Source organism: Janthinobacterium darwini (assembly GCF_051380905.1).
Classification (GTDB): Bacteria; Pseudomonadota; Gammaproteobacteria; order Burkholderiales; family Burkholderiaceae_D; genus Janthinobacterium.
Window position 1 is genome coordinate 1 of sequence record NZ_JBNYXX010000004.1, and the last position, 112,551, is coordinate 112,551.

Annotated in this window: 103 protein-coding genes, 4 tRNA genes and 1 riboswitch (1 of these 108 only partly in view); of the genes, 37 read left to right on the top strand and 70 right to left on the bottom strand. The window is 62.1% G+C overall.

The window, feature by feature from the left end; genetic code table 11:
- From ACQ4WZ_RS21215 to ACQ4WZ_RS21250, 8 genes are all read right to left on the bottom strand, one after another.
- Positions 1-459, bottom strand: a 459-nt coding sequence (locus tag ACQ4WZ_RS21215; RefSeq protein ID WP_436574469.1) for a GTP-binding protein, incomplete at its 3' end; no start/stop codon positions are given.
- A gap of 88 nt (positions 460-547) precedes the next feature.
- Positions 548-622, bottom strand: a tRNA-Thr gene (locus ACQ4WZ_RS21220).
- A 43-nt stretch (positions 623-665) separates the two neighbouring features.
- Positions 666-739 (bottom strand) — tRNA-Gly (locus ACQ4WZ_RS21225).
- Positions 740-798: 59 nt separating this feature from the next.
- Positions 799-883: transfer RNA gene (locus ACQ4WZ_RS21230), tRNA-Tyr, on the bottom strand.
- Positions 884-1,116: 233 nt separating this feature from the next.
- Positions 1,117-2,763: a tetratricopeptide repeat-containing response regulator gene (locus ACQ4WZ_RS21235; RefSeq protein WP_101483552.1), complete on the bottom strand. Its 1,647-nt coding sequence runs from the start codon at positions 2,761-2,763 to the stop codon at positions 1,117-1,119.
- A gap of 145 nt (positions 2,764-2,908) precedes the next feature.
- Positions 2,909-4,504 (bottom strand): DUF3369 domain-containing protein, encoded by a 1,596-nt coding sequence (locus ACQ4WZ_RS21240; protein ID WP_101483551.1) that lies wholly within the window; start codon positions 4,502-4,504, stop codon positions 2,909-2,911.
- Positions 4,505-4,567: 63 nt separating this feature from the next.
- Positions 4,568-5,656 (bottom strand): J domain-containing protein, encoded by a 1,089-nt coding sequence (locus tag ACQ4WZ_RS21245; protein WP_133988838.1) that lies wholly within the window; start codon positions 5,654-5,656, stop codon positions 4,568-4,570.
- A 148-nt stretch (positions 5,657-5,804) separates the two neighbouring features.
- Positions 5,805-6,956, bottom strand: a complete 1,152-nt coding sequence (locus tag ACQ4WZ_RS21250) for a class I SAM-dependent methyltransferase (protein ID WP_436574470.1) — start codon at positions 6,954-6,956, stop codon at positions 5,805-5,807.
- 90 nt (positions 6,957-7,046) lie between these two features.
- On the opposite strand from ACQ4WZ_RS21250, the gene ACQ4WZ_RS21255 reads away from it, so the two are divergent.
- From ACQ4WZ_RS21255 to ttcA, 3 genes are read left to right on the top strand one after another with little or no spacing between them, the layout of a single operon-like run.
- Positions 7,047-7,832: an SDR family oxidoreductase gene (locus ACQ4WZ_RS21255; protein ID WP_101483548.1), complete on the top strand. Its 786-nt coding sequence runs from the start codon at positions 7,047-7,049 to the stop codon at positions 7,830-7,832.
- A gap of 53 nt (positions 7,833-7,885) precedes the next feature.
- Positions 7,886-8,284, top strand: a complete 399-nt coding sequence (locus tag ACQ4WZ_RS21260) for a dihydroneopterin aldolase (protein WP_101483547.1) — start codon at positions 7,886-7,888, stop codon at positions 8,282-8,284.
- Between the two features lie 5 nt (positions 8,285-8,289).
- A complete protein-coding gene (ttcA, locus tag ACQ4WZ_RS21265; protein WP_373918505.1) occupies positions 8,290-9,252 on the top strand; it encodes a tRNA 2-thiocytidine(32) synthetase TtcA in 963 nt (320 codons plus the stop codon).
- A 49-nt stretch (positions 9,253-9,301) separates the two neighbouring features.
- On the opposite strand, the gene ACQ4WZ_RS21270 is transcribed toward ttcA, so the two are convergent.
- Entirely contained in the window at positions 9,302-10,999 is a 1,698-nt protein-coding gene (locus tag ACQ4WZ_RS21270; protein ID WP_436574471.1) for a methyl-accepting chemotaxis protein, read from the bottom strand.
- Between the two features lie 196 nt (positions 11,000-11,195).
- Here ACQ4WZ_RS21270 and ACQ4WZ_RS21275 point away from each other — a divergent pair, with 196 nt between their 5' ends.
- Positions 11,196-12,524, top strand: coding sequence for an amidohydrolase (locus tag ACQ4WZ_RS21275; protein WP_436574472.1), 1,329 nt, complete (start codon positions 11,196-11,198; stop codon positions 12,522-12,524).
- 148 nt (positions 12,525-12,672) lie between these two features.
- The gene (pepF, locus tag ACQ4WZ_RS21280; protein ID WP_436574473.1) at positions 12,673-14,559 is read left to right on the top strand and encodes an oligoendopeptidase F; all 1,887 of its coding nucleotides are present in this window, start codon (positions 12,673-12,675) and stop codon (positions 14,557-14,559) included.
- A gap of 56 nt (positions 14,560-14,615) precedes the next feature.
- On the opposite strand, the gene kefC is transcribed toward pepF, so the two are convergent.
- The 7 genes from kefC to hppD all read right to left on the bottom strand — a co-directional run bounded on the left by kefC (position 14,616) and on the right by hppD (position 29,220).
- Complete coding sequence (gene kefC / locus ACQ4WZ_RS21285; protein WP_436574474.1) at positions 14,616-16,442, bottom strand: glutathione-regulated potassium-efflux system protein KefC; 1,827 nt, start codon at positions 16,440-16,442, stop codon at positions 14,616-14,618.
- A 145-nt stretch (positions 16,443-16,587) separates the two neighbouring features.
- Positions 16,588-17,754, bottom strand: a complete 1,167-nt coding sequence (locus ACQ4WZ_RS21290; protein ID WP_436574475.1) for an MGDG synthase family glycosyltransferase — start codon at positions 17,752-17,754, stop codon at positions 16,588-16,590.
- A gap of 85 nt (positions 17,755-17,839) precedes the next feature.
- A complete protein-coding gene (locus tag ACQ4WZ_RS21295; RefSeq protein ID WP_133988842.1) occupies positions 17,840-19,636 on the bottom strand; it encodes a M14 family metallopeptidase in 1,797 nt (598 codons plus the stop codon).
- Between the two features lie 124 nt (positions 19,637-19,760).
- On the bottom strand, positions 19,761-22,481 hold the full coding sequence (locus ACQ4WZ_RS21300; RefSeq protein WP_436574476.1) for a TonB-dependent receptor plug domain-containing protein: 2,721 nt from the start codon (positions 22,479-22,481) through the stop codon (positions 19,761-19,763).
- A 163-nt stretch (positions 22,482-22,644) separates the two neighbouring features.
- A complete protein-coding gene (locus ACQ4WZ_RS21305; RefSeq protein ID WP_436574477.1) occupies positions 22,645-24,165 on the bottom strand; it encodes a S41 family peptidase in 1,521 nt (506 codons plus the stop codon).
- Between the two features lie 123 nt (positions 24,166-24,288).
- Positions 24,289-27,885 (bottom strand): indolepyruvate ferredoxin oxidoreductase family protein, encoded by a 3,597-nt coding sequence (locus ACQ4WZ_RS21310; protein WP_101483540.1) that lies wholly within the window; start codon positions 27,883-27,885, stop codon positions 24,289-24,291.
- Between the two features lie 207 nt (positions 27,886-28,092).
- Positions 28,093-29,220 carry a 4-hydroxyphenylpyruvate dioxygenase gene (gene hppD, locus ACQ4WZ_RS21315; protein WP_436574478.1) on the bottom strand — a complete coding sequence of 376 codons (1,128 nt, stop codon included), beginning with the start codon at positions 29,218-29,220 and terminating at the stop codon, positions 28,093-28,095.
- A gap of 125 nt (positions 29,221-29,345) precedes the next feature.
- On the opposite strand from hppD, the gene ACQ4WZ_RS21320 reads away from it, so the two are divergent.
- Positions 29,346-29,870 carry an Lrp/AsnC family transcriptional regulator gene (locus ACQ4WZ_RS21320; protein ID WP_070220829.1) on the top strand — a complete coding sequence of 175 codons (525 nt, stop codon included), beginning with the start codon at positions 29,346-29,348 and terminating at the stop codon, positions 29,868-29,870.
- Here ACQ4WZ_RS21320 and ACQ4WZ_RS21325 read toward each other — a convergent pair.
- The 4 genes from ACQ4WZ_RS21325 to ACQ4WZ_RS21340 all read right to left on the bottom strand — a co-directional run bounded on the left by ACQ4WZ_RS21325 (position 29,862) and on the right by ACQ4WZ_RS21340 (position 34,490).
- Entirely contained in the window at positions 29,862-30,575 is a 714-nt protein-coding gene (locus ACQ4WZ_RS21325) for a GNAT family N-acetyltransferase (RefSeq protein WP_133988845.1), read from the bottom strand. The genes ACQ4WZ_RS21320 and ACQ4WZ_RS21325 overlap by 9 nt on opposite strands.
- Positions 30,576-30,661: 86 nt before the next feature.
- Complete coding sequence (locus ACQ4WZ_RS21330; RefSeq protein WP_436574479.1) at positions 30,662-31,759, bottom strand: tRNA nucleotidyltransferase/poly(A) polymerase-related protein; 1,098 nt, start codon at positions 31,757-31,759, stop codon at positions 30,662-30,664.
- A gap of 12 nt (positions 31,760-31,771) precedes the next feature.
- Positions 31,772-32,488, bottom strand: coding sequence for a glutathione S-transferase family protein (locus ACQ4WZ_RS21335; protein ID WP_101483536.1), 717 nt, complete (start codon positions 32,486-32,488; stop codon positions 31,772-31,774).
- Between the two features lie 22 nt (positions 32,489-32,510).
- Positions 32,511-34,490 carry a lytic transglycosylase domain-containing protein gene (locus ACQ4WZ_RS21340; protein WP_436574480.1) on the bottom strand — a complete coding sequence of 660 codons (1,980 nt, stop codon included), beginning with the start codon at positions 34,488-34,490 and terminating at the stop codon, positions 32,511-32,513.
- Positions 34,491-34,522: 32 nt separating this feature from the next.
- On the opposite strand from ACQ4WZ_RS21340, the gene ACQ4WZ_RS21345 reads away from it, so the two are divergent.
- The gene (locus ACQ4WZ_RS21345; protein WP_436574481.1) at positions 34,523-35,122 is read left to right on the top strand and encodes a 5-formyltetrahydrofolate cyclo-ligase; all 600 of its coding nucleotides are present in this window, start codon (positions 34,523-34,525) and stop codon (positions 35,120-35,122) included.
- Between the two features lie 14 nt (positions 35,123-35,136).
- Here the strand turns inward: ACQ4WZ_RS21345 and metF are convergent, their stop codons facing one another.
- The 5 genes from metF to metK all read right to left on the bottom strand — a co-directional run bounded on the left by metF (position 35,137) and on the right by metK (position 39,818).
- The gene (metF, locus tag ACQ4WZ_RS21350; protein ID WP_436574482.1) at positions 35,137-35,967 is read right to left on the bottom strand and encodes a methylenetetrahydrofolate reductase [NAD(P)H]; all 831 of its coding nucleotides are present in this window, start codon (positions 35,965-35,967) and stop codon (positions 35,137-35,139) included.
- Positions 35,954-36,310 (bottom strand): phage holin family protein, encoded by a 357-nt coding sequence (locus ACQ4WZ_RS21355; protein WP_436574483.1) that lies wholly within the window; start codon positions 36,308-36,310, stop codon positions 35,954-35,956. The genes metF and ACQ4WZ_RS21355 overlap by 14 nt, the downstream gene beginning before the upstream one ends.
- Positions 36,311-36,391: 81 nt before the next feature.
- On the bottom strand, positions 36,392-37,816 hold the full coding sequence (gene ahcY, locus ACQ4WZ_RS21360) for an adenosylhomocysteinase (RefSeq protein ID WP_436574484.1): 1,425 nt from the start codon (positions 37,814-37,816) through the stop codon (positions 36,392-36,394).
- 24 nt (positions 37,817-37,840) lie between these two features.
- A riboswitch (S-adenosyl-L-homocysteine riboswitch) is annotated at positions 37,841-37,909 on the bottom strand.
- A gap of 86 nt (positions 37,910-37,995) precedes the next feature.
- Complete coding sequence (locus tag ACQ4WZ_RS21365; RefSeq protein WP_436574485.1) at positions 37,996-38,556, bottom strand: hypothetical protein; 561 nt, start codon at positions 38,554-38,556, stop codon at positions 37,996-37,998.
- A gap of 95 nt (positions 38,557-38,651) precedes the next feature.
- Positions 38,652-39,818, bottom strand: coding sequence for a methionine adenosyltransferase (metK, locus tag ACQ4WZ_RS21370; protein WP_101483530.1), 1,167 nt, complete (start codon positions 39,816-39,818; stop codon positions 38,652-38,654).
- Between the two features lie 188 nt (positions 39,819-40,006).
- Between metK and ACQ4WZ_RS21375 the strand changes: the two genes are divergently transcribed.
- From ACQ4WZ_RS21375 to dapF, 3 genes are read left to right on the top strand one after another with little or no spacing between them, the layout of a single operon-like run.
- Positions 40,007-40,876 carry a lysophospholipid acyltransferase family protein gene (locus ACQ4WZ_RS21375; RefSeq protein ID WP_101483529.1) on the top strand — a complete coding sequence of 290 codons (870 nt, stop codon included), beginning with the start codon at positions 40,007-40,009 and terminating at the stop codon, positions 40,874-40,876.
- Entirely contained in the window at positions 40,873-41,748 is an 876-nt protein-coding gene (locus ACQ4WZ_RS21380) for an LpxL/LpxP family acyltransferase (RefSeq protein ID WP_101483528.1), read from the top strand. Before ACQ4WZ_RS21375 ends, ACQ4WZ_RS21380 begins: the two co-directional genes overlap by 4 nt.
- Before the next feature lie 11 nt (positions 41,749-41,759).
- Entirely contained in the window at positions 41,760-42,623 is an 864-nt protein-coding gene (gene dapF, locus ACQ4WZ_RS21385; RefSeq protein WP_436574486.1) for a diaminopimelate epimerase, read from the top strand.
- Between the two features lie 35 nt (positions 42,624-42,658).
- Here dapF and ACQ4WZ_RS21390 read toward each other — a convergent pair whose 3' ends face one another.
- Entirely contained in the window at positions 42,659-44,161 is a 1,503-nt protein-coding gene (locus tag ACQ4WZ_RS21390; RefSeq protein WP_436574487.1) for a tetratricopeptide repeat protein, read from the bottom strand.
- Positions 44,162-44,575: 414 nt separating this feature from the next.
- On the opposite strand from ACQ4WZ_RS21390, the gene ACQ4WZ_RS21395 reads away from it, so the two are divergent.
- The 8 genes from ACQ4WZ_RS21395 (at position 44,576) to ACQ4WZ_RS21430 (ending at position 52,013) form a co-directional block, all read left to right on the top strand.
- The gene (locus ACQ4WZ_RS21395; protein ID WP_101483525.1) at positions 44,576-45,655 is read left to right on the top strand and encodes a porin; all 1,080 of its coding nucleotides are present in this window, start codon (positions 44,576-44,578) and stop codon (positions 45,653-45,655) included.
- Positions 45,656-45,834: 179 nt separating this feature from the next.
- Positions 45,835-46,512, top strand: coding sequence for a DUF484 family protein (locus ACQ4WZ_RS21400; RefSeq protein ID WP_101483524.1), 678 nt, complete (start codon positions 45,835-45,837; stop codon positions 46,510-46,512).
- 7 nt (positions 46,513-46,519) lie between these two features.
- Positions 46,520-47,467 (top strand): tyrosine recombinase XerC, encoded by a 948-nt coding sequence (locus tag ACQ4WZ_RS21405; RefSeq protein WP_133988852.1) that lies wholly within the window; start codon positions 46,520-46,522, stop codon positions 47,465-47,467.
- Between the two features lie 139 nt (positions 47,468-47,606).
- The gene (locus ACQ4WZ_RS21410) at positions 47,607-48,713 is read left to right on the top strand and encodes a CobW family GTP-binding protein (protein ID WP_436574488.1); all 1,107 of its coding nucleotides are present in this window, start codon (positions 47,607-47,609) and stop codon (positions 48,711-48,713) included.
- A 482-nt stretch (positions 48,714-49,195) separates the two neighbouring features.
- Positions 49,196-49,648, top strand: a complete 453-nt coding sequence (gene dksA / locus ACQ4WZ_RS21415) for an RNA polymerase-binding protein DksA (protein ID WP_034753066.1) — start codon at positions 49,196-49,198, stop codon at positions 49,646-49,648.
- Between the two features lie 219 nt (positions 49,649-49,867).
- Complete coding sequence (hslV, locus tag ACQ4WZ_RS21420; RefSeq protein WP_096233303.1) at positions 49,868-50,404, top strand: ATP-dependent protease subunit HslV; 537 nt, start codon at positions 49,868-49,870, stop codon at positions 50,402-50,404.
- 39 nt (positions 50,405-50,443) lie between these two features.
- Complete coding sequence (hslU, locus tag ACQ4WZ_RS21425; RefSeq protein ID WP_436574489.1) at positions 50,444-51,802, top strand: ATP-dependent protease ATPase subunit HslU; 1,359 nt, start codon at positions 50,444-50,446, stop codon at positions 51,800-51,802.
- 16 nt (positions 51,803-51,818) lie between these two features.
- The gene (locus ACQ4WZ_RS21430) at positions 51,819-52,013 is read left to right on the top strand and encodes a hypothetical protein (RefSeq protein ID WP_101483521.1); all 195 of its coding nucleotides are present in this window, start codon (positions 51,819-51,821) and stop codon (positions 52,011-52,013) included.
- Between the two features lie 67 nt (positions 52,014-52,080).
- Here ACQ4WZ_RS21430 and ACQ4WZ_RS21435 read toward each other — a convergent pair whose 3' ends face one another.
- Positions 52,081-52,695 (bottom strand): outer membrane protein, encoded by a 615-nt coding sequence (locus ACQ4WZ_RS21435; RefSeq protein WP_101483520.1) that lies wholly within the window; start codon positions 52,693-52,695, stop codon positions 52,081-52,083.
- A gap of 168 nt (positions 52,696-52,863) precedes the next feature.
- Here ACQ4WZ_RS21435 and ACQ4WZ_RS21440 point away from each other — a divergent pair, with 168 nt between their 5' ends.
- Positions 52,864-53,646: a helix-turn-helix domain-containing protein gene (locus ACQ4WZ_RS21440; protein ID WP_243857882.1), complete on the top strand. Its 783-nt coding sequence runs from the start codon at positions 52,864-52,866 to the stop codon at positions 53,644-53,646.
- Here the strand turns inward: ACQ4WZ_RS21440 and ACQ4WZ_RS21445 are convergent.
- The 17 genes from ACQ4WZ_RS21445 to gpmA form a co-directional block, all read right to left on the bottom strand.
- Complete coding sequence (locus ACQ4WZ_RS21445) at positions 53,619-55,889, bottom strand: patatin-like phospholipase family protein (RefSeq protein ID WP_101483519.1); 2,271 nt, start codon at positions 55,887-55,889, stop codon at positions 53,619-53,621. The genes ACQ4WZ_RS21440 and ACQ4WZ_RS21445 overlap by 28 nt on opposite strands.
- A gap of 70 nt (positions 55,890-55,959) precedes the next feature.
- Complete coding sequence (locus ACQ4WZ_RS21450) at positions 55,960-56,520, bottom strand: type II secretion system protein N (protein WP_101483518.1); 561 nt, start codon at positions 56,518-56,520, stop codon at positions 55,960-55,962.
- Positions 56,521-56,539: 19 nt separating this feature from the next.
- Positions 56,540-57,760 carry a type II secretion system inner membrane protein GspF gene (gspF, locus tag ACQ4WZ_RS21455; protein ID WP_101483517.1) on the bottom strand — a complete coding sequence of 407 codons (1,221 nt, stop codon included), beginning with the start codon at positions 57,758-57,760 and terminating at the stop codon, positions 56,540-56,542.
- A gap of 10 nt (positions 57,761-57,770) precedes the next feature.
- Complete coding sequence (gene gspE, locus ACQ4WZ_RS21460) at positions 57,771-59,192, bottom strand: type II secretion system ATPase GspE (protein ID WP_101483516.1); 1,422 nt, start codon at positions 59,190-59,192, stop codon at positions 57,771-57,773.
- 10 nt (positions 59,193-59,202) lie between these two features.
- Positions 59,203-61,449 (bottom strand): type II secretion system secretin GspD, encoded by a 2,247-nt coding sequence (gene gspD, locus ACQ4WZ_RS21465; RefSeq protein WP_436574490.1) that lies wholly within the window; start codon positions 61,447-61,449, stop codon positions 59,203-59,205.
- Positions 61,446-62,222 (bottom strand): type II secretion system protein N, encoded by a 777-nt coding sequence (locus ACQ4WZ_RS21470; RefSeq protein WP_133988857.1) that lies wholly within the window; start codon positions 62,220-62,222, stop codon positions 61,446-61,448. Before ACQ4WZ_RS21470 ends, gspD begins: the two co-directional genes overlap by 4 nt.
- Positions 62,219-62,752: a type II secretion system protein M gene (locus tag ACQ4WZ_RS21475; RefSeq protein WP_436574491.1), complete on the bottom strand. Its 534-nt coding sequence runs from the start codon at positions 62,750-62,752 to the stop codon at positions 62,219-62,221. The genes ACQ4WZ_RS21470 and ACQ4WZ_RS21475 overlap by 4 nt, the downstream gene beginning before the upstream one ends.
- The gene (gspL, locus tag ACQ4WZ_RS21480) at positions 62,749-63,978 is read right to left on the bottom strand and encodes a type II secretion system protein GspL (RefSeq protein ID WP_436574492.1); all 1,230 of its coding nucleotides are present in this window, start codon (positions 63,976-63,978) and stop codon (positions 62,749-62,751) included. Before gspL ends, ACQ4WZ_RS21475 begins: the two co-directional genes overlap by 4 nt.
- 19 nt (positions 63,979-63,997) lie before the next feature.
- On the bottom strand, positions 63,998-64,975 hold the full coding sequence (gspK, locus tag ACQ4WZ_RS21485) for a type II secretion system minor pseudopilin GspK (protein WP_101483511.1): 978 nt from the start codon (positions 64,973-64,975) through the stop codon (positions 63,998-64,000).
- The gene (locus ACQ4WZ_RS21490) at positions 64,972-65,595 is read right to left on the bottom strand and encodes a PulJ/GspJ family protein (RefSeq protein ID WP_101483510.1); all 624 of its coding nucleotides are present in this window, start codon (positions 65,593-65,595) and stop codon (positions 64,972-64,974) included. Before ACQ4WZ_RS21490 ends, gspK begins: the two co-directional genes overlap by 4 nt.
- Positions 65,595-65,978 carry a type II secretion system minor pseudopilin GspI gene (gene gspI / locus ACQ4WZ_RS21495; protein WP_133988859.1) on the bottom strand — a complete coding sequence of 128 codons (384 nt, stop codon included), beginning with the start codon at positions 65,976-65,978 and terminating at the stop codon, positions 65,595-65,597. Before gspI ends, ACQ4WZ_RS21490 begins: the two co-directional genes overlap by 1 nt.
- On the bottom strand, positions 65,975-66,469 hold the full coding sequence (locus tag ACQ4WZ_RS21500) for a GspH/FimT family pseudopilin (RefSeq protein ID WP_101483508.1): 495 nt from the start codon (positions 66,467-66,469) through the stop codon (positions 65,975-65,977). Before ACQ4WZ_RS21500 ends, gspI begins: the two co-directional genes overlap by 4 nt.
- A gap of 12 nt (positions 66,470-66,481) precedes the next feature.
- Positions 66,482-66,934, bottom strand: a complete 453-nt coding sequence (gene gspG / locus ACQ4WZ_RS21505; RefSeq protein ID WP_035823835.1) for a type II secretion system major pseudopilin GspG — start codon at positions 66,932-66,934, stop codon at positions 66,482-66,484.
- Between the two features lie 93 nt (positions 66,935-67,027).
- Positions 67,028-67,789 (bottom strand): HesA/MoeB/ThiF family protein, encoded by a 762-nt coding sequence (locus ACQ4WZ_RS21510; RefSeq protein ID WP_436574493.1) that lies wholly within the window; start codon positions 67,787-67,789, stop codon positions 67,028-67,030.
- 8 nt (positions 67,790-67,797) lie between these two features.
- Positions 67,798-69,291: a S41 family peptidase gene (locus ACQ4WZ_RS21515; protein WP_436574494.1), complete on the bottom strand. Its 1,494-nt coding sequence runs from the start codon at positions 69,289-69,291 to the stop codon at positions 67,798-67,800.
- Between the two features lie 47 nt (positions 69,292-69,338).
- Positions 69,339-70,799, bottom strand: coding sequence for a murein hydrolase activator EnvC family protein (locus tag ACQ4WZ_RS21520; RefSeq protein ID WP_101484811.1), 1,461 nt, complete (start codon positions 70,797-70,799; stop codon positions 69,339-69,341).
- A gap of 76 nt (positions 70,800-70,875) precedes the next feature.
- Complete coding sequence (gene gpmA, locus ACQ4WZ_RS21525) at positions 70,876-71,622, bottom strand: 2,3-diphosphoglycerate-dependent phosphoglycerate mutase (RefSeq protein ID WP_101483505.1); 747 nt, start codon at positions 71,620-71,622, stop codon at positions 70,876-70,878.
- Positions 71,623-71,728: 106 nt separating this feature from the next.
- Here gpmA and ACQ4WZ_RS21530 point away from each other — a divergent pair, with 106 nt between their 5' ends.
- The 5 genes from ACQ4WZ_RS21530 to ACQ4WZ_RS21550 all read left to right on the top strand — a co-directional run bounded on the left by ACQ4WZ_RS21530 (position 71,729) and on the right by ACQ4WZ_RS21550 (position 74,855).
- A complete protein-coding gene (locus ACQ4WZ_RS21530; protein ID WP_101483504.1) occupies positions 71,729-72,145 on the top strand; it encodes a rhodanese-like domain-containing protein in 417 nt (138 codons plus the stop codon).
- A 150-nt stretch (positions 72,146-72,295) separates the two neighbouring features.
- The gene (gene grxC, locus ACQ4WZ_RS21535; protein ID WP_034783579.1) at positions 72,296-72,562 is read left to right on the top strand and encodes a glutaredoxin 3; all 267 of its coding nucleotides are present in this window, start codon (positions 72,296-72,298) and stop codon (positions 72,560-72,562) included.
- Between the two features lie 159 nt (positions 72,563-72,721).
- The gene (secB, locus tag ACQ4WZ_RS21540) at positions 72,722-73,195 is read left to right on the top strand and encodes a protein-export chaperone SecB (protein ID WP_010394167.1); all 474 of its coding nucleotides are present in this window, start codon (positions 72,722-72,724) and stop codon (positions 73,193-73,195) included.
- 83 nt (positions 73,196-73,278) lie between these two features.
- On the top strand, positions 73,279-73,740 hold the full coding sequence (locus ACQ4WZ_RS21545) for an SH3 domain-containing protein (RefSeq protein WP_101483503.1): 462 nt from the start codon (positions 73,279-73,281) through the stop codon (positions 73,738-73,740).
- A gap of 68 nt (positions 73,741-73,808) precedes the next feature.
- Positions 73,809-74,855 (top strand): NAD(P)H-dependent glycerol-3-phosphate dehydrogenase, encoded by a 1,047-nt coding sequence (locus ACQ4WZ_RS21550; protein WP_133988862.1) that lies wholly within the window; start codon positions 73,809-73,811, stop codon positions 74,853-74,855.
- A 15-nt stretch (positions 74,856-74,870) separates the two neighbouring features.
- Here the strand turns inward: ACQ4WZ_RS21550 and ACQ4WZ_RS21555 are convergent, their stop codons facing one another.
- Genes ACQ4WZ_RS21555 through mscL form a run of 4 tightly spaced genes read right to left on the bottom strand, consistent with a single transcriptional unit; the run spans position 74,871 to position 77,596 of the window.
- Positions 74,871-75,212 carry a cupin domain-containing protein gene (locus ACQ4WZ_RS21555; protein ID WP_101483501.1) on the bottom strand — a complete coding sequence of 114 codons (342 nt, stop codon included), beginning with the start codon at positions 75,210-75,212 and terminating at the stop codon, positions 74,871-74,873.
- 18 nt (positions 75,213-75,230) lie between these two features.
- The gene (locus tag ACQ4WZ_RS21560; RefSeq protein WP_133988863.1) at positions 75,231-75,923 is read right to left on the bottom strand and encodes a DUF2461 domain-containing protein; all 693 of its coding nucleotides are present in this window, start codon (positions 75,921-75,923) and stop codon (positions 75,231-75,233) included.
- 21 nt (positions 75,924-75,944) lie between these two features.
- Complete coding sequence (locus ACQ4WZ_RS21565) at positions 75,945-77,105, bottom strand: Do family serine endopeptidase (protein ID WP_101483499.1); 1,161 nt, start codon at positions 77,103-77,105, stop codon at positions 75,945-75,947.
- A gap of 41 nt (positions 77,106-77,146) precedes the next feature.
- Positions 77,147-77,596, bottom strand: a complete 450-nt coding sequence (mscL, locus tag ACQ4WZ_RS21570) for a large conductance mechanosensitive channel protein MscL (RefSeq protein ID WP_092609314.1) — start codon at positions 77,594-77,596, stop codon at positions 77,147-77,149.
- Between the two features lie 413 nt (positions 77,597-78,009).
- Here mscL and petA point away from each other — a divergent pair, with 413 nt between their 5' ends.
- The 6 genes from petA to ACQ4WZ_RS21600 all read left to right on the top strand — a co-directional run bounded on the left by petA (position 78,010) and on the right by ACQ4WZ_RS21600 (position 82,333).
- Positions 78,010-78,618, top strand: a complete 609-nt coding sequence (gene petA, locus ACQ4WZ_RS21575; RefSeq protein ID WP_034753009.1) for a ubiquinol-cytochrome c reductase iron-sulfur subunit — start codon at positions 78,010-78,012, stop codon at positions 78,616-78,618.
- Between the two features lie 2 nt (positions 78,619-78,620).
- The gene (locus ACQ4WZ_RS21580; protein WP_101483498.1) at positions 78,621-80,033 is read left to right on the top strand and encodes a cytochrome b; all 1,413 of its coding nucleotides are present in this window, start codon (positions 78,621-78,623) and stop codon (positions 80,031-80,033) included.
- 36 nt (positions 80,034-80,069) lie between these two features.
- A complete protein-coding gene (locus ACQ4WZ_RS21585) occupies positions 80,070-80,834 on the top strand; it encodes a cytochrome c1 (protein ID WP_101483497.1) in 765 nt (254 codons plus the stop codon).
- A 120-nt stretch (positions 80,835-80,954) separates the two neighbouring features.
- Positions 80,955-81,566: a glutathione S-transferase N-terminal domain-containing protein gene (locus tag ACQ4WZ_RS21590; RefSeq protein WP_010394154.1), complete on the top strand. Its 612-nt coding sequence runs from the start codon at positions 80,955-80,957 to the stop codon at positions 81,564-81,566.
- A 152-nt stretch (positions 81,567-81,718) separates the two neighbouring features.
- Positions 81,719-82,231, top strand: coding sequence for a ClpXP protease specificity-enhancing factor (locus tag ACQ4WZ_RS21595; RefSeq protein ID WP_436574495.1), 513 nt, complete (start codon positions 81,719-81,721; stop codon positions 82,229-82,231).
- A 26-nt stretch (positions 82,232-82,257) separates the two neighbouring features.
- Positions 82,258-82,333 (top strand) — tRNA-Thr (locus ACQ4WZ_RS21600).
- Between the two features lie 50 nt (positions 82,334-82,383).
- Here the strand turns inward: ACQ4WZ_RS21600 and ACQ4WZ_RS21605 are convergent.
- From ACQ4WZ_RS21605 to ACQ4WZ_RS21620, 4 genes are all read right to left on the bottom strand, one after another.
- Positions 82,384-83,394, bottom strand: coding sequence for a phage integrase (locus ACQ4WZ_RS21605; RefSeq protein ID WP_436574496.1), 1,011 nt, complete (start codon positions 83,392-83,394; stop codon positions 82,384-82,386).
- A 247-nt stretch (positions 83,395-83,641) separates the two neighbouring features.
- On the bottom strand, positions 83,642-84,898 hold the full coding sequence (locus ACQ4WZ_RS21610; RefSeq protein ID WP_436574497.1) for a type II secretion system protein GspD: 1,257 nt from the start codon (positions 84,896-84,898) through the stop codon (positions 83,642-83,644).
- Between the two features lie 230 nt (positions 84,899-85,128).
- Entirely contained in the window at positions 85,129-86,022 is an 894-nt protein-coding gene (locus tag ACQ4WZ_RS21615) for a zonular occludens toxin domain-containing protein (protein ID WP_436574498.1), read from the bottom strand.
- 38 nt (positions 86,023-86,060) lie between these two features.
- Positions 86,061-87,194 carry a hypothetical protein gene (locus tag ACQ4WZ_RS21620; RefSeq protein ID WP_436574499.1) on the bottom strand — a complete coding sequence of 378 codons (1,134 nt, stop codon included), beginning with the start codon at positions 87,192-87,194 and terminating at the stop codon, positions 86,061-86,063.
- A 482-nt stretch (positions 87,195-87,676) separates the two neighbouring features.
- On the opposite strand from ACQ4WZ_RS21620, the gene ACQ4WZ_RS21625 reads away from it, so the two are divergent.
- Positions 87,677-88,105, top strand: coding sequence for a hypothetical protein (locus ACQ4WZ_RS21625; RefSeq protein WP_436574500.1), 429 nt, complete (start codon positions 87,677-87,679; stop codon positions 88,103-88,105).
- 368 nt (positions 88,106-88,473) lie between these two features.
- Positions 88,474-88,680 carry a dodecin gene (locus ACQ4WZ_RS21630; RefSeq protein ID WP_034753599.1) on the top strand — a complete coding sequence of 69 codons (207 nt, stop codon included), beginning with the start codon at positions 88,474-88,476 and terminating at the stop codon, positions 88,678-88,680.
- A 15-nt stretch (positions 88,681-88,695) separates the two neighbouring features.
- On the opposite strand, the gene ACQ4WZ_RS21635 is transcribed toward ACQ4WZ_RS21630, so the two are convergent.
- Entirely contained in the window at positions 88,696-89,007 is a 312-nt protein-coding gene (locus tag ACQ4WZ_RS21635; protein WP_101483495.1) for a hypothetical protein, read from the bottom strand.
- A 114-nt stretch (positions 89,008-89,121) separates the two neighbouring features.
- Here ACQ4WZ_RS21635 and ACQ4WZ_RS21640 point away from each other — a divergent pair, with 114 nt between their 5' ends.
- Positions 89,122-89,418 (top strand): hypothetical protein, encoded by a 297-nt coding sequence (locus ACQ4WZ_RS21640; RefSeq protein WP_436574501.1) that lies wholly within the window; start codon positions 89,122-89,124, stop codon positions 89,416-89,418.
- A gap of 196 nt (positions 89,419-89,614) precedes the next feature.
- Here ACQ4WZ_RS21640 and ACQ4WZ_RS21645 read toward each other — a convergent pair whose 3' ends face one another.
- From ACQ4WZ_RS21645 to ACQ4WZ_RS21710, 14 genes are all read right to left on the bottom strand, one after another.
- The gene (locus ACQ4WZ_RS21645; RefSeq protein ID WP_436574502.1) at positions 89,615-90,682 is read right to left on the bottom strand and encodes a LytR C-terminal domain-containing protein; all 1,068 of its coding nucleotides are present in this window, start codon (positions 90,680-90,682) and stop codon (positions 89,615-89,617) included.
- Positions 90,683-90,693: 11 nt separating this feature from the next.
- A complete protein-coding gene (locus ACQ4WZ_RS21650) occupies positions 90,694-91,632 on the bottom strand; it encodes a type II secretion system F family protein (protein ID WP_101483492.1) in 939 nt (312 codons plus the stop codon).
- Between the two features lie 15 nt (positions 91,633-91,647).
- Positions 91,648-92,625 (bottom strand): type II secretion system F family protein, encoded by a 978-nt coding sequence (locus tag ACQ4WZ_RS21655; protein ID WP_436574503.1) that lies wholly within the window; start codon positions 92,623-92,625, stop codon positions 91,648-91,650.
- Positions 92,626-92,638: 13 nt separating this feature from the next.
- The gene (locus ACQ4WZ_RS21660; RefSeq protein ID WP_436574504.1) at positions 92,639-93,985 is read right to left on the bottom strand and encodes a TadA family conjugal transfer-associated ATPase; all 1,347 of its coding nucleotides are present in this window, start codon (positions 93,983-93,985) and stop codon (positions 92,639-92,641) included.
- Between the two features lie 50 nt (positions 93,986-94,035).
- Positions 94,036-95,205, bottom strand: coding sequence for a CpaE/TadZ family protein (locus ACQ4WZ_RS21665; RefSeq protein ID WP_101483490.1), 1,170 nt, complete (start codon positions 95,203-95,205; stop codon positions 94,036-94,038).
- Between the two features lie 56 nt (positions 95,206-95,261).
- Complete coding sequence (locus ACQ4WZ_RS21670; RefSeq protein ID WP_436574505.1) at positions 95,262-95,870, bottom strand: TadE/TadG family type IV pilus assembly protein; 609 nt, start codon at positions 95,868-95,870, stop codon at positions 95,262-95,264.
- Positions 95,860-96,342 (bottom strand): TadE/TadG family type IV pilus assembly protein, encoded by a 483-nt coding sequence (locus ACQ4WZ_RS21675; RefSeq protein WP_133988886.1) that lies wholly within the window; start codon positions 96,340-96,342, stop codon positions 95,860-95,862. The genes ACQ4WZ_RS21670 and ACQ4WZ_RS21675 overlap by 11 nt, the downstream gene beginning before the upstream one ends.
- Positions 96,339-97,769, bottom strand: coding sequence for a pilus assembly protein TadG-related protein (locus ACQ4WZ_RS21680; protein ID WP_436574506.1), 1,431 nt, complete (start codon positions 97,767-97,769; stop codon positions 96,339-96,341). The genes ACQ4WZ_RS21675 and ACQ4WZ_RS21680 overlap by 4 nt, the downstream gene beginning before the upstream one ends.
- Positions 97,759-98,061, bottom strand: coding sequence for a hypothetical protein (locus ACQ4WZ_RS21685; RefSeq protein ID WP_436574507.1), 303 nt, complete (start codon positions 98,059-98,061; stop codon positions 97,759-97,761). The genes ACQ4WZ_RS21680 and ACQ4WZ_RS21685 overlap by 11 nt, the downstream gene beginning before the upstream one ends.
- 16 nt (positions 98,062-98,077) lie before the next feature.
- Positions 98,078-99,514 (bottom strand): type II and III secretion system protein family protein, encoded by a 1,437-nt coding sequence (locus tag ACQ4WZ_RS21690; RefSeq protein ID WP_133988888.1) that lies wholly within the window; start codon positions 99,512-99,514, stop codon positions 98,078-98,080.
- A gap of 18 nt (positions 99,515-99,532) precedes the next feature.
- On the bottom strand, positions 99,533-100,387 hold the full coding sequence (gene cpaB / locus ACQ4WZ_RS21695) for a Flp pilus assembly protein CpaB (RefSeq protein ID WP_133988889.1): 855 nt from the start codon (positions 100,385-100,387) through the stop codon (positions 99,533-99,535).
- Positions 100,384-101,757, bottom strand: a complete 1,374-nt coding sequence (locus tag ACQ4WZ_RS21700) for an ATP-binding protein (protein WP_436574508.1) — start codon at positions 101,755-101,757, stop codon at positions 100,384-100,386. The genes cpaB and ACQ4WZ_RS21700 overlap by 4 nt, the downstream gene beginning before the upstream one ends.
- Positions 101,758-101,850: 93 nt before the next feature.
- Positions 101,851-102,384 carry an A24 family peptidase gene (locus ACQ4WZ_RS21705; protein WP_101483483.1) on the bottom strand — a complete coding sequence of 178 codons (534 nt, stop codon included), beginning with the start codon at positions 102,382-102,384 and terminating at the stop codon, positions 101,851-101,853.
- Positions 102,385-102,438: 54 nt separating this feature from the next.
- Entirely contained in the window at positions 102,439-102,621 is a 183-nt protein-coding gene (locus ACQ4WZ_RS21710) for a Flp family type IVb pilin (RefSeq protein WP_101484809.1), read from the bottom strand.
- Positions 102,622-103,102: 481 nt separating this feature from the next.
- Here ACQ4WZ_RS21710 and ACQ4WZ_RS21715 point away from each other — a divergent pair, with 481 nt between their 5' ends.
- Positions 103,103-104,149 (top strand): GGDEF domain-containing protein, encoded by a 1,047-nt coding sequence (locus ACQ4WZ_RS21715; RefSeq protein ID WP_101483482.1) that lies wholly within the window; start codon positions 103,103-103,105, stop codon positions 104,147-104,149.
- Here ACQ4WZ_RS21715 and ACQ4WZ_RS21720 read toward each other — a convergent pair.
- Positions 104,146-105,372 carry an HD-GYP domain-containing protein gene (locus ACQ4WZ_RS21720; RefSeq protein ID WP_101483481.1) on the bottom strand — a complete coding sequence of 409 codons (1,227 nt, stop codon included), beginning with the start codon at positions 105,370-105,372 and terminating at the stop codon, positions 104,146-104,148. The genes ACQ4WZ_RS21715 and ACQ4WZ_RS21720 overlap by 4 nt on opposite strands.
- 138 nt (positions 105,373-105,510) lie before the next feature.
- Here ACQ4WZ_RS21720 and ACQ4WZ_RS21725 point away from each other — a divergent pair, with 138 nt between their 5' ends.
- Positions 105,511-106,452: a LysR substrate-binding domain-containing protein gene (locus ACQ4WZ_RS21725; protein ID WP_436574612.1), complete on the top strand. Its 942-nt coding sequence runs from the start codon at positions 105,511-105,513 to the stop codon at positions 106,450-106,452.
- Between the two features lie 194 nt (positions 106,453-106,646).
- Positions 106,647-110,243 carry an indolepyruvate ferredoxin oxidoreductase family protein gene (locus tag ACQ4WZ_RS21730; protein ID WP_436574509.1) on the top strand — a complete coding sequence of 1,199 codons (3,597 nt, stop codon included), beginning with the start codon at positions 106,647-106,649 and terminating at the stop codon, positions 110,241-110,243.
- Between the two features lie 48 nt (positions 110,244-110,291).
- Here ACQ4WZ_RS21730 and ACQ4WZ_RS21735 read toward each other — a convergent pair whose 3' ends face one another.
- A complete protein-coding gene (locus ACQ4WZ_RS21735) occupies positions 110,292-111,305 on the bottom strand; it encodes a substrate-binding domain-containing protein (RefSeq protein ID WP_133988892.1) in 1,014 nt (337 codons plus the stop codon).
- 435 nt (positions 111,306-111,740) lie between these two features.
- On the opposite strand from ACQ4WZ_RS21735, the gene ACQ4WZ_RS21740 reads away from it, so the two are divergent.
- On the top strand, positions 111,741-112,073 hold the full coding sequence (locus ACQ4WZ_RS21740) for a hypothetical protein (protein WP_133988893.1): 333 nt from the start codon (positions 111,741-111,743) through the stop codon (positions 112,071-112,073).
- A 7-nt stretch (positions 112,074-112,080) separates the two neighbouring features.
- Here ACQ4WZ_RS21740 and ACQ4WZ_RS21745 read toward each other — a convergent pair whose 3' ends face one another.
- A protein-coding gene (locus ACQ4WZ_RS21745) for an MBL fold metallo-hydrolase (RefSeq protein ID WP_133988894.1) crosses the window boundary here: on the bottom strand, positions 112,081-112,551 show its 3' portion. It continues 576 nt past the right edge of the window; 471 of the gene's 1,047 nt are visible here — the last part of the coding sequence; the start codon falls outside the window, past its right edge — the gene reads right to left on this strand; it ends in the stop codon at positions 112,081-112,083.

Consider the following 112,551-nt stretch of genomic DNA (forward strand, 5'->3'; position numbering starts at 1 on the left):
TTCCATTTCAACCAGTTCCAGCAGCTCTGCGTCGTCGACCAGGTCGCACTTGTTCAGGAACACGATGATGTATGGAACGCCAACTTGGCGGGCCAGCAGGATGTGTTCGCGGGTCTGCGGCATTGGGCCGTCAGCTGCGGAGCATACCAGGATCGCGCCGTCCATCTGCGCAGCACCGGTAATCATGTTTTTGATGTAATCGGCGTGGCCTGGGCAGTCAACGTGCGCGTAGTGACGCGTCGCCGTTTCGTACTCAACGTGGGCGGTGTTAATCGTGATACCGCGCGCTTTTTCTTCTGGAGCCGCATCGATCTGGTCGTATGCTTTAGCTTCGCCGCCGAATTTCTTCGACAGAACCGTTGCGATTGCAGCGGTCAGCGTGGTTTTACCGTGGTCGACGTGGCCGATGGTGCCGACGTTGACGTGCGGCTTGGTCCGTTCGAATTTACCTTTTGCCATTTTGAACTCCTAATGATTTGATTAGATTGCTCAGGCACACGCCCGACGGTCTGGTTTGAATTGCTTCTGTGCTGCCTGCTGCGAATTCTGGTGCCCTTGACGTGGATCGAACACGTGGCCTCTCCCTTACCAAGGGAGTGCTCTACCACTGAGCTACAAGGGCTGTAATTTGTTGCATGCGATGCATCAAGCATCTGAACGGAAACTGGAGCGGGTGAAGGGAATCGAACCCTCGTCGTAAGCTTGGAAGGCTTCTGCTCTACCATTGAGCTACACCCGCGAGGTATCGTTCACTTATCTTCACTTACTTGCTACTACCCAGTTTTCCTTGCAAAAACTTGGTGGAGGGGGCTGGATTCGAACCAGCGTACTCATAGAGAACAGATTTACAGTCTGTCGCCTTTAACCACTCGGCCACCCCTCCGCGGGAACCGCAGAGTATGAAGCATCTACTCACAACTGTCAACCTTATTTACTGATGCCTGACTGCTGCATTTGCGTATAAAGAAGAAGTTGGCTGCTTCGGGGCGTGATTATAAGCTCCCGATTTGAGAATGTGCAAGGGTTGGCGCGAAAAAGTCGACTTTTTTTCGCATTTTTTTATCCCCCCTGGCTGCAAGCCGCATTTTTCCGTCACTCACCCCGCATTTTTCCTGTTTACCGGGCGTCAGGCGGATGCATCCAGGAGTTGCCAAGGGGCTTATATTTACGCAACAACTGCTGATGCAGGCCCGACAGCACCGGTAATTTGGGGTTGCGCGGGTCCAGGCGGCGCACACCGGCAATAAAAGTCAGCGCCTGCTGCCCCATGCGCTCATCCCAACCTTCGTGCTCCAGGCATTTCAGTACCGCCACGGCCGCATTGAACACCACTTGCGGATTGTCGGGCAGGCGCGTGACGGCTTCGCCCATCAGTTCGACGGCACCACGGAAATCGCCTTCTCCCGCCTTGGCGGCGCCCGCCGCCACCATATCGGCCACTTCCTGGCGGCTTTGCCGCGCCAGTGCCTTGGCCAACTCTTCGCGCCCCGCCTGTTCGAACACGGCCATGGCGCGCGTCATGGCCGCGCTGTCGGGCGCATTGCGCATGACTTCACGCATCACCTCGGCCGCGCCGTCTTCGCGCCCGTGCGCCAGGCAGTGGCGCGCCAGTTCCGTTTTCAGCGTATTCGAGCTGCCCACGCTATGGCGGTTGGCGGCCAGGGCGGCGTCGAGCGATTGCTGCAGGCGCTCCTCGTTGCCCGTATGCGCATGCAGCATGGCGCTGCACAGGGCGCTGCACAATTGCGCATTCTTTTGTCCGCCCATCGACTTGTCGAGGTCGCGGATCACGGCGCCCACCTGCAGCGGATCGCCCTTGCGCACCAGGGTCTGCACCAGGCGCACATGGTCTTCCGGGTCGCGGAACTCCGAATACTTGGCCTTGCTGACCACCAGCTTCAGGGCTTTTTCCGCCATCTCTATATCGTCGGCCGCGAGGGCTGCCTCGCCCAGCCGGCGCAAGCGGCGCACGGCATGCGGCGACAGGGCCACCGCTTCGCTCAGGGCCGCCTGCGCCAGTTCCGGCTTGCCTTGCGCCAAGTGCGTGCGCGCCAGCCAGTCATACGCATCGAGAAAGCGCTTGTTGTTTTCCAGCAATCCTTCCAGCGTGCCCTGCGCCGCTTCGTACTCGCCCAGCAGGAATTGCGTCTTCGCCTGTCCCAGGCGCGCCCAGCCGATAGCCTTGGCGCCGTACAGGGCTGCGTAGATCGGTTCCGCGTCGGCCGCTTCGCCCAGCAACAAATGCAGTTCCGCGCGCAGGCGCAGGAAATCGGTAGCGTAACGGGGATACAGGCTGGCGCCCTCGGCGCAGGCGGCAATCGCCGCACGCTCATTGCCCACGTCGATCAGTTCATAGACGGGCACGAAGGCGTTGCGCTTGTCCAGCGCGCGGCCGATGCGCTCGAGCATGTTGTCAGCGGTGAATGGCTTGAGAATGTAATCGGTGGGCAACAGCTCGACGGCGCTGACCACCTTGGCGAAGCTGCCCTCGCCCGTGACCATGAAAAACATGGTGGACGCGTGCATCAATTTGTGGTGGCGCAAGTCTTCCAGCATCTGCTGGCCATCCTGTCCTCCGTCGAGATCGTATTCGCACAGGATCAAATCATACGATTTGCTGCCCAGCATGCGGATCGCCTGGCCCGAGCTGGCCGCGTCATCGATCTTTGCCAAGCCACACAGATTGAGCATATTGTGCAGGCTGGCACGCATGCCCGGATGCGGCTCGATGATCAGTGCGCTGAGACCCTTGAGTTCTTTCATGTCGTAATGTCCGAAAACTCCGCGGCGCGCCACACTGGTGCGTGGCGCCGGCCAGCATGAGGCAGCCGAGTATATGACGGCGCCGCGCGCAAGGGAATGGTGTGGCGCCGAAAAACGCCAACGAAGCTGGGCAGGAAGCTGCAACTCAAGCGGCGGCGCTCTCCGGATGCCACAGTTCCGGCTCATGGTCGATCAGGTCCAGCAGTGCCGTCACCACTTCCGGATCGAACTGGCTGCCGCTGCGCTGTTCGATGTATTCGCGCACCTGCGGATACGGCCATGGCTCCTTGTAGGGCCGCTCGTGCAACAGGGCATCGAAGACGTCGACCACGGCAACGATGCGCGCGGCTATGGGAATAGTGCGCCCCTTCAGGCCGTCCGGATAGCCGGCGCCATCGAAATGCTCGTGGTGGCCGCCGGCGATCTGCGCGCCATACGTGAGGTAGCTGACGCCGTCGACCATATTGGCGGCCCGCTCGAGGATGGTGCGCCCGACGCTGGCATGCAGCTGCATCTGCGCCCGCTCCTCATCCGTATGCTTGCCTGGTTTCAGCAGCACGGCGTCCGGCGTGGCCACCTTGCCCACGTCGTGCAAGATGCTGGCCAGGCCAATCATGTCGAGCAGCTGCGGCGTCAGCTCGTCGGCATATACGCCGCGCTGCTGCATGCGCCGGGCGATGGCATCAGACAATTGCTGTACCCGCCGCACATGGCCGCCCGTGTCGCTGTCGCGGAACTCGGCCAGGTCGGCCAGCGCCACCACAGTTGCTTCCTGCGCCTTGCGCAGCTGGCCAAACATATACAGGTTGTCGAAGGCGGCGGCGATGCGCTGGCAAAATACTTCCAGCAGGTCGCGCTGGATCTGCGCCAGCGGCCAGGGCGGCGTGACGGAGATGGCCAGCTCGCGGTTGCCTTCCGTGTGGATAAAAAGCACATTGGCCGGATGCTCGAACTGGCTGCGCTTTTCCGCAAACGCCTTGGCGATGGTGGGGGCGAGCGCATGGTCGGCCGGCAGGGCTTCCGACTCGGCCAGCGTGGCATAGGTGCCCGTGGCGGCGACCACCTCTGGCCCTCCGGCGCCGCCCTGCATCAGGCACAGCACTCCGTCGGCACCCACATCGAGGATGGCGCTCACCTGGTTCAGCACACCGGAAGCGAATTCGCGCAGAGAATGGATCTGGTACAGATTGGTGGCGCCGGCGAGGATCTTGCCCAGGCCGATGCGGCTGCGCTCGAGCATCATCAGGCTCTCGTAGGCACGCAGAGCCGAGATGACGGTGGTAAACAGCTTCTGCGTCGTCAGCTCCGTCTTGGCCTTGTAATCGTTGATGTCGTATTCGATGATGACGCGCTGCTCGGGCGCCTGGCCCGGCTGGCCCGTGCGCAGCACGACGCGCACGATGGAGTTGTTCAGGTCGGCGCGAATGCGCTTGGCGAGGATCAGACCCGCATCGTCCGTTTCCATCACCACATCGAGCAGCACCAGCGCAATATCGGGCGTATCGCGCAAGATCTCAAACGCTTCGCGGCCACTATAGGCGGAAAACAGTTCCAGTTCGCGGCCCTTGAAGCTGACATTGCGCAGCGCCAGCCGCGTTACCGCATGCACATCGACGTCATCATCGACGATCAGGACGCGCCACAGGCGCTGGTCGGGCGCGGCCAGCCCGGCAGGACTGGCCACCGGCTCATCCTCGTCGAGCAGCCAGTCATCGTCTGCATCGGCTTTGAGGTCGGTCATGAATACTCCTAATGGATAAGTTCGATGTGGACGCTGCGTTGATGCATATCAAGCATAATCAGATTAGATGCTGCTTACAACAGGATTCTTCGCACCATCTTCGCCAACGGCCGGCGCGGGAGCCGATGCACCGCCGCGCGTGGTGCCGCCACAATTGTCCTGGCCCGGCCCGACTGCCTGGTAGCGCACTTCATACCTGCCCGCGCTGAGCTGTTCCACCAGCAGCTTGTCGTTGGCGAGGATGTACAGGTAGCGCACGTTCGAGCGCCGCTCCGTGTCATACAGTTTGACGAACACGGGCGCGGTATTGTTGCTGTTGTCGATGCTGACGGCCAGCTCATCGCCCTTGTTCCCGATCGGAAATCCATCGACATAGCCGGAATGCACTGGCCAGGGTTCGCCATTGGGCGCCACCAGCGATGCGGACTCTGCCTTAGCTACGCCATCGCAGGCGGGCTGGATGGCTTTCAGGCTCAGCTGGGAAACGGCCAGCACGCGGATCTCGGGCATCGGCGTTTCCCGGGGTTCCGGTGCATACGGCTTGCCCACCGCCCAGCTGTCGACTGCCACGGCCTCAGCTTTCGATGCCGCTGGCGTGGCACTGGCCGCTGGCGTGGCGGTCGGCGCATGGGGCTTGGCGCCATCGCGGGCCAGCCCGCTCCAGGCCGACGCCAGCGCGGTCGGCATGGGCTGGGAGGTATCGAGCATCAGCAAGGCGCCCAGCCAGCCCAGCAACAGGCAGACAAGCAGGCTCAGCCACCAGCGCCAGTTGCGCCAGATGGGCTGCAGGCCGCGTCGCGGTTTGCCCTTTGGTGGTGGCACATCCTGCGCCCAAGCATGCTCATGCGACTGGGCATGGCCTTTCGCGCGGCCATCGCGGCTTTTGCCTTCTTCGTGGTGGGTGCTTTCCAGCCATTCGATTTCCCACTCCTCGGCAGCGATCCACTCGTCGTGTTCCCTGCGGCGTTGCGGATCGGACAAGGTGCCATAGGCGCTGTTGAGGATCGCCATGATGCGGGCGGCCTTTTCGTCGCCGGGATTCTTGTCAGGGTGGTATTTCTGGCTGAGGGCTTTGTACGCGGCACGTATGACTTCCTGCGGCGCCAGGCGCGCCACCTTCAGGTTGTCATAGTGTGTATGTATCTTTCCCATCGTTCTATCTTGAAATCGGTGCGCGGCGACGGGTTCTTGCAGGATGGAACCGTGCTGTGTCGGTCATCATATACGATATGACAAGATAATAACCACCGGCGGACAGGAAATTGCAGGGCAAGACTGCCCTGCCTTGATATTGCAGCGCTTATAAGCGATGACTGCGGTCAGCGGACAACAGGGCTTCCGGCAACTCCACGCGGTGCCCCACCGCCAGCACCTTGAACAATTCCCCCATCTCGGCCGGCGATACCAGCTTTTGCACGGCGCTGGCCTGCGGCAGGTAGGTCTTGACCTGCTCCGGATCGGTGCGCAGCAGCAAGTCGCCGATACCTGCGCCCAGCAGGAAGGAAGCCTGATTCATGTACGCGAGCACATCGAGGCCCGCACCCTGCGCCGCCACCGCCATGGCCGTAAAATCGACGTGCGCCGTGATGTCCTGCAAGCCGGGCAAATAAAACGGCTCCGCATGGGCATGATGGCGGTAATGGCACATCAGGGTGCCCGTGGCGCGCAGGTCCAGGTAATACTCATGCGCGGGGAAGCCATAGTCGAACAGCACGGCCGCCCCACCCTTGCCATTGGTCAACATGCGCGCCAGCGAGCGCATGAAGCCGCAGGCGACCCCGTGGATCTCGCTGACATAGCCGACCGGCAAGGCATCGGCGTCCGGCACCTGGGCGGCGATCTGCGCGGCGACGTCGGCACCGGCCGGGCGTTCGACAAAGACGAACTGGCCATCGGCAATGCTGACATCGAGTTCACACCAGCCGGCGGGCGTCTTGCTGATCAGGTTGACGGGCATGGCGTCCAGCACTTCATTGCCGAACACAGCGCCCTCGAAACTGTCGGGAAAGCCGTCGAGCCACACCACTTGCGGAAAGGCTGCCAGCGCCAGTTCCTGGCGCGCGCGCAATTCGCCGGACAATTCGACGATCGCATACTGTTCTATAGGGATACCGGCGCGGGCCGCTTCTGTCAGGATATCGAAGGCCAGCTTGCCCGTGCCGGCGCCGAATTCGAGGATGCGCGGAGCCGTTTGCGCCATAATAGCGGCTGCCACATGGGCCAGCGTGGCGCCGAACAGGGGAGAAATCTCCGGCGCGGTTGTAAAATCGCCATCTTTACCCAGCTTGGCGGCGCCGCCGCTGTAATAGCCGAGGTCAGGCGCATACAGCGCCAGCTCCATGAAGCGGACAAAGGGAATGGCGCCGTCATTGCGCGCGATTTCGGCGGCAATCTGGTGCTGCAAGGCATGGGACGCGGCCAGCGCGTCGCTATCGGGTGCGGGAAGAGACATTCCCGCATTGTAGCGAATCGGCGGGCCACGGCGCCAGTACCGGCCGAGGCGGCCATGCGCACTTCACACACAAGCACAGTAAATAGAGACATGACTCCAGCATCGACACTGCCACACAGCACACCCCGCGTCGCCCTCGTCACTGGCGCCGCGCGCCGCATCGGCCGCGCCATCGCGCTGGGCCTGGCGCGCGACGGCTGGGATATCGCCGTGCATTACCGCGCATCGCATGACGAAGCGCTCAGCCTGGTAGCGGAAATCACCGCCTTGGGACGCCGCGCGCAAGCGTTCCCCTGCGACCTGGCGCAGGAAGAGGCCGTGCGCCAGCTGTTGCCGCAGGCGCAGGCAGCGCTGGGCCCGATCACTTGCGTAATCAACAACGCATCGTTGTTTGAATACGACAATGCGGGCGATTTTTCCGTCACCGCGCTCGACGCCCACATGCACGCCAACCTGGCCGCCCCCATCCTGCTGGCGCAAGCCTTGTACCAGGCCACCCCGACAGGCGGACAAGCCGTGGTCATCAACTTGCTGGACCAAAAACTGTACAATCTCAATCCTGATTTTTTGTCGTACACCCTGTCCAAGGCGGCGCTGCTGTCGGCGACCACCATGCTGGCCCAGGCGCTGGCGCCGAAAGTGCGCGTGGTGGGCATTGCCCCCGGCATCACCATGGTCTCCGGCGAGCAGACGGAAGCGAACTTTGCCAAGGCGCATGAAAACACGCCGCTGGGCCGCTCCAGCACGCCCGAGGATGTGGCCGACTGCGTCTGTTACGTGGCCGGCGCGCGCGCGCTGACGGGCACGACCCTGCTGGTCGATGGCGGCCAGCATTTGATCGGTTTGCCGCGTGACGTCATGTTTTTGACCAAATAATCAGCAGTCCTGCCAAACAACCAGCATTCCAGCATTCCCTAAAAGGTAAAACTATGTCGTCCGCCCTGTACCATCCTCGCCTGGCTGATTGCCGCCGCCTGTTCCTGCGCAATTATGAAATCCTCATCAATATCGGCGTCTACGACTTCGAGAAAAAGGGCGAGCAGCGCGTCCTCATCAACGTCGATCTGTACATTCCCCTGGCCCTGTCGACGCCGAAGGATGACCAGCTGGACGAAGTGGTCGACTACGACTTCATGCGCGAAACCATCGCCAAACGCATGGCGCAAGGCCATGTGCAGCTGCAGGAAAGCCTGGTCGACGACGTGCTCGCCGCCATGCTGGCGCACCCGCGCGTGCGCGCCGCGCGCGTGTCGAGCATGAAACCGGACGTGTATCCCGACTGCGAAGGCGTGGGCGTGGAAGTATTCAAGATCAAGGATGAAGTATGAGCAACATGAGCAATGCCGCAGTGATGGAAACGACGACAACGGCCGTGGAATTCCCGGCCAACGTGGAAGCGCAGAAACTGGCGCGCAAGAAGGCGGAAAAGATCGCCCTGGAGAACAACAAGCTGCACAAGCGCTTGTGCCGCCTGGTGGGGCAAGCCATCGGCGATTTTAATATGATCGAAGACGGCGACAAGGTGATGGTGTGCCTGTCCGGCGGCAAGGATAGCTACGCGCTGCTGGACATCCTGATGACCTTGCGCGAACGCGCGCCGATTCACTTCGACATCGTTGCCGTCAACCTGGACCAGAAACAGCCGAACTTCCCGCCGGAAATCCTGCCCGCCTACCTGACGGAACTGGGCGTCGCCTTCCACATCGAAAACCAGGATACCTACAGCATCGTCAAGCGCCTGATCCCGGAAGGCAAGACGACTTGCTCGCTGTGCTCGCGCCTGCGCCGCGGCATCCTGTACCGCGTGGCCGACGAGCTGGGCGCCAACAAGATCGCCCTGGGCCACCATCGCGACGACATACTGGAAACGTTCTTCCTGAATATGTTCTTCGGTGGAAAACTGAAAGGCATGCCGGCCAAGCTGCAATCGGACGACGGCAAGCACATCGTCATTCGTCCGATGGCCTACGTCAAAGAAGAAGACACGCAGCGCTATGCGGAAGTCAAGGGCTTCCCCATCATTCCATGCGACCTGTGCGGCTCGCAGGAAAACCTGCAGCGCAAGCAGATCAAGGGCCTGATGCGGGAATGGGACAAGAAATTCCCCGGCCGCGTGGAAAGCATCTTCTCGGCCCTGTCGAACGTGGCGCCGTCGCACCTGATGGACCCGAAGCTGTTCGGCTTCAAGGATTTGAAGGCGGACGGTATGGCCAACCCCATGGGCGACATCGCCTTTGACGAAGAGCCATGCTCGACGCCGACGACGTTCGGCACCATTCCGCTCCAGCAAGGCTGACCCCGACGCACGGCGCCATCATGGCGATGGCGCCGCCGTCTGTCTTGATTTAAAACTCTTCCCAGTCGTCACCAGCCAGCGCCTTCGCGGGAGCCGGCGGCTTCGCCTTGACGGCAATGCTGCGCGCGGCAACACGCGGCACTGGCGCAGGGCGCGCGACTGCCGGCTGTGGCGCCGCGCGACGCAGCAAACCTGGCTGTTCACGCAACTTGAATACGCTGACCACTTGCGCCAGGCCGTGCGCCTGCTCTTGCAGAGAACCGGCGGCGGCCGCCGCCTCTTCCACCAGCGCCGCATTTTGCTGCGTCACCTGGTCCATCTGCGTGATGGCCTGATTGACTTGTTCGATGCCATGCGTCTGCTCCTGGCTGGCACTGGAAATCTCGCCGATGATATCGGTCACGCGCTTGACGCTGGAGACCACTTCATCCATGGTCGCGCCAGCCTGGTCGACCAGCTTGGCGCCCACGCCCACCTTGCTGACCGAATCGTCGATCAAGCCCTTGATTTCCTTGGCCGCCGCTGCCGAACGCTGCGCCAGGTTGCGCACCTCGCCGGCCACCACGGCAAAACCGCGCCCTTGCTCGCCGGCCCGCGCCGCTTCCACGGCCGCATTGAGCGCCAGGATATTCGTCTGGAAGGCGATGCCGTCGATCACGCTGATAATGTCGACGATCTTGCGCGACGATTCGTTGATCGAGCCCATGGTCGCCACCACTTCGGCCACCACCGAGCCGCCGCGGCTGGCGATGCCGGCCGCCGTGATTGCCAGCTGGTTGGCCTGGCGCGCATTGTCGGCATTCTGCTTGACGGTACTGGTCAGTTCTTCCATCGACGAGGCCGTTTCTTCCAGCGAACCGGCCTGCTGTTCCGTGCGCGATGACAGGTCCAGGTTGCCGGCGGCGATTTCCGATGATGCCGTGGCGATGCTGTCCGTGCCGCTGCGCACCTGGCTGACGATGCTGACCAGGTTGTTGTTCATATTACCCAGGGCCGTGAGCAGCGCCCCCATTTCATCCTTCGCCGTCGTGGCGACGGTCTGCGTCAGGTCGCCGGCGGCCACCGTTTCAGCCAGCGCCAGCGCCTGGCGCAGCGGACGCGTGATGCCCGTCGTCAGCAGCCACGAGCACAGCACGCCGAAGGCCACGGCGAACAGGGTCAGCAGGCTGATGACGGTGGTGTCATGCACGGCGGAGGCGTCGATCTGCTTGGCCGTCGCATCGATGCTTTCGCGCTGCAAGGTCACCAGTTCCTGCAGCAAATCCTGGTAAACCTGGGCAGCCGGCGTAAACGCGGTGTCGAGGATTCTCGCCGCGCCTTCCACGTCGCCATCGGCCTTGGCCTTGACGGCACCATCGCGCGAAGCGCTGTACACCTTGCGCTGCTCGAGGATCTTGGCGAACAGGGCTTTTTCCTTCTCGCCCGAGACCAGCGGCTCGATCTGCTTGAGCAATTCGGCCGCCTTCTTCACCGAGGCGGCCGAGTCTTCCTTGAAATACGGTCCCAGCGCCGGGTCGCTGCTCTTGACGATAGCGGCCGTGCGGCGGATCGAGGCAAAGTTCAAGCCATACCAGTCAGTAATCAGGCGTTCCTTGGTCAGCGGTTCGGCCATCATGGCGCGCGTGGACGTCGCCACCTCATTCAGGCGCCACACGCCCACTGTAGCAATCAGAACGGTCATTGCCAGGATCAGGACAAAGCCGATACTCAGGCGCTTGCCGATCTTGATATTTGCGATAAAGCCCATGGTGTCTTTTCTCTAAAATCATGCGTTGAAGATACTTTTAATTCCCTAAGGAATCATTTATATTGCAGATTATACATTATTGAAATATATGTAGCTGATTTGTTGATTTTGAGAAATGTTTCTGTTAATTTAAAAGTCTCCTCAGCAACTACAGGCGCGCCTCGCATCTCCGCACGCCTGTTTCTCAAAGAAATCTATGAAATTTCCCGCATTGCCCCTGAAACAAATCACCTGCGCCGCAGCCCTTGCCTGTGCCGGCCTCGCCCACGGCGCGGCCCTGCCACCGGCCATCGCCGCGCAACTGAATGCCAACTATCCCGCCGTGGAAAGCCTGTACCTGGACCTGCACCGCCACCCGGAACTGGCGTTCCAGGAAGTCGAGACGGCAAAAAAACTGGCCGAAAAAGTCAAGGCCCTCGGTTTTGACGTGAGCACCGGTGTCGGCGGCACCGGCGTCGTCGCCATCCTGCGCAACGGCCCCGGCCCCGTCGTCATGCTGCGCACGGAAATCGACGCCCTGCCCGTGCTGGAAAAAACCGGCCTGCCGTTTGCCAGCAGCGCGGTAACGAAAAATGCGGCCGGCGAAAGCGTGCCCGTGATGCATGCCTGCGGCCACGACGTGCACATGTCGGCCTGGTATGGCAGTGCCAAGCTGATGGCCGACAACCGCCAGCACTGGAGCGGCACACTGATGCTGGTGGGCCAGCCGGCCGAGGAACCGCTGCTGGGCGCGGCCGCCATGCTGAAGGACGGCTTGTTTACGCGCTTCCCGAAGCCGGACTACGCGCTGTCCTTCCACGATGAAGCGACACTGCCATCGGGCACCGTCGGCTACCACGCCGGCTACTTCCGCGCCGCCGCCGACACCATCAGCATTACCGTGTATGGCCAGGGTGGCCACGGCGCAGCACCGCACGACACGCGCGACCCGGTCGTGATGGCCGCGCGCATCGTGCTGGCACTGCAAACCCTGGTCTCGCGCGAAAACAATCCGATGGACCCCGTCGTCATCACGGTGGGCAGCATCCATGGCGGTACCCAGGCCAACATCGTGCCCGACCAGGTGACCATGCAGTTGACGGTGCGCACCTTCAAGGATGCCGTGCGCAAGCGCGTGCTGGCCAGCATCGCGCGTGAAGTCAAGGGCGAAGCGTTTGCCGCCGGCGCGCCGAAAGAGCCGCTGGTGGAAATTCGTCCCGGCACGGACGCCGTCTACAACGACCCGGACTTGACCCTGCGCATGGTATCGACCTTGCAAAAATCGCTGGGCGCGGCCAACGTGACGGAAATGCCCGCCAAGATGACGTCGGAAGACTTCGCCAACTACGGCCAGGCCGGCGTGAAGGCGGTGCTGCTGCATATCGGCGCGGTAGAGCCAAGCAAGCTGGCCGCCGCCAAGGCCAGCGGCAAACCGCTGGCCGGACCGCACTCGCCGCAATGGGCGCCCGAGTACCAGCCGACCATCAAGGCGGCGATCACGGCGGAAACGTCGATCCTGCTCGACTTGCTGGGCAAGAAACAGTAATCACTTAGCAGGCGGGGAAGCTGGCCTTCCCCGCTCCCTCCCTACCTTCCCGAAGTGCTTTCCTTCGTCCCCATGCTGCGCTAAGCTCGGTGTCTGCCGCCACGCCTGTGCTGGCGTCCCTTGCAACCAGACCATGAATGGATACTGTATGCCGACAACCGCGCTCAACCGCCCCGTACTGACCCTGCTGGCCCTCAGTTTTGCCCTCTCCACCGCCTTTGCCGCCCCCGCTCCCATGCCAGCCGACCGGCAGGCCGACCGCTGGGACTTAACAGCGCTGTATGCCAGTGAGGCCGCATTCGACGCCGACGCGAAAAAGCTGTCGGCTCAGCTGCAGCAACTGGGCACCTGCAAGGGCCAACTGGGTGCGGCGCCGGCCCGCCTGAAAAGCTGCCTGGACCTGTACGCCGATGCGCGCAAGCGCGTCAACACGCTCACTACCTATGCGGCGCAGTACTACGACCAGGATACGGGCGACAGCAAGGGTAACCAGCTGAACCAGCGCGCCGCCCTGCTGGGCAACGACTTCACCCAGGCGAGCACTTTCTTGCAGCCGGAAATCCTCGCCCTGGGCGCCAAACGCATCGATGCCATGCTGGCGAAAGACAAGGGTTTGCAGCTGTACCGTTTCCAATTGAGCAACATGCTGCGCAGCGCGCCACATACGCTCGACGCGGCCGGCGAACAGCTGGTAGCGCAATTCGGCCTGGCGACGAGCTCGGCCGCCAGCGTCTACCGTACCCTGGCCAATGCGGAAATCCCGTGGCCGACAGTCAAATTATCGGATGGCACGCAAGTACGGCTCGACCAGGCGGCCTATACCAAATACCGTGGCGACGACCAGCGCGCCGACCGCAAACTGGTGTTCGATGCCTTCTTCGGCAAGTGGAAGGAATATGAACGCACGTTCGGCGAAACCCTGTACGGCCAGCTGAAAACGGATGCCGCGTATGCGAAGGTGCGCCGTTATGCCGACTCGCAGAGCGCCGCGCTGGACGCCGACCACCTGCCACCGGCCGTCTACCAGACCCTGATCGCGCAAACCAACGCCAACCTGCCCACCCTGCACCGCTACTTCAAGCTGCGCGCGCGCATGCTGGGCGTCAAGGACCTGGCCTACTACGACATCTATGCGCCGCTGCTGAAAAGCGAGCGCAGCTTCCCGCTGGCCGACGGCAAGCAGATGATGCTGGCGTCCGTCGCGCCGCTGGGCCCGGACTACGTAAAAGCCCTCACGTCGGCCGTGGAGGCGCGCTGGATGGATGTGTATCCGCGTCCGCGCAAGGCGGCGGGCGCCTACATGAATGGCGACGCGTACGACGTGCACCCGTTCGTGCTGCTCAACTACACGGACAACTACGAAGCCGTCAGCACCCTGACGCACGAATGGGGCCATGCCATGCACTCGGTGCTGGCCAACAAGGCGCAACCGTCGATCTATGCGCCGTACAGCATCTTTGTCGCGGAAATCGCCTCGACCACCAACGAGGCGCTGCTGCTCGACGCGCGCCTGAAGCAGGCCAAGGACGATGACGAACGCCTGCTGTATCTGGGCGCGGCGCTGGAAAACCTGCGCGGCACCTTCTTCCGCCAGGCCATGTTCGCCGAATTCGAGGCGGCCATCCACGGCAAAGTGGACAAGGGCGAATCGCTGACGGGCGAAGAGATCACGGCCATTTACGCCGGCATCCTCAAGCGCTACCACGGCGAAGCGCAAGGCGTCATGACCATCGATCCCGCCTACGCGCTGGAATGGGCGTATGTGCCGCATTTTTATCACGGCTTCTATGTGTTCCAGTACGCCACCTCGATCGCCGCGGCGCAGGATTTCGCGCAGCGCATCCTCGACAAGGAACCGGGCGCGCTGACCGCCTACCTGAAAATGCTCGGCGCTGGCGGCTCGGCCTATCCATATGATCTGGTGAAGGCGGCCGGCGTCGACCTGGCCTCGCCGAAACCGTACCAGGCGCTGGTGGCGCGCATGAACGGCATCATGGACCAGATCGAGGCGATTGAAGCGAAGCGGGGGAAGTAGCCCCAAAAGCAAAGGCTGGGGTCAGACCCCCACGTACGTTAGCGCAAGCCTCTGCGTTAGCGGTGTTGAGGGTCTGACCCCGGACTTTCCGTTCCCGCAGCCGCAAACGCCGCCGCATCGCTCTCGAACATGTCTTCCAGTTCCTCGCGCGCCTGGCGCGTGAGCGACATGACTTTTTGCTGGTCCTGGAAGTGCGGCGCCACTTCCAGCAAGGTTTTCAGGTTATGCCGGCCAAAGATGCCGGCCGCGTGCTGCGCCCGCTCCGCGCTGAATCCTACCTGCTGCAAGGTCTGCTCGCCCAGCAGCAGCGCCGCAGCAAAGGTCTCGCGCTCGATCAGGGTCACGCCCCGCTTCATCAATTCATAGTAGTGCGTGACGTTGCGCGCGCGCGCCAAAATCGTCAGTTCGGGCAGGCGCAGACGCACGGCGTCGACCAGCGCCAGGCTGTCGTCCACATTGTCGATGGCGATCACCAGCGCCTTCGCCTTCTCGATGCCGGCCGCCACCAGCAGGTCCACACGCGTGGCATCGCCATAAAACACTTTAAAGCCGAACTTGCGCAGCAATTCGATCTGGTCCGGGTCGTGGTCGAGCACCGTCACGCCGATCTTGTTCGCGGCCAGCAGGCGGCCGATGATCTGGCCGAAGCGGCCAAAGCCGGCGATGACGATGGGGTTGTCCTGCGCCTCGATATGGTCGTCGGGACGGCGCTTCCTTTCGCCCTGAAGGCGCGGCGCGACAATTTTGTCGTGCAACAGCAGCAGCAAGGGCGTGGCCACCATCGACAGGGTCACCACCACGACCAGCAGCGCGGCCGTCTGCAGCGTAAACACATGCGCGGCCTCGGCGGCGGCAAACACGACGAAGGCAAATTCGCCGCCCTGCGACAGCAGCAGCGCAAAGAACAGCTGCTGGCCGCGGGGAATGTCGACGAACTTCGACAACACGTACAGCAAGGCGATCTTGACCACCAGCAGCCCCGCGACCAGGGCCAGGATCAGCAGCGGCTGGGCGCGCAGTACGCCGAAATCGACGGACATGCCGACGGCGATGAAGAACAGGCCCAGGAGCAAGCCCTTGAACGGTTCCAGGTCGCTGATCAGTTCATGCCGGTATTCGGAATCGGCCAGCAGCACGCCCGCCATGAAGGTGCCCAGCGCCATCGACAAGCCCACCGATTCCATCAGCACGCAGATGGCGATCACCAGCAGCAGGGCAAAGGCCGTGAAGATTTCGCGCAAGTCCGTCCTGGCGATGAAGCGCAGGATGGGGTTGACGAGGAAGCGCCCGCCGATCACCAGCGCCGCCAGCACGGCGGCCAGCTTGGCCACGCGCAGCCAGCCCGGTTCGCCGCTATGCGTGACCAGGCCACCCAGGAGCGGCACCAGCGCGATCATGGGAATGGCGGCGATATCCTGGAACAGCAGGATGGAAAAGCCGGCGGACCCGGCTGGCGTGCTCATCAATTTTCGTTCGCCCAGGGTGGCCAGCACGATGGCCGTTGACGACAGCGACAGGCCCAGCGCACCCACCAGCGCCGTGCGCCAGTCCACGCCAAAGGCCATGGCCACGGCGCACAGCCCCGCGCTGACGACGCCCACCTGCGCCCCGCCCCAGCCGAAAATCGGCCGGCGCAGCAGCCACAATCGTTTGGGTTCGAGCTCCAGCCCGATCAGGAACAGCAACAGCACCACGCCGAATTCGGAAAAGCTGAGGATCACCTCGACATTCTTGATCAGGCCCAGGCCCCAGGGGCCGATAACGACGCCGGCCACCAGGTAGCCCAGGACGGCGCCCATGCCCAGGCGCTTGGCCAGCGGCACCATGATGATGGCGGCCACCAGGTAAAACAGTATGTTGATGAGAAAGCTGTGGTGTTCCATGCGGATTCCGGAAAAACGTGATTGGAATCGCAATCATGCCTGAAGTGGCGCGCCCACGGGGATCAGGGCTGCGGAGAGTCGATGCGCGCGCGTATCTCGTCGAGATTGGAAGGAGCGCAGGCTGATCACGGTCGTGATGCCCTTGTTATCGAAGAGCGGCGCCAGCGCGCCCGTCGTCCAGTACCAGCGCCAGCACGTCGCAGGCGGCGCGCGGGCGGCCCAGCGCCAGGGCCTTCGCGCGCATGGATTGCAACTGCTGCGGATGGTCGAGCAAATGGCGCACGCGATATTCCAGGGTCACGGCATCGAAGGCCTTCAAGGCCACGCCCTGCTCCAGCAGATAGTCGGCGTTGCGCTCCTCCTGGCCGGGAATCGGCGCATTGACGATCATGGGCAAGCCCAGGGCCAGGCATTCCGAGGTGGTCAGCCCGCCCGGCTTGGTGATCACCAGGTCGGCACAGGCCATCAGGCGCTCGACTTCGCTGGTAAAGCCTTGCGCCAGCAAGCGGCCCGGGTACTGGCTGGCCAAGTCCCGCAACGCCGCCAGCACGGCGTTATTTTTCCCCGCCAGCACGATCAGCTGGAAGTCACCGTCCAGCGCCAGCAGGCGCGCGGCGACGGTCTCCAGGCTGCCCAGACCGGCCCCGCCGCCCATCAGGAGGATGGTCGTGCGCTGCGGGTCGAGGCCAAATGCCTGCGCGCACTGCACGCGCTCCGGCACTTGCGCGAACGCGGGCATGATCGGGATGCCCGTCACGTGGATGCGGTCGGCGGGGATGCCTTCGTGGCGCATGCGGAACGCCACCTCGTCGGTGGCGGCAAAATAGCCCTGCATCCGTTCTTGCACCCACATGCGGTGCAAATCGAAGTCGGTGACCTGTACCCAGACGGGGCAGGCCAGCTGTTCCTGGCGCAGCGCGCGCGACAACAGTTCGGCCGGCAGAAAATGCGTGCAGATGATGGCGTCGGGCTGGAAGGCGGCGATCTGCGCCATCAGGGCGCGCGTGTTGAGGCGCTCGATGCCACGGCGCAGGCGCTGCATGGAGCTATCCTTGGGCGCGTCATGGCTGGCATGGTAGAGATAGCCCCACAGCGCGGGTGCCTTGTTGACCAGCTTGATGTAAAAATCCGTGTACAGCTTGCGGAATGCGGGCGTGACAAAGTCCATCACATCCAGATGACGGGCCTTTGCCGCGAGACCGGTGCCGTCATCGCGCGCCGCATATGCCTCGATGGCTTGCGCCGCGCGCATGTGGCCGGCGCCGGCAGAGACGCTCAACAGGAGAATTTTTTTCTGCTTTTTTTCCGTCATGGGAAACCGATGCATGGAACAGGTGGCCGCTGACGCGGAGGATTGGAAGGCTGGCATTTTCGCATCACGGTCATCATGGGCCTTATCAATCCATGAAACTGACGGGCGCCACGTCGACACGCATGACCGGATACAGGTTCAGCCGCTCATCCCACGAGGCGTGGCGGCGGGCGAAAAACTCCAGGCGCGCATGCGGATTCTTTGCAAACGCGGGCTCGTCGGCCAGCTTCTGCCGGAATTGTGCCGCCAGCGCCGGGTCGGCCGCCATCTGCGCGCGCGCCACATCCTCGGCCACATAGTCTTCCATGTATTCCTTGCGCTCGAACGCGGTGTTGAAGCTGCCCCAGGCCAGCAGCGAATCGGGCGCGCGCGGTTCGAGCAGCGCCATCACCAGGCGCGCCTTCGGCTGGTTGACGGGCACGTACAGCACGCCCGCATCGACCAGGCGCTCTTCCTTTTGCCATTCGCCCTGTACCGCCAGCGTCTGGCGTCCTTCGAACGACTGCGCGCCAAACTTCACTTGTGTGGCGCGGAAGACTTCCACATTCTGCCTGGCGATGATGCTGCTCATTTCCTGGTAAGCGATGCCGTGCTGGCGCAGTTTGGCGCCCACCATGGCCGCCTGCGCGCGCGGCACCAGGTAGCCGGCCTTCGGCGCGGCCGCCTGCAGGTCGGGCACGATCTCGTCGCGCAAGGGCACGTTCCAGATTTGCGGCGTCTTTTCGTCATAGCGCGTCATCAGCGCGCCCGAGACCTCGGACGGCGTACGCGTATAGGCATAGCCGCGAAACGCGATCATGCGGCTTTTCTCCGTGGTCTTGTAGCTGAGGGGAAGCTGGCTGCCGGCCAGCTGCATCGCGCGCATGTCCGCCTCCACTGCGGTCTGCTGCCATGCGGCACCGTGCTGCGCCATGTGCGACAGCAGGGAAATGATGGTGTTGCGCGTGATGCGCACACGGGTCGGGTAGTCCTTCCACGAGTGGGTTTCCACCAGCACGCCGAAACGGTTACGTAACAGGAAATAGCCGTGCGAAAAGCGCGGATTCGGCGTCGAATCGACAAAACCCGACTGGGGATTGTCTTCCTCGGCAAACGACATGTAGAACGGCTTCGGATCGGAACCCTGCTTTGCCAGGTCGGCAAGCACGCCGTCGCGCAGGGCCGTCCCCGCCACACGCAAGGCCGCATCGCCCGCGTGCACGGGTTCGACCTGGATCGAGATATCGGGTTCGAACTGCGCGCCGTCCGTCACGTGCAAGTCCACGTAAGCCAGAGGATCCCAGGCATTGACCAGCGCCAGCATGTGCTGCATCTCGGGAGAGTCGGCCTTCATGTAGTCACGGTTCAAATTGAAATTCTGCGCCGTGCTGCGCCAGCCCATTTCCTGCGGCCCCCGCTGGTTCGGGCGGTTCCAGGCAGCAAAGCGCTCATGGCCGTCGACATTCAGCACCGGCACGAATAGCAGCACCTGCTTGTCCAGCGCGCCGGCGGCCGCCTTGCCTTCCAAGACTTCGCGCAGGGCCAGGAAACCGGCATCCTTGCCGTCGATTTCGCCCGCATGGATGCCGCCCTGTACCAGCAGTACCGGTAACTTGCGCAGCTTGGCCGCCTCCGGCGTCAGCGCTCCCGTGTTGGAAACGGCCAGCGCCAGCATGCGTCGTCCTTCCGGCGTGCGGCCAAATTCAAAGCAGCGCACCTGTTTCGGATGGTGCTCCTCGAAGCGCTGGCACAAGGCTTCCACCTCCTCGTAGCGGCCGGTCTGCTGGAAACCCGAGTACTCGGCCACCGTCCTCAGGGAAAACTGCCGCATATCGCGTGCGGCATGCGCGTTGACGGAAAACAGGGAAAACACGGCGGCGGACAACAGGACATGGCGTAGCATCGGGCTAGCTCCATCAAGGGGGACAAGCGGGCAATTATAGAGTGGCGGTCAGGTAAAAACGCAGCGGCCAATAAAAAAGCCGGAACAGCGTCAGCTGCTCCGGCCTTGTTCTGCCAAGCGTGAGTTACGAGCCAAAATGGTAGTTGAACTCGATCCATCCCTGGCGGCCTTGCGGGCTGTAATTGCCGATTGGGTAGTACGGCCAGCCATTGCTGGTATCGCGCTTGATCTTGTCGAACACATTGTTGACGATCAGCGAGACGGTGGCGCGGTCATTGATGCGATAGACGGTGCTGATGTTGGCCAGCGCCGTTGGCGTCAGGTAGCCGGTGCCGGCGGCATTCGGCACCTTGCCGTAGCGGCTGACCAGCAAGGTATTCGACCAGTCGCCAGCCGCCCAGTTGACGCTCAGGTTCAGCTTGTCAGGCCAATCCATGTTCGTCATCGATTTGGTTTCGTCGGTCTCTTCATCGCCGACGAATTGCTGCGATTTCTTGCTCAGCACCCGGGCGTAGTTGGCCTTGAAGGCAAAACGGCCATAGTCTGTCGTGCGCAGCAAATACTTCAGGCTGATGTCGACGCCGCTGCTGCTTTGCTTGGCTGCGTTGATCGGGTTGACGGTGATGGTCTTGATCTCGCCCGCCTTGTTCAAGGCATTGGCCGCGTAACGCTCGATGCGGCCCACGGTATCGACGCAGGTCGGCGAGCCGATGTCGGCCTTGCCCAGGCGGCAGTCGGATTCATCGCGCAGCAGCTTGTCGGCGCTCAGGTTGGTCACGAGGTCGTCGATCTTGATGCTCCAGTAGTCGACCGAGACGTCGAAATTGGAACTCGGCGACCAGACGGCGCCCACGCCGAAGGACTTGCCCTTTTCCGACTGCAGGTCGCGGCTGCCGTTTTGCACGTAATCGGCGCCAGGCGATTTATTGGCATATTCGCAGCCTTCGATGGCTTGCCCGGCAGCGTCGCAACGGTAGTAGTCGGTGGTGCTCGAATAATAGCCTTTGCCGCGGGCCTGGTAGATGTAATTCATGTCCGGCGCGCGGAAGCTGGTGGCGTAGTTGGCGCGGAACAGCAGCTCGGGCGCCGGGCGCAGTTCCAGCCCGCCGTTGTAGGTGAACTTGCCTTCCTTGCGGCCGGCAAAGCTGTAGCGGTCATAGCGGCCAGCCAGGGTACCCGTCAGCTTTTCATGCAGCGGCACATTCAATTCCGCGCCCAGCGCATAGCGCGAACGGGTGCCGGCTGTGGTGCCCGAACCGGTGGCGATATTGAAATAGCCTTCATCGATGCGCGTATCGGGTTCGTTGCTGAAGCCCTGCTTGCTCGCTTCAGCTATCGTGGCGATTTTCACCGTGCCGGCAGGCAGCTGGAACAAGTCGCCATTCGTAGCCAGGCTCAGCGTATTCGTCCATGCCTTGTCATTGCTGTCGCTGTAACCGCTGATGCTGTCGAATTCGGCGGGCGTCAGGCGGCGAGACAGGCGCGCCGCATCCGGTGCGTAGATGGCCACGCCCTTGGCATCCGTGCCCAGCTTGGGTCCCAGGAAGAAGCTGTCGATGTTCGACAATATGCGCGGCGTGTGGCCTTCGCTCTTGTAGACAGACGCGTTGTAGTTGGCTTCATACTGCCATGCGGTGCCCGGGATGCGGCCCTTGGCGCCCAGCGAGATGGCGGTCGCCATGTCGTCCCAGCTGCGTTTGTAGCGCTGCACGCCGCCGATTTCCTCGGGCGACATGAAGCGGGTCCACTCTTCGTAGGCACCGCTGTTCTGGTTCAGGAAGTAACCGTTGCCCAGCGAGGCCGAGGTCCACGACGGGCCGCGCGTCGTGTTGACGGTCTTGTTCTTGCCAAGCAGGAAGTCGGCAAACAAGGTCGTATCGGCATCGAGCTCGTAATTGGCGCTGCCAAACACGTTCTGGCTGCTATTTTTGGTCTGCGTGGTCCAGTAAGTGGGACGGGCTTTCGGGCTGGCGCAATAGCTGCCATTTTTTGCCGTGTACTTGCTGACGCTGCCGCCGAACATGTCGCCAAACTGGCTGCAAGTGTCGCCCAGGTCCACATAGCGGCCGGATGTGCCTGACGCCATCACGCGACGCGAAGCGACCGTGGTCGGCACGCCCGAGCGGCTGGTCATGAAGTCGCGGTCCATGCTCCACAACGGGTCGCGCTCGCTCAATTCCACGCTGAACAGGGTATGCAGCTTGTCGAAATTGCCGCCGCCCGTCAGCTGCACACGCTGGTTGCCGGCGCCGCCACGCGAGGTGCCGCCCAGCTTGACGTTGATATCGAAACCTTCCGCCTGTTTTTTCAGGATCACGTTGACCACGCCGGCGATCGCGTCCGAGCCATAGATGGCCGAGGCGCCGCCGTTGAGGATCTCGATGCGATCGACAATGCTAGACGGGATGTTCGCCAGGTTGGTGAAGTTGACGGCGCCGTCATAGGCGATGGGGAAGTCGGCCAGGCGGCGGCCATTCAGCAGGATCAAGGTATGGTTCGGACCCAGGCCGCGCAGGCTGATGGTATTGGCCGACGGCGTGAAGGTATTGCCGTAATCTTCGCCTTGCGTAAAGCCGCTGTTCTGCACCTGGCTGGTCAGCGCGTCGAAGACGTTCTTGTAGCCCTGCTTGGTGATTTCATCGCCGGTCAGGATGGTGACGGAGGACGGGCCTTCCAGGCTGGCGCGGGGAATGCGCGAACCGGTGACCACGACGGCTGGCGGGGTGGCCGCCGGCTGCTGATCCGCTGTGGGCGCTTGCGTTTGCGCGTGCGCCTGCCATGCGGTGCCGCCCAGGATGGCCAGTACGCCAAGGCTGAGCGGTGTTAACTTGAACTGTTTCGACATCGTTGCGCTTCTCAAGGTGGGAGAAAAGCGGCAAGATAGCAAAATGCCAGTCATTCCAGAACGAATGGATTCATCTTTCTATATATCAAAATTGTTATATAGAAAGATTCATGAGCAGGAAAACGCCAGGCGCGCAGGCTAGCTCATGGCAGAAACATGCGCTTTAACGGCGCATGATGGCAATTTCCTTGTAAGACGGCCGCAACAGGCGCGTGGCCGTGTCGACCGGACTCTCCATCGAACTCAACAGCCTGGTCGCGCCCGTGGCCGGGACGCAGCTGCCGCTGCTGCGGTAGCGCAGCGCCGCCGCCAGCATGCCTTCCGCCGCGTCACCCAGCTGGTGCTGATAGTCGTCCGTCACGTTGCAGGTAGGCGCCATGCCATCGGCATAGTCGCCAAAGCCCTTGGCGTTGACACCCTGGAACTGCACGGCGAAATAGGTGGTGCCGCAATTCGGTGCAGGGTAAAAACCGTAGGGCTTGCCGCACGTCGTACCGCCGATCAGGTTGACTTGCACATCCACGCCGCGCAAGCCGTTGATGATGGCTTCACTGGCGGAGCAGGTATTGCCCGTTGTCAGCAAGGTCACCCGCTTGAGACCCAGCGAAGGCAGCGCCGTCCCCTTGGGCAGGGGGTTCGGCCCGCCGAAACCCTGGCTTTGCGCATGGAATGGCATGGGCGCTTCCGGCGTGGTCTTGTCATTGAAGAGCACCTGCTCGAAGGTCTTGCCGGTGGTGACTTGCGGACCTGCAATCATGTAAGCGAGCTCGCTGGCGACATCGAGGTAGCCGCCGCCGTTGTAGCGCACGTCGAGCACCAGGTCGCTGATGCCGGCAGCCTGGAAGCGGCGCATGGTCTCGACCAGCTGGCGCTCGGCCACGTTGTTATGCGTATTGAAGGTCAGGTAGCCCACCTTGCCCGTGGGCGTGTCGATGATGCGCTCGTTCTGCACGGCGCTGGTGCTGACCTCGACGGCCTGCAGGGTGGCGCTCAGCGCCGTCCCACCACGGCTGAATCCCAGCGTGTGCGTGCCTTGCGCTGCAGGGAACAGGCCCGCGTTGATGATATTCACGCTGGCCGTATCGGGGGCATTGACGAAATCGGTTCCGTCGACGGTTTGCAGCACGTCGCCGCGCCGCAAGCCCGCCAGCGCCGCCGGCGAACCCGGCTCGACGATGGAGATCACGGCCTTGCGCGGCGGCGTGGTCTGTGTGATGGCCAGCAGCATGCCGTAACCCAGTTCCACGCCGTTGAGCGAGGCTTCCCATTCCGCCGTCGTATACGTGAAATGGAACTGGTCCTTGGGCTTGCCGGACGCCGTCGTGGCAGTCGTTTTGAGCACATCGAAATACGCCTTCGGCGTGGCAAAGCTTTGCGGCAGGTACGAGGTCGGCACTTCGCGGTACCACAGATACGTTTCATCGATCCAGCTGCGCACCCAGGTCAGCTCATCGAGCAAGGTGCCCGGCTTGTCGATGCTGCTGCCGCTGCGCGGCGCCGCGCAACGGTTCACCACCGTGGATGCAGCGACCAGCGCCGTGGGGCCCGTCGGCGCCACGGGCGGGACGACGGGTGCACTATCGCTGCCACCGCCACCGCCGCAGGCACTCAACAGCAATGCAAGAGCAAGAGCAGGAGGACGAGCAAGGGGAACCGCCAGGGCGGAAAAGCGCAAGGAAGGCATGACAAACTTTCCAGAAAGAAATTATCGAAAAATTATAATGCGTTTTACAAACAGGCGTTGTTTTCTTTGACACAAAAAAATGGCGCCCGCAGGCGCCATTGTTACAGCGTAAAGTTCACCCCATCACGCCACGGTGGCCGCCACGGGCGCTGCCACGACGGGCGGCAGCGGCGTTGGCGCGTTGAAGGCGATCAGCAGACTCGCTTCCTTCTCTTTCGCCGCCTTCAAATGACGCTCCTTCACATGGCCATAGCCGCGGATGTCTTCCGGGATGCTGGCAATGGCCACGGCTTGCGCCAGCTTGGCCGTCGTCAGTTTCGGCAGCAAGCCGCCAACCGTCGCGCGGTATTCGGCAATCAGCGCGCGTTCCATCTTGCGCTCGGCCGTATGGCCGAACACGTCGAAGGCCGTGCCGCGCAAGCCCTTGAACTTGGCCAGCACGCCGAACGCCTTCAGCATCCACGGGCCATATTCCTTCTTGATCAGATGGCCCTGGGCATCCGTTTTCGCCATGATCGGCGGCGCCAGGTGGAACTTGAGCTTGATGTCGCCTTCGAACATGGCGGCGATCTTCGCCTGGAAGGCGCCGTCCGTGTACAGGCGCGCCACTTCGTACTCATCCTTGTAAGCCATCAGCTTGTAGAAGTAGCGGGCCACGGCTTCCGTCAGGCGCAGATGCGGGCCATTCAGGGCGCTTTCGGCGGCGCGCACCTGGCCGACGAAGTCCAGGTACTGCTGCGCATACGCGCGGTCCTGATAGGCAGTCAACAGGGCCACGCGCTTTTCGATCACATCGTCGAGCGTGTCAATGCGCTTGAATTCCACCACCTTGGCGGGGGTTGTCATGCGCACCAGGCTGGCCGTATCGTGGGCGCCCGCGCGGCCCCAGTTGAAGGCGGCCTTGTTGAACGCCACCGAGACGTTGTTCAAGTCGATGGCCTTCATGATGGACGCTTCGGTGAGCGGTACCTTGCCCTTTTGCCAGGCATAACCGAGCATGAACATGTTCGTCGCGATGGAGTCGCCCATCAGCGCCGTGGCGATCTGGCCCGCATCGATGAAGTCCACGTGGTCGCTGCCGCAGGCCTTTTCGATTTCCATGCGCGCGGAAGCGCCTGGGAATTGCCAGTCCGGGTTTTTCACGAAGGCGGCCGTCGACGAGCTGGTCGAGTTGATCATGGCCCAGCTGCGTCCTTCTCCCATGCGCGACAGGGCATCGCGGCTGGCCGTGACGATCAGGTCGCAGCCGATCACGAGATCGGCCGCACCGGTGCCGACGCGGGTCGAGTGGATGTCTTCCTGGCGGTCAGCCAGGCGCACGTGCGACATCACGGGGCCGCCTTTTTGCGCCAGGCCGCTCATGTCCAGCACGGAACAGCCCTTGCCTTCCACGTGGGCCGCCATGGCCAGGATCTGGCCGACGGTGACCACGCCCGTGCCGCCGATGCCGGTCACTAAAATGCCGAATGGTTCCGCCGTCGAGGGAATGACTGGTGTCGGCAAGGCCGGCACCGCCGGTGCATCCTTGTCGGCGCCAGCCGCCTTCTTCGGCTTCTTCAAGCCGCCGCCTTCCACCGTGACAAAACTTGGGCAGAAGCCCGTCGTGCACGAGAAATCCTTGTTGCAGGACGACTGGTTGATCTGGCGCTTGCGCCCCAGTTCCGTTTCCAGCGGTTCCACCGACAGGCAGTTCGATTGCACGGAGCAGTCGCCGCAGCCTTCGCAGACGGCTTCGTTGATGACGGCGCGCTTGGCCGGATCCGGATACTCATTGCGTTTCCGGCGGCGGCGTTTTTCCGAGGCACAGGTCTGGTCGTAAATCATGGCAGACACGCCGGGCATGTCGCGCAGTTCGCGCTGCACGTCCATCAGTTCCGAACGGTGGCGCACGGTGACGCCTTCCGCCCAGGCGTAATCGTCCGGGTACTTTTCCGGTTCGTCCGTGACAACGATGATGGGACCGACGCCTTCGGCGGCGATCTGGCGCGAAATGATGGCCGGAGACAGGGGGCCGTCGAATTCCTGGCCGCCCGTCATCGCTACCGCATCGTTGAACAGAATCTTGTAGGTGATGTTCACCTTGGCCGAGACGGCGGCGCGGATGGCCAGGATGCCCGAGTGGAAATACGTGCCGTCACCGAGGTTGGTAAACACGTGCTTTTCATTCGTGAACGGCGCCTGCCCCACCCAGGTGACGCCTTCGGCGCCCATATGGGTAAACGTCGACGTCTCGCGGTCCATCCACAGCACCATGTAATGGCAGCCGATGCCGGCCAGCGCGCGCGAGCCTTCCGGTACCTTGGTCGAGGTATTGTGCGGGCAGCCGGAGCAGAAGAACGGCGTGCGGTCTTTCTGCGGATCGGGTTTCGCGCTGATCGCTTTCAGCACATTCTCTTTGGCTTCCAGGTAGGCGATGCGTTCCTTCACGCGCTGCTCGACGGGATGCCCGGCGTAGTAGCGCGAAATGCGGCTGGCAATCGCGCGGGCGATCATGGCCGGGTTCAGCTCATACGTGGCCGGCAGCAGCCAGTCGCCGTGTCCCGTGCCCTTCTGGTTGCTCCATTCGCCCGTGTCGTCGAACTTGCCGACCACGCGCGGACGCTCGCCATCCTTCAGGTTGTACAGTTCTTCCTTCAGCGCGTATTCAAGGATTTGGCGCTTTTCTTCCACCACGAGGATTTCATCGAGACCCTTAGCGAATTCGTGCACGCCGTCCGCTTCCAGCGGCCAGGTCATGCCGATCTTGTACAGGCGGATGCCGATGTCGGACGCCGTCTGCTCGTCGATGCCCAGGTCGGCCAGCGCCTGGCGCGTGTCCAGGTAGGATTTGCCGGCCGTGATGATGCCGATGCGCGCCTTCGGGCTGTCCCAGATGATTTTATTGAGCTTGTTGGCACGCGCATACGCCAGCGCCGCATACCATTTGTAGCTGTTCATGCGCACTTCTTGTTCCAGCACCGTGTCGGGCCAGCGGATGTTCAGGCCACCTGCCGGCATTTCGAAGTCGGTCGGTAACACGATCTGCACGCGGTCCGGGTCGAAATCGACGGCGGCGCCCGACTCGATGATGTCGGTCACGCATTTCATCGATACCCACAGGCCCGTGTAGCGGCTCATGGCCCAGGCGTGCAAGCCGTAGTCGATGTATTCCTGCACCGACGACGGGTACAGCACGGGGATGCCGCAGGCGTTCAGGATATGGTCGGACTGGTGCGCGGTGGACGAGGATTTGGCCGCATGGTCGTCGCCGGCCAGCACCAGCACGCCGCCGTGCTTGGCGGAACCGGCGTTATTGGCGTGCTTGAACACGTCGCCGCAGCGGTCGACGCCAGGGCCCTTGCCGTACCACATGCCGAAGACGCCGTCGTATTTCGCGTCTTCGAACAGATTCGTTTGCTGCGTGCCCCAGACAGCCGTGGCGGCCAGGTCTTCGTTCAGGCCCGGGTGGAATTTGACGTGGTGTTCATCGAGGTATTTCTTGGCCTTGATCGCCGTCATGTCGACGGACGTCACAGGCGAACCGCGGTAACCGGTGATATAGCCGGCCGTGTTCAGGCCAGCCTTGAGGTCGCGCTCGCGCTGCAGCATGGGCAGGCGGATCAGCGCTTGCGTGCCCGTCATGAAGGCGCGTCCACGCTCCAGCGTGTATTTGTCGTTCAGGGAAATCTCGGACGCGTGCGCGCCCGGCTCAAGACTCGAGCCCTTGATTGGTGCATTCATTACTTGTCTCCATTGTTCTCTGTGCTACGCGTGCAAAGTCGGTTGAACTCACACGTACCGGCCGCGCTTTGTGAGCAATGCCGGTGCGGAAAAATGACTTGTTTGTCGTAGACTACCACAGGAATGCGCGCAGTTCTTTGCTGCACTGCACTCCCGCGTCGCTGCCTTTTTGCTACTATTTTTACTACTACTTGCTACAAAGCAACATTACGCCGCATTCGTATCTTTCAGCACGCCTCGCTTGATCTGGTCCAGCTCGATCGACTCGAACAGGGCGCGGAAATTGCCCTCGCCGAAGCCCTGGTCGCCCTTGCGCTGGATGATCTCGAAGAAGATCGGACCGATCACCGTCTGCGTAAAAATCTGCAGCAGCAGTTCGCGTTCCGTTTCCGTGCTGTGGCCATCGATCAGGATGCGCAGGCGGCGCAGTTCTTCCAGCTGCTCGCCGTGGTTCGGCAGGCGGCGGTTGACCAGTTCATAGTAAGTTTCAATCGTGTCCTGGAAATCGATACCTGTATCGCGCATGCCTTGCACGGAAGAGTAGATATTGTCCGTGCCCAGGGCGATGTGCTGGATGCCTTCGCCATGGTACTGGTCCAGGTATTCGGCGATCTGCGACTTGTCGTCCGACGATTCGTTGATCGGAATGCGGATCTTGCCGCATGGCGAAGTCATGGCCTTGGATTTGAGGCCCGTCAGCTTGCCTTCGATGTCGAAATAGCGCACTTCGCGGAAGTTGAACAGGCTTTCGTAGAAGCTCGCCCATTCCTTCATGCGGCCACGGTGCACATTGTGCGTCAGGTGGTCGATATACGTCAGGCCATGGCCGACGGGGTTGGCGACAGCGCCGGGAATGGCGACGAAATCGACGTCATAGATGCTGATGTCGCCAATACCGCCCGGTGCGGCCGCGTTTGGCTTGTCGGCGCCCTTGCCGCGCCAGCGGTCGACGAAGTACAGCAGGGAATCGCCCACGCCCTTGATGGCAGGGATATTGAGCTCCATCGGGCCCGTTTTATTGTCGAAACCCCAGGCGCCCAGTTCCAGCGCGCGGCGGTACACAAAGGCCGCGTCGTCGACGCGGATGGCGATGGCGCACACGGATGGGCCGTGGTGGCGGGCAAAACGCTGCGCGAACGAATCTTGTTCGGCATTGATGATGAAATTGATGTCACCCTGACGGTACAGGGTCACATCCTTGTGGCGGTGGCGCGCGATGGCCGTGAAGCCCATGTTCTCGAACAGCTTGCCCAATGCTTTTGGGTCTGGTGCTGCATACTCGACGAACTCGAAACCATCGGTACCCATCGGGTTATCCCAAGGCTGAAATTGCATGATGTCTCCTCCAAGAAGTAGCGCACAGTATAGGCGTGGGTCACGGGCATTAAATGCCAAAGATCTCCCGAACAATCATGATTTGCGCAATAATATTGCGTGAAACGAGAACCGCCGGAGGAAGCATGAGCAAAATTACGCTGGATAAAACGGACCGCAAGATCCTTGCCGTCCTGCAGGCCGATGGCCGCCTGTCCAATCAGGACGTGGCCGAACAGGTCAGCCTGTCGCCGTCGCCATGCTTGCGCCGCGTCAAACGGCTGGAAGAAGCGGGCGTCATCCGCCAGTACGTGGCCCTGCTGGACCCGGAAAAGATCGGCCTGGGCTTGCTGGCCTATGTGAATGTGCGACTGGAAAAGCACAGCGACGCCACCGCCCACAGCACGGCAAGGGTACTGGCGCCCAACCTGGTGACGAATACCTCGCCGCGCGCCGACTTCGCCGTGGCCGTCGCGCATTGGCCCGAAGTCGTGGCTTGCTATGCGATGACGGGGGAAATGGATTATCTGCTGCGCGTGCACGTGGAAGACATGGAGCACTTTTCGCGCTTCATGATGGCGACATTGCTGCGCCACCCGGCCGTGCTGGACGTGAAATCGAGCTTTGCCTTGCAGCGCATCAAGGATACGACGGCCCTGCCCTTACTGTGACGGCGGTGACGGTGGCTCGGGCTTCTTCTTGCGTCCTGGCAAGCGATCCCACAGTTTGAATGCGGCGCGCGCGTTCGCCTTGAACGTGTAGTCGAACATGGCAAACTGCTCCTGCACGGCTTCCTGCAGCATGCTGGTCGGGTTCGGCGGCAATAGTTTCAAATAAGCATCAGCTTCGCCATAGTCGCGCTGGATTTCCATGCCTGCCTTCTTGGCGATATGCATCATCGTCTTGTTTGACGACAAACAATGCATGTACAGGGTATCGACATCGTTATTGCGGCAGTGAATCGCCGCCCGTTCGAACAGTTTCGAGCCCACGCCCATGCCGCGCATGGATTTCGACACGGACACGCCAAACTCGGCCACCTGCTCCTTGTCCGTCACGACACTTTTCGCCGGCGACTTGTCCTTCGGCGCGAACGCCAGATGGCCCACGCCCACCAGCTTGAACAGGCTGTTGTAGACGCCATAAATCATGTCACGCGAGAAATCCATCTTCTGCACGTACTGCGCCACCAGTTCATCGGGCAAGGCGCTGCCGAAGCGCAGCAAACGATCGCTTTTTTCGAGCGACAGGAAATGCTTCATCATGCGGCGCCGGTCGCGCTCATGCAACTGCTTGACCAGTACGGTCGGACGCCCGCCGCCGCTACGACTGAGCCAGCGGCGAAACGGATTTTGAAATAACTTGGGTAAGGTCACGACGACTCCTGGGGCGGTGCTGCGGCACGTCAGGCCGATATTGTGCAGTGCAACATTATGTCGCCATTGTAGCCTATTCCCACCATTCAAGCCTGAGCCAGGAATGCTTGCACGGCCGCCACCCGCGCCGCATGGATGACTTCGGGGATGCGTTTCGGCTCCACGCAGCCCTGCGCCAAAGCGCCCGCATTCACGGCGCGCGCCGCGTCCAGCCCGCCCTGCAGCCGTGCCGCCGGCGCAAAGTCGCCCGCGACCAGCCCATCGCACGCCACGGCCTGCAGCATCTGCGCAAAGCGCTGCGGCTTGCGCAAGCCATCGCAGCGTTCGCACATGCTCACCACGGCTTCGGCGGTCAAGTTCAGCGCGCCGTTGATATTGTCCAGCTCGCGCGCCGCCATGACAGCCAGCTCGCGGCACTCGTTGGGCACGCGCAGGCGCTCGCTCAGTTGCTCGATGGCATCCTTACTAACATGCAGCATCAAGGCGGCGAAGCGCACGGGCAATTCATGACCTTGCGCAGCGGCATGGTCGATGACCTGCAGCAAGCGTTCGCTGAGCTGAATTTCCCCCATGATGCGCGCCAGCGCGCCGCACTCTTGCAACACCGTCAGCATGCGCGAAGGATGGCTTTCCATCAGCCCCTTGGCCACTTCCTGCCAGACGCGCTCGGCCACCAGGGCATCGACTTCGCCATCCGCCACCATTCGCCGCATCAGGGCCATGGTGGCCGGTGCCACGGTGAAAGCGTCAAAACGTGCGGCAAAGCGGGCCAGGCGCAAGATGCGCACGGGGTCTTCGCCGAACGCATCGGAGACGTGGCGGAAAATCTTATTGCGAATATCCTCGATGCCGCCGAACGGGTCCGTCAGGCTGCCATCTTCGGCCCGGGCGATGGCGTTGATGGTGAGATCGCGCCGCACCAGGTCTTCTTCCAGCGTGACGTCGGGCGCCGTGTGGAAGACAAAGCCCCGGTAGCCGGGTGCCGTCTTGCGTTCCGTGCGGGCCAGCGCGTATTCTTCCTGCGTCTTCGGGTGCAAAAACACGGGAAAATCCTTGCCGACAGGCCGGAAGCCCTGGCGCAGCATGTCGTCGGGCGTCGCGCCCACGACGACGTGATCGTGGTCTTTCACGGGCAAGCCCAGCAGTTGGTCGCGCACCGCACCACCGACCGTGTAAATCTTCATAACACTCTTTTCTTAATCAGGTAATTCCGCGTCGTGCTTGGCAGCCACTTCCGTCTCCGCCAGCGCTTCCGTGATCCAGCGCGCCACGGCCGGGTGCGCCTGCACGCGCTCGCAATACGCGTTCAGGGCCGGCGCCAGGCTCACGCCATAGGTGCGGAAACGCATGACGACGGGGGCAAAATACGCATCGGCGATGGAAAACTCACCAAACAGGAACTGGTGGTGGCCAAAGCGCGACAAACACTCTTCCCAGATTTCGCTGATGCGGCCTATGTCCGCCTGCGCGGCAGCCGTGCGGCCCCTGCCCGGCAACTTGGCCTTGATATTCATCGACATATCCGTACGCAAGCCGGCAAAGCCGGAATGCATTTCCGCGCAAACACAACGCGCCATGGCGCGCGCGGCCACGTCTTGCGGCCACATGTGTTTGTCAGGAAACTGCTCGGCCAGGTATTCGCAGATGGCCAGGCTGTCCCAGATGGTTATTTCTCCCGCCAGCAGCACGGGCACCCGGCCGCAGGCCGAATATTCGGCGATTTTAGTGGCCGTGTCGCTTTGGTCGAGCAGCACGCGCACTTCCTGGAACGGGATGCCGAAGGCTGTCATGGCCACCCACGGGCGCATCGACCACGATGAGTAATTCTTGTTGCCGATGATGAGGGTCAGGCCCGGTTCACGCGCGGCGGCCAGGGTTTGCGTCAGGCTGGGGTCAAGGATAGTCGTTTGCATGGTCGGGTATCAAAGGTATGGTTCAAGGCAAATCGGCCGCGATGGCGCTGTTTTTCGGCCCCACGGTACCCAGGCGTGCTTTCAGCGATTGCGGGCGCTTCTCGAACAGGGCCGCGTAATAGGTGGCGTTGGCCATCACGTTTTTCACGTAGCCGCGCGTTTCCGTGTACGGAATCGTTTCGGCGAACACGGCCCCTTCCAGCGGACGCGTCATGGTGGCGCGCCAGATGCGCAAGCGCCCCGGTCCCGCGTTGTAGGCGGCGCTGGCCAGCACTTGCGAACCATCGAGGCCACCGAGCACCATGTTCAGGTAATTCGTTCCCAGCAAGACGTTGGTGCGCACATCGCTCAATGTTTCCGTGACGAAATCGGTCAGGCCGATCTTCTTGGCGACATAGCGGGCCGTCGACGGCATCACCTGCATCAGGCCGGACGCGCCCACATGCGACTGCGCATCCATGATGAAGCGCGATTCCTGGCGAATCAAGCCATACACCCAGGCTTTATCCAGGCCCAGGGTTTGCGTGGCCGGATGCATGACGTCGTCGTGCGGCGTCGGGTAGCGCTGCGTGTAATCGACTTCCAGGCGCGTGCGGTCCGAGGTATTGACCATGCGGTCGAGCACATTGTTCTGGCGCGCAAATTCTGCGGCCGCCAGATGCTGGCGATCCGTCATCGAACGCAATTCCCAGTTCCACTCGCGCGTGCCTTCAAAGCGCAAGCGCATGTTGAAAAATTTCAGCGCCCGCTGCAAGCCCGGATTGGCGGCCATGGCGGCGATTTCCGTCGGCGTGACGGGCTGGCCCGGCGGCGGCAAGACCAAATGGTTGCCCAGTTCTTCGTTGGCCAGCAAGCCATAGAAATTCGACTGGTCGGCAATCGTGCGGTACAGGGTATCGGCCTGGGTATTCGGGCGGCCCGGGGTTTCCGCCTGCTGTGCGCGCGCCAGCCAGTAGACCCAGGTGGGGTCCGTACGCAGGGAGGCGGGCATGGCCTGGATGGACGCCTTCACCACGGGCCAGCTGCCTTCACGCAGGGCTATGCGCGTTTTCCACTGCATCTGCTCCAGGGTCAATGGTGCGCCATTGGATTTTTGCCAATATTCAAACGCTTCCGGCGCCAGCGAATACGATGCCTGCAAGGCCAGGTTGGCCCAGCCGATGGCCTGCTCCTGCGGCGTCAGCTGCCCACTGGCTTTTTGCAGCGCCACCACGCCCAGTTTCAGGGTGCTTTTCGCCATGCGGCCGACGGCCACCAGGTACATTTCATGGTCGGCGCGGCTGGGTCCCGGTCCCTTGGCCAGCATCAGCGCCGGTAAATCGATGGCTTGCGCCATCTTCGCGTCGGACGCACCCAGCAGCAGCGCGATGCGGCGCGCCGGGCCAGTGGCATTCGTCTGGCCCGCCAGGCGAATCTGCGCCCATAGGTCATTCGTGTCGAATTGACCATTTTGCGCCAACATGGCGATCAGGCTGCCGCACGCTTCGCCATAGCCGGGCGGCGACACGAGCAGGTTGCGCGCCTCGGGCGCCACGTTCTGCCCCTTGGCGGCGCGCGACATCAGCGCATAGCACTTGAGCTGGGTGTCGTCATCGAGGGCGAATTGCGGGTATTGCTCGTCAAACACGACCCAATCACGCTTGCGGCCCAGCTCCAGCAGCCAGTCGTTGCGGAAACGGTCGGCGATGGCACTGCCCTTGTAGCGGTTCAGGTAATCGCGAAATTGCGCCTCGGTCAGCAGTTTGATGCGCGGTTTCAGCCGATAATAGTCAACATACGATGGAATCTGGTAATTCGTCAGGCGACCCGCATAAAAGTCGGCTTTTTCGGCGTCATCCTTGCGCGCGGCGTCGCGCAGCAGCAGGAAGGCATCGTCCTCGCTGCGCGTGTCCGGTGCGGCAGGAGAGACGGTGGCTGGCACCTGGGCCAGGGCGGCCAGGGGAGACAAGGCCGATGCAACACACAGCATCGTGCCGGCAATCCATTTCAGTGGGGAAATCAATGTACGACTCTCAATCTTAACTTGATGGTGATATGAATAGCGACCCTAGAATAACATGCGATCCGGCTGCACGGCCACCCATTGCTCCACAGGACAAAGCCGGCTTGCGCAAGGCCCTGCTGGCGGCCCGCCGCGCCCTGCCCGAGACCACGCGCGCAGGGTGGGACGCTGCCATCGCCCGGCGCCTGCTCGACTGGTGCGCGCAGGAAAATATTACAGAACTGGGCGTGTACTGGCCCCTGCATGGCGAGCCCGACCTGCATGGCGCGTATGCGCAGCTGGACGCGCGCGGCGTGAAATTATGCCTGCCGGTGGTGCTGGAAAAGCATGCACCGCTGGCATTCAGCAACTGGAGGCCCGGCGAAGCGATGGTGAAAGATGGCATGGGCGTGGCCGTGCCCGCCCAATTACGCCTGCGCCCGGCACCCACCACCCTGCTGGTGCCCTGCCTGGGTTTTAGTTTGGAACGTTTTCGCCTCGGCTATGGCGGCGGCTATTACGACCGTACCCTGGCGCAAGCGCCCCGTCCGCGCACCCTGGGGATCGCCTATGCCTGCCTGGCGGCACACTTCGCAAGTGGCGAATACGACATCGCCCTCGATCACATCGTGACCGAGGGCGATCTGCTCTAACGCATCAGAACGGTTTAATTCACCAGGCGCTGCCACAGGGCGGTAGTGGGCGCCGCCTGGTTCATGCTATAGAAATGCAAGCCTGGCGCGCCGCCTTCCAGCAAACGCTCGCACAAGCCCGTCACCACGTCCAGGCCAAAAGCCTTGATGGACGCGCTGTCATCGCCAAAGCTGGCCAGCTTCAGACGCACCCAGCGTGGAATTTCCGCACCGCACATGTCCGAAAAGCGCATCAGCTGCGTGTAATTCGTGATCGGCATGATGCCGGCCACGATAGGCACGTTGATCCCCATCTTCTGTGTCTGCTCGACAAACTGGAAATACGCATCGGCATTGTAAAAGTACTGGGTGATGGCCGCATCGGCGCCCGCCTGCACCTTGCGCGCGAACGCGTTCAAGTCGTCCTGCGGCGAACGGGCTTGCGGGTGCACTTCCGGATAGGCGGCCACTTCGATATGGAAATGGTCGCCCGTCTCGGCGCGGATGAATTCCACCAGCTCGTTGGCGTAGCGGAACTCGCCCGAAGCGCCATAGCCGCTGGGCAAGTCGCCCCGCAAAGCCACGATACGGCTCACGCCGGCCGCCTTGAAGTCGGCCAGCACGGTGCGGATCGATTCGCGCGAGCCACCGACGCAAGACAGATGGGGCGCGGCTTGTTCGCCGGCCGCCAGGATCTCGCGCACGGTATCCAGAGTACCTTGCTGCGTGGTACCGCCGGCGCCAAAGGTCACCGAAAAATACTTTGGATGCAATTCAGACAACTTGACACGCGTGGCGCGCAGCTTTTCCGCCCCTTCCGGGGTTTTCGGCGGGAAAAACTCAATACTGAAATTATGCTTTTCCATCGTCATTACTCAAAAGTAAGGTCGACAGGGCCCAGGAAATGACGCTGTACAGCAATGCACCACCCACGGCCGACCAGAAACTGGCGACATGGAAACCATCGATCATCTGCGCCACCAGCCAGAACATGAAGCCGTTGATGATCAGGATGAACAGGCCCAGCGACAAAAACGTCACGGGCAGGGTCAGCAGAATCAGCAAGGGACGGATCAGCGCATTGACCAGCCCCAGCACGGCTGCGGCCAGCAGCGCGGTCCAGCCGCTGCTCATCGTCACCGAGTGCATCAAATAAGGGACGGCAAACAGGGCTGCCGCATTGATAAACCAAATCAGTAGCAAGCGCATTTCTCTAGCCTGTCAAAAGTAGGGTCAGGCCGGCGGCAAGCGCCGGCCCTCAGAGGGTGAGTTACGGCCCCGGACTACCGATTAATAGCGGTAGTGCTCTGGCTTGTAGGGGCCTTCTTGACGCACGCCGATGTAGTCGGCTTGCTCTTGCGTCAGTTCCGTCAGCTGCGCATTCAACTTTTTGAGTTGCAAACGGGCGACTTTTTCATCGAGGTGTTTTGGCAAGGTGTACACGCCGACCGGGTAATTGGCCGTGTTCGCGTACAGCTCGATCTGGGCGATCGTCTGGTTGGCGAACGACGAGCTCATCACGTACGACGGGTGGCCCGTGCCGCAACCGAGGTTGACCAGACGGCCTTCGGCCAGCAGGATGATGCGGCGGCCCGACGGGAAGATGATGTGGTCGACCTGCGGCTTGATGTTTTCCCACTCGTATTGCTTCAACGAAGCAACATCGATTTCATTATCGAAGTGACCAATGTTGCAGACGATAGCCTGGTCTTTCATGCGCGTCAGGTGATCGTGCGTCAGGATATGGTAGTTGCCCGTGCAGGTAACGAAGATGTCGCCATGTTCGCAGGCGTAATCCATCGTGACCACGCGGTAGCCTTCCATCGCCGCCTGCAGTGCGCAGATCGGATCGACTTCCGTCACCCATACTTGCGCCGACAGGGCGCGCATGGCTTGGGCCGAACCCTTGCCGACGTCACCGTAACCGGCGATGACGGCCACTTTACCGGCGATCATCACGTCGGTGGCGCGCTTGATGCCGTCGACCAGCGACTCGCGGCAGCCATACAGGTTGTCGAACTTCGATTTCGTGACGGAATCGTTCACGTTGATCGCAGGGAAAGCCAGCTTGCCTTCCTTGTGCATTTGATACAAACGGTGCACGCCGGTGGTGGTTTCTTCCGTCACGCCCAGGATTTCCGGCAGACGCTTCGAGTACCAGGTCGGGTCGACCAGCAGATGCCGCTTAATCGAGTTGAACATGCAGATTTCTTCTTCCGAACCCGGGTTGGCCAGCACCGACAGATCGGTTTCCGCGCGCACGCCCAGGTGCAGCAGCAAGGTAGCATCGCCGCCATCGTCAAGGATCATGTTCGAGTAGACTGCCTTGCCATCCGCGTTCGGCCATTCGAAGATGCGGTGCGTGTATTCCCAGTAGTCGTCCAGCGACTCGCCCTTGACGGCGAACACAGGCGTGCCGGCGGCAGCGATGGCGGCAGCAGCGTGATCTTGCGTGGAGTAAATGTTGCACGATGCCCAACGCACTTGCGCGCCCAGTGCTTCCAGGGTCTGGATCAACACGGCGGTCTGGATGGTCATGTGGATGGAACCGGTGATGCGCGCACCTTTCAAAGGCTGCGCTGCCGCGAATTCTTCGCGGATGGCCATCAGGCCAGGCATTTCCGTTTCAGCAATCTTGATTTCTTTGTCGCCCCATGCGGCCAGAGTGATATCGGCGATGGTGTAGTCGTGTTGCGATTTGAGTACGGCGTTCATCACGCCCTCCTTTCAGTTGAAAAAGGTACGTGAGCGCAGTTGCAGGATATTCCGAGCCTGGCGAATTTCTTCGTCGCAACGCTCCTCGGACCCCGCATCATAACATTGGCCATGCGCCGGCGGCAACCATTAGTCATGCGGGCCGACTGCCTGGCAAGCCCGCGACGCGCGCTGACGCCCTACGGTTTGCGCGGCCAGTTCTTGCCCTGGCTGATACAGCTGGCGCGCTCGTCAACATCCAGGCGTCGCGCTATTTCATCGGCCAGGTCACGCAGGATGGGCACCATGTCCTTATCAGCCTTGCTGCCGTCGGTCGGGTAATTCGCGGCGCGCATGGCCCATTTGCAGGTGAGTACAGGATCGGGCTTGATATTCGAGCGCCAGGCATCGGGATCCGTGGCGAGAAAACCACTGTCGGCATAGATGGTGAGCACATGCAAGGCCTGGCGTGCCGACATTTGTCCCATCAGCTCGGTGAGTTCAGGCCTGATCTGGACCGGCGTTGCCAGCGAGCCATCGGGGAAAACAAATTTGCCAGCCGCCGCCAGAGTCAGCACGGCATACCCATCGCCCCCTTCTGCCTTGTCCAGCCATTGTCCCACCGTCAGCGTGGCCGGCGCCGCCGCGACAACGGACAGGCTCAATGTAGACAGCAGAACAACAAGCAGCGAGCGTGGGCGCAACAAGATCATGAAATTCCCTAATTGGTTTATTTGCAATGAATTGTAGTGTATCCCCATGACCGCGCCGTTCGGTACGCGCCGTCCCGTGCGCACCCATAAAAAAAGCGCCCGCGGCCTGCTGGCCGGGGCGCTTTTCTTGCAAGCGGACTAGATTACTTCAAGCCGGCAGCGTCGCGCAGCAGGGCGACCTTGTCGGTGCGCTCCCACGTGAATTCCGGCTCTTCGCGGCCGAAGTGGCCGTAAGCGGCGCTCTTTTGGTAGATCGGACGCAGCAGGTCCAGCATTTGCACGATGCCTTTTGGACGCAGGTCGAAGTGCGCCAGCACCAGCTTGGCGATTTCCGCGTCGGGAATCACGCCCGTGCCTTCCGTGTAGACGGTGATGTTGATCGGCTTGGCCACGCCGATGGCGTAGCTGACCTGCACCTGGCATTGACGCGCCAGACCTGCCGCGACGATGTTTTTCGCCACGTAGCGAGCGGCGTAGGCTGCCGAACGGTCGACTTTCGACGGATCCTTGCCCGAGAACGCGCCGCCGCCGTGCGGGGCTGCGCCACCGTAGGTATCGACGATGATCTTGCGCCCGGTCAAGCCGCAATCGCCTTGCGGACCGCCGATGACGAAACGGCCCGTCGGGTTGACGAGGAATTTGGTCTCCGTCAGCCATTCGCGCGGCAGGATGGGCTTGATGATTTCTTCGATGACCGCTTCTTCGATCTGCTTGTGCGAGATTTCCGGCGCATGCTGGGTCGACAGCACGACCGTGTGCACGCCGACGGGACGGCCATCGACGTAGCGCAGGGTCACTTGCGATTTTGCATCCGGACGCAGCCATGGCAGACGGCCATCCTTGCGCAGTTGCGACTGGCGCTCGACCAGGCGGTGCGCGTAATGGATGGCGGCAGGCATCAGCTCGGCCGTTTCATCGCAGGCGTAGCCGAACATCAGGCCCTGATCGCCAGCGCCTTGATCCAGGTCAATCCCCGCACCTTCATCGACGCCTTGCGCGATGTCGGGCGACTGCTTGTCGTAGGCCACCAGCACGGCGCAACCCTTGTAGTCGATGCCGTATTCCGTGTTGTCGTAGCCGATACGTTTGATGGTTTCGCGCGCAACTTGAATATAATCCACATTGGCGTGAGTGGTAATCTCGCCAGCCAGTACCACCAGACCCGTGTTGCACAAGGTTTCGGCAGCCACGCGGGCGGTCGGATCCTGGGTCAGGATGGCGTCAAGGATGGCGTCGGAAATTTGATCGGCAACCTTGTCGGGATGGCCTTCCGAGACGGATTCGGAAGTGAAGAGATAGTCGTTTGACATTGCAAGCTCCTGATTACTATGTGAATGTTCTGTCGCAGTAAAGAGGATTTTGCCTGCGACGCTTTAGCGATATTTATATTCCGCTTCGCAAGTTGTCTATTAACTCAGCGGTTACTGCATACGTGGTATTTTACGCTTCTTAAAAAATTTTGGCACGGCAACACGCCATTCCTGGAAACAGCTTATTCATGTTAGTCCCAATTTTCCGCTTTTTATCCATCTTTCCCCTGCCCGTCCTGCATGGCCTTGGCGCTGTACTCGGCTGGGTGATTTACGCCATATCCCCGTCTTACCGGCGCCGCATGCGCGAGAATATGCAGGGTGCGGGGTTTTCGCAACACTTGCACACGGCCGTGGCCGAAGCGGGCAAGAGCGTGCTGGAACTGCCTTTCATCTGGTGCGCCCCAGCCGAACGCGTGGCGCGCCATGCGACGGTGGAAAACTGGGAACTGGTGGAAAAAGCGCTGCAGCATGGCCGCGGCATCGTCTTCCTGACGCCGCACCTGGGCTGCTTTGAAATCGTCGCCCAGCAAATCGCCCTGCGCACACCGCTCACCGTGATGTACCGCCCGCCCAAGCGCGCCGCGCTGAAGCCGCTGATCGAAGGGGCCCGCGCGCGCGAAAACCTGATGCTGGCGCCGGCCAACATGTCGGGCGTGCGCATCTTTGCCAAATGCCTGAAAAAAGGCCAGCCCATCGGCTTGCTGCCCGATCAGGTGCCGCAAGAGGGCGAAGGCGTGTGGGCCGATTTCTTCGGCCGCCCCGCCTACACCATGACCCTGCCGGCCAAGCTGGCGCAAATGGGCGGCGCCGAAGTCATCATCACCTACGCCGAGCGCCTGCCCGGCGGGCGCGGCTACATCGTGCATTTCGTACCCTTCACCGAGTCGCTAGCCAGCACCTCGGCAGAGCAGGCGCGCACCATCAACGCGGCGATGGAACAGTTGATCGCGCGTAGTCCCGCGCAATACCTGTGGAGCTACAACCGCTACAAGGTGCCGCGCGGCGCGGCGCCGCCCACGCCGGCCAGCCCCGATGCGGCCAAGGAGCAGCCATGAGACTGCTGATCGCTTTCATGTGGCTGCTGCACTGGCTGCCCCTGCCCATCCTGGGCCGCTTCGGCGTGGCCGTCGGCAGCGTGCTGTTCATCGCCATGCCCACGCGGCGCGCCATCGCCCTGACGAATTTGCGCCTGTGCATGCCGGAGTTGACGGAACAGCAGCGCGTGGCGCTGGCGCGCCAGCATTTCCAGGCGTATTCACGCAGCGTGTGGGAGCGCAGCATCCTGTGGTGGTCGTCGGAAGAACGCCTGAATCGCCTGATCAAAAAAGTGCCCGCCTTCCCGGGCCAGCAGATCGCGGCCAAGCCCACCATCTTGCTGTGCCCGCACTTCGTCTGCCTCGACGTGGCCGGTGCCGCCACGGCCATGGAAATTTCGGCCTCGTCCATGTATGTGCAGCAAAAGAACGCCGCCTTCGACCAGGCCTTGCGCAACGGCCGTTCGCGCTTCAAGCCGCCCAAGTTGTTTACGCGCCAGGACGGCATCAAGACGATTCTGCGCGCGCTGCGCGACGGCTTGCCGTATTTCATGCTGCCGGACATGGATTTCGGTGAAAAGGATGCGGAATTCGTGCCCTTCTTCGGCGTCCCCGCCGCCACCCTGACGGCTACGGCGCGCCTGGCGCTGGCCGCCAAGGCGCAGGTGATTCCCGTCATCGCCACCTTCTTGCCCAATTACCAGGGCTGGAAAGTGACCTATTACCCGGCCTGGGACGATTATCCGGGCGACGACATCACGGCCGCCACGCGCCGCATGAACGCATTTATCGAAGAGCGCGTGCGCGAAGCGCCGGCCGAGTACTTCTGGACGCATAAACGCTTCAAGACGCGTCCCGAAGGCGAAGCGTCGTTCTATAACCAGCACAAGTGATACGGCAAAACATGAAACTCCAATTTACCAAGATGCATGGCGCCGGCAATGACTTCATCGTCATCGATGCCATCAATCAAGATATCGACTTCACGCCGGCCCAGTGGCAACGCCTGGCCGACCGCCGTTTCGGCATCGGCGCCGACCAGATCCTCGTGGTGGAAAAGCCGCGCCTGCCCGGCTGCGACTTCCGCTATCGCATCTATAACAACGATGGCGGCGAAGTCGAACAATGCGGCAACGGCGCGCGCGCCTTCGTCAAGTTCGTCAGCGAAAAAGGCCTGTCAAGCAAGACCAGCATCCGCGTGGAAACCATGGCCGGCATCATTGCGCCGCGCCTGGAGCTCGATGGCAGCATCACGGTCGACATGGGCGCGCCCGTGCTGGAGCCAAAACTGGTGCCGTTCGATGCTGGCGGCCTCGATGGCGTGGCCAAGGGTAACGACACCTTGTGGCCGCTGGACCTGGCGCTGCCGGGCCACAATACCCCCGTGCTGGTATCTGTCGTGTCGATGGGCAACCCGCATGCCGTGCAAGTGGTCGACGATGTCGACGCGCAGGATCTGGAGCAATCTGGCCCGCGCATCGAGCACCATCCGCGCTTTCCCCGCAGGGTCAACGCAGGCTACCTGCAGGTCATCGACCGCCATCACGTGAAACTGCGCGTGTATGAACGGGGCGCGGGCGAAACGCTCGCTTGCGGCACCGGCGCCTGCGCCGCCGCCGTGGCCGGCATCATGCGCGGCCTGCTCGACTCGCCCGTGCGCATCAGCGCGCGCGGTGGCGAACTGTCGATCGCCTGGCAAGGCCCGGGCCAGCCTGTCCTGATGACGGGCCCGGCCGTGACCGTGTTCGAAGGCACGATCGAGCTGTAATCGAGCTGTAAACAGCGAACAATCAGGAGTAAAAGTCAGGCCGCCAGGAACTGCTGTTCCTGCGTGACACCCAGCTCGGCCAGGTAGCACTTCAGGCGGTACAGGCGTTGCCGGTAATTGCCTTCCGGCCCCGTCACGCCGCAATCGACGCGTTCGAACAGGCGTACTACCTGGTCGACCAGCTGGCGCTCCTGCGCCGTGCGGATCAATGCCAGGCGCCGCTTGCCGCGTCCATGCGTGGCGCTGATATCGATCAGCAGGCAATGCCCCTGGTCGGCCGCATGGAGATCGAGCAGCAGCGCCTCGGCACGCGACAGGTGAAAGCGGCGCGCCAGCTCCAGCCGCGCCGCCAGCAAAGGGTGGCTCTGACCCAGCTGGCGCAGTTGTCCATCGGCGTGCAGGGCGGCGCACTGGCCCCAGTCGCCGGGCTCGCCGCGTGGCGCGATCTTCGCCAGCGCCGCCTCGGCTTCACTGCTGCCTTGCGCCTGCGCCTGCAGCAGCCAATAGGCGGCACGCACATCGTTGTTGACACCGTCGCGGCGATTGCGCCAGGCATGCATGCCGCACTCGAGCTGGGCCGGGCCATGTCCCAGGTCGGCGGCACGCTCCAGGCAGGAATGGGCTTCGACCACATTGCGCTGGGAAAATTCCGGCTTTGTATAGATGCGCGACAGCACGAACCAGGCTTCGGCCAGGCCCTGCTCGCCAGCCTGCGTCAGCCAGCGCACGGCCCGCTTGAAATTGGCCGCGCCGCTGCGCGTGGCCAGCCGCCGGCCATGCGCATCCATGCGCGCATAGCCGAGTCCCAGCTCCAGCTGCGCCGTGCGGTCGCCGCCATGCGCGGCCAGCTCGCAACATTGCCAACCCTCGACATCGCCGCCTGGGGCCAGTGCCTGGGCACAACGCGACAACAACAGCACCTGCTGCGTGTCCAGCGCGATCGTGCGCGCCCCGGCTGCGGCCTGGCGCTGTAACAGCTCGCGCGCCTGCGGCAAGCCTTGCGACAGGAAGCCGGCATGGTTGCCCTGGCTCCAGGCCTGCTCCAGCCAGGCGTACAGGGGCGCGTCGCCGTCGAGGGCTTGCTCGCCAGCGACGCCGCTATCCGGCATGGAGGCTGCGGACGATCCTTCTTGCATGGATAACAACCATTGCGCATCGGGCAAGCCGGCACGCACGGCGGCGTCCAGCGCCACGCGCGCCTTGGCGCGCAAGGTTTCGCAACTGCTGGCGTTGTTGCCCAGCACCAGTTGCGCCAGCACCAGGCCCGCCTGCACCAGGCCCGCATCGAACGCCTGCGCGTAATACGGAATCAGTGTCCTGGCTGCCGGTAGCGCCACTTCGAACGGCACGTGCGTACCGATCAGCAAGCATGCTTCCTGGCTATTCTCCTGGGCTGCCCGCGCCAGCCAGTGCAAGGCTGTCGGCAAGCTCTGCGGCACACCCTGTCCGAACAGATACACCCGTCCCAACGCCAGCTGGCACGCCACATCGCCGGCACGTGCACCCTTGATCAATCCTAATGTTTCGCGATTTGCCATCGATTCTCGATATTGAGTCAATGATTCTAATAATAGTGTCGTCTCCGGGCCCATCAGTGCAGGCCGTCCCTTAGTGTAACGTCCTTGTGACATAAATCCGACCAAGCCGGCTTAAGAACTTGATTCAACGCAACAATGTCCTGGCCGGAACACGCCAATATGGCAAGGCGCTGCCACCGTGGCGAGAGGGAGAAGGCTGGCCATCGGCGCAGGATAGGCAGAAACCGCGCGTTACAAAAATACAACAGGGCCATGGATTTATGACGCTTTTCACCAATCTTTTCACGCACATTTGACCAATCCCGCGCGACTTGCGCGCCGACGAATTAAGGTTCATTCATCGGAACGCGGCAATTGGCGCCTTTCAATCTGCTCGGATCTCGGACGGAACTCACTTTTAATAGGGAATAAGACATGAAAAAAACACTCGTTGCCCTCGCACTCTTCGGCGCTTTTGCCGCAACCGCACAAGCACAGTCGTCCGTCCAAATCTACGGCACGATCGATGCAGGCCTGGGTAAAGCATCGAATGGAACCACTAGCGTCACCAAACGCGACAATAACAAGCTGGGTTTCAAGGGCACGGAAGATCTGGGCAATGGCTTGAAAGCTATTTTCCAACTGGAAATTCGCTATGAATCCGACACCGGCACCGTAGAAAACACCTCGGGCATCAATTCGCGTCCGCTGTTCCAGGGTCAAAGCCGCGTCGGCCTGCAAGGCGACTTCGGTACCTTGCGCCTGGGTCGTGGCCTGACCGCCTTCCAGGAAACGAGCACCAGTTTCGAACCATGGTCCGGCATGCCGACGCCAGCGGGTTTCCAGACCGACCTGACCGTGGCCGCCTATAGCAGCGATCCGCTGAGCGCACCAGGCAACTCGAAAAACCGCTTCTCGAATGCCGTGTTCTATAACTCGCCAGTCATGAGCGGTTTCCAGTTCAACGCCACCGTGGCCGCCAAGGAAGCGAACAACAACGCCGCCGTTGCAGCCACCGTGCGCAACCTGACGACGAATGCCACGGGCAATTTCGCCGTAGCAGCCAATGTGGCGCCAGCATCGAACCCGTACTCGGTTTCGGCAACGTACAACTACGCCCAGTTCGCAGCCATGGCTGCCTACGAGCGTAACGGCCTGCAAGCCAAACTGTGGTCGGTCGGTGCATCGTTCAATCCAATCGCGGAATTGAAACTGATGGCGTCGTACCAGCATCAGGATGACGGCAATTTCAAAATCGTCAACACCGACACCAAATCGTGGGTGCTGGGCGCCAACTACGACGTCGGCCCAGGCAAGATCCGCGCTGGCTACGGTCAGAAAACGCCGGATGGCGTCGCCAAGACCAAACAGGCATCGCTGGGCTATGACTACAATCTGTCGAAACGTACCTACCTGTACGCAGATATTTCGAACAAGAAATCGGCCAGCGCCGCCAACTACAACAACACCACCTCGGTCAGCTACATCGGCCTGGGCGTACATCACAACTTCTAATGCCCCGCACGTCACCCTCAATGGGTGATTGCTGAGCAAGGAATGCAAGGCGGCATGGGCAACCATGCCGCCTTTTTCATGTGCGCGCGGAAAATGCATCGGCGCCCTGCCCTTTGCGCCTATGCGGGCGTACTCTCGGTTAGAATGAAGCGTTCATCCTTCACTGACAGACATTCTCAATGACCGCCACACTCGATTCCAGCACCGTCGCCCAGTACCTGAGCGAGCATCCGACTTTCTTCGAAGAGCATACCGCGCTGCTCGGCGAGGTCAAGCTGAGCAGCCCGCTGACGGGACGCACCATCTCGCTGCAGGAGCGGCAAATGGAAGTGATGCGTGACAAATACAAGGCGCTGGAACTGCGCATGTCCAAGCTGAGCCGCCTGGCCGAGGAAAATGGCGACATCGCCAGCAAGTTCCACGGCTGGAACCAGGCCATGCTGCAAGTGCGCAGCGATGCGGCCATGCCGCGCGTGCTGGTCGATGCCCTGCAAAGCAATTTCGACGTGCCCTATGTCAGCCTGCGCCTGTGGCAAGTGCTGCCGGAACACGCCAATGGCTGGTTCACGGAAGATGTCACGGCCGACGTGCGCATGTTCGCCAACAGCTTGCAAGCGCCGTACTGCGGCAGCAACCGCGATTTCGAGGCCGTGCACTGGTTGCAGGCGGATAAAATCGAATCGACCGTCATGATCGCCCTGCGCGCCCCCGGCACCACAGGCACCTTCGGCTTGCTGGTGCTCGGTTCGCCCGACAGCGAACGTTTTACCTCCAGCATGGGCACCGACTTCCTCGTGCATATCGGCGCCACGGCCAGCGCTGCCCTGGCCGCGCTGCGCGCCGGCTCGCCTGCCTGAGTCAGCCATGGGCGAGGCGCGCGGCAAGGCTGAATGGCTGGCCAGCTACCTGGCGCAGCTGGCCACGCAGCGCAAGCTGTCGCCGCACACGCTCGACGCCTACGGGCGCGACCTGCGCGCCTTGCTGGAACTGAGCGGCGATACGCCCTGGACCGCCCTCGCACACAACGAAATACGCCGCTACACGGCCAAGCTGCACAGCGGCGGCCTCGACCCGCGTTCGATCGCCCGCAAGCTGTCGTCGTGGCGGGGCTTTTTCAACTGGCTCAGTGGCGAGACCAAGCTCGACGCCAATCCCGTCGACGGCATCCGCGCCCCCAAACGGGCCAAAACCTTACCGAAAGCCCTGTCGGTGGACGATGCCGTGCGCCTCGTGGCGCCCGCGCAACACCAGCAGGGTAGCGCCGAGCCGGAGCAATTGTGCAACCGCGCCATGTTCGAACTGCTGTATTCGAGCGGCTTGCGCGTCTCCGAACTGACCAGCCTGGACACCCATTACTGCAAGGCCGAGGGCGGCCAGCACGCCTCGCTGGGCTGGCTAGACATGGCCAGCTTCGAAGTCATCGTCACGGGCAAGGGCAACAAGATGCGCAAGGTACCCGTTGGCAAGGCAGCGCTCGTCGCGCTGGCCAGCTGGCTGGCCGTGCGCCCGCCCGCCAGGGATGGCAGCGCTGCCTTGTTTTTAAGCACGCGCAACACGCGCATCTCGCCGCGCGTATTGCAGCTGCGCCTGAAGGCGCATGCGCTGGCCACCGAAATCCCCGCCAACGTGCACCCGCACGTGCTGCGCCACTCGTTCGCCTCGCATGTGCTGCAATCGTCGGGCGACCTGCGCGCCGTGCAGGAAATGCTGGGCCATTCCAGCATCACCTCGACCCAGGTCTACACGGCCCTCGATTTCCAGCATCTGGCGCACGTGTATGACCAGGCGCACCCGCGCGCCAAGCTCAAGTAGGCAGCCGCGCCAGTAGACCAGCCTGATCCATATCAAGCGGATGGGCGCGCATTTGCAAGCATTTGCAAAATTCCGGCATAATCGTCCGCATTCTTCCGCCTGCGCGGCGGCACCATCGATTACAGCATAGGCATCCTTCATGGCACTGATTCCAACCACCATCCTTACCGGTTTCCTGGGCGCCGGCAAAACCACCTTGCTCAACCGCATACTGCAGGAAGACCATGGCATGCGCATCGCCGTGATCGAAAACGAGTTTGGCCAGGAAAACATCGACAATGAAATCCTGGTGCAGGATAGCAACGAGCACATCATCGAGATGAATAACGGCTGCATCTGCTGCACCGTACGCGGCGACCTGATCGTGGGCCTGACGGAACTGGCGCGCAAGCGCGATGCCGGCCTGCTGGCATTTGACCGCGTCGTCATCGAAACGACGGGCCTGGCCAATCCCGGCCCCGTGGCGCAAACCTTTTTTGTCGATGAAGAAGTGGGCAGCCACTACATGCTAGACGCCATTATCACGGTGGTCGATGCCCGCCATGCGATGAAACAACTCGATGAATATGAGGAAGCCCAGCGGCAAGTGGGCTTCGCCGACAAGCTGCTGCTGTCGAAAACTGACCTCGTCAGTGAAGAGGACGTGGCCACCCTGACACGCCGCCTGAAGCGCATCAATCCCCGCGCCCCCATCGCCAAGGTCGATTTCGGCCGCGCGCCGCTGGCCGAAGTGCTCGACATCCGCGGTTTCAACCTGAATGAAAAGCTGGAACTGGACCCGGATTTCCTGGCCACCGAAACGGCGCACGTCCACGATCATGACCACGCGCACGAGCACGAGCACGAGCACGCCCATGAGCATACTGGCGAGAAAGCACATCATCACGAGCACAGCGACGCCTGCGCCACCGATTGCGGCCACGCAGACCACCACCATGCGCAGCATAGCGACGATATCGCCGCCTTTGTTTTCAAGAGCACGCAACCGTTCGACAGCGCCAAGCTCGATGAGTTCCTCGGCGGCCTGGTGCAAGTGTATGGCCCGCGCATGTTGCGCTACAAGGGCGTGCTGCTGATGCAGGGTGCCGAACGCAAGGTGGTATTCCAGGGCGTGCACCAGTTGATGGGCAGCGACCTGGGCGCCAAATGGGGCGAGAATGAGGTGCGTGGCAGCAAAATGGTGTTTATTGGCAAGAATCTACCAAAAGACATTTTTATTCGCGGACTCGAACAATGTTTGGTATAAACTAGCCGGGTTTTGCAAAGTATTCTTTGCAAAGCAGAAACAAAAGGGAAAGTTAAGCATGCTTTCCCGCTGTCCGACACCCATCTTGCTGGTATAAACCAACAAGTAGCCGTCTCTGATCGGCTAGGCAACAAATCGGGATGGCAATATAAGGCAAAGCATGCCAAAATCAGCGACGAAAACGGCCCATGTCGTTCGCCTGTCATGAAATGCTGGCAAACTGCCACTGGCCACATGCCAGGCATGCAAGCGATCCACCCAACACGCCCATTGTCGCGCGCATAGCGCGACTGGCATAGAGCGGTAAAAAGTTATCAACATGGCAAATGTAGCCGGCCGGTAGTCCTGGCCGCCGCCGGCAAGCCAAGGTCGCAAGCAGTACATCCGGACAGCAATGCCCAGCGGAACCTGTACAGTTGCTCGGCATCGCCGCATCAACTGATCAATTTGAAAACTCTGTCGTATCGAAGGTAAGCGAAGTTATGACCAAAACTAATAAATCGACCCCGGCCGCCAACCAAGACATCCCTCTCATCAGCGAAGACCAAATTCGCGCCATGAGCGAAGATGACTACATGAATCCGGCACAACTGGCATTCTTCAAGGCGCGCCTGCAGCAGCTCGAAAAAGACTTGCTGAAAAACGCCGGCGAAACCACGGAACACTTGCGTGAAACCGTGCTCGTACCGGACCCTGCCGACCGCGCCACCATCGAGGAAGAGCATGCGCTGGAACTGCGCACGCGCGACCGCGAACGCAAATTGCTGAAGAAAGTACAGCAATCGATCGCCAGCATCGACGCCGGCGACTATGGCTGGTGCGAAGAAACGGGCGAGCCTATCGGCATCCCGCGCCTGATCGCCCGTCCGACCGCCACCTTGTCGCTGGAAGCACAGCAACGGCGCGAACTGAAGCAAAAGCTGTACGGCGACTGATCCCCCTCACCTGGCGCGGCCGCCCCGGCGGCCCCGCGATGGCGAAAAAAAGCACACAACCTGCGTTGCGTGCTTTTTTTTCGTCCCGCGCCGACTACACTAAAGCAGACAGGGCTGCGGCAAGTGCCGCTTGCAATTGCCTTTTCCATCCCCACTTTTGAGCCATGGGCGCGCACCGCATGACGCTGCACGCATCGGCACGAATCTTTTGAGGTCACTATGGAACAATTTCACGGCACCACCATCCTCTGCGTCCGGCGCGGCAAGCAAGTCGCGCTGGGCGGCGACGGCCAGGTAACGCTGGGCAACATCGTCATGAAGGGCACGGCCCGCAAAGTGCGTAAGTTGTATCAGGGCAAGGTCCTGGTCGGCTTTGCCGGCGGCACCGCCGATGCCTTCACCCTGCTCGACCGTTTTGAAGGCAAGCTGGAAAAGCACCAGGGCAATTTGCTGCGCGCCTCCGTCGAACTGGCCAAGGACTGGCGCACCGACCGCGTGCTGCGCCGCCTGGAAGCGATGCTGCTGGTGGCCGACAGCGAGTCGACCCTGGTCATCACGGGCAATGGCGACGTGCTGGAACCGGAAGACGGCATCGGCGCCATCGGCTCGGGCGGCACCTTCGCCCAGTCCGCCGCCAAGGCGCTGCAGGAAAACACGGACTTGTCGCCGGCCGAAGTGGTCAAGAAATCGCTGACCATCGCCGCCGAGCTGTGCATTTACACGAATATGTCGCACATCATCGAGACGCTGGACTAAACGTCCCCGAGCAAAGAATACAGAAAGCCAACTATGATCATGAACATGACCCCGTCGGAAATCGTTACCGAACTCGACAAGCACGTGGTGGGCCAGGCCAAGGCCAAGCGCGCCGTCGCCATCGCCCTGCGCAACCGCTGGCGCCGCCAGCAGGTGGCCGAGCCCCTGCGCCATGAAATCACGCCCAAGAATATCCTCATGATCGGCCCCACTGGCGTCGGCAAGACGGAGATCGCGCGCCGCCTGGCCAAGCTGGCCGAGGCGCCGTTCATCAAGATCGAAGCGACCAAGTTTACGGAAGTGGGCTATGTGGGCCGCGATGTCGACACCATCATCCGCGACCTGATCGACATCGGCATCAAGCAGACGCGCGCGCTGGAAATGAAGAAAGTGCGCGCACGCGCCGAAGATGCGGCAGAAGACCGCGTGATCGACATCCTGGTGCCGCCGGCGCGCGACTTCGGTTTCACGCCGAATACGCCTGCGGCCGTGGACAGCGGCAGCGGCAACGGCGACAGCACGCGCCAGACCTTCCGCAAGCGATTGCGCCAGGGCGAGCTCGATGACAAGGAAATCGAGATCGAGCTGGCCGAGGCGGGTCCGCAGATGGAAATCATGGCGCCGCCGGGCATGGAAGAAATGACGGAGCAGATCAAGTCCATGTTCTCGGGCGTGGGCGGGCAGCGCAAGAAGGCGCGCAAGGTCAAGATCCGCGAAGCATTGAAACTGCTGGTCGAGGAAGAAGCGGCCAAGCTGGTCAACGAAGATGAGCTGAAACAGAAGGCCATCCAGAACGTCGAGCAGAACGGCATCGTCTTCCTGGATGAAATCGACAAGATCGCCTCGCGCTCGGAATCGGGCGGCGCTGACGTCTCGCGCGCTGGCGTACAGCGCGACCTGCTGCCGCTGGTCGAGGGCACGACCGTCAACACCAAATACGGCATGATACGCACGGACCACATCCTGTTCATCGCCTCGGGCGCGTTCCACCTGTCGAAACCGTCGGACCTGATTCCCGAACTGCAGGGGCGCTTCCCCATCCGCGTGGAGCTGGAATCGCTGTCGATTTCGGACTTCGAACGCATTTTGACCAGCACCGACGCCTGCCTGACGATGCAGTACGAAGCCTTGCTGGCGACGGAAAACCTGACGCTGCAATTCGCGCCGGAAGGCATCACGCGCCTGGCGGAGATCGCTTATTCGGTCAACGAGCGCACGGAAAACATCGGCGCGCGCCGTCTGCACACGGTGATGGAAAAACTGCTGGAAGAAGTGTCGTTTACGGCCAGCGAAGGCAGCAGCACGACGGAAAACGTGCTGGTGATCGATGCCGCGTATGTGAATGAACGCCTGGAGGCGCTGTCGGTCAACGAGGACCTGTCGCGCTACGTGCTGTAATCAAGGAGGGAAACCGATGGCAAACAAGGCCTTGGCGACGCGGCAGAAAATGCAGTTCCGCGTCGAACCCTCGCAAAAACCACGCAACCCCGTCGCCACAGCCGCCCTGCAGCGCGCCGCCGGCGCGCACGTGAAAACCATGTCTGGCCAGCGCCAGCAGGAAAAACGCCTGCTGGCGAAATTGCTGCTGAAGGTAGAAACGGATAAATAGGCCGCCCGCGGACACCCCCGTTTCTGGGGGCGTCCGCCATCAGGCCACCATTGCCGGCCACCTACCGTCAGAAACGGTAGGACGCGCCCAGCGAAAACATGTCAACCTTGGTCGTTTGCTTGCTGTTGTACTTGACGGGCACGCGGTCCCAATCGAGGTGCAGCGACCAGTTCTTGTTCAGCGCATACGCCGCGCCAACGCCATAGATCAAGCCGATCTTGTCCTTCTTGTCCGAACCGCCGCCCAGATAATCGACCTTGCCCTGCGTATAGGCAGCACCGGCGCGTCCGCTCAGGCTGAAGGCGTCGAACTGGTAGGCGAGCACGCCTTGCATGCCGAGGCCGGTGAACTTGCCGCGGCCGGCAACCTTGCCTGCGCCCGTGTCGAAGCCGGATTTGACTTCACCACCCAGATACCCCACCAGCTCAACCGAAGGCAGGGCCACGCCGCCCTGAAACGGCAGCGCGTCGAAACTGTAACCCAGGTAGGCCTTGCCATTGCGCTTGCTGCTTTTGTCGCAGTCGCCTTGTCCAGGCACGCAATCGAGGCCGCTACTGGCGCGAAAGCCATAGCTGGCGCCCGCATAGAAAGGACCTGGTGCAGGCTCGGCTGCGGCGGCATGCAGGGGAGCGATGGCGGCCAACGCCAGCAGCGCTGCGGGGAAACGGAAAGATGGAAACATGGATAACCTCTACAAGTGGATGGATTGCCTGGTTGTAGCGCGCTGCGCGAGCCACAAGCGGGAGTGTCATCTCTTTTGCCGAGAAGTACTATCACCTTGTGCAAAGTGCCATTCGCGGCTACATTCGGTACCGTCATCCGCTACCAAACTTGTAAAAAAGGATATCTCGTGAGTTCACCTGAACTGGTTTTGCGCGTGCTGCGCACCCAACTGCGCGCCGCCGGCATCACGTATAAAGTGCTGGCCGAGCGCATCGCCATGAGCGAATCGAGTGTCAAGCGCATGTTTGGCCAGCACGATATGTCGCTGTCGCGCCTGGCCCTGATCTGCAAGGCCTCCGGCATCGCCATGGAAGACGTACTGCGCGGCGCGGCCGACATCACGCCGCATGCCGACACGCTCACCCTGGTGCAGGAAAAGTCGCTGGTGGCGCATCCGCGCCTGCTGCTGGTGGCGATCTGCTGCCTGGGCCACTGGAGCCTGGAGCAGGTGGTGGAAACGTATGCGCTGACGCAGGCCGAGTGCATCGGCTGCCTGGCCGAACTGGACCGGCTGGGCCTGATCGAACTCAAACCGCTGAACCGCTACAGCCTGCGCGTCTCGAACGCCTTCCACTGGCTGGCCGACGGCCCGGTGCAGCAGTACTTCCGCGAACATGTGGTGGCCGATTATTTCAGCGGGCATTTCGACGGCGCCGGCGAAACCCTGATGTGCATCCCGGCGCGCCTGTCGCTGTCGAGTGCGCAAGAGCTGGTGCAGAAAATCCGCCAGCTGGCCGAGGAACTGGCACGGCTGCACCAGAACGACCGGCGCCTGGCGCCCGCCGAGCGCGACGGTTTCACCCTGCTGCTGGGTTTCCGTTCATGGGAATTTGCCGCCTTCACGGCTTTGCGCCGCAGCTCGGCCGCAGCGCCGGGCGCCGTTTACCAGACCGGTCCCAGGAACAGATAGAAGGTGCTCTCGCCGCCCTTGGACGCGCCCGAGGCGACGTACACGGGGCCGAAACGCGTATCGACGGAGATGAAGGCGCTGCTCGCCTGCGTGAACTTGCTGGCCTTCCAGCGCGCGTTCTGGTCGAAACCGCCGCCCATTTCCAGCGAAAAGCCGGCCCGCACGGCGCCGCCCAGAGTGCTGGGAAGGGAACCGATGCGGCGCGCCATCACGAAGCGCGCCAGGGCGATGCTGCGCCCGCTCACCGATTGAAATTCCGTGCCGGACAGGCGCAGGAAACCACCGAGGTTGAGCGGTGCCTCGCCACGCTGCGAGCGCGCCCATTCGCCATACACATGGCCAGCCCAGTTGCCGCGGCTAAAAGCCTTCAACCCCGTGATGGACGATTGACCCACGGCCGCTTCGCCCGACCCCGTGGTCGTATCGCGCGTCCAGGTGGCGTCAAACAGCACGCCGCGCGTGGGGAAGCCGGGCGAATCGAGCGTATCGGCGCGGAACTGCACAAACTGTGTGCTGCCCAGCGCGCGCAACTCAGGCAGCGCGGGGTCGGCCGGAATCGCCAGCTTGCCCTTGACTTCCCTGCGCGTGACGCCAAACTGCAAATCGCCCCAGTTGCCGAACTGGCGTCCCAGTACCAGCGCCGCCGTCTGGCCGTTATAGGCCAGGCGCGCGCTGCGCCTGCCCTGGTCGAACAAATCCATCGCCGACGAGGTGTATTGCAACTGCGGTGCGATGTACCACGGGTTGCCAGCACCCAGCGGCTGCCAGAACTGCACGCCATAGCCGCGCGCATTGCCGATCTGCGCCATGCTGCGCAACTCGCCGCCCCAGCTGTTCAGGTTCGAACGCACATGCAGCAGCTTCAGGGCAAAGCTATTGCTGTCCCTGAAATCGCTGGACAGCTCCAGGCCCAAGCGCAGGCGATTGCTGGCCCATGGCGCTTCGACCGCCTTGATGGTCACCGCGCGCTGCTCACCGGCATCGACCACTTCCGTCTCCACGCGCGCCACGTCGCCCCGGCCATACAGCTTGCCGGCCGCCTTGAGCACGTCTTCCTGGCTGACCGCCTGCCCTTCCTCCAGCCCCGATTGGGCTTGCAGGATGCGCGGGTTGATATCGCCCTCGCTCTCCACCACCAGGCGGGTCAGCGGCAAGGCCACGTCCAGCAGGGCCGGCGCGGCCAGGCGCAGCTGCTCGCGCGCCGCATACTGCTCCGGCGGCAGGGCCAGGGGCGCCAGGCGCGCGGCCAGCGCTTGCGCCGCCTGCTCGCCGGCGCGCATGGCGCGCGCATAATTTTCAAAGTCGAGGAAACTGACGCCCGTCAGGTCCGGCGCCACCAGGATATCCTGCGGGCGTAGCTCCTTGAGCGAGCGCTGCACGTTCTGCTCCGTGAGAATCTGCAGCATTTGCTGCGCCACGCCGATGGCGCTGCCCAGGTCTTTTTCCGGCGCCAGCGGCGTGCCCACGTTAACGGCGATGACGATGTCGGCGCCCATGGCGCGCGCCATGTCGACGGGCAGGTTGCGCACCAGGCCCCCGTCCACCACCAGCCGGTTGTTGACGCGCACGGGCGAAAACACGCCCGGCACCGCCAGCGAGGCGCGCATCGACAGGAACAGCGGCGTGTCGACCAGCTCCACCAGCTCGCCATTGACCAGGTCCGACGCCACCGAGCGGAAAGGCAGCGGCAGCTGGCTGGCGGGACGGTCGCGCATGCCGGCCGGCAGCAGCCGGTTCAAGGCCATCTCCAGCGCCGCATTGCTGGCCGCGGCCGGCGGCGTGGAAATGCCATTGCGGCTCACGCCAAATTCGATGCGCGACGGCAGCAATAAATCTTCCTCGCGGCGGCGGAAAGCCAGCTCGTCGCGCGGCGGCCGGTCGGCCACCACGCGCGCCCAGTTGGTCTCGCGCGCCATCTTCTCCAGGTCCGCCACGGACGCGCCCGCCGCATAGGCGCCGCCCACCACCCCACCCATGCTGGTGCCGACCACCATGTCGATCGGCACATGCAGCTCCTGCAGCACTTTCAATACGCCGATATGCGCGAGACCGCGCGCACCGCCACCCGACAGCACCAGGGCGATGCGCGGACGCGCCGCTACGGGTGCGGGAACGGCCAGCGCGGAAGCGGAAACAGGGGGAGGGGCAATGACGGCGGGAACATCAGCGGCGGCGCCAGCTTGTGGCAAGGCGCACAGCGCCGCCACGCAGCCTGCTGCCAGGACGGCACGGATGGAAAACATGAGGACTCCTGTCGCGATGGCGACACGGCGCCATCAGCATGATGGTAATGGGGTAGTTCCGAAAATCAGCTCAATTCGACGGCGGCGTGCTGGTGGTGGTCACCTGCGGCGGCGCCGGCATTATGGTTGCCGGACGCTGCTGCTCCATCGGCAGCGGCGGCGGCACCAAATTCGTTGTCGGCGCAGGGGCAGGCGCCGGGGTGGCGGACACTTGCGCCGGCAAAGCCAGCGCCTTGTCGTCGGCCACCAGGTCGATACGCTTGCTGACGCCGCCATCGCGCAGCAGCACATGGCGCGCATGCACTTCCAGCACCGTCACGCCTGGCACCACCTCGGCGCCTTCCGGCAGTGCCACAGAAGGCTTGCCATCGGTCGAGATGATGGCCACGCTGCCACGGCCATTGCCGGCGGCGACCACGCCCTTGAGCTGGTAGTTGCTGGCCGTGGCCACGCTGACCTGGCCGCCGAACAGCGAAGCGCCCGCCTCCACGCTGGCATCCTGCACCACCGGCACGGGGGGTGGATTGATGGGGCGTTGCGGTGCCTTGAACAGCTGCATGGCCCAGTAGGCCAGCGACACGGACAGCGCCACGACGGCGAGCAAACTTACAAGTTGTGGCAAACGCTTCATGGTTTCCTTGATATTTCTCTTAACGCACCAGCTGATTAATCTCAATAATCGGCATCAGCACGGCCAGCACGATCAGCAGCACCACCACACCCATGGCCAGGATCAGCGCCGGCTCCAGCAAGCCGGCGATGGTCAGGGTGCGGCGTTCCAGATCCTGCTCCTGCGCACTGGCGGCGCGTTCCAGCATGGCCGGCAGCTCGCCCGTGATTTCGCCCGCGCGTATCATGTGGATCAGCATGGGCGGAAAATGCTTTTGCGCCGACAGCGCGCGCGCCAGGCTGACGCCCTCGCGCACGGCGCCGCTGGCCTCGGCCACCAGTTCCTGCATCGCCACATTGGTCAAGGTATCGCGGCTGGTGTCGAGCGCGCGCAGGATCGGCACGCCGGACCCCGTGGTAATGGCCAGCGTGCTGGCGAAGCGCGCCGTGTTCAGGCTGCGCTCGAACTTGCCGTACAGGGGCGCCGTCAGCAGCCAGGTATGCCAGCGCCGTTTCAATGCAGGCTGCTGCAGCGCGCGGCGCCAGGCCACCCAGGCGCCGACGAGGGCAATCGCCACGATGATGCCGTAATGGCGCACGAAGTCCGACAGCGCCAGCATGATCACCGTCAGCATGGGCAGCTTCTGCTTGGTATTGGCGAACACGGAAACGATCTGCGGCACCACGTAGGTGAGCAGGAAAATCACGATGGAAAACGCCACCACCGTGACGATGGCCGGATAGGTAAACGCCAGCTTGACCTTCTGCACCAGCGCATTGCGCCGCTCGATATAGTCGGCCAGGCGCGACAGCACGCGCGACAAATGGCCGATCTGCTCGCCCGACGCCACCAGCGCACGATAAATTTCCGCAAAATCGCGCGGATGGCGCGCCAGCACGTCGGAAAACGCGGCGCCGCCTATCACTTCCGAACGGATGGAAGCGATCAGGTCGCGCAGATACGGCCGCTCGGCCTGTTCCAGCAGGGCGGAAAAGGCTTGCTCCAGCGGCAGCCCCGCTTCCAGCAGGCTGGCCAGCTGGCGCGTAAACAGGGCCAGCTCGGTGCTGGACAGGCGCTCGCCGAAGCCGCGCCGCTTGGTGACGCCGGCGGCATCCACCTGCGCGGCGATCGGCTCGACGGTCAGCGGTACCAGGCCTTGCACGCGCAACTCGGCGCGCGCGGAACGGGGACTGTCGGCATTGAGCACGCCCTTGCGGGTGGCCCCTTGGGCGTCGACGGCTTCATAGCGGAATGCGGGCATGGTGGCGGGCCTAGTCTTTGGTCACGCGCAGCAACTCAGCCTGCGTGGTGGTGCCGTCGCGCAGCCAGCGTTCGCCGTCGTCGCGCATGCTCGTCATGCCGTCCTGCAGGGCGACGGCGCGCACGTCCGCTTCCGAGGCGCGGTTGTGGATCTGCGCGCGGATCTGCTCCGTCGTGCGCAGCAGCTCGTACACGCCCACGCGGCCCTGGTAGCCCGTCTGGCCGCACTGCTCGCAACCGACCGCCTGCCAGTACTGGCCATCGAAGGTTTTGCAGGAGCCGCACAACTTGCGCACCAGGCGCTGCGCCAGCACCCCAAGCAAGGATGACGACAGCAGGAACGGTTCGATGCCCATGTCCAGCAATCGCGTGACGGCCGCCGACGCATCGTTCGTGTGCAAGGTCGCCAGTACCAGGTGACCCGTCAGCGATGCCTGCACGGCGATCTGCGCCGTTTCCAGGTCGCGGATCTCGCCGATCATGATCACATCGGGATCTTGCCGCAAAATTGCCCGCAGCGCCTTGGCAAAAGTCATGTCGATGCGCGGGTTGACCTGCGTTTGCCCCACTCCCGCCAGGTCGTACTCGATCGGGTCTTCCACCGTCAGGATGTTCGTGGTGGTGGCGTTGAGCATCGACAGCGCCGCGTACAAAGTCGTCGTCTTGCCCGAACCGGTGGGACCGGTGACGAGCACGATGCCGTGCGGCTGCGTGATCAGACCATCGAACTGTTTCAACATGGGGGCGCTCATGCCCAGGTGCTGCAAGTCGAGGCGGCCCGCTTCCTTGTCCAGCAAACGCAATACGGCCCGTTCGCCATGCCCCGTCGGCAGGGTCGAGACGCGCACGTCGACGGGTTTTCCGCCCACGCGCAGGGTGATACGGCCGTCCTGCGGCAAGCGCTTTTCGGCAATGTCGAGCTGCGCCATGATCTTGATGCGCGAGATCAGCGAACCGTGGATGGCCTTGCGGGGGCGCACCACGTCGCGCAGGCTGCCGTCGATGCGAAAGCGCACGACGGACGTCTGCTCGAACGGCTCGATGTGAATATCGGAGGCACCTTCGCGCAGCGCCTGCGTCAGCAGCGCGTTGATCATGCGGATGACGGGCGCGTCGTCGGACGATTCGAGCAAGTCCTCGATGGCCGGCACGTCCTGCAGCAGCTTGGTCAAGTCCAGGTCGGCGTCGAATTCATCGGCCATCTGCGAGGCGTCGCCGCCGCCGCCCGCGTAGGCGCTGGCGATGGCCGCATCGAGTTCGCCGCGCGGCAGCACCGTCAATTGAATCTGGCCGAAACGGCGCGACACTTCGGCAATGGCCGCAGGCGCCGTCGATGCCGCCACCAGCACGTCGACCGGGGCGCCATCGACCGCGCCGGGCCGGGCCAGCAGGCCGAAATCGCGCGCGTAGGCGTAGGGAAGCAGATTGCTCATGGCTGTCCCGTCACTTCTGCTGCTGCGGCGGCTGCGACTGCGGCTGCTGCTGGTATTGCTGCAGCAGCGGCGGCGTGGCGGCGTTGGCCGGCGCGCCTGGCGGCGGCGTCGGTGCCGGCGGCACGGGGCGCGTCACCATGTTGCCACCCACCGGCTGGCCATCCTGCAGGGCCGGCAGGACGGGCGTGCCCAGGTCTTTCAGCATCAGATTGCCCGTGGCCGGCACGGCAGCCGTCTCGGCCGAGCGCATGTAGTCGTAGCGGTCGGCCGCCAGGCTGCCGCTCTGCTCCTTGTTGCGCACGATGACGGGGCGCAGGAAGATCATCAAATTCGTTTTCTTGCGCTCGCGCGTCTGGTACTTGAACAGGTTGCCAATCAGGGGGATGTCGCCCAGGCCGCGCACTTTTTCCGCATTGTCGCCCGTGCTGTCCTCGATCAGGCCACCGAGCACGATGATCTGGCCATCGTCGGCCAGCACATTGTTTTCGATCACGCGGTTGTTGATGGTAATGCCGCTGACGGCCGACGCCGTGGATTTGTCCACGCTCGACGTCTCGTGATAGATGCCCAGCTTGATCGTGCCGCCCTCGGAAATCTGCGGGCGCACCTTCAGGGTCAGGCCCACTTCCTTGCGGTCGATGGTCTGGAAGGGATTGGTATTGGTGCCGGCCGTGCTGGTGTACTGACCGGTCAGGATAGGCACGTTCTGGCCCACCTTGATGGTCGCCAGTTCATTGTCCAGGGTGATCAGGTTCGGCGTCGACAGGATGTTGGCGTTGCCGTCCGATTCCAGCGCATGCGCCACGGCGCCCAGACCCAGCGCGCCGTTGATCTGCTTGAAGATGCCCACCGTCAGACCGCCCGTCGGCAAGACCTTGCCGCCGCCCGTGGCGATGGCGCCGATGTTGTTGGTGGTGCCCGAGGCGAACGACTGTAGCGCCCCCACGCGGTAGTTGCTGCTGCTGTCGCCTGACAGGCCCAACCACTGCACGCCGAATTCGGACGCCTTGGACGACGTCACTTCGACGATCAGCGCCTCGATGTAGACCTGGGCGCGGCGCACGTCGAGCTGGTCGATTACGGCGCGCAGGTTACGGTAGACAGCCTCGTTGCACGTCAGAATCAGGGTATTCGTCGACGCATCGGCCTGAATAAAGCCGGCCGCACCACCGGACGACAGCTGCTGCGGCCCGTTGTTCAGCGAAGCGCCACCCGTGGTGCCGCTTTGCGTATTGCCGCCCAGGCCAGTGCTGTTCATGCCACTGTTGTTCTGGCTAATCTGGTTATTCGTGCCCTGGTTGCTGGTGCCCTGCTGCGCCGTGGCGGCCGTGCCGTCCGACGTCACCACCGAGCGCAGGGTCTGCGCCAGCTTGGTGGCGTCCGCGTTCTTCAGGTACACCACGTGCACATTGCCCAGCTGCGTGGTGGGCTGGTCCAGCTTGGAGATCAGCGACTTGGCCAGGTTGGCGCGCGCCGCCGATGGCGCGCGCAGCACCAGCGAATTGGTGCGCGGGTCGGCCAGCACGGAAACCTTGCCCGTGTCGGCGGCCGCGCCGGCACCCGCATTCCCGCCTTCCATCAGCTTGTTCACCATCGAGGCCAGGTCGGAAGCGATGGCATAGCGCACGGGGATCACGTCCAGGTCCGTCGAGGCGGGCACGTCGAGCGCGGCGATGATCTTCGCCAGGCGCTTGAGGTTATCCGCGTAATCGGTGATCACCAAGGAGTTGTTGCCCGGGTTGGCGTTGATCGTGTTGTTCGGCGAGATCAAGGGGCGCAGCACGGCCAGCAGATTGGACGACGATTCGTAGTTCAGGTAAAACACCTGGGTGGCGATCTGGTCGCCCTTCACCTGGCTGGCGCCGTTGCCCACCTGGGTCGGCACGGATTGCAGCTTGGCGTCCGCTTCCGGCACCACTTTCGCATAGCCGTCGCCGGAGACCACCGCGTAGCCCTGCAGGCGCAACGCGGAGGCCAGCAGCCCGAAGGCTTGCGTCTTGCTGATGGATTTTTCCGACACCAGCGTGATCGTGCCCTTGACGCGGGGATCGATGACGAAATTGATGTTGGTGTAATGGCCCACTGCCTTGATCACCGATTCGATGTCGGCGCCGACGAAATTGAGTGCCGCTTCATCGCCGGGCGCGGCCCCGGCGGGTGCCGGCATGCCGGCCACGGAACAGCACAGCAAGGCGGCGGCCGACAGGCGGCGCAGCGAAAAGGAGAAGGTATGGGGGCTCACGGATGGTTTTTTCATTGTCTGAACTCTAAGGCGATGATGTTTTTTTCGCTATTGCTACGGCGCTGTCCCAGCAAATTCAACAAACTCGCCAAGGTCTCTTCATATCCTGCTGCGGCCTGGGCCTGGCCGGAAAACTGCATGCGCCCCTGTTGCAGGCTGCCGCTGCCGTCGAGCAGCAGCGGTCCCTTGAGGGAGCGCAAGGTCAACGTCGCCTGCTGCCCCTGCCAATCGAAATCGAGCTCGTAGCTTCCCAGCGGACGCAAGGACGACAGGCGCGAGGCCATGTCCGTCATCTGCAAGGTCGTGCGGCCAACGGCGGAAAACTGCCGCTGCACCAAAGCCAGCTCCAGGGTGCTCCACGACAGGCGCATGCTGCCCGTCGGCGCCACGGTATTTAACGGCGCGCCCAGGCCGCCCAGGCCATCGGCCGGCAGCAGCAGGGCCGCCGGACTGACCTGCCAGTGCGACCACGAGCCGCGCAAATTGACGGCCTGCGACAGCGCCTGTGCATTCTGCAATTCCACGTCGACCGATCCCCACAGCACGGACGGCGAAATACGCCAGCTGAACCGCCCCGGCAGCAGTGGCGTCACGGCGCCATTCGCGCTGGCCGCCCCGCCAATAAAGGCCGAACCGCGCCACAGGGTACCTTGCGCGTCGCCCAAGGTCAAACGTCCGCCTGTCTGCTTTTCCACGATGCCCGCGACCCAGCCAGCCGGGAAAAATACCAGCAGGGTGACGCACACGCTGACGATGATGGCCAGCAGCCAGCCAAGCAAGCGCATCATCGTGCCGCGCCCGGACTCTGGTGCAGGGTCAGACTGGCATCGACCAGCCCCGCCTTGCCCTGTGCCGTGATCTTCGCGTCCTGCACCGCCACGCGGCCTTCGCGGCGCAAGCCGTCCAGCCACAGCATGACGCTGGCAAACGGCACGCCATTGAGCTGCACGCGCGCGTATTCGCCCGTCAGCGACAGCGATTGTGGCGTCAAGCCGCGCGCTTTCAACGAAGCGTCGAGGCTATCGCGGCCCATGGGAGCGACCTGCACGGGCGCCTGGCGCGCCAGTTCGCCCGCTTCACGTGCCAGTGCCTGCAACTGGGCCGCGTTCTGGCGCAGCTCGGGCAAGCTCTTTTGCAAGGCGATGCGTCCCGTCCAGGCCGGCTCGAAAAACACCGCGTAGACGAGGGCCAGCCCCGCCACCACGCCGCCGATGGTCAACAACTTGCGCTCCTGCTGCGTGCGTTCCGCCCAGAAGGCTTGCACGGCCTGCTGCTGCCGCGTCAACGCGGCGCGCGCCTTGTTTACTGCTGCACTCATGCTTTTGCTCCCGTGGCCGGCGTGATCTTCCACACGCCCGGCGCCGTTTCATTCAAGGCCAGCTTGCGCGCGGCCAGGCCATCGCGCACCTGCGCCTGTGCGCTGGCATCGACCATGTCCGGTTTCAGCTTGACGATCAGGCTGCGCTCGCGGTATTCCAGCGAGGCCACCACGCCGCGCCCGGCCAGGCCACCCAGGGCCTCGCCCAGTGCCGCGCTCATGCTGGTGAAGTCATCCATGCTCGCTTGCCCGCTTTGCAGGCGGGCGGCAGCGATATTGCGCCGCATCTGTTCCGCTTCCAGCCCAAACACGGGCGCTTCATTCGGATACGCGGCCTTGAAGGTTTGCTGCATCGAGGTACGCACGGTGGCGGCCTCGCGCTTCAGGCGCATCCATTCGATATTCATGCCGGCCAGGTTGACGATCACTGCCAGCAGCGCCAGGCGCAGCGGCCAGCGCCAGCGGCGCCATTCCGTGGCAGATCCCGTGGCCGTGCCAAGCGCGGCGGCCAGGTCCAGTCCTGCATTCTTGGCACCAGCAATCCAGTGCGCCCAGTGGTCAGGCTCCAGCGTCACGCCATCCATGCCGGCAGCGAGCTGTTGATATTGCGCAAGCTCGGCCTGCGCCACGTAGACCGTCAGTGGCACATCGCCGGCAAACGCGCGCGTCGTCAGCAGCGCCTGCTGCGGCTGGGCCGGCAATACCAGGCCCAAACCTTCTTGCGGTGCCTGGCGCAAGGCCAGTTCCAGGCTGTCGCCGCTTGCCTGCAAGAATGCCGTCACGCTGCCCGGCTGCAAGGGCAGGCATAGCTGCGACGGCAGCAGCGCCACCTTGCGCGCGCCCTGCGCCAGCAAAGCTTTCACGAGTACCTCGGCCCAGGCGCGCTGCGCCACGGCCACCGTGCGCATGCCGGCAGCGTCGGGCGCGCCGGCGGCCAACAGGCAATCCTGGGTGTCGCCGAGGATATGTTCTTCCACCAGGCCGGGCAAGGCCGCGCGCAAACGGGCGCCAGCCAGTGGCGGCGTTTTCAGGCGCAGCAGAGTCACGTCGGCCGCCGCCAGCAGCAGCACCACTTGCTTCGCACCAGCGATCAGCTGGCCAAGGCTGCCCAGCGGCGCGCTGCCCTGCTGCAGCAGGGCGCCGCCGTCGCCGGCCAGCACGAAGGGGCAGGCCGGTGCGCTGTCGGTGGACGCCTTGGCCGGGTGACGGATATACAATATTGTCAAAGTGACTCGCTTTCAGCTGTTAATTTTCCCGCAGCCAGACCAGGCTGGTGGTGCGCTGCGGATCCGTTTTTCGATTGATGAGCGCCACGGCATCCAGGGCGGCACGGTCCAGCCGTACACGGATGACGGTGAGAAAGTAGCGGCTCTTCACATCGAGTTCCACATCTTCAATCACTTGCTTGCTATCAATATTATTCTTGAAGTTTGTTAAATCAACAAACTTTTTACGCGGATTGCTCAAAGTCAGGGCACTCGCCTCGGACAGCGACATCATCGTCACGGCAGCCAGCACCTCGGCCGGGGCCGTATTGACGTTCACACCCGTGATCTCCGGCAAGATAATGACGACATCGCGCAATTGCTCGATCATCTGCGGCGTATAGCCGGGCACGGACAGCAAATCCTCCACCTGCGTGAACGCTACCGGCTCGCTGCTGCCACCCGAGGCGACAGGGACGGCGGGCGTCTTGCCATCGCTGCCGCTGCTACCAGTGCGTGGTTTCGGCTTGGCGCGCAGCACGGCATCGGCCGTGGCCTGCGCCAAGCCACTATCGAGCTTCATGTTTGACAATAATCGCTGGTAGGCCAGCACCTGTTTCGGATTGATGCCGCCCGTGGCGGCGACCAGGTTGGTAATATTAAACCGCGCCTGCGCGTCGAGCGCGCGGCCAGAGACGGTGGCGTCGAATTTTTCCGTATCGACCTTTTCACGGTCGACGTAATCGTCAAGCCGCGCTTCCTCGATGGGCGTCGCCCACACGCCGTCCAGCGCCGTCAGCATGGGATTGTCCTGGCGCAACCAGAAGCGGGCGAAGTCAACCATGCCGCGCATGGCCCACTGCGTCTGCAGGCGCAAACGCTGGTTTTCCATCGAACGCACTTGCACTTGCTGCTGCCAGAACAGGCTGGCGACGACCGTGATGGCCAGCGCCGTCAGCAGCAGGGCCGTGATGACGGCCACGCCACGCTGGCGCGCAGGGAGCTTGACGGGCTTCATCCCGGTCCCAATAAAAAGACTTTGGACAGGCCAGCGTCCTGGCCCGGCATTTGCAAGGTCACTTCCAGGCCCGGCACTTGCGTGGAGATGGTGACGCCCGCCGTCAGCACATTCCAGGCGCCATTGTTCCAGCCACGCATGACCATGCTGTCGACGCCATGCATCAGGGCCACGTCGGCGCTGGAGCTATCGGTATCGTCGCGCGCCGCCTGCCACAGGGTGTCGAGGACCGCCAGGTCGCGCGTGCCGTTCGACTCGCGCCGCGTCAGCACGCCGCCGCGCAGGCGGTAAGTGACCACTTGCAACTGTTGCGGCTCCTGTTCCGATGCGGCCAGGCGCACCAGAGTCAGGCGGTCGGTCTCGGCGCTCAGGTTGGTGCGGCCATTCAGCAGGGTATTGCTTTGGCCGGCGCCGGCCAGATGGTCGCAATCGCTTTGCATCTGGGCAAACGCCAGCTGCATGCCGCGCGCCTGCTCCAGCTGGCTGGTCAGCACTTCACGCGAACGCATGATGCTGTCCAGGCCGCGCCAGCCCAGCACGGCGACCATGGCCAAAATGCCGATCGCCACGAGCAGCTCGATCAGGGTGAAGCCAGCGGCGGAGTGATTGCGGCGCGCCATCAGTCGTTAAACGCCAGCAAGACCAGGCGCACGATGCGCCGGGCCGGGTATTGCACGTCGTACACGTTCACGCGCACTTGCCGGATGCGGGGATTCGGCGTGGCCACCACTTCCTCCTCGCAGATAAGTTTTAAATCGCCTTGCGGGCAGTCGACCGTGCGCTTGCCCGTCTGCGGAAAGGTTTTTGCCAGGCGCAAGCGCACCAGGTGGTTTTCCGCCGACCAGGTGGCCATCATGGCGCTGCGCAAGCCATCGCTGTTCTGCGTCAGGCTGCCCACGGCGCGCAAGGACGCGCCCAGGGCCGTGCCGACGATGACCAGGGCCACCAATACTTCCAGTAAAGTGAAGCCGCGCTGGCGGTAGTGTCGGGAGATGCCCATCATTGCTCGACCGTGAAATGGCCGATGCCATCGGCGCGGATGGCCACGCTGCGTTCGCCGCTGGCCAGGGTCAGCACGAAAGGCTTGTCGACCGGTTCGCGGCCGAAGATGATGCGCAGAGGCTGAGCCACGCTGTTTGACGGCTGCACGCTGAGCAGCATGGGCGTATTGTTGAAGCTGCGTTCGCGCAGCAAGTCATCCTGTGTCACGGGTTGCCACAGTTTTTCATTGAGGACCAGGAAACGGTATTGATTTTCGTCAGCCTCGAATGCCACCTGCCGGCTGCGCACGATGGCTTCATCGCGCGCCAGCTGCAGCAGCAGGGCGATGCGCTCGGCTTCCTTCTGCAACGCTTGCTGGCCATTCGGCATGGCGTTCAGCGACACCAGGCCCAGGGTCACCCCGATGATGACCATCACCACCAGCAATTCGATCAGCGTGAAGCCGCTGGCGCGTGGCCGGGGCAGTGCGCGACCGGTGGTCATGGCAGGCATGCAATGGAAAACTTACAGTTCCCAGGAGCCGATATCGGCGTCATCGCCGCTACCGCCAGGCTGGCCGTCGGCGCCCAGCGAAATGATGTCGACTTCGCCCTTCACGCCCGGCGACAGGAACTGGTATGGGTTACCCCATGGGTCCTTCGGCATCTTTTCCAGGTAACCGCCCGCCTTCCAGCCATTCGCGGCCGGTCCCGTGGTCGGTTTTTCGATCAGCGCCTGCAAGCCCTGCTCGGTGGTCGGGTAGCGCTGGTTATCCAGGCGGTACAGTTTCAAGGCTTGCATCACGGTAGCGATGTCGACTTTCGCCGCCGCCACTTTCGACTCGCCCGTGCGGGCGATCAGCTTGGGTACCACCAGCGAGGCGAGGATGCCCATGATCACCACCACGACCATGATTTCGATCAAAGTGAAGCCGCGCGCGCGGCGCTGGCGTATCGGATGGTTTGCAGCGTTTTGCATAAGAAAAAGAGAAGAAGGTAAGTAATGAGTGCAGAGTATAAAGCGGAAATATGACAAAGCCTGTCATATGGGGAAAAATTTGTGCGGGGCTACTCAGAGCGGCAAGACCACTACACCGCAAACGGCGCAGCCGGGGTCGCGCGCCACCCGCATCCTGCTCCATTCCATGTGCAAGCCATCAAGCAGCAGCAGCCGTCCCGCCAGTGATTCCCCAACGCCCATGATGAGTTTCAGCGCCTCGGCCGCCTGCATGGCGCCCACCACGCCCACCAGCGGCGCAAACACGCCCATGGTCGAGCACGCCTCGTCCGTGAACTGCTGCTCCTGCGGAAACAGGCAGGAATAACACGGCTGGGTACCCGTGCGCGGGTCGAAGACGCTCACTTGCCCGTCGAAGCGGATCACGGCGCCCGACACCAGCGGCACCCTGGCCGCCACGCAGGCGCGGTTGACGGCGTGGCGCGTGGCGAAGTTATCCGTGCAGTCGAGCACCACCGTGGCCGACAAGACCAGTTCGGCCAGGCGCGCACCGTCGAGGCGCTCCTGCAAAGCAATTAATTCAATCTCGGGATTGATGCCAGTCAATGTTTCGCACGCCGACAGCACTTTCGGCTGGCCCACGCGCGCCGTCGTATGGGCGATCTGGCGCTGCAGATTGGTCAGGTCGACCGTGTCGTCATCGACCAGGGTCAGCTTGCCGACACCGCTGGCGGCCAGGTACATGGCGGCCGGCGAGCCCAGCCCGCCCGCGCCGATCACCAGCACATGCGCGTCGAGCAGGGCTTGCTGGCCTTCAATGCCGATCTCGTCTAACAGGATATGGCGCGAATAGCGCAGCAGCTGATGGTCGTTCATGGCGACGACTACGGTTTTTGCACAGGGATTTTCTTGTCGTCCGCCTTGATGTCGGAAGCAATTTCCGGCTTGGCGCTGATCTTCTCGCCCTTGGCGTCGACCTTGGCCAGTTGCACCGGCAAGCCCTGGAAGTGGTTCAAGGCTTGCTGTAGCTGGAAATCATCCTTGGCGCCGTATTCGAGCGGCTTGCGCTTTTTCGCCGTGGCGATCAGGCGCTGCTCTTCTTCCAATTGATCCTGCATGCCTTCCATCGTTGGCTTGGCCGCTTCCGGCTTGCCATCGTTGCTGCTCAGGTGTTTTTCCAGGTCCGCCTCGCGCACGCGCAGGCTGTTCCAGCCATCGCCCTCGGCCGTTTCATCGACCAGCAAGTCGGGCACGATGCCGCGCGCCTGGATGGCCCGGCCTTTCGGCGTGTAGTAGCGGGCCGTCGTCAGCTTGACGGCCGTGTCGGCCGTGATCTGGCGCAAGGTTTGCACGGAACCCTTGCCGAACGTTTGCGTGCCGATGACGGTCGCGCGCTGGTAATCCTGCAAGGCGCCGGCGACGATTTCCGAGGCTGAAGCGGAGCCGGCATTGACCAATACCACTAGCGGCACGGTCTTCAGCGCGGCCGGCAGCTTGGCCAGCGGGTCGGCCTTGGCGCCCGGCGGCGCATAAAATTCGCGGCGGCCATAAAACACTTGCTTCGACTCCGGCAACTGGCCCTTGGTGGAAACGATCACGGAATTACCCGGAAGGAATGCTGTCGCCACGCCGATGGCGCCAGGCACGACGCCACCGGGATCGTTGCGCAAGTCCAGCACCAGGCCCTTCAGCTTGGGGTCTTGCGCATACAGCGCGTTAATCTTTTTGACCATGTCATCGACGGTCGGTTCCTGGAACTGGGCGATACGCAACCAGGCGTAGCCGGGCGCGACCATCTTCGCCTTCACGCTTTGCACGCGGATTTCCTCGCGCACGATGGGGAACACCAGCGGCTTGCTTTCGCCCTTGCGCGACATGGTCAGCACCAGCTTGCTGCCGGGCTGGCCGCGCATCTTCTTGATGACTTCCTCCAGCTGCAAGCCTTTCAGCGGGATATTGTCGAGACGGGTGATCAGGTCACCGGCCAGGATGCCCGCCTTGGCGGCCGGGCTGTCCTCGATGGGCGAGACGACTTTCACGTAGCCGTCTTCCATGCTCACTTCGATGCCGATGCCGACAAACTTGCCTTGCACGCTTTCGCGCATTTCCTTGAAAGCATTTTTATCCAGGTAGACGGAATGCGGGTCCAGCGACGACACCATGCCGGAAATGGCTTCCGTCAGGAGTTTCTTGTCTTCCACCTTCTCGACATAATCGGACTTGATCAGGCCGAAGACATCGGACAACTGGCGCAGCTCGTCGAGCGGCAGCGGGGCATTCGTGATTTTCTGCGCCACGGCCGGGAACTGCAGCGACATGCCGATACCGGCCAGTACGCCCAGACCGATCAGGCCGATACTTTTGACTTTGATACCCATTTATTCTTCGCAATCTACAAATTCGCTGCCGCAGCAATGGTGGGAACTTAAAACTTCACCCAGGTGGCGGGGTCGAAGGCGCGGCCCTGATGACGCAATTCAAAGTATAGCCCTGATTCCTCGTTGCCGCCGCTGTTGCCCGCGCTGGCAATGGCTTCGCCGCCCTTGACGGCATCGCCCACCCGTTTCAGCAAGGATTGGTTATTGCCATAAATACTCATGTACTGGCCGCCATGGTCGACGATGATCAAATTGCCGAAACCGCGCAGCCAGTCGGAAAACACCACGCGGCCACCAGCGATGGCGTGGATCTCGCTGCCTTCGCCCGTGCGGATGAACACGCCCTTCCAGCTGGGTCCGTCACCGCGCTTGCTGCCGAAGCGGGCGGCAATCTTGCCCGCCACGGGCGCGCGCAACTGCCCTTTCATGCTGGCAAAAGCGCCGGCCGGTGCAGCCGGGCCCAGGCTCGGGCGTTCCGGCTCCGGTTCCGGCTTCGGCTCGGGTTTCGGCGTGACCTTGGCCACTTGCGGCGGCTCGTCGTCATCGATCGGTTCAAGCTTGACGGGCGGTGGCGGCGTCTGCGGCTTGATCTTGCCCGATTTATTTTGTTGCTCTTTTGCAATGCGTTCGCGTTCAGCCTGCGCCTGGGCGGCCTTGGCGCGCGCGGCCAGCAGGCGTTCGCGCTTTTCCGCGGCGATCTTGGCGTCGGCGGCCGCTTTTGCGGCGGCGCGTTGCTCGGCCAGCAATTGCTGGCGTTTCTTTTCGGCCGCGGCGGCGGCGGCCTGCTCTTCGATCAGTTTCGCCAGCTTGTCGACCAGGTTGCCCATGCGCTGTTCGTCGCGCTCGACATTGCCCACTTCCTTGCGCTGCGCCACCAGGCGCTGCGACAAGCTCGTCAGCAAGGCGGCGCGGCGCGCCTTTTCCTGCACCAGCAGAGCCTTCTGGTCGCGCTCTTCCTGCGCGATTTCTTCCAGTTCATCCTTGGCGTTCTGCACGTCCGCCTGGTTTTTCTCGACCGCCAGCAAGTTGGCGCGCAAGGCTTCCAGCAGGCGCGCCTGCGCCTGCGACACATACGCCATCAGTTGCAAGTCGCGGTTGATGCGGTTCGGGTTGTCACCCGACAAGAGCAGCTTGATGCGGTCTTCGTTGCCGGCGACATATTGTTCACGCAGCAACTTTGACAGCTGCGTCTTCTGTTTCTCGACGGTGGCCGTCAGTTGCTGGTGCTCCTGCCCCAGCGCATTGAGTTTCACGCCCGTCGCGCTTTGCTCCTGTGCCAGGTCGCGCAAGGCGCGGTTGGCGTTGGAAATGGCCTCTTCCGACTCGGCCAGAGTATCGGCCGCGTCATCCTTGGCGCTTTCCGTGCGGCTGATGTCGCGCTTGAGCGCCGTCAGCTTTTGTTGCAATCCAGCACGTTGTGCTTCCGCGGCCGCTTTCTGCTTGCTGCGTTCGGTGGGCTTGGCACCCTGTACGGCGCCGCTCGACAACAGCAGCGCTGCGCACAGCATGGCGCCGGCGCGCCACGCCGGCAGGGGTCGTTCAGCAGAGGGGGCGATCGCTGTGCCGCGGAAGAAAGACAACAAGTTACTTGGCCTTCCCTTGGTTCGCCACGGCCGCTTGCGCTGCCGCAATCGCTGCCGGGTCGCCCAGGTAGTAATGACGAATCGGTTTCAGGTCGGCGTCCAGTTCATACACGAGCGGCTGGCCGTTCGGAATGTTCAGGCCCACGATGTCGCTGTCGCTGATGCCATCGAGCATCTTGATCAGCGCGCGCAGGCTGTTGCCGTGGGCCGAAATGATGATCTTCTTGCCGGCGCGGATGGCCGGGGCGATCTCTTCGTCCCAGGACGGCATCACGCGCGCCACGGTGTCTTTCAGGCATTCGGTCAGCGGAATCGACGCTTTCGGCAAGCCGGCATAGCGCGGATCGTTGAACGAGGCGCGGTCATCGTCAGCTTCCAGCGGCGGCGGCGGCGTGTCATAGCTGCGGCGCCATACCAGTACTTGCTCGTCGCCATACTTGGCGGCCGTCTCGCCCTTGTCCAGGCCTTGCAGGGCGCCGTAGTGGCGTTCGTTCAAGCGCCAGTCGTTCTTGATTGGCAAATACATCATGTCCATCTCGTCGAGCGCCAGCCACAGGGTGCGAATGGCGCGCTTCAAGACCGAAGTGTAGGCCACGTCGAACGTAAAACCTTCCTGCTTGAGGATCTGGCCGGCGGCCTTGGCTTCGTTGACGCCCTTTTCCGTCAGATCGACGTCGGTCCAGCCGGTGAAGCGGTTATCGAGGTTCCAGGTGGACTCGCCGTGACGCATGAAAACGATTTTGTACATAGTTCTATCTTCTCAAGGGGTTCAAATCAAAAAAGCAAAACGTAAAAAGACCTCGTCCAGCTTCTATTTTATAATGCGCGGATTGACTTAAACCATTGGACCCTACGTGAAATTCATTATCGACCACATTTTTCTGTTTGCCATCGTCATTATTTCCGGCGGCGCCCTCCTCTGGCCACTGCTGTCGATGCGCGGCAAGCGCGCGACCGTGCTGGAAGTCACGCAACTGATCAACCGTGGCAAGACCATCATCGTCGACGTGCGCAGCGCGGAAGAATTCGCCACGGGCCACTTGCCTGACGCGAAAAACATGCCGCTGCCGGAACTGGCAAAACGCCTGGGCGAGCTGGAAAAATTCAAAACGCGCCCCATTGTAGTGGTTTGCCAGAAAGGTTCGCGTTCGGCAACGGCCGTCGGCCTGCTGGGTAAAGCCGGTTTCGCTGAGGCAACGAGCCTGGAAGGCGGCCTCGACGAATGGAAAAAGCAAGGTTTGCCATTGAAAACCTTGTCGCTGGCCAAATAAGTCCGTATTACAACACCCAACAAAACCGTAGCGAGCGGATGGGAGTTGTGGTTGAGAAGCGCAACTGTGCGAAGGCACAGTGAGCATCGCAGACCGCAAATCACGACGCGCAGCAGGTTTGGTTCGGTGTTTTTAACTGAAGGAATCATCATGACCGTCCCTGTAATTGTGTATAGCACCGCCGTGTGCCCGTATTGCGTGCGCGCCGAGCGCCTGTTGGAAGCCAAGGGCGTGACCGTGCAAAAGATCCGCGTCGACCTCGACCCGGAAGAGCGCATCAAGATGATGGAACGCACGGGTCGCCGCACGGTGCCGCAAATCTATGTGGGCGACACCCACGTGGGCGGATTCGACGATTTGTATGCGCTCGATCAAGCTGGCAAGCTCGACCCCTTGTTAAACGGCACGGCAGCCTGATATAAAGCGGGTTCGAGAAATTGCTTGGTTTTTTGTCGTATTGTTTTGATACAATTGCCTCGCACCTGATCTGGCCGCGCCTATCCGGCGCGGTTTGAATACCGCAAGCACCATATTTGAACGGTGTGCCGTTCTTGTCCTTTACAACGAAAGCGTTCCATGTCTGACGAAAATCTGCAACCAGTCTTCCAAATCCAACGCGTCTACCTGAAAGACATGTCGCTGGAACAACCAAATTCCCCAGCTATTTTCCTGGAACAAGAAGCACCAGCCATCGAAGTGGCTCTGGACGTGGGCGCTGCGCCTCTGGCCGACGGCATCTTCGAAGCAACCGTGACCATCACCGTGACCGCCAAAGTCGGCGACAAAGTCGCTTTCCTGGTAGAAGGCAAGCAAGCCGGTATCTTCGAAGCACGCAACATTCCTGCCGATCAACTCGATCCGCTGCTGGGAATCGGCTGCCCGAACATCATCTACCCTTACCTGCGCGCCAACATCGCCGACGTGATCACCCGTGCCGGCTTCCCGCCAGTGCACCTGGCCGAGATCAACTTCGAAGTGTTCTACCAACAACGTCTGCAAGCTATTGCTGACGCCGCTGCCGCAGCACCAGCAGCCAGCGAAACGCACTAAGCTTTGCAAGACCCCGCCGGCCGTCAAGGCTGGCCTGACACGGCGGCCTGGCCGCCGTGTTTCGTTAAGGTTCAAAAAATATCATGTTGAATAGTGCGCTCTTGAGCAAGTTCCGCTGGATGGCCGGCGCCGTGCTGCTGCTGGCCACCGCCGCCAGCCACGCCGTCGATTTCAAAACGGTGGGCGCGGCCCCCGTGATCCTGTACGACGCGCCGTCCGCCAAGGGCGGCAAGCTGTACGTGGCGCCACGCGGCATGCCGCTGGAAGTCGTGCTCAGCTACGGCGAATGGGTCAAGGTACGCGACGCCAGCGGCGAAATGGCCTGGACGGAAGCCAAGGGCCTGTCGGCCAAGCGCAACGTCGTGGCGCGCGCCGCGAACCTGAAGGTACGCGCCAGCCCCGATGACACCGCCTCCCCCATCATCCTCGTCGACAAGGGCGTGCTGCTGGAAATGAGCGAGCAGCCCAGCTCCGGCTGGGTCAAGGTGCGGCATAAGGATGGCCAGAGCGGCTACGTCAAGACCAGCGAAGTGTGGGGCTTGTAAGCACCGCCAGATTCATCGGGGCAGCGGCCAGCCGCGCCGTGCCCTTCCCCCTGCCAGACTGAGGTTGCATGCAAGTTTCCCCTGAAAACACTCCCGATACCAGCGCCAAGGCCGTCCCGTGCAAGATCACCGTGCTGGGTGCCGGCGCCTGGGGCACGGCCGTGGCCATGGCCCTGGCCGGCCGCCACGACGTGCTGCTGTGGGGCCGCAATGGCGACGCCATGGCCGCCATGACTGCCAGTGGCGAAAACAGCTATCTGCCCGGCTTCCCATTACCGCCGCAACTGCACATCAGCGCCGATTTCGACGCCGCCGTCGCGCATGCCAGCGGCGAACGGGGCCTCTTGATCGCCGCCTGCCCCGTGGCGGGCTTGCGGCCTCTGCTGCTGCAACTGAAAGACAAGGCCATCCCGAATCTGGTGTGGCTGTGCAAGGGGTTTGAAGGAGGCACGGGCCTGCTGCCGCACCAGATCGTGCGGGAAGTGCTGGGCGACACAGTCGCCGGCGGCGCCCTGTCCGGCCCCTCGTTCGCACAGGAAGTGGCACGCGGCCTGCCGTGCGCGCTGACCATCGCCTCGCACAGTGCCGCCTTGCGCGGCGCCGTCGTCTCGGCCTTGCATGGCGGCACTATCCGCGTGTATGCGAGCGAAGACCTGGTGGGCGTGGAAGTGGGCGGCGCCGTGAAGAACGTGCTGGCCATTGCCACGGGCGTGGCCGACGGCCTGGGCCTGGGCTTGAATGCGCGCGCCGCGCTGATCACGCGCGGTCTGGCGGAAATCACGCGCCTGGGCACGGCCCTGGGTGGCCAGACGGAAACGTTCATGGGCTTGACGGGCATGGGAGACTTGATTTTGACCTGCACGGGCGACTTGTCGCGCAACCGCCGGGTCGGCCTGGGCCTGGCGCAAGGCAAGGCCTTGGCCACCATCGTGGCCGAACTCGGTCATGTGGCCGAAGGCGTACCCTGCGCCAAAGCCGTGCGCGAACTGGCGCGCCGCATGGGCGTCGACATGCCGATCACCAACGCGGTGGCCGGCGTACTGTTCGATGGGGATTTGCCGCACGTGATGGTGCAGCAGCTGCTGTCACGCGATCCGCGCGCCGAGGCGGCCTGACGCGGCAGGGGAAACTTAGCGTCCCGCCTTGGCCATCAATATCGTCAGCAGCACCAGACTGTCTTCGCGCGCGGCCAGCGCATGCGCCTGGCCGCCGTGCAGATACAGCATCTGCCCCGGCCCCAGCAATTGCTCCCCGCCATGCGCCGTCACCGCCACCTGTCCTTGCAGGCACAGCAGAGTGATTTCACCGAGCACATGATGCTCGGGCATGGTCTTGCCCTTGGGCATGCACATGCGGATCAATTCCAGTTCGTCCGTCCTGGCCAGCGCGATGGCGGAAAACTGCGACAGGTCGTCGCCATTCCTGCGCAACACCTCAATCACCTGTCCTGAACTTGCGTGCTCCAGTGCCATTATGTGCTCCTTCAGCAATTACTCGGTGACTTCCTCCGGCTCTTTCGCGCCGCGCATCCACTCGACCAGCGGCCACGCATCCTTCAAGCCTTCCGCCAGGGTCGGCAGCAGTTTTTCCGGTTCGTTCACGGGCAGCGGTATTTCGGTCCAGACAAAAAAGCTTTTCAGCTTGATGAATTCGATATGTTCGGCATCCGCCTCGAAGCCCTTGGGCGGGCGCTGCAACTTGCCCTCATTCTGGATGGTGCCGAAGCGGGCTTTTAAACGCTTATTTTTCAGCACTTTGGAAAAACCTGGCGCGTCGTTGACCATGTGTTCGCGCAGCGCCTTCAGGCGGCCAGGGGGCGGCATGTATTCGCCGGCGCCGAACAGCAAGTTGCCCTGGCCATCGATCTGCAGATAATACGTGGGGCCGCCCGCCTTGCTGGGACGGCGCATGTCGTTTGGCGCGATGGCGGCCGAAAAGCGCGTTTTATACGGGCTCTTGTCGTGCGCGAAACGCACGTCACGGTTGATGCGGAACAAGGCCTTCTTCGGATTGCAGTACTTCACGGCCGGGTCAAATTTGCCCAGCTCACCGATCAGGCTAGTGACCAGCGCCAGGAATTCCTCGCGCAAAATGTCGTAACGGGGCTTGTTCATGACAAACCAGGGACGATTGTTGTTATCGCTCAGTTCACGTAAAAATTGGGTCAAATCACGCACATGCATGTGTCAAATTCCGATCAGCAACTATTTGGAAAGCTCTTTCGGGAGGGGGCGCTTGCCCACCATCACGTCGAGTGCCGCTTCGCGATTCTTGCGCAGCACCGTCATTTTAGCTTTTCCGCCGGGCGGCAGTTGGGCGATCAGATTGAGCATTTCCGTCGTGTCGGCCACGGGCTTGCCTTCCACCGTCAGCAGGATGTCGCCGGGCACGATGCCAGCCTTGTCGGCCGGCCCGTTGCGCACCACGCCGGCAATGATGGCGCCGCTTGAGCGCTGCAAGTTGAAGCTTTGCGCCAACTCTGGCGTGATGTCCTGCGTTTCCACGCCGATCCAGCCGCGCACCACGTGGCCATCCTTGATGATGGCTTCCATCACCGTCTTGGCCGTCGAGACAGGAATGGCGAAGCCGATGCCGACGGAACCGCCGCTTTGCGAATAAATCGCCGTATTGATGCCGATCAAGTTGCCGCGCGTATCGACCAGGGCGCCGCCCGAATTGCCGAAGTTGATGGCCGCATCCGTCTGGATGAAGTTTTCAAAGCTGTTGATGTGCAAGTTGTTGCGGCCCAGGGCGGAGATGATGCCCATGGTCACCGTCTGGCCCACGCCAAACGGGTTGCCGATGGCCAGCACCACGTCGCCCACGCGCGCCAGTTCCGACTGGCCCAGCACGATGACGGGCAGCTTGTCGAGGTCGATCTTGATCACGGCCAGGTCCGTTTCGGGATCCAGGCCCACTACCTTGGCCGGCGCCTTGCGCCCGTCGGTGAGCACCACTTCGATTTCATCGGCGCCTTCGACCACGTGGTTGTTGGTCAGCACGTAACCTTCATGGCTGACGATGACGCCCGAGCCCAGGCTGTTTTTCAAGTCCTCGTCATCCTCGCCGTCCGGGTCGCGTTCGCCGAAGAAACGTTTGAAGAAGGGATCGCGCGCCAGCGGATGGGCGCCGCGTTTGGGCACTTGCAGGGTGAGGATGTTGACGACGGCGGGCATGGCGCGCGCCGCCGCGTCGCGGTAGGAACCGGGCGCCAGGCTGCTGGACGCCGTTTCCACCACGGGGACCGGCTTGGCGGCAGAGCCCAGCTGCTGTACCCGGCTGGCCGGACGCAGCGCGCCGTACACAAAGTACAGCGCCAACGCGATGGTCACGGTTTGCGCAAACAATAACCAGAATCGTCGCATAGAGTTCTCTGCCCAGGTCAGCCGGCCATTGCCGGAACGACTTATTTTGCCAGATCGTTGCTATTCTGTCCGTTCTTCTGCAGGGAGTCGCGGATCTCACGCAGCAGCACGATGTCTTCCGGCGTGGCCGGCGCTGGCGCCGGCGCGACAGGTTCGCTGCGGCGGGCCTTGTTCATCAGGCGCACCATCTGGAAGATGATGAAGGCAAGAATGACAAAGTTGAGCAAAATAGTGAGGAAATTACCGTAGGCCAGCACGGCGCCCGCCTTTTTCGCTTCCACCAGGGTCATCGTCGTGGCTTGGCCGTTCAGGGGCAGGTAATAATTGGCGAAATCGAGGCCACCGAAAATGCGGCCGATGGGCGGCATGATCACGTCTTGCACCAGGGAATCGACAATCTTGCCGAAGGCGCCGCCGATGATGACACCGACCGCCAGATCGACAACGTTGCCTTTCATTGCAAATTCTTTAAATTCCTTCATCATTGCCATGAATTTCTCCTTCGGATATGTATAAAAAACATGTCGATCATACTATTGATTCCCGGTGCCACCAACTTATGGTTGTCGGCAGGACCAATTCGGGCACAGCCGGGCGCATCTAGTTCGAAAGAACTAGCCACCTCCTGCAAAAGTATATAAATTATGGTACAAGCAACGTTTTTGTTCTATTCGTTGTTTGCTTCACTTATAATTTGCGGTTGCCAGAAGTGGCTTTTTCACTTCCGGATAATCAACAAGAAACTGGCACGGGCTGCGCCATTGGCCGAAGTTCCGCAGGGATGTTGCCACTTTACCGTACAAAGATGCGGGTTGCGGCAATCAGTGGGATAGAGCTTCGGCGACGGGTTTTTCGCGGCTGCCACTCATAATAAAGATTCGCATTTTGACTGATTGGGGTTTGCATGAGTAACGAAAAGCAGGTCGATTCAGGCCGTCGCGGCTTGCTCGTCGCCACGTGCGCGGCGGGCAGTGTAGTTGGATTGGCAACCGCGGGAGCCTTGGTAAGCACCTTCCAGCCGTCGGAGCGCGCGAAAGCGGCTGGCGCGCCGGTCGAAGTAGACATCACCACCTTGCAACCCGGCGAAATGCGCACCGTCGAATGGCGCGGCAAGCCGGTCTGGATTCTGAAACGCACGCCGGAAATGATCGCGTCCCTGAAAAAGACCGATGGCAAAGTCGCCGATGCCAATTCGCAACGCAATCCCGCCGAATTCACGCCTGAATACTGCATGAACGAAGCGCGCTCGATCAAGCCTGAAATTCTCGTCGCCGTCGGCATCTGCACCCATCTTGGCTGCTCCCCTTCCTCGAAATTTGCCCCCGGCCCGCAACCGTCGCTGCCAGATGACTGGGAAGGCGGCTTCCTGTGCCCTTGCCACGGCTCCACCTTCGACATGGCAGGCCGCGTGTTCAAGAACAAGCCAGCGCCGGACAACCTGCAAGTGCCGCGCCATATGTACCTGAGCGACACCAAATTGCTGATAGGTAAAGACGAGAAAGGCGAGGCTTGATCATGGCTGCTTTTAAAGAAACGAAATTCCCGGCAGACGCTCCCGTCGCCGAAAAAGCGCTGGGCTGGGTAGATGACCGCTTTCCCCTGACCAAGCTGTGGAATGACCAATGGGGCAAGTACTACGCCCCGAAAAACTTCAATTTCTGGTACATCTTCGGCTCGCTGGCCATGCTGGTGCTGGTCTTGCAGATCGTCACCGGCATCTTCCTGACCATGCACTACAAACCGGATGCGGCCCTGGCCTTCAATTCCGTCGAGTACATCATGCGCGAGGTCCCGTGGGGCTGGCTGGTGCGCTACATGCACTCGACGGGCGCCTCGGCCTTCTTCATCATCGTCTACCTGCACATGACGCGCGCCCTGCTGTACGGCTCGTACCGCAAGCCACGTGAACTGATCTGGCTGTTCGGTTTCGCCATCTTCCTGTGCCTGATGGCCGAAGCGTTCTTCGGCTACCTGCTGCCATGGGGCCAGATGTCGTACTGGGGCGCACAAGTGATCGTCAACCTGTTTGGCGCCATCCCGTTCATCGGCCCTGACCTGTCGTTGTGGATACGCGGCGACTACGTTGTTTCCGACGCGACCCTGAACCGCTTCTTCGCCTTCCACGTGATCGCCATCCCGCTGGTACTGCTGGGCTTGGTTGCAGCGCACTTGATCGCCCTGCATGAAGTGGGCTCGAGCAACCCGGACGGCATCGAAGTGAAGGAAAACCTGGGCGCCGATGGCCACCCGGTCGATTCCATCCCGTCGCATCCGTACTACACCGTGCATGATCTGTTCGGCGTGTCGATCTTCCTCGTCATTTTCAGCGCCGTCGTGTTCTTCGCGCCGGAAATGGGTGGATATTTCCTGGAATACAACAACTTCCTGCCCGGCGATTCGCTGAAAACCCCGCTGCACATCGCGCCAACCTGGTACTTCACGCCGTTCTACTCGGTGCTGCGTGCCACCACGGCCGACTTCATGTACGTGCTGATGGGTGTCGTGGCTGCTTACGTGGTGTTCATCTGGCTCAAGTCGCGCCTGTCGACGACCGTCAAGTCGGCCATCGCCGGCATCGCCATCGTCGCCATCATCGGCATGCTGCCACAGGTGCTGGACGCGAAATTCTGGGGCGTGGTGTTCTTTGGCGGTTCCGTCGTGATCCTGGCCTTCCTGCCATGGCTCGACCATTCGCCTGTGAAATCGATCCGCTACCGTCCGAACTGGCACAAATATGTGTACGCCATCTTCGGCCTGTCGTTCCTGATCCTGGGCTACCTCGGCACCCAGGCGCCAACGGATACGAAAACCATCGTGTCGCAAGTGTGCACACTGATTTACTTCAGCTTTTTCCTGCTGATGCCATGGTGGAGTGCAATGGGCAAGTTCAAGACCGTGCCGTCGCGTGTGACGTTTCACCCGCACTAAGCCGCTCTCACGCCACGCTCAAAGGACATACATCATATGAAGATTGCAAAAAAACTGCTCGCCATCCTGGCCTTCGTGCCCGCCATGGCTCTCGCCAGCGAAGGCGGCTTTCCGCTGGACAAGGCACCTGACCGCCAGACGAACATGGCAGCGCTGCAACATGGCGCCAAATTGTTCGTCAATTATTGCCTGAATTGCCACGCTGCCGTGTCGATGCGTTACAACCGCCTGCGCGACCTGGGCTTGACGGAAGACCAGATCAAGCAGAATCTGTTGTTCTCAGGTGATAAAGTAGGCGACCTGATGACAACAAGCCTGGCACCACAGGACGCCAAGGCCTTCTTTGGCGTCGTACCGCCGGATTTGTCGGTAATTTCGCGCGCGAAATCATCTTCCGCTGGCACAGGCGGCGACTACCTGTATACTTACCTGCGTACGTTCTATAAAGACGACACTCGGCCGACCGGCTGGAACAACATGGTCTTGCCGAATGTTGCCATGCCGCATGTATTATGGGAATTGCAAGGTGTCCAGACTGCCAAGTTCGTGGAAGAAAATGATCCGCACGAAGCTGGCAAGAAGATCCACAAATTTGCCGGCTTCGAGCAGGTCAAGCCAGGCACGTTGAACAAGATCGAGTATGACAATGCGGTAGCCGACCTGGTCGGTTACATGGAGTGGATGGCCGAACCGGCACAGCAAACACGCAAGCGCCTGGGCGTCTGGGTGCTGCTGTTCCTGTCGGTATTTGCTCTGCTGGCATGGCGCCTTAACGCGTCGTTCTGGAAGGAAGTCAAATAAGTGAGGCGCCGGCCATAGGCCGGTTTATGCCTGTTTCTGCGTTGTCCGCATGAGTGGACAAGCGACCTGGGGTGAGCCGTTCGCGGCTTCACCCCCTTTGTTTCTAAGGAACTATAAAAAATGATGGTTCTCTATTCGGGTACAACCTGCCCATTTTCGCAACGCTGCCGCCTGGTCCTGTTTGAAAAAGGCATGGACTTCGAAGTGCGCGACGTCGACCTGTTCAACAAACCGGAAGATATTTCGACCATGAACCCGTATGGCCAGGTGCCTATCCTGGTCGAGCGCGAACTGATCCTGTATGAATCGAACATCATCAACGAGTACATCGATGAGCGCTTCCCGCATCCGCAACTGATGCCGGCCGATCCGCTGATGCGTGCCCGCGCGCGCCTGATGCTGTTCAATTTCGAAAAAGAACTGTTCGTGCACGTGCACGTGCTGGAAAGCGAACGCGCCAAAAGCAACGACAAGGCCCACGACAAGGCACGCGCGGAAATCCGCGACCGCCTGACGACCCTGGCGCCGCTGTTCCTGAAAAACAAGTACATGCTGGGTGACGAATTCTCGATGCTCGACGTGGCTGTCGCGCCGCTGCTGTGGCGCCTGGACCACTACGGCATCGAACTGTCGAAGACGGCTGCACCGCTGATGAAATACGCCGAACGCATCTTCTCGCGTCCTGCGTACATCGAAGCGCTGACGCCTTCCGAAAAGGTCATGCGCCGTTAAGATATTCCCGGCAAGCCACGCTTGCCGGGGCATCTTGGGCCAACTGTCATTCTTTGTTCTTTTATTGAATTAGTTGTCCCATCGTTTCATTGAACTACCGGTGCGCCCGCCTCATGCTTGACGGGGGGCGCTCCCGCCTCACAGTGCCTATCATGTCTGAAATCTCAACCAAACCTTATATGCTGCGCGCCATCTACGAATGGTGCACCGACAGCGGCTACACGCCTTATCTCGCGGTCAAAGTCGATTCGCGCACCACGGTACCGATGGAATACGTGAAAAAGGGCGAAATCGTGCTCAACATCAGCTTCGGCGCCACCAGTGGCCTGAAGATGGACAACGACGCCGTCCGCTTCCACGCCCGCTTTGGTGGTGTCTCGCGCGAAATCTATGTGCCAGTCGACAACGTGATGGCCATCTACGCCAACGAAAACGGCCAGGGCATGGCCTTCGAGCCCGTGCTGGGCAACGATGATCCCGATGCGCAACCGACGGACAGCCCCGCATCCAGCGACGTGCCGCCGCCAGCGATCGCGCCGGTCTCCAGCGCCCCGACCTTGGCGTCCGTGCCGACCAGTTCCTCCGAACAACGCGACAACGCCACGCCCGGCGACGACGAGCCACCAAAAAAAGGTGGCCGCCCGACCCTGACGCGCATTAAATAGCGTATAATTCGCAACGCACAGTTTTTGCCGACTTAGCTCATTTGGTAGAGCAGTTGATTTGTAATCATCAGGTGGCCAGTTCGAAACCGGCAGTCGGCACCAAGAATATCAAGGGCTTACAGAAATGTAAGCCCTTTTCTTTTGGTCGAGTGTCAACCAACTGTCAACCGCGTCAACGGGTTCAACATCTTGGCTTCCTGGAGATGTTCAGGGCTAAGATGGGCGTAAATCATTGTGGTTTGCAGACTGGAATGGCCCAGAACTTTTTGCAGCGTCAGAATGTTCCCGCCATTCATCATGAAATGGCTCGCGAAAGTATGGCGCAGAACGTGCGTGAGCTGACCCGACAACAACTCGATACCAGATTCTTTCACCGCCATTCGGAATGCACCAACTGCACTCTTGAAGATGCGACCGGTAGTGTCCCGATTATTCTGCTTATGAAACATCCTGATCTCTTCCGCAAGCGTGTCGTCTATTGGAACAGAGCGATTTTTGTCGGTTTTCGTTTGAGTGAAGTGGATCATGCCGCTGTGAAGCTGAGAGATACGTAAAGACTCCGCTTCGTTCCAGCGTGCGGCTGACGCAAGACACAACTTCGTAATCAAAAGCGCATCACGATCAGTCCGCGTTGCTAACGCTAACAATAGGGTGCGGATTTCGTCTGAGGTCAGATAAGACAGCTCGCGTTCTGCGATCTTGAACTGACGCAATCGAGCAAGCGGATTGTCAGCTGTCCAGAAACCCAGCCGGATCAGCTCATTGAAGACCGCACGCAAGTAGGCATGTTCCCGGTTGATCGTATTTCGGGATGCACCAGCTGCCAACCTGGCTGAACGGTACTCGGCAAAGTGTTCCGATCTCAGTTGCTCAGCGATAGGGTTTCCTAGTGCGTCACAAATTCGCAAAAGCGTTCCATAGGTGCGAGTATGTCGAAGCTGGATGCCATGGTGTGATTGCCAAAGCTCGATTAGTTCAGAGAGCCGCGTTACATTTTTTTTAGGTTTAACCCAGCCGCCTGTCTGCACGACTTCTGTCTTAGCCCACGCCTCAAACTGCAGTGCTTCTGCCTTGGTCGGCAGCGTTTTCCGAATTCTCTTCTGCCCACGCCCACCAGGCTGAATATCGACAAGCCAACCACCTTCAGTCTTTTTTAAAGTCATCCAATTCCCTATAAACATCAATGCTCGACCGATGCGGACCGAGTTCGGCACGAGGTCGATATTTGGCCTGGGCGGAGCGGTCGAGTTCCCTATACGCCTTTGGCAGTCCGGCAGCATTCGCATCAGCTAAGGCGTCGCGGACGGCCAACTAGCAGGCATCCCGAAATTCTTTTCTAAATATTAAATCTTCAAGCGTTTTCATCATTACCTCCATTCGTAATTGATACGCTCGCGTTAGTTACCTTAGTCAGACCTTAGTAAGCTGAAGTATTAGAATCACCTCAGTATTGTTCTTGTCCCTCGCCTTTCCCAGATTGAGTCCCGGAAACCAGCCAAGGCCCGTAAGGACAGTTGAGTCCTTGTCCTCAGTCAATCCGCCAATCACCACCAGCTCTCCATTCCCGACCGAAAGAGATGTTTTCAGCTCTCGCTTAATGAGTGTGGGCGAATTATTTACCCCGGTATTAGTGCTGACAAAACTCGACTTTTGCTGAAGAACCTGTAGATCGACAGCGTCTTCATGCACGATGGGGAGCAACTCAAAAATAAGCCCGCTGGACCGATACTCCACAGATTGAACAGCAGCGCCCGCAGATGGATAGGACACGGCGCCGAGAACGGGTACATCTTCCCCAACAGTGAATCGACCGCTCTGTCCCGACTGCACCCGAAGCGTAGGCGCGGATTTCACCGTAAACCGGCTATCCGAAGACAGCGATGTAAGCACTGCATCAATCGTCGTGTTCTTGAGACTGATGTAGTTACTGTTCGCGGCCACAGTAGAACCCAGCGACAGGCCAAGCTTGCCGCCCAGTAGATTTAGTGCCAGGCTAAATGCAGAGCCGTCGCTGCTCGTGTTCTGTACCTCGTACAGCACTCCACGCACGATGACATCGCCCACAGCAGTATCGACTTGGGCAAGCAGTTTTTTCAGCATCGTAACCTCGGCAGAAGCACCAGAAAAAACAAGCGTGTCGCTCTGGCGGTCGATGGTCGCGGCCGCAGATCCTGCTGGCGAGGCGATCTGCAGCGACTTGTCGCCGGCTGGAGCATGGACAGCACGGCGAGCAGTGAACTCGCCCTTAAACAATGGCGACAAGAGATCAACAAGGTACGAGCCATCACGAAAGCGCGGACGATACACAAACACATCACGCACCTCGGCGGCTTTTTCTTCCGGGGGTGACTTCTTTCCGACGAAATCGACACCATTGCGTCTCACGACAGCAAGGCCGAGCGAGTCCAGAAACGCCATGATGAAGGGCCGCAGTTCGCCGGCAGCGGGATCGTAGCGAAACGAAACCGAACGCTCATCCGTGAGCACTTCGGGAGCGATCACGTACGCATCCTTCAAAGCCTCACCATAGATCAACTGCACGACCTGGGCGACGTTAATACTGGTGAAATTAAAGCGGGGACCATCCGGTGCGATCTTGGATGGCTTTTCGACAGCTCCGGCACCAACCGACACGACCAGAAAAAACATCATCAAGAATTTTTTCATTTGCGAATTTCTCCAAGCGCGCCAGGCGCCGGTTGTTGAGCAGGCGCGGCCGCGCGGCGATCCCTCGGAGCATGGCTACCGCTCCAGGTGGTGACCTTGTCGCCGTCCATTTCGCCAATCTGCGCGATGCCTTCGTTATGGAACATCGACGGGGACTCGACGCGTGTGGATACCGTTTTTGTTCTGCTTCCTCATCATTGCTGTCGCTGTTCCCAAGGTCTATCGGTTTTTCAACCCGGTCGATGCGAAGGCCGTAGCCAAGGGCAAGGAAGGCGCTGCAGTAGCTTCCGGCGGCTCTCCTGGTGTTCAGGGTGGGTCCGGTGTTGCCGCCGTCCAGAAGCCCAATTTCTCGGATAAGTGGCGCATATGCGGCTCGTACTACGCTCAGTCTCGCAACTGGATTGTTGTATGCAATTCCCAGGGGCAGGCACCTTCCAGTTACGGAAGACGTTTTGACGCTTGTCAGCATTGACCATGACGCCCTCGGCGCCGCCCTTGAAGCTAGAGTACAACGGGAAGATTTCCGGGTTGTACTTGCGCGTCCACTGGCCGATATGGTTGGCCTTGGTTAGCGCCTTGCCCTCCCACATGTTGAGGCTATACACCTTAGACAGACCGAGCGCGACCTTTTTATTCGTGCGGAACGAAAACGCGATGACGTTACGCAGGAACGGATGCAGAGTGCCCATATCCTGAATCATCAACACAATATCGCATGCCACCTTAGTATCTGGGTGCGTAAAGTGACCGTGTTCCAGGACGAACGACTGATGAGATTTTTTGATCTTCATCCCCTTACCCCAGAACCGCCAGGCCTCATCGATCGCCACCAGGTCACCAGGTTGAACAGTGGTATCCGTATGCGCGTTTTTCTCGTCATCGTAGTACGGGAAAAATTTGTCATCGAACACCTGGCCATTGGTCACGTGAACGATTTTCCCGTACTTGTCGTGCTCATCCTCCAGATACTTTTTCTTCAAATACTCGTGAATCTTTTCCTCTGAAATGCCATCCACGTTGGTGACCACATTGCGGCCCTGGCGGATCGCGGGAACGATCACCTCAGACACCACCTCGTAACTTTTCCCCGAGCGCATGAGGCCCGTATAGACGTTAAGCGGCATCGCGCCCCCTTAACTGGCGAACCAGAGAACGCACCAGGTCAGGCACGACGAACGCGACTAACAGACCGAAAAGAAATCCGACAACCAACGCCATATTGACGACCTGAGCGAACGCCTCCAGCTGCTCCCAGCCGAGACCAGGTATTGCACGATCGAACTCCGCATCGAGGCCACGGAATACCAGGTGTATCACGCTTAACGTTCGGGGTATTGACGACATTGACGTTTGAACCAGTACCAGGCGTCGGCACCGGGTCAGTACCGGTACCGGGCGCAGGATTCATGCCAGGGTAAGCCGTAGGCGACACCGGCACCTCGTTAGTACCAGGATTACTTGCCGGTGCAAGCATATCGGCAACCGTAGGGACAGCCATGGGATTCAGTTCCGCCCAGGGCTGTATCTCGGCCTGCGTGACTGGGTCAGCGATGCTGTACGGAAGGCCTTGGTAATTCGGGTCCTGCGCCGCACGCTGCCAGATTTGATCCACCAACCGGGCGAGCGACTCGGGGCTAATCTTTGCAGTACCTATCTGCTGCTGCAGCGCCGCCACAGCCTGATCGAGCGAAGGGTAGTTCTTAGGACCGATATCACCGTAATTCGACCCTGCATTGTTGTAGGTGTTGACCCTGTCGTAACTAGGAAGACCGTAGGGATCGCCACCCGTACGAGCATCGCGGACGTACACAGTGATTTGAGATTGACCGGAGCTGTTCACGTTGGCCTGTGCACTCTGGTACTCAAAAATCTGGGTGTATGTTTGCTCCGTGCCGGTTTCTGGGTCCCAGACCGTACGCGTTTGAGTCCCGTTACCGTTGAGGAAGGTCCACCAGTAGCCGAGCTGATTCACATCGGTCGTCGCCACGATGATTTTGCCATCCTGGGTAGTGTACCGATAATGCGGCTGCTCTGGCGGCAATGGCAACGCATAGCAGGCCTCGTTGGAATAGCAGGAATACTGGCTACGATAGAGAGGCGCACCCTGCATGAGAGCCTGCGCCCATCGCGGCGTAGTGTCGGCCACTTGGACGGGCTGGTAAGTCGGGAGCGGCCGGACCGGGGCGTCTACTTGCAATTGGTTGCCGGTCGCGGTACTTGCAATCTTGACCTCCGCGAGCTGCTGACCGCCACTGGCGTTATCTACCCAAGCTTTGATGCCGTACGCGCCCTTCAAACTGTTCCATTTGAGTGTTCTCTTTCGGGCATCTGTTTGTTCATTGCCAACTTTTAGCGAAGTTGCCCTTGGCCCTCATGAAGAACGAATTCGCAAGATGTTGCTTGAGGTCAACGCCGGTCAGCCATCGGACTATCCAATATTTGGACATGCGGTGGTTCATCACAAAACCCATCGCATAGTCGATATGGTCACTAGAGCTGGTAAGTCCAGCATCAATGGACACAGGTGCTGGGGAATCGTGTATGGCGGCGTCCAGTGGTGGATTTCTGTGTCATCTCATAGAAATCATGAGTTCGAGCACGCTGGGCTACAACCAGACGGCCAAATGCCCTTTCACGCGGTCCCTTGGAACGAAGTAGATGTAATACAAATGGCATCAAAAGCGCTGCGTGCCGCAGGATCAAAATCTAAAACTTAGCCGTTTACCAATGCAGGAACTGGTAGCATGTAAGCCTCCAACACTCAATGGGATAGGCAATATGTTCACGTTTAATCGCGGCTCTTGGGAAGATGGTAGCCCTCTGCCTGAATGGGAAGACAACGAGGATTCGGAAAGCTATGTAGAGAGGATTGGGTATAGACAAGCGCGCCACCAGTTCGGGCATCAAGATGGCGGCCAGCTGGAGATTTACGAGTCTTCCACGGACAATTCCTTTTACGCCAGCGTATGCCCTTCTGGGACCACATGCTATGAAGTGTTCCTCCCAGATTTCCCAAGCTTTATGATTTTCATGCGCGACTACGGGACGGTGTTTGCCACGGAAGCAGCAAATGTTTCCTCGCAGCAGATTCTAGAGTTACTTGAGAAGATGTTTCAAGCACAGCATGGACACTCAGCACATGGCATCTGCCAAGATTGTGATCCGGTTGCCTGGAAGGCGCGCGAACAACGCCTGAAGAGTCAATGACATTTCGACAAGGATGTGCGTCAACAAAGTGTCAACGCTACTGTTAGATGATAAAGGCAGCACTGTTAGCTCAACTAGGGTAAGTGCCTGATTCCGTTGCGCAATGTTAGCTAGTGTTACCGCTGCAGAGGAATTTGTAATCATCAGGTGGCCAGTTCGAAACCGGCAGTCGGCACCAGAATTCAGTAGGAAATCAAAGGGTTACAGGCTTCGGCTTGTAGCCCTTTTTTCTTTTTTCCCTTCTGCAAACCACTCCCGTGACGCCTTGCTGCACCGCGCAATGACGTCCAGCGCGTTTAGGCGCACTATGGGCACTTGCTAGCGAAGAATTAACTCCGATGTCTGGCTTGCCTACCTGGGGGAACATCATGTCCGCACACACTTACAAGCTGATCGAACTGGTCGGCACATCGACCGAGAGCAGCGATCAGGCGATACGCGATGCCATCGCCAAGGCGGCGCTCACGGTCAAGCATATGGACTGGTATGAAGTGACAGAGTCACGCGGGCATATCGTCGATGGCAAGGTGGCGCACTTCCAAGTCACGCTGAAGGTCGGCTTCCGGCTCGAATAGCGCCCTGCGGTGCATTCACCGCCGCCCGGCCGCTCCCCGGCTCTCCAGCCACTCCCGGCCGCCGGCCTCCAGCGCGGCCTCAATGACCTTTTCTGGCAAGCTGTAGACGGTCGCCCAGCTGGCGCGGCCATCCTGCGTGTTGGCGGGAAAGCTGTGGGTTTCAATCGGCCAGTGGTATTTGCGTTTGAGCGCTTTGACGATGGCGGCCAGGGAGACGCGGCCTTGCAGGGGTTCGGTGCCGGACTGGTCGCGGTTCGACAGCAGCACGGCCAGGACCTGGCCGCGGCCCGTGCGTGCGCCGGGGAAGGTGGGGGTTTTGTTTGCCATGGCCTATTTTACCGGGCAATTATCGGACGAGATGCGATGTACCGCAGCTTTGATATGGCGCAAGCGCCGCTCCGGCCGCCAGGGCCTTTTCGTCACGGGGCACGGGCGCCTTTCATGCACAGCCTGAACATCCATGCCATGCAATGGCAAGCCCCTACCGATATTTCCGCCATCGCCCCGCTGCAGGCCGTAGCCCCGGCCCGCTTTCGGACATTGCGCGACGTACTGCAGCGCGATTGCGCACGCGACCGCTTTGGCATTGCCCTGATTCACCGCCACGTCGAGATCGGCGACGACGAGGAGCTGATGGAATACACGGATGTATGGCAGCGCACCTTGACGGTAAAACCTGTCAAGAAAAGCGGCATCGACTGGCAGCGCACGACGATTACCAACTGGAAATTGACGTAAGCCGGGGAAGTGGCGCGCATCGTTTGCGGTTGCGCAAGCAATTCGGCTGGCCACCTGCTTATCATTGCGGCGCCTACGGCTTGGCCGTCAACGAGTTGAACAATTTCCGCATCACCACCAGCGCTTGCACGCTGTCGCTGGCCGGCGCCAGCCGACATAGCAATCGGCATGCTCAAAACACGCCAGCAAAGGCGTTTTAACCGAGCCGTGCCAGTGCCTGGCGCGCCAGCTGCAATTGCTGCAGATAATAGCGGTACAACATGGCGGGGTCACTCAGGTCGCGCCCCAGTACCAGGCGCAGCTCGCTGGCAGGGCAATCGGCGGCCTGGGTCTGCACCTTGGCGCCCAGCTGGCGGGCCAGCTGGCGCGCCGCCTGCTCCTGCGCGGGCCGGTATTCGATGCGCGTGCGCGCCACCTGAAAGCTGGTTGCATTGGCCAGGCGCACCACCTGCACGGGGCCGCCGGTCAAGCTGCGTGCCAGCGCGGCGGCCATGCCCGGCACCCCGTTGCCATTCACAATTTCCAGGCGCGGCTGCGGCGCGCCGGCCGACGGCATGGGCCGCAGCGGCACCAGCGGTAGCAGGGAGCTAGCGGGCAGGCCGCGCACGCGCCGCAGTTGGGCCATGCCATCGCTCTGCGTGATCTCCACGCGCGCCATGGCGGGCACATCGTGCACCGGCGCGGTCGCGGGCACCAGCTGCGGCGGCGCCGCGCCGCGCAACAAGGCCATGTCGCGCCGCAGGTCGTGTTCCTGCAAACTGGCCGCCTGGCGCCGCATGAGGGCGGCGCGCTCATGCTGTCCCAGCCGTTCGAGCACCTGCGCCAGATGCCGCCAGGCCAGCGCATTGAGCGGATCGAGCAGACACGCCTGTTCCAGCGCAGTCAAGGCTTGCGTATCGCGCCCGCTCAGAGAATAGGCATGGCCGAGATTACTGAACAGATAGGCCTGCTGCGGCCGCGCCATGCCCATTTCCTGTATCAGCGCCTGCCACTGGGCGATGGCCGCGTCATATTCGCCACGCTGCGCGTGCAGCACGGCCAGGCCGTTGCGCGCATTCACGTGGCGCGGCGCATGGCGCAGGACTTCTTCATAGGCCGCTTGCGCGGCGGGCAGGTCGCCCCGCTCGAAATGCTGGCGCCCCGCCACATAGGCGGCATCGGCGTCAGGCCAGGGCGGTACCGGTATCTGGGCCAGTTGCGAGGTACAGGCGGCCAGGCCCAGGCATGCACAGGCGGCTGCCAGGCGGGAGAGCATCAAGCGCATGGAAACTCCTTTCAGCGGCTGGCCATGGCCGGCACGAGCACGCGATAGACTTCGATCACGGCCGGCCCCATGAGCACCAGCATCAGGGTGGGAAAGACGCAAAAAATCAGCGGGAACAGCAGTTTCAGGGCGATCTTCGCTGCTGCCTCCTCAGCCAGCAGGCTGCGCTTGCTGCGCAGGTTTTCCGAATGCACGCGCAGTGAATCGCCCATGCTGGTGCCGAAGCGCTCCGATTGGATCAGCATGGCGACGAGGGTATCGACATCGTCCACGCCGCTGCGCAGGGCCAGGTTGCGCAGCGCCTTTTCCTTGGAAAAGCCGGCGCGCATTTCCATCAGCACCAATTGCAATTCCTGCGCCAGCACCACGCTTTTGATGTGGATTTCGCCCGACACCTTCACCAGCGCGCGCTCCAGGCTCAGGCCCGCTTCCACGCACACGGTCAGCAAGTCGAGCGCATCGGGGATGTTTTCGAAGATGTCGCGCTTACGCCGCCTGGCCGTGTCGGCCAGCACCAGATTCGGCAGGTAATAGCCGATGGTGGCGCTGACGCATAGCAGCAACAGCAGCACGCTGCGCAACTGTGCCGCCATGGCGCTGGCCGCATACAGGCCCAGCACGGTGGGAAACAGCAGGGCCAGCACGGTTTTCGCCGCAAAGTACAGGGCTGGCGCGCTCGCTTGCCGCCACCCCGCGTTCATGAAGCGCGTGCGCAACGGCGAACGCTCCCAGCCCTCTTCCGGCAGCGACAGCTTGCTGAATGGCTGCGCCACGCGTGCCACCCGCTCCACCCAGCCATGGTCGGCCACCGCGTCGCTGGCCGCCGGCACCATGGCGCCAAACAGGCGCTGGCGCAAGGTGCCGGGAAAGAAGATCAGCCACGCCAGCAGGGCCAGCGCCACAACCACGACAAAGACAATCACGAGAAACAGCAGTTGCGAACCGTTCATGCCACCCCCCTGTTGTTATATCCTGATACGTATCACATTGCGCATCCAGACCACGCCCAGCGCCACCATGCCGGCCGCGTACCACAGCAATTTGATGCCGGCGGGATCGGTCCACAGCAGGCGGATGTATTGCGGGTTGACCACGGCCATGACGCCTATCATCACCACCGGCATCAGTCCCAGCACCCAGGCCGACATACGCCCCTCGGCGGACAGCACGCGCACCTGCCCCAGCAGTTTTAATCGGGCGCGGATGATGCGCGCAATGCTGATCAGCACTTCAGCCAGGTTCCCCCCCGATTCGCGCTGCACCAGCACGGCGATGACGAGGTAGCGCAAGTCCGTCAGCGGAATGCGCACCGCCAGGTTTTGCAGCGCCTCGTTCATCGGCACGCCGTAATTGATTTCTTCGTGCGCCATCTTGAATTCGCCGCTGATCGGCTCGCTCAATTCATCGCCCACCATCTGCAGCACATTCGAAAACGAGTGGCCGGCGCGCAGCGCGCGGGCCAGGAAATCGGCCGCTTCCGGCAATTGCGCCTCGATCTTTTTCAGCCGTGCCGCGCGCGCGCGCAGCACGAACAGACACGGTCCGCTGACGGCGCCAGACAGCAGCAGCAAGGCGCCAGGCAAGGGCATGGACCAGACCGCCAGCAGCAGCAAGGCCGCCAGCAACAGGGCGCCGGTGACGCCGATGAATTGCGCCACCGACCAGGACAAGCCCGATTGCAGCAGCAGGTGGTCGAGCTGCGCCGCCTGCGGCGCGCGCCGCAGCAAACGCTCCAGGCCGGGCGCACGCGCATAGCGGCGCTGCTTGAGGATGGAGACCCGCTCCTCGCCCGCCTCGCCGCGCGCGGCCATCAGCCGCAAGCGCCGGTTGATGCGCCGTGCCGCGCTGCCATGCGTACCCGCCCACCACAGCCAGGCGCCTTCCACCATCAGGATGCAGGCGGCGAACAGCAGTACGGCAAAGCCGTAGAACACCAGGTCCATGATGCGCCCTCCCTTATTCGTAGATGCGATCCGGGTCGAAGACACTATCGGGCACCGGTGCGCCAAACATGCGCAGGCGTTCCGTGAAATGGGGTCGCACGCCGGTGGCGCAGAAGTGGCCCTGCACCTTGCCACCGACGTCCACGCCCGTCTGCTCGAAGCGGAAGATTTCATGCATGGCGATGATGTCGCCTTCCATGCCCGTCACTTCCTGCAGGCTGACCAGCTTGCGCGCGCCATCCGTCAGGCGCGACACTTGCATCACCACCGTCACGGCCGAGCAGATCTGCTGGCGCGTGGCGCGCGGCGTCAGATTCACGTTGGCCATGCCGACCATGTTTTCCAGCCGCGCCAGCGCATCGCGCGCCGTGTTCGAGTGGATGGTCGCCAGCGAACCCTCATGGCCCGTGTTCATCGCCTGCAGCATGTCGAGCGCCTCCGCGCCGCGCACCTCGCCCAGGATGATGCGGTCGGGGCGCATGCGCAGCGCGTTGCGTACCAGCGCGCGCTGGCTCACTTCGCCCTTGCCCTCGATGTTCGGCGGGCGCGTTTCCAGGCGCACCACGTGCGGCTGGCGCAGCGCCAGTTCGGCCGCATCTTCGATGGTGACGATGCGCTCGCTGCCGGGAATGAAGCCGGACAGCACGTTGAGCAGGGTCGTCTTGCCGCTGCCCGTACCGCCCGAGATCAGGATATTGACCTTGGCCTGGCCCAGCGCCTGCAGCACCTGCACCATGGGCGGCGTCAGGCTCTTGTAGTCGAGCAGGTTGGCGATGCTCAAAGGCTGCACGGCAAAGCGCCGGATCGACAATATCGGGCCATCGACGGCCAGCGGCGGAATGATGGCGTTGACCCGGGAGCCGTCCGGCAGGCGCGCATCGACCATCGGACTCGATTCATCGACGCGCCGTCCCACGCGCGAAACGATCTTTTCGATGATCTTCATCAGGTGCGCATTGTCGTGGAAGGTCACGTCCGTCAGTTGCAGTCGCCCGCCCCGCTCGACATACACCTTGTCGCAGGTATTGACCAGTATGTCGGACACGCTGGCGTCGGCCAGCAAGGGTTCGAGCGGGCCAAAGCCCAGCATCTCGTGCTGTATGTCGAGCACCAGGCTATGCCGCTCATGCTGATTCAGCACGATGCGCTCTTCCTCGATCACGCGCTGCACCAGCAGCGCCAGCTCGTGCTTGAACTGCTCCGCCGTCAGGCGCTTTAACCGTTCCAGGTCGATACGGTCGAGTATCGTCTGGTGCATGCTCTTCTTCAGTTCCTGGTAGGCGTGCAACGCCAGCGCCCCTTGCCCGTTGCTGACGGGGCGCACCGTTTCATTCGCCGCCAGGCGTTCGCGTAAAGTCATCTCGGCTCCCATGATGTCCCCCGGCGGGAGCCTTGACATATCTCCGTGTCCTAGGCCTCGCTGCGGCTGAACAAACGGTCGAACAGGCCGCGGCTTTCCGTCACGCGGCGCGCCGTCACCAGCTCTACCAGCTCGGCCAGGCTGCGCGCGACGGCGCTGGCGCGCGACAGTTGCAGCAGCGGGATGCCCTGGTTGACGGAATCCGTGGCGGCGATGTAATCGTTGGGCACCGTATGCACCACTTCCGCGCCCAGCGCCTGCTCCAGGTCCACCAGGCGCAGGCGCCCGCCCTTTTCATAGCGGTTGACGATCAGGCGCAAGCGCTCGCCCGGATAGCCGAGCGAGCGGAAGATGTCGAGCAGGCGGCGCCCGTCGCGGATGTCGGGCAAGGCCAGTTGCAGCACCGGATAAATGGCGTCGGCGTTGTCGAGCGCGCGCAGCGACAGCGCATCGATCTGGCGCCCCACGTCGAGCACGATATAATCGTAATGCTGGCGCGCCACGGCCAGGATGCGGTCCATGTGCTCGGGCTGCATGTCGACTTTGTGCGCGGGATCGTCGGCCGCCGCCAGCACGCCGAAGTTCGGCGTCACGTGCACCAGGCACGAGGCAAGAAAGGCGCCATCCATGCGCGCGATCTGGGCGCAGATATCGGACAGCGTCATGGCCGGTTTCTGGTCCGACACGTACAAAGTGGCGTCGCCGAACTGGCCGTGCAGATCGATCAGCAGCACCTTGCAGCCGGCCAGGCTGGCCAGCGCGTAGGAAAAATTCGTCGACAAAAAGGTGGCGCCGCTGCCACCCTTGCACGAGATGAAGGCCAGCACCTTGCCGTCGCGCATCTGCGTCACGCCGGCCTGGATGTCGACCCTGTCCATCGCCTCGTGAAAGGCCTTGTGCACCAGTGGCAGCTGCAGCACCTCGCGCATGCCGGCGCGCATGGCGCGGATCAGCACATCCTGCTGCTGGCCACGCGTGAGCAGCATCAGCACGGCCAGCGGATACTGGCGCGCCAGGCGCTCGAGCAGATCGGCTTCCTCGGCGTCGATGCCGCTGGCGTCGACGATCACCAGCTCGGGCGCTTCGGGCAGCATGCGCTCGACGGCGTCGCGCAGGCCGCTGCGCCGCTCCAGCAGACGCAGCACCGGCATGCGGGCCGCGCCTTGCGCGGCGATTTCATCGTGCAAGCTGGCGTCACGGCTAATCATCAAGGCTTTCATCGCACTTCCTCGCTTCTTTCAGATCAATACAGTCGGCTGCCAACGTCTGGCGGCGCTCAGGGACAGAAATTCGGGTTGTCCGAATGGCCCAGGGCCCCGGCCACCGCCATGGTGGTCCCGCTGGGCAAACGCACGGCCCCAGCGCCGGAGGGCAACATCATCCCCAGCAGGGGCAGGACGGGCCGGTACGGCACCCTCTCGCAGCGCGCGCCATCGCCCGGCACGCACAGGCGCGCGCGCACGAAGCGGATGCAGCTGGGGCCATGAGGATCGTCCAGGCAATTGATGCGGTTACGTTGCGGACAGCCTGGCATCACCGTCACCGGCACTGCCGCCAGCGCGGCGCCGCCACTGCTCTCCGACAAATAATCGATGTGCACATACGCATCGCTGATGCCGCCACCCAGCGGCAGCGCGCCCGGCGTGGTGCGCAGCACGGCTTGCGTGCGCACGGCCTGCAGCGCGCCGGCATTGCTGAAATCGGTGACGGCGGCAGCGCGCGCCGCGCGCCGGGTGATCTCATGCACCATGTTCCACACGTACACGGCGCGCGCCACTTCCAGCATCGCAAACAGGAAGAGGAAGAAGAGCAGCGCCAGCATGGCGAATTCGACGGCGAAGACGCCGCCCTGGCGCTGTCGGCAGGAGCGCAGCTTAATTGACATAACGCAATGTCGCATTGGCACGCAACGGTATCGGCGCCAGCTGCGGCAGCCACTTGCGCGTCAGCTCAGGCAGGAAATCGACCGGCATGTCCACGGTCACCTTGATGCGTACCTGCAGCGGCGCCGTCGGGTAGCTACCGCAGCTAAAGGACTCGTCGACATACACGCAGTCCACGCTGACCCGGGCGGCCTCCATGTGCGGCCAGCTTTCCGCCATCGCATCGACCACCATCTGACGGGAAAACGCGACTCCCTGGGTTGCCGTGCCGATGCTGCCCATCTGCGGCAGCGGCATGGTCGCCATGTAGCGCGCCGCGTCATGCACGCTTTTTTGCAAGGCCGTGTACACCAGCAGCGCGCGGCCGAACAGCAGCACGAAGGGCAGCAGTCCCATGAAAAACAGCAGGATCAGCGCCAGCTCGATGGCGGCGACACCGCCTTGGCGACGTGGCGCGCGGCGGCGCGGCGTCATTGCAGCAGCTCCGCCGGGCCGATCAGCGATCCCTCGTTCGCCAGGCCGGCAAATTCGGCGCTCAGCACGCCATTGCTGGCCGGCGCCGTCATGAAGAAGCGGCCGATACCGCGCACCTGGGCCAGCACGTCACTGCCGGCCGGCAAGGGGCAAGCCAGCAGCGCAATGTGCAGCAAACGCCGCTGCGCCACACCCGTGTTGCCGGCCGGCGCCGTCTGGTAAGCCAGTGTCAGGTAGGGTGACCTGTCGATGGGGTAGCCGGACTTGGCAGCCGGGGCGGCCGGGGCAGCGGGATACAGCTTGGGCCAGTCGCTGGTGGCAAACGGCACATAGCCGCCGGCTGGCTTCGGGTTGCTGTACCTGGCCGCCCTGGAAAACGACCACAGCGGCCCGTAACTGCCGATGGCGGGCGGCGTCGCGTTCGATTCCGGATCGGCCACCGACAGCAGCGGGTTGCCGATGCTCAGCGCGCTGGGCGCATCGGGCGTATTCGTCATCCACCAGTTCGCCGCCGTATTCGGATACGCGCGGATGTTCGTGTCGGGCGGCGCCGTGACAGGATGGCAGCCGCTGCCCGCATGCTGGTTGAAGCGCGCATTGAAGGCCGGCCACAGCGCGGCGGGAAAGGGCCGGTGCACATGTACCCGGGCGTTCCCGATGCGCGGATACAGCACGCTGCCGCCGCAGACAAACGGCAACACGCTCAATTCGCTGACCTGCAACGATGGTCCCACCACGCCCGGCCGGCCCAGCGGATTGAGCACGAAATGTTCGGCCGTCGGGCCATGCGGATTAAGCTTCAACAGGTTATACGCCACGCCACGCCGAAAGCCATATTCCAGCAGCTCGACGGCCGGCAGCAGGGCCGCATTCGTGCGCGCGCTGGCGGCACTGCCCGACAGGGCGCAGATGGCCAGCGGCGTCAGGTGCAGGCTGGTCCGCCCCGCCACGGCGCGCGCGCCCGTTTCCAAGGTGCGCAGCGCCGGCGACCAGGCGCCCAGGAACGCCGTCGCTACCCGCCCCAGCGACGGGTCATTGGCCTGCGTATCGACGCGCACGAACAGCGCCGTGGCAGGATCGGGCACGGCGCCCGCCGCATGCCACTCGCTGGCGGGCGCGTCGGGCGCGCTGGCGAAACGAATGCTGGCATCCGACAGGATCGCGCCCTCCATGCGGCGCCGCCATACGCTCCTGTCAGCCGCACTGTGCTTGGCTTTCGTCACGGCCGCAGCCAGACCCTCTGGCGTGCCCACCAGTTCGGCCGCCGCCACCATCGCCGCGTTGTCGGCCAGGTTCTGCAGTTCCGTCTTGCGGCCGATGACCTGCCCCACATCGAGCGCCAGGCCGATAAAGCCCAGCACCACAATGAGCAGGATGGAAAAGGCGATCAGCATCGCCCCGCGCTGGCGCTGGCGTCTATTTGCCATTGCCGCCTCCCAGCATGAATTGCACCGGCTGCGGCGCCTGGCCGTTCGATTCGGCAAACGAGGCGCGGTAGCGCTGCATGACGGCGTGCGCGCTGGGGCCATCAAGGCCATCGGCCGGCGTGCGATTGTCGGCGCTGGCGGGATCGCGCACCTGCTGCGCCATGGCCAGGCGCACGGCGTCGCCGAAGCGCCGGTCCAGCTGCGGCGTGCTGCCGTGCGCGCAGGCGGCCAGCTGCAGTGCCAGCAGCAGCGACGCCAGGCGCCGCAGCGACATCAAAAGCGAGTTCGGCATGGCATGTCTCCCCATCTCATTTCAACTCGAAACCGTTGGCTGCGCGCAGTGCCGGCAAAGGCGGCGGCAAGGACGGCGGCGCCAGCGTCCCTTCCATCTTGCCGCCCAACATCAAGTCCGTGCGCGAAGGGGGCGCCAGTTGCGCCGTCGGCAGCACGGCACCGGCCGGCAAGGGTTTCACCAGGTGCGCGGTAATGACGAACAGCAATTCCGTGCGGTCATGCTGGAAATCCGTGCTGCGAAACAGCGCACCGAGGATAGGCACTTCGCTGAGCCAGGGCACGCCCGTGATGTTGCTCACCTGGTTGTTCTTGATCAAGCCGCCGATGGCGTAGCTCTGGCCGTCGTACAGCTGCACCGTGGTCGAGGCGCGCCGCGTGGTGATGACGGGCAGGATCGAGCGCCCGCTGACGCCGGCGGCGGAAATGCCCACTCCTTCGCGCGACAGTTCCGACACTTCCGGCGCCACCTTCAGATTGATGCGCCCGCCCGACAGCACGGTGGGAGTAAAACGCAGGCCGACGCCATACTCGCGCTCTTCCAGGGTAATCTTGTTGTTGTCCTGGCCGACGGGAATGAAAATCTTGCCGCCGGCCAGAAAACTGCCCTCTTGCCCGCTGATCGCCATCACCGTCGGCTCGGCCAGGATGCGCACCAGGCCATTCTGTTTCTGCGCCTCGATGGTCAGCTGCTGGCCATTCGATTTGCGCACGTCGAGCAAGCCGTTGGCCGTGCCGCTCAAGAAATTCGACAGCAAAGTGGTGGCCCAGCTGCCGGAAGCGAAGCGCAAGGTGGCGCCCACTTCCAGGCGCTCCAGCAGCGACTTCGACACTTCGGCGATCTGCACGGCCAGCATCACTTGCTGCGGAGCGCTGACGTCGAGCATATTGATGACGCGGCTGTTCGCGCCGCCAGCGGGCGCCGTGGCCGCCACAGGCACGGCAGCGCCATCGGCGGGCTTGGGCAGCGTCAAGGGAGCAGTGGCGCGGCGCACATAGGCGTGCGCCAGCTCGACGGCGCGCAGCACGGCGCCCGCATCCTGCACCGTACCCGACAGCACCAGGGTGTCGGCCACGGCCGTCACGCGGATGGCTTTTTCTTCCGGCATGAGTGCCGCCAGCGTCGATTGCAAGCCGGACGGGTCCATGCTGACGCTGACGTTCACCACGCTGCACACGCCGCTGCGTCCCTGGATGATCATATTCGTGCTGCCAACGTCGACACCCACCACATACAACGTGTCGGGCGCCACCAGCATGGCTTGCAGCACGGCCGGATTGCCGACGCTGCGGGCCAGCACTGCCTCGGGCAGGCGCAGCATGCTCGACTTGCCCACCTGTAGCTGCAAGTTGCCGGGTGTAGCCGCTTCCCCGCCGCAGCGCGGGCCAGGATCGGCCGCCGCACCGGCAAGCGGCGACAGCAGGCAGCACAGTGTCAGCAGGGCGCGGTTCATGAGCGTGTCCATGGTTGGCTAAAAACATTCGCGCGACTGGCGCGTCCCGTCGATGACGCCGCTGCACTGGCGCGGTGGCGGCAACAGAGCCTTCGCCACGCGCACAGGGCGCGGCGCCAAGGCAAGCGAGGGGGCGGCGACAGGCGCGGGCTCGGCTTCGTACGCTCCTCCCAGCAGAGTCAGCTTGGTGGCGCCCGCCGTCACGCCCGGCTGCGGGTCGACCTGATTGCGCAACACCAGCGACAGGCTGCCCACGCTGCGCGCCAGGTCCAGGTTTTCCGCCTGTTCCGGCGTCACTTCCAGGGTCACCGCATTGACCACACGCGGCTTGGTCTCGTCGCGCCCCACTTCCTGCGCCACGGCCAGCACCAGGATGCGTTCGAGGACGATCTTGGAAATATTGTGGCTTTGCGGAAAGGCCCGGTCGCCGGCATCCTGCTGTGTGCTCACGATGATGTCGACATAGTTGCCCGGCAAGGCGAAGCCGGCCACGCCGATCACGTCGTTGACGCGCACGGTGATGGCGCGCCGCCCTTCCGTGATCAGCGCCGACAGGCCGCCCAGGGTGCCCACGGGTGCCAGCTTGACTTCGCTCAGCGGTTCGCCGCGCAACACGCTGGTTTTCAGCACCCGTCCCGCCAGTTTTGCCGGGTCTTGCAACGCGCCCTGCGGCAAACTTTCCGCAGGCCACTCGGCCAGGCGCAGCATCTCGGGCGTCAGACGCTGGCCCAGGTTGACATCGCTGGCGGCCACGACGATCTTGCCCTTGCCGGCCGGCGTCTGGCGCAGCAGCCAGTGCGAGGCCAGCAGCACGGCCAGCAGGCCCAGCACCACAGCCAGACCCATCATCAAGAGGGCGCGCCGGTTTTTCATGCGATACGCTCGCACAGGCTGGCGGCCGGCATGTCGCAGCTGGCAAACAGGCTGCTCCAGGCCTGTTCCAGGGCGGCCACCGTCAGGCGCGCTTCGCAGCCGGCAAAGCCGGCAAAGTCGCCTATGCGCGCCAGCAATTCACCAGGATAGCTGGCCAGCAAGGGCCGTCCCTGCGCGCCATGCAGCTGCAGCAGGTGGTTCAGGGCCCGCTCGTCGATGGCCATGCCGGCCAGGCGGCATCGCTGGCGGAACAGGGCGCGATAGGCGCTCTCGGCCAGCGGCCCCACCTGCACCTTGTAGCCGATGCGGCGCAGCAAGGCGGCGTCAAACAGCTCGCCCGGCGGCACATTCGTGGCCAGCACCAGGGCGTTGTCGAAGGGCATGCTGATCTGCACGCCGCCGGGCAGGCCCAGCTGATCGCTGCCCCGTGCCAGTGGCTGCATCAGCCACCTCAGCAGCTCTTGCGCGCCCAGGCGCTGGCGGCCCAGGTCGTCGATGATCAGCATGCCGTTGTTGGCCCGCACATGGGGCGGCGCCTGGTAGCAGCCGCCGCTGGCGTCATGGCGCAGCGCCAGCATGCAGGCGTCGAGCTCGGCGCCCATGTGGATCACGGGACGCTGGCACAGCACCCAGCGGATGTCGGTGCTGCGCCGCTCCAGCGCCTGGCGCGCATGGCTGGCCTGCTGTGGCGCGGGCGGCAGGTGCTGCGCCGGATCGTACAGCTCGATGATGTCCTGGCCGACAACAATGGCGTACGGCACGGCCACCAGCCCGTGCAGCAATTGTCCCAGCTGCAGCGCCAGGGTCGACTTGCCGCTGCCGGGCGGACCGTACAGCAGCAGCGAGCGCCCCGAATGCAGGGCCGCACCCACCACGTCGAGCATGCCCGGCCCCGCATGGGCGCTGCCCAGCACGGCCGCCAGGTCATCGCTGCCGACGCGCTGTTCCTGCGCCAGCCACGACTGGCGCGCCACCATGGCGCGGTACGCTTCCAGGGTGACGGGGGCGGCGCCGATATATGCGCAGCGCTCGAGGAAGGCGCTGGCGCGCTGCTTGCCGGCACCCGTCAACTGGTATTGCACGTCGATCTCGGATTCGCCGCGCCAGGCCACTTCGGCCATCTGCTCGGCCACCATGAATTCGAGCACTTCCCGCAAGACATTGATCGACAGGCGCAAGCGCGTCGTCATTGCGGACAGGTGCGTCTTGCCGCTCACAAACATCAGCTTAGCGATCAGTTCAACCACCAGCGGCCGCTCCAGGCCCGTTTCGCGCAAACTCTTCGGCTGCGGCGGCAAGGGCGGCATCAGGTTCGCGTCGGTGTGGCGCGGCGCACGCTCGCCGCTCATGGAATAGTCGACCTCGGTCATCCTGTGCCTCCAAGCCGGTTAAGACTGCATTGAACAGAATTCATTCTAGCCAGCGGGGACCGTCGCCCATTGATTCAGAGCAATGAATGACAATCAGAAATAATGGCGCCCCTGCACCACCAGGCAGCCCAGGGCAATGGCCAGTCCGTAAGGCATGTTGCCCACGCTGGCGCCGCTATCCAGCGCTGCAGGCGCCAGGGGAATGCCGGCCATGCGCGCGATTACCGGCCACAGCAGCTGGCGCAGATTGCCCAGGCAAACGCGCCACTTGCCCTGGTAGGTAATCATCAGCACGGCCATCAGGCCGCCCAGCACAAAGGTGGCGAAACAGATCAGCAGCACGGGCCACGGACCGGCAAAAGCACCCACCATGGCGATCAGCTTGACGTCACCGGCGGCCATGCCGCGATGCACGTATAAAGGCAGGAACAGGAAGAAGCCCGTCGCCATGCCGCCCAGCCACAACGACGGCACGTTTTGCGGCCACAGCCACAGGTGCAAGGCCAGCGCGGCGAGGATGCCCGATAGCACCAAACCATTGGGTATCTTGCGGCGGATCAGATCACTGACGGCGGCCCCCGTCACAAAACACAACAACAGCAGGTCGCACAAGGCGGCTGCAGGCATGGCACACCTCCTGAAAAAAAACCCGCCACCGGCCGGCCAGCGGCGGGCACCCGCTTAGGGCGTCAACACCAGGTTCGACGAAATGTCGGTGAGGACGGCCAGCAGGTTGGTCTTGATCAGCAAGAAACCGGCCGTGATGGCGGTAGCCATCACGGCCGCAATCAAGCCGTATTCGATTGCCGTAATGCCATCCTCATCCTTGATAAACTGCTGTACTGCCGACAGGAAGGTATGCATGACTAGCTCCCAAAAGTGAATCACAAGTCCCTGGCGCAAGCGGGTGTGAAACATTGCCCATTCCTGCTAATATGTTTCCTGCCGTAAATTTCTGCGCCATTGCATTGACTATAAAGCGTCCACGATTTGGCAAATTGACGCGCCACAAGTTTCCACATGGAAATTATCAAAGCTTGTTGAAATGATGGCTGGCGCAAACAAATGTTGCGATCAGGATTGAAAGCCTTCATCAAGGCAAATTTTTTGCAACGTAGTGCGTGAATCTCATGTATTTACATGAAATATTGCATACGTTAATTGCCTATTAGGCAAAAAGACTTTATCCTGCTTAGTTCTTCTTTGGAAAGGCCTCTCGCCCTGCGGTAAAGAGCGTCATGCCACCAAATAATTCTTGGCTTCTTGTAGACGGACGCGAACATGCTCTTGCTTGATGCAATGCTGGTATGACGACACTTGTGTGACTACTTTCCAGAGAACGACAATGGATTCCCTACTGAAACACATGGTGGACATGACCGGGCACCGCGACCACACGATGCTCGACATCTCCGTGATCTCGGCGGTTCAGGAACTCGCTTCCGCGTCGCAGACCCGTGTGCTGGCACTGACCACCGTGCGTGGCCAGGTGTTCGTGCGGTCGCGGGCCATCATCGTGGCCGGCAGCGTGGCCCGCATGGAAGACAATCCCGACCCGTCGCTGCCGGGCGAACCGCTGTCGGACTATCCGGCGCTGGCCGCCTGCATCGCGCGCCATGAAGCGAGCGCAGATACCCTGTGCGCCGATGGCCGGCACCTGCTGTGGCTACCCATCTGGATCGGCGACCAGGTCACCACCTGCCTGGAAATCACCAACCCCACGCCCTATACGGGCGCCACCATCCAGGTGATTGGCGGCATCGTCAGCGTGTACCGCAATTTCCAGAACCTGCTCGACTACAGCGAACGCGATTCGCTCACCGGCTTGTTAAATCGCAAGACCTTCGACGACCAGCTGGCGAAAATCCTGCAAAGCCGCGGCGAACCGGAAGCGGAGAAGCCGCGTCCCGTCGATGAAGAACGGCGCCACCATACGGACACGGAACGGCAATGGCTGGCCGTGATCGACGTCGATCATTTCAAACTGGTCAACGATAAGTTCGGCCACCTGTATGGCGATGAAGTGCTGATCCTGATCGCCAACCAGCTGCAATCGTCGTTCCGCTCGCAAGACCGCATCTTCCGCTTCGGCGGCGAGGAATTCGTCGTGCTGCTGCGCTCGATCACCCTGGAAAATGCGCAGAGAATCATCGACCGCTTCCGCACCAATGTCGAAGCACACGACTTCCCGCAAGTGGGCAGAGTCACCGTCAGCGTGGGTTTCGTCAGCATCAACGCCTACGAGGCGCCCGTCATCATCCTCGGCCGCGCCGACCAGGCCCTGTACTACGCGAAAAGCCATGGCCGCAACCTGGCTTGCCACTATGACGAGCTGGTCGCCAAGGGTTTGCTCACTACCATTGCCTCGAACGATACGGCGGAGTTTTTCTAGGCATCCGCCAGGGAAAGAAAGCGCATGGGATCGACTTGCCACTTGGCAGCCGACTCATGGCCGACGATCTTGTCGCCGCCGCCGAAGCCTAAACCGCGCGACAGGTCGACTGTCTCGGGCTTGATGTAGGCATTGCTCTTCGTACTGAAAAACACATTCACCTTCGGCGCCAGCAGGTTGCTCTCGTGCGCCTCGATGACGACGGCCAGGCGGCCCGATTCCAGCATCACCATGGTGCCAACCGGATAGATGCCCACGCAGCGCATGAAATCCTGCGCAAACACGGGGTTGAAGTGGAATTTGCTCCATTCATAGATCTTGCGCAAGGCTTCGGCGGCAGCGATGCCCTTGTGATAGCTGCGGTCGGACGTCAGCGCGTCATACACGTCGACGATGGCAGCCATCTGCGCCAGCTCGCTGATGGCGTCACCGGCCAGCTGGTCCGGGTAGCCGCTGCCGTCGCGCCGCTCATGGTGGTGCAAGGCGATGTCGAGGGGAATGGCGCCCAGCTCGGGCGAACGGCACAGGATGTCGTAGCCATCGCGAGGATGGCGCTTGATCAGGGCAAATTCTTCCGGCGTCAGGGGGCCGGGTTTGTTCAGCACGCTGTCGGGCACCATCGCCTTGCCCGTGTCATGCAGCAAGCCGCCCAGGCCGGCCTGGTGCGTGGTGGCCCCATCAATGCCCCGCGAGCGGCAGAACGCCACCAGCAGCGCACACACGCTGACGGAATGCAAGAAGGTGTAATCGTCCTTGCTCTTGATGCGCAACAAGCCGACGAGGGCGCCGGGATTGCGCAGGATCGATTCGGTAATATCTTGCACCGTGTGCTGCACGCGGTCGATCTCGACGGCCTTGCCCAGGCGCACATCGGCCATCACCGTGCGCACCAGGCTAGCCGCCTGCCGCCGCACTTGCGTGGCGCGCGCCAGTTCCATGCCCAGCGACACGCGCGTGACGACCTGCGGCGGGGTGGCTATCTGCACCAGCTCGCGTTCCGTCTCGGCCCGCGCCTGGGCCACGGTGGGCGCATCCTGCACGTCGAGGCCCTTGCCGCTGTCGATCACCACGTCGTGGATGCCGGCTTGCACGATCTTGCGGATTTCATCGTCGCTGCGCAACAGGAAACGGTTGCGCACGAATGGATGCGTCATCCAGTCGCAGCTGAGGTCGTGGATGTACATGCCCACTTTTAATTGAGACGAATCAACTTTCTTGAGCATGCTGTCATCCCACAAATACACGTCTGGAGCACCGAAGGCGCTAGAATGAGTATAACAAAATTGTTATTCTGCTGGCCGCGTTCGGCGCTGCGGCGCAACACCCTGTATTTTCCGATCACCGCACCGCGTCTGGGACCCATGGAACTGCGCCAATTACGCTACTTTGTTGCCATCGTCGACCACGGTTCCCTGTCGCGCGCAGCCCTGATCCTGCATGTGGCGCAGCCGGCCCTGACGCAGCAGCTGCGCCAGCTGGAAGAGGAATTGGGGGTGCAGCTGCTACACCGCTCGGCCCAGGGCGTGCTCAGCACGGACGCTGGCAAGGTATTTTACGAACACGCGCAGGCGATCCTGAAACAGGTGGCCGACGCCCGCTCGGCCGTCACGCAAAGCGCCGCGCGGCCATCCGGCAATGTCACCCTCGGCTTGCCGCACAGCATCTCCGGCGCGCTAGCCCTGCCCTTGCTGCTGGCCGCGCGCGAACGCTACCCCGAAATCACCCTGCAGCTGACGGAAGAAATCACGGGGAACCTGAACGAACAATTGAAATCGGGCCGCATCAACCTGGCCGTGCTGTTCGACGATGGCCAGCTCACGCCGTTTGCCTGCAGCCCGCTGGTGGAAGAAGAGATGCGTTTTATCTGCCGCAGCGATTCGCCATTCGCCCCGCCAGGCCTGGCGCTGTCGTTCCCGCAGGCATTGAGCGCCACCCTGATCCTGCCGGGCCTGCAGCATGGCGTGCGTCCGCGCATCGACAGCCGCGCCCGCGAAGTGGGCCTTGAGACGGCAAACGTGATCGAGATCAACTCGATCGCCATCCTGAAATCGGCCATCCTGGCCGGCATGGGCGCCACCATTCTGCCGGCCGCGCCCCTGCTGGCCGAACTGGACAGCGGCGCCATGCGCAGCTACGCCATCCACAGCCCCGTGCTGTCGCGCACGGTGGCCCTGTGCGCGTCGAAGAACATTCCCCTGACAAATGCAGGCAACGCCGTCAAAAACCTCGTGCTGCAAGTGGCCGCCGAGCTGTGCGGCAGCGGACGCTGGGTGGGGGCGCACGTGCTCTCGCCCATGGCATAAGTATTTCTTATACCCCCATCGTCAAAGCGTATTTGCCCACGCTACTGACTCGTTCTACACTGACCACATTAACTATTTTAAATTTAAAATAGTTAGGTGCCGCCCACACGCGGCCATCCCGTCTGCACAGTGCGCGCCTTACCGGGCACGCCCCTTGTACAGCCGCTATCTGAAACACCCTTTTGGAGACAGCCATGTCCGTGACCACGGAAAACGGCCCCGCAGCGTTCGCTAGAAACGCCGGTGCCGCGCCATCTACACCCCCCGACACTTCCCGTTTGACCACCGTCAGCCTCGACGACAAATACACGGCCACTTCCGGCGCCATCTTCCTGTCCGGCATCCAGGCCCTCGTGCGCCTGCCCATGATGCAGCGCCTGCGCGACCAGGCTGCCGGATTGAATACGGCCGGCTTCATTTCCGGCTACCGCGGTTCGCCCCTGGGCGGCCTGGACGAAAACCTGTGGAAAGCCAAGAAGCAGCTGGAAGCGCACCACGTGCAATTCGTGCCTGGCGTCAACGAAGACTTGGCCGCCACGGCCGTCTGGGGTTCGCAGCAGGTGGACCTGATCGGCCCGGCCAAGTACGACGGCGTGTTCGCCATGTGGTATGGCAAGGGCCCGGGCGTGGACCGCTGCGGCGATGTCTTCAAGCACATGAACCATGCTGGCACGGCGAAACTGGGCGGCGTGCTGCTGGTGGCCGGCGACGACCATGGCGCGTATTCCTCAACCCTGCCGCACCAGTCCGACCATCTGTTCTCGGCCTCGATGATCCCCGTCTTGTATCCATGCAATGTGCAGGAATACCTGGATCTGGGCATCCACGGCTGGGCCATGTCGCGCTTTTCCGGCTGCACGGTGGCCTTCAAGGCCTTGGCCGACACGGTCGAATCGTCGGCCTCCATCGATGCCGACCCGTTCCGCGTGGAAGTCAAGATTCCACAGGATTTCGTCATGCCCGAAGGCGGCCTGAACGCGCGCCTGTCGAGCATTCCGCTGGGCCAGCAGGCGCGCAACCAGGAAGCGCTGATGCAGGACTACAAGATCTATGCGGCCCTGGCCTACGCGCGCGAAAACAAGCTCAACCACACCACCATCGACAGCCAGAACGCCAAGCTGGGCATCATCGCTTCCGGCAAGTCCTACCTGGATGTATTGGAGGCGCTGGAAGAGCTGGGCATCGACGAGCAGATGGCGGCCGACGTCGGCATGCGCCTGTTCAAGGTGGCCATGCCGTGGCCGCTGGAGCCGGACAGCGTGCGTGAGTTTGCGCAAGGTCTCGATGAAATCCTCGTGGTCGAAGAGAAGCGGCAAATCGTCGAATACCAGCTCAAGGAACAGCTGTACAACTGGCGCGACGACGTGCGTCCGCGTGTCATCGGCAAGTTCGACGAAAAAGGCGAATGGGTGGCGCCGCGCGGCGAATGGCTGCTGACTTCCAAGGCGGACTTTTCCGTCTCGCAAGTGGCACGTGTCATCGCCAGCCGCATTGCGCGCCTGATTTCCGACCCTGTCACCTGCGACCTGATCAAGGCACGCCTGAGTTTCCTCGACGCCAAGGATGCGGTCCTGAAAAAGGCCGTGAACACGCCGTTCCGCCCCGCGTTCTACTGCTCCGGCTGCCCGCACAACACCTCGACCAAGGTGCCGGAGGGCAGCCTGGCGCTGGCCGGCATCGGCTGCCACGTGATGGCCACGTCGATCTACCCGGAAATGAACAAGCTGACCACGCACATGGGCGGCGAAGGCGCGCCGTGGATCGGCCAAGCCGCGTTTTCCACACTGCCGCACGTGTTCCAGAACCTGGGCGACGGCACGTATTTCCATTCCGGCTACCTGGCCATCCGCGCCTCGCAGGCCGCCAAGGTGAACATCACCTACAAGATTCTCTACAACGACGCCGTCGCCATGACGGGCGGCCAGCCCGTGGACGGCTTGATCACCGTGCCCATGATGGCGCAGCAAGTGGCGGCCGAAGGCATCGCCCGCATCGCCCTGGTCACGGAAGATTTATCGCGCTACAGCGACCGCAGCAACCTGCCCGCCCACGTGACCTTGCACGACCGCAAGGACATGGATGCCGTGCAGCGCGAATTGCGCGAGGTGCAAGGCGTGTCCGTGCTGATCTACGACCAGACCTGCGCGGCCGAAAAACGCCGGCGCCGGAAGAAAGGCGAGTATCCGGACATTGCCAAACGCATGGTCATCAACGACGCCGTCTGCGAAGGCTGCGGCGACTGCGGCGTGCAGTCGAACTGCGTGTCGATCCTGCCGAAAGAGACGGAATTTGGCCGCAAGCGCACCATCGACCAATCCTCATGCAACAAGGATTACTCGTGCGCCAAGGGCTTTTGTCCCAGCTTCGTCACCGTCGAGGGCGGCACCCTGAAAAAGACAAAAACAGGCGCCAGCAAGCCAGGCGAGACGGACAACTTCGGCCCGCTGCCGGAACCCGTCCTGCCAGCCTGCGACGCGCCGTATAACATCCTCATCAATGGCATCGGCGGCACGGGCGTCATCACCGTGGGCGCGCTGATGGGCATGGCGGCCCATTTGGAAGGCAAGGGCGCCTCCGTGCTGGACATGACGGGCATGTCGCAAAAGAACGGTTCCGTCACTTCGCACGTGAAAATCGCCAAGTCCCCGGCGCATATCCGCGCCCAGCGCATCGCCACGGGCGAAGCGGATCTGATTTTAGGCTGCGACATGCTGACGGCCGGCGCGCAGGATGCCGTGTCGAAAATGCGTCCGGGCCGCAGCCTGGCCGTGGTCAACCTGCACGAGCAGCCGCCGGGCACGTTTGCGCAAAATGCCGACTGGCAATATCCAACGGCGGAAGTGCGCCAGCTGATCGAGGAATCCGTGGGCGGCGCGGAAGCGGCCGACTTCATCGACGCCACAAAACTGGCTACCGCGCTGATGGGTGACTCGATCGCCGCCAACCTGTTCATGCTCGGCTACGCCTGGCAAAAAGGCCGCATTCCCTTGACCGAAGCGGCGCTGCTGCGCGCCATCGAACTGAACGGCGTGGGCATCGAATCGAACAAGAAAAGTTTCCTGTGGGGCCGCCGCGCCGCCGTCGACGTGCGCCGTGTCACGCAGATCGCCACGCCGTCGCAAGCGATCATCGTGCAAATGCCGCAAAGCCTCGATAGCGTCATCAAGAAGCGCGTGGAGTTCCTCACCGCCTACCAGAGCGCCGCGTATGCGGACGGTTATCTGACCCTGGTCAAACAGGTGCGCGACCGGGAAAACACCCTGGGACTGGGCCAGAAGCTGTCGACGGCCGTGGCCAAGAACTACTTCAAATTGCTGGCCTACAAGGACGAGTACGAAGTGGCGCGCCTGTACACGGATGGCCGTTTCGTGGAACAGCTGCAGCAGCAATTCGAGGGAAATTTCTCCGTGAAATTCAACCTGGCGCCGCCGCTGTTCGCGAAGAAAGATGCGAAAGGGCATTTAGTAAAAGCGGAGTTCGGTTCCTGGATGTGGCGCGCCTTCAAGCTGCTGGCGAAAGCCAAGGGCTTGCGCGGCGGCAGCTTCGACATCTTCGGTTATACAAACGAGCGCAAGATGGAGCGCGCCCTGATCGTCGAGTACCGCGAACTGCTGGCCGGCCTGCTGGTGAACCTGACAGCGGAAAATCTCGGCACCTGCGTGGAACTGGCATCGCTGCCGGAGAAAATCCGCGGCTTCGGCCACGTCAAGGAAGCCGCCGTCGCGACCTACCGCAAGGACAAGGCACGATTGCTGGCTGTGCTGGCCGATGGATCGAAACACGCGGCCTAGCTGACCGGTAGGGCAATGAAAAACGCAGAGCCTCGGCTCTGCGTTTTTTTATGCGTCCGGGCAACGCCCCACGGTCGCCCCCGGCAACAGCACCGGTTGCCAGATTTCCTGCAGCCGCTCCGGCGGCGTGCCGGCCAGCATGGATTGCAGCATTTCGACCATCTTGGCGCCGGCGCGGCGCAGGTCAGGCTGGTCGATGGTGGTGACGTTGATGCCGATCAAGGTGTCTTCCACATTGCCCCAGACGATGACGGAGATTTCCTTGCCAATCTCGATGCCCGCATCCATCAGCGCGCGCACCACGCCCACGCCGGACAAATGGTTGTCGACGATAACGGCCGTGGGACGGGGCGAGCAAGCCAGCAATTGCTGCATGGCCTGGTAGCCGCTGCGGCGGTCGAAGGTATTGTCGAGCAGATAGCGGGAATCAAGCTGCAAACCCGCTTGCGCCATGCAGCGGATAAAGCTTTCCTTGCGCTCGTAAGCGAAATGCAAATCCAGCGGCGCACTCAACAAGGCGATGCGCTGGTGGCCGTGTGCGGCCAGGAAGGACACGGCCAAGTCGATGCCCGTATCATTGTCGTAGTCAAAGTACGCGTATGGCGCATCGATGCGCGTGCGGCCATTCGCAACAAAGGGAAAGCCCACCTTCGTCAAATACGCTATGCGCTCATCGACCACCTTGGTGCGGCCCACCACCAGGCCATCGACCTGGCGTCCGCGCACCATGGTTTCATACGAAGGCTGTTCATTCTGCGGCGACACGGGGGCGATGATGAGACTCATCTTCGATGCTTCCACGGCGTCCGACATGCCATTCACCACGGAAAGAAAGACGCTATCGCCCAGGTCGCTGGGCAGCAGGGGATAAATCATGCCCAGCACATTGGTACGGCCGACGGCCAGGCTGCGCGCCAGCGGGTTGGGCCGGTAGCCGACTTTCTTGGCGGCGGCCAGGACGATTTCACGGGTGCGGGAATTGACTTCCGGATAGCCGTTCAACGCCCTGCTGACTGTCGTTTTCGACATGCCGAGGGCAATTGCGAGGCTCTTGAGATTCATGTGTTAACTACCTGTCTGTATGGCAAAAAAAACCAACTCTGACCGTCAATTATAGCCCAGAGCGCCAAGCAGGCCGCGCATTACCGTGCGCCGCAATGGTGAAAAAACAACAACATATCGACACTCTAGAAAGTGGCTTTTGAAGACAAGCATTTTTGCCGCGTCCTCAGCGTGGCATCGGCGATGGCATACAAACAATAGCTTCAAGCGACAGCGGGTACTCACTTTGACAAGTAGCGCACCGGCTCAGGCATGCCAGTTTGGCAATACAAGGCGCGCACGATAAAATTATCAAGAAAACATAATTAACTGGAACTATGCGAGAATTTGTCCTACTCTTGATTCAGGTAAAGATTTCCTGCAGACATGTCGGCCTCCCCGCCCTGACCTTTCCCCTTCTGCGCACGCCTGGGCATACTTTCAAAGGTGAACAATGTGGTCACGCTAACGTCCGTCAATAATCTGCAAGCTTCGCTGGCCACGGCGCAACGGCGCGTCGAACAAGGCCAGAACCAGGTACAGCGCGACAGTGAACAGCTGGCGCAAAGTCGCCAGTCGCTGGCGCGGGAACAGGAATCGCTAAGCCAGACACAGCGCAGCAGCCAGCAAGCCCAGGCCGACGCCCCGGCCGCCGTCAAGGCGCCGCAGCTGGACCGGGCAATCAAGGTGGCCGTGCCGCAGCAAGCAGCTCCCGCTGCGCCGAAAAGCACGCCCCAGCTGAACAGCTATGGCCAGACCCTGGGCCGCCTGATCGATGTGACGGCCTGAACCAGCTTTACCGGGCCATTTCCTCTTCCAGCATCGCCAGCCACCATTTTTTACCCTTCTGCGGCTGCGTCAGGTCGACCGCCTCGCCCATCTCCGGCGTGGCCAGGTTCACGCCCTGCTTCGCCGCCAGCCCCGTAATGCGGTCGAACGGTTCATGCCAGGCGTGCAAGCCCAGGTCAAAGGTGCCGTTATGCACGGGCATCAGCCACTTGCCGCGCAAGTCCAGGTGGGCTTGCAGGGTTTCCTCCGGCTGCATGTGCACGTCCGGCCACAGCTTGTCGTAGGCGCCCGTCTCGACCATGGTCACGTCGAATGGCCCGTATTTGTCGCCAATCTGCTTGAAACCGTCGAAATAGCCGGAGTCTCCGCTGAAAAACACGCGCACGTCCGGGGCGTCGATCACCCATGATGCCCACAGGGTTTGATTGCCATCAAACAAGCCGCGTCCCGAGAAATGCTGCGAGGGCGTGGCGACGAG

Bases quoted from the DNA above. Each gene is read 5' to 3' on its own strand.
- ACQ4WZ_RS21515 (WP_436574494.1), bottom strand. From the start codon at position 69,291: ATGGGTATCAAAGTCAAAAGTATCGGCCTGATCGGTCTGGGCGTACTG.
- ACQ4WZ_RS21490 (WP_101483510.1), bottom strand. From the start codon at position 65,595: ATGGCGCGCCGCAATCACTCCGCCGCTGGCTTCACCCTGATCGAGCTG.
- ACQ4WZ_RS21245 (WP_133988838.1), bottom strand. From the start codon at position 5,656: ATGGGAAAGATACATACACACTATGACAACCTGAAGGTGGCGCGCCTG.
- ACQ4WZ_RS21615 (WP_436574498.1), bottom strand. From the start codon at position 86,022: ATGCCGCTTAACGTCTATACGGGCCTCATGCGCTCGGGGAAAAGTTAC.
- ACQ4WZ_RS21665 (WP_101483490.1), bottom strand. From the start codon at position 95,205: ATGAAAGCCTTGATGATTAGCCGTGACGCCAGCTTGCACGATGAAATC.
- ACQ4WZ_RS21295 (WP_133988842.1), bottom strand. From the start codon at position 19,636: ATGCTACGCCATGTCCTGTTGTCCGCCGCCGTGTTTTCCCTGTTTTCC.
- gpmA (WP_101483505.1), bottom strand. From the start codon at position 71,622: ATGTACAAAATCGTTTTCATGCGTCACGGCGAGTCCACCTGGAACCTC.
- gspK (WP_101483511.1), bottom strand. From the start codon at position 64,975: ATGAAGCCCGTCAAGCTCCCTGCGCGCCAGCGTGGCGTGGCCGTCATC.
- ACQ4WZ_RS21645 (WP_436574502.1), bottom strand. From the start codon at position 90,682: ATGCGCTTGATGCTCTCCCGCCTGGCAGCCGCCTGTGCATGCCTGGGC.
- ahcY (WP_436574484.1), bottom strand. From the start codon at position 37,816: ATGAACGCCGTACTCAAATCGCAACACGACTACACCATCGCCGATATC.
- ACQ4WZ_RS21270 (WP_436574471.1), bottom strand. From the start codon at position 10,999: ATGGGCTTTATCGCAAATATCAAGATCGGCAAGCGCCTGAGTATCGGC.
- ACQ4WZ_RS21680 (WP_436574506.1), bottom strand. From the start codon at position 97,769: ATGGCAAATAGACGCCAGCGCCAGCGCGGGGCGATGCTGATCGCCTTT.
- ACQ4WZ_RS21690 (WP_133988888.1), bottom strand. From the start codon at position 99,514: ATGAACCGCGCCCTGCTGACACTGTGCTGCCTGCTGTCGCCGCTTGCC.
- ACQ4WZ_RS21685 (WP_436574507.1), bottom strand. From the start codon at position 98,061: ATGCCGAACTCGCTTTTGATGTCGCTGCGGCGCCTGGCGTCGCTGCTG.
- gspD (WP_436574490.1), bottom strand. From the start codon at position 61,449: ATGAAAAAACCATCCGTGAGCCCCCATACCTTCTCCTTTTCGCTGCGC.
- gspF (WP_101483517.1), bottom strand. From the start codon at position 57,760: ATGCCCGCATTCCGCTATGAAGCCGTCGACGCCCAAGGGGCCACCCGC.
- ACQ4WZ_RS21390 (WP_436574487.1), bottom strand. From the start codon at position 44,161: ATGGCAAATCGCGAAACATTAGGATTGATCAAGGGTGCACGTGCCGGC.
- ACQ4WZ_RS21710 (WP_101484809.1), bottom strand. From the start codon at position 102,621: ATGCATACCTTCCTGTCGGCAGTACAGCAGTTTATCAAGGATGAGGAT.
- ACQ4WZ_RS21510 (WP_436574493.1), bottom strand. From the start codon at position 67,789: ATGAACGACCATCAGCTGCTGCGCTATTCGCGCCATATCCTGTTAGAC.
- ACQ4WZ_RS21470 (WP_133988857.1), bottom strand. From the start codon at position 62,222: ATGATGCGCTTGCTTGGCTGGCTGCTGGCCATCATCGTCAGCGTGTGC.
- ACQ4WZ_RS21430 (WP_101483521.1), top strand. From the start codon at position 51,819: ATGGCAAACAAGGCCTTGGCGACGCGGCAGAAAATGCAGTTCCGCGTC.
- ACQ4WZ_RS21705 (WP_101483483.1), bottom strand. From the start codon at position 102,384: ATGCCTGCAGCCGCCTTGTGCGACCTGCTGTTGTTGTGTTTTGTGACG.
- ACQ4WZ_RS21605 (WP_436574496.1), bottom strand. From the start codon at position 83,394: ATGACTTTAAAAAAGACTGAAGGTGGTTGGCTTGTCGATATTCAGCCT.
- ACQ4WZ_RS21660 (WP_436574504.1), bottom strand. From the start codon at position 93,985: ATGACTTTACGCGAACGCCTGGCGGCGAATGAAACGGTGCGCCCCGTC.
- ACQ4WZ_RS21365 (WP_436574485.1), bottom strand. From the start codon at position 38,556: ATGGGGATACACTACAATTCATTGCAAATAAACCAATTAGGGAATTTC.
- ACQ4WZ_RS21545 (WP_101483503.1), top strand. From the start codon at position 73,279: ATGTTGAATAGTGCGCTCTTGAGCAAGTTCCGCTGGATGGCCGGCGCC.
- pepF (WP_436574473.1), top strand. From the start codon at position 12,673: ATGCCGACAACCGCGCTCAACCGCCCCGTACTGACCCTGCTGGCCCTC.
- ACQ4WZ_RS21715 (WP_101483482.1), top strand. From the start codon at position 103,103: ATGGATTCCCTACTGAAACACATGGTGGACATGACCGGGCACCGCGAC.
- ACQ4WZ_RS21445 (WP_101483519.1), bottom strand. From the start codon at position 55,889: ATGTTTTCCATCCGTGCCGTCCTGGCAGCAGGCTGCGTGGCGGCGCTG.
- ACQ4WZ_RS21590 (WP_010394154.1), top strand. From the start codon at position 80,955: ATGATGGTTCTCTATTCGGGTACAACCTGCCCATTTTCGCAACGCTGC.
- ACQ4WZ_RS21585 (WP_101483497.1), top strand. From the start codon at position 80,070: ATGAAGATTGCAAAAAAACTGCTCGCCATCCTGGCCTTCGTGCCCGCC.
- ACQ4WZ_RS21310 (WP_101483540.1), bottom strand. From the start codon at position 27,885: ATGAATGCACCAATCAAGGGCTCGAGTCTTGAGCCGGGCGCGCACGCG.
- cpaB (WP_133988889.1), bottom strand. From the start codon at position 100,387: ATGAAAAACCGGCGCGCCCTCTTGATGATGGGTCTGGCTGTGGTGCTG.
- ACQ4WZ_RS21550 (WP_133988862.1), top strand. From the start codon at position 73,809: ATGCAAGTTTCCCCTGAAAACACTCCCGATACCAGCGCCAAGGCCGTC.
- ACQ4WZ_RS21725 (WP_436574612.1), top strand. From the start codon at position 105,511: ATGGAACTGCGCCAATTACGCTACTTTGTTGCCATCGTCGACCACGGT.
- metF (WP_436574482.1), bottom strand. From the start codon at position 35,967: ATGGAAAAGCATAATTTCAGTATTGAGTTTTTCCCGCCGAAAACCCCG.
- ACQ4WZ_RS21625 (WP_436574500.1), top strand. From the start codon at position 87,677: ATGTTCACGTTTAATCGCGGCTCTTGGGAAGATGGTAGCCCTCTGCCT.
- ACQ4WZ_RS21235 (WP_101483552.1), bottom strand. From the start codon at position 2,763: ATGAAAGAACTCAAGGGTCTCAGCGCACTGATCATCGAGCCGCATCCG.
- ACQ4WZ_RS21565 (WP_101483499.1), bottom strand. From the start codon at position 77,105: ATGCGACGATTCTGGTTATTGTTTGCGCAAACCGTGACCATCGCGTTG.
- ACQ4WZ_RS21635 (WP_101483495.1), bottom strand. From the start codon at position 89,007: ATGGCAAACAAAACCCCCACCTTCCCCGGCGCACGCACGGGCCGCGGC.
- ACQ4WZ_RS21255 (WP_101483548.1), top strand. From the start codon at position 7,047: ATGACTCCAGCATCGACACTGCCACACAGCACACCCCGCGTCGCCCTC.
- ACQ4WZ_RS21500 (WP_101483508.1), bottom strand. From the start codon at position 66,469: ATGCCTGCCATGACCACCGGTCGCGCACTGCCCCGGCCACGCGCCAGC.
- ttcA (WP_373918505.1), top strand. From the start codon at position 8,290: ATGAGCAATGCCGCAGTGATGGAAACGACGACAACGGCCGTGGAATTC.
- gspE (WP_101483516.1), bottom strand. From the start codon at position 59,192: ATGAGCAATCTGCTTCCCTACGCCTACGCGCGCGATTTCGGCCTGCTG.
- ACQ4WZ_RS21240 (WP_101483551.1), bottom strand. From the start codon at position 4,504: ATGACCGACCTCAAAGCCGATGCAGACGATGACTGGCTGCTCGACGAG.
- ACQ4WZ_RS21520 (WP_101484811.1), bottom strand. From the start codon at position 70,799: ATGCTGTGCGCAGCGCTGCTGTTGTCGAGCGGCGCCGTACAGGGTGCC.
- ACQ4WZ_RS21375 (WP_101483529.1), top strand. From the start codon at position 40,007: ATGTTAGTCCCAATTTTCCGCTTTTTATCCATCTTTCCCCTGCCCGTC.
- mscL (WP_092609314.1), bottom strand. From the start codon at position 77,596: ATGGCAATGATGAAGGAATTTAAAGAATTTGCAATGAAAGGCAACGTT.
- ACQ4WZ_RS21410 (WP_436574488.1), top strand. From the start codon at position 47,607: ATGGCACTGATTCCAACCACCATCCTTACCGGTTTCCTGGGCGCCGGC.
- ACQ4WZ_RS21630 (WP_034753599.1), top strand. From the start codon at position 88,474: ATGTCCGCACACACTTACAAGCTGATCGAACTGGTCGGCACATCGACC.
- ACQ4WZ_RS21290 (WP_436574475.1), bottom strand. From the start codon at position 17,754: ATGACGGAAAAAAAGCAGAAAAAAATTCTCCTGTTGAGCGTCTCTGCC.
- ACQ4WZ_RS21405 (WP_133988852.1), top strand. From the start codon at position 46,520: ATGGGCGAGGCGCGCGGCAAGGCTGAATGGCTGGCCAGCTACCTGGCG.
- ACQ4WZ_RS21355 (WP_436574483.1), bottom strand. From the start codon at position 36,310: ATGCGCTTGCTACTGATTTGGTTTATCAATGCGGCAGCCCTGTTTGCC.
- ACQ4WZ_RS21345 (WP_436574481.1), top strand. From the start codon at position 34,523: ATGAATAGCGACCCTAGAATAACATGCGATCCGGCTGCACGGCCACCC.
- ACQ4WZ_RS21300 (WP_436574476.1), bottom strand. From the start codon at position 22,481: ATGTCGAAACAGTTCAAGTTAACACCGCTCAGCCTTGGCGTACTGGCC.
- hppD (WP_436574478.1), bottom strand. From the start codon at position 29,220: ATGCAATTTCAGCCTTGGGATAACCCGATGGGTACCGATGGTTTCGAG.
- ACQ4WZ_RS21675 (WP_133988886.1), bottom strand. From the start codon at position 96,342: ATGACGCCGCGCCGCCGCGCGCCACGTCGCCAAGGCGGTGTCGCCGCC.
- ACQ4WZ_RS21670 (WP_436574505.1), bottom strand. From the start codon at position 95,870: ATGTCAATTAAGCTGCGCTCCTGCCGACAGCGCCAGGGCGGCGTCTTC.
- ACQ4WZ_RS21720 (WP_101483481.1), bottom strand. From the start codon at position 105,372: ATGCTCAAGAAAGTTGATTCGTCTCAATTAAAAGTGGGCATGTACATC.
- ACQ4WZ_RS21655 (WP_436574503.1), bottom strand. From the start codon at position 92,625: ATGGACCTGGTGTTCTACGGCTTTGCCGTACTGCTGTTCGCCGCCTGC.
- ACQ4WZ_RS21475 (WP_436574491.1), bottom strand. From the start codon at position 62,752: ATGAGTGCAGCAGTAAACAAGGCGCGCGCCGCGTTGACGCGGCAGCAG.
- ACQ4WZ_RS21560 (WP_133988863.1), bottom strand. From the start codon at position 75,923: ATGCATGTGCGTGATTTGACCCAATTTTTACGTGAACTGAGCGATAAC.
- ACQ4WZ_RS21640 (WP_436574501.1), top strand. From the start codon at position 89,122: ATGCACAGCCTGAACATCCATGCCATGCAATGGCAAGCCCCTACCGAT.
- ACQ4WZ_RS21335 (WP_101483536.1), bottom strand. From the start codon at position 32,488: ATGCAAACGACTATCCTTGACCCCAGCCTGACGCAAACCCTGGCCGCC.
- ACQ4WZ_RS21260 (WP_101483547.1), top strand. From the start codon at position 7,886: ATGTCGTCCGCCCTGTACCATCCTCGCCTGGCTGATTGCCGCCGCCTG.
- ACQ4WZ_RS21735 (WP_133988892.1), bottom strand. From the start codon at position 111,305: ATGAATCTCAAGAGCCTCGCAATTGCCCTCGGCATGTCGAAAACGACA.
- ACQ4WZ_RS21320 (WP_070220829.1), top strand. From the start codon at position 29,346: ATGAGCAAAATTACGCTGGATAAAACGGACCGCAAGATCCTTGCCGTC.
- ACQ4WZ_RS21595 (WP_436574495.1), top strand. From the start codon at position 81,719: ATGTCTGAAATCTCAACCAAACCTTATATGCTGCGCGCCATCTACGAA.
- kefC (WP_436574474.1), bottom strand. From the start codon at position 16,442: ATGGAACACCACAGCTTTCTCATCAACATACTGTTTTACCTGGTGGCC.
- ACQ4WZ_RS21555 (WP_101483501.1), bottom strand. From the start codon at position 75,212: ATGGCACTGGAGCACGCAAGTTCAGGACAGGTGATTGAGGTGTTGCGC.
- ACQ4WZ_RS21330 (WP_436574479.1), bottom strand. From the start codon at position 31,759: ATGAAGATTTACACGGTCGGTGGTGCGGTGCGCGACCAACTGCTGGGC.
- ACQ4WZ_RS21450 (WP_101483518.1), bottom strand. From the start codon at position 56,520: ATGAAGCGTTTGCCACAACTTGTAAGTTTGCTCGCCGTCGTGGCGCTG.
- gspI (WP_133988859.1), bottom strand. From the start codon at position 65,978: ATGATGGGCATCTCCCGACACTACCGCCAGCGCGGCTTCACTTTACTG.
- dapF (WP_436574486.1), top strand. From the start codon at position 41,760: ATGAAACTCCAATTTACCAAGATGCATGGCGCCGGCAATGACTTCATC.
- ACQ4WZ_RS21435 (WP_101483520.1), bottom strand. From the start codon at position 52,695: ATGTTTCCATCTTTCCGTTTCCCCGCAGCGCTGCTGGCGTTGGCCGCC.
- ACQ4WZ_RS21610 (WP_436574497.1), bottom strand. From the start codon at position 84,898: ATGAAAAAATTCTTGATGATGTTTTTTCTGGTCGTGTCGGTTGGTGCC.
- ACQ4WZ_RS21395 (WP_101483525.1), top strand. From the start codon at position 44,576: ATGAAAAAAACACTCGTTGCCCTCGCACTCTTCGGCGCTTTTGCCGCA.
- ACQ4WZ_RS21650 (WP_101483492.1), bottom strand. From the start codon at position 91,632: ATGAACGGTTCGCAACTGCTGTTTCTCGTGATTGTCTTTGTCGTGGTT.
- ACQ4WZ_RS21730 (WP_436574509.1), top strand. From the start codon at position 106,647: ATGTCCGTGACCACGGAAAACGGCCCCGCAGCGTTCGCTAGAAACGCC.
- gspG (WP_035823835.1), bottom strand. From the start codon at position 66,934: ATGCAAAACGCTGCAAACCATCCGATACGCCAGCGCCGCGCGCGCGGC.
- grxC (WP_034783579.1), top strand. From the start codon at position 72,296: ATGACCGTCCCTGTAATTGTGTATAGCACCGCCGTGTGCCCGTATTGC.
- ACQ4WZ_RS21275 (WP_436574472.1), top strand. From the start codon at position 11,196: ATGAAATTTCCCGCATTGCCCCTGAAACAAATCACCTGCGCCGCAGCC.
- hslV (WP_096233303.1), top strand. From the start codon at position 49,868: ATGGAACAATTTCACGGCACCACCATCCTCTGCGTCCGGCGCGGCAAG.
- ACQ4WZ_RS21380 (WP_101483528.1), top strand. From the start codon at position 40,873: ATGAGACTGCTGATCGCTTTCATGTGGCTGCTGCACTGGCTGCCCCTG.
- ACQ4WZ_RS21250 (WP_436574470.1), bottom strand. From the start codon at position 6,956: ATGTCTCTTCCCGCACCCGATAGCGACGCGCTGGCCGCGTCCCATGCC.
- dksA (WP_034753066.1), top strand. From the start codon at position 49,196: ATGACCAAAACTAATAAATCGACCCCGGCCGCCAACCAAGACATCCCT.
- hslU (WP_436574489.1), top strand. From the start codon at position 50,444: ATGAACATGACCCCGTCGGAAATCGTTACCGAACTCGACAAGCACGTG.
- ACQ4WZ_RS21700 (WP_436574508.1), bottom strand. From the start codon at position 101,757: ATGACCGAGGTCGACTATTCCATGAGCGGCGAGCGTGCGCCGCGCCAC.
- metK (WP_101483530.1), bottom strand. From the start codon at position 39,818: ATGTCAAACGACTATCTCTTCACTTCCGAATCCGTCTCGGAAGGCCAT.
- secB (WP_010394167.1), top strand. From the start codon at position 72,722: ATGTCTGACGAAAATCTGCAACCAGTCTTCCAAATCCAACGCGTCTAC.
- ACQ4WZ_RS21580 (WP_101483498.1), top strand. From the start codon at position 78,621: ATGGCTGCTTTTAAAGAAACGAAATTCCCGGCAGACGCTCCCGTCGCC.
- ACQ4WZ_RS21305 (WP_436574477.1), bottom strand. From the start codon at position 24,165: ATGCCTTCCTTGCGCTTTTCCGCCCTGGCGGTTCCCCTTGCTCGTCCT.
- petA (WP_034753009.1), top strand. From the start codon at position 78,010: ATGAGTAACGAAAAGCAGGTCGATTCAGGCCGTCGCGGCTTGCTCGTC.
- ACQ4WZ_RS21400 (WP_101483524.1), top strand. From the start codon at position 45,835: ATGACCGCCACACTCGATTCCAGCACCGTCGCCCAGTACCTGAGCGAG.